We start from the raw sequence: 114,073 nt of genomic DNA on the forward strand, positions 1-114,073 counted from the left end.
AGTTCAGATAAAACACCTGGGTGGCGATCTGGTCGCCCTTCACCTGGCTGGCGCCATTGCCCACCTGGGTCGGCACGGATTGCAACTTGGCGTCCGCTTCCGGCACCACTTTCGCATAGCCGTCGCCGGAGACCACCGCATAGCCTTGCAGGCGCAAGGCCGAGGCAAGCAAGCCGAAGGCTTGCGTCTTGCTGATCGATTTTTCCGACACCAGCGTGATCGTCCCCTTGACGCGCGGGTCGATGACGAAATTGATGTTGGTGTAATGGCCCACCGCCTTGATCACCGATTCGATGTCGGCGCCGACGAAATTGAGCGCCGCTTCATCGCCGGGCGCGGCCCAAACGGGTGCCGGCATGCCGGCCACGGAACAGCACAGCAAGGCGGCGGCCGACAGGCGGCGCAGCGAGAAGGAGAATGTATGGGGGCTCACGGATGGTTTTTTCATTGTCTGAACTCTAAGGCGATGATGTTTTTTTCGCTATTGCTACGGCGCTGTCCCAGCAAATTCAACAAACTCGCCAAGGTCTCTTCATATCCTGCTGCGGCCTGGGCCTGGCCGGAAAACTGCATGCGCCCCTGTTGCAGGCTGCCACTGCCGTCGAGCAGCAGCGGTCCCTTGATGGAGCGCAAGGTCAACGTCGCCTGCTGCCCCTGCCAATCGAAATCGAGCTCGTAGCTGCCCAGCGGACGCAAGGACGACAGGCGCGAGGCCATGTCTGTCATCTGCAAGGTAGTGCGGCCGACGGCGGAAAACTGCCGCTGCGCCAAAGCCAGCTCCAAGGTGCTCCACGACAGGCGCATGCTGCCCGTCGGCGCCACGGTATTTAACGGCGCACCGAGGCCGCCGAGGCCATCGGCCGGCAGCAGCAGGGCCGCCGGGCTGACCTGCCAGTGCGACCACGAGCCGCGCAGGTTCACCGGCTGCGACAGCGCCTGCGGGTTTTGCAATTCCACGTCCGCCGATCCCCACAGCACCGAGGGCGAAATGCGCCAGCTGAAACGCCCCGGCAGCAGGGGCGTCACGGCGCCGTTCGCGCTGGCCGCCCCGCCGACAAAGGCCGAGCCGCGCCACAGGGTACCTTGCGCATCGCCCAAGGTCAAACGTCCGCCCGTCTGCTTTTCCACGATACCGGCCACCCAGCCGGCCGGGAAAAATACCAGCAGGGTGAGGCACACGCTCATGACGATGGCCAGCAGCCAGCCAAGCAGGCGCGTCATCGTGCCGCGCCCGGGCTCTGGTGCAGGCTGAAGGTGGCGTTGACGCGGCCTGCCTTATCCTGCGCCGTGATGCTCGCTTCCTGTACGGCGATGCGGCCTTCGCGGCGCAAGCCGTCGAGCCACAGCATGACGCTGGCAAACGGCACGCCGTTCAGCTGCACACGCGCATATTCGCCCGTCAGCGACAGCGATTGTGGCGCCAGGCCGCGCGCCTTCAGCGAGGCGTCCAGACTTTCACGGCCCATGGGCGCGACCTGCACGGGCGCCTGGCGTGCCAGTTCGCCCGCTTCGCGCGCCAGCGCCTGCAACTGGGCCGCATTCTGGCGCAACTCGGGCAAACTCTTTTGCAAGGCGATGCGGCCCGTCCAGGCCGGCTCGAAAAACACCGCATAGACGAGCGCCAGGCCCGCCACCACGCCGCCGATGCTCAAGAGCTTGCGCTCCTGCGGCGTGCGCTCGGCCCAGAAGGTCTGTACGGCCTGCTGCTGCCCCACCAACGCGGCGCGCGCCTTGTTCACTGCTGCACTCATGTTTTTGCTCCCGTGGCCGGCGTGATCTTCCACACGCCCGGCGCCGTTTCATTCAAGGCCAGCTTGCGCGCGGCCAGGCCATCGCGCACCTGCGCCTGGGCGCTGGCGTCGACCATGTCCGGCTTCAGCTTGACGATCAGGCTGCGCTCGCGGTATTCCAGCGAGGCTACCACGCCGCGCCCGGCCAGGCCGCCCAGCGCCTCGCCCAGCGCCGCGCTCATGCTGGTGAAATCATCCATGCTGGCTTGCCCGCTTTGCAGGCGGGCAGCGGCGATATTGCGCCGCATCTGCTCCGCTTCCAGGCCATATACGGGCGCTTCATTCGGATACGCGGCCTTAAAGGTTTGCTGCATCGAGGTGCGCACGGTGGCGGCCTCGCGCTTCAGGCGCATCCATTCGATATTCATGCCGGCCAGGTTGACGATCACGGCCAGCAGCGCCAGGCGCAGCGGCCAGCGCCAGCGGCGCCATTCGGTGGCTGATCCCGTGGCCGTGCCCAGTGCGGGCGCCAGGTCCAGCGACGTTGCGCGGGCGCCGGCGATCCAGTGCGCCCAATGGTCGCTCTCCAGCGTCATGCCATCCATGCCGGCAGCCAGCTCTTGATATTGCGCCAGCTCGGCCTGCGCCACGTAGACCGTCAAGGGCACATCGCCGGCAAACGCGCGCGTCGTCAGCAGGGCCTGCTGCGGCTGGGCCGGCAACACCAGGCCCAGGCCCTCTTGCGGCGCCTGGCGCAAGGCCATTTCCAGGCCGTCGCCGCTCGCCTGCAGAGCGGCCGTCACGCTGCCCGGCTGCAAGGGCAGGCACAGTTGCGACGGCAACAGCGCCACCTTGCGCGCACCCTGCGCCAGCAACGCTTTCACGAGTACGTCGGCCCAGGCGCGCTGCGCCACGGCCACCGTGCGCATGCCGGCCGCATCGGGCGCGCCGGCGGCCAGCAGGCAATCCTGGGCATCGCCAAGGATGTGTTCTTCCACCAGGCCCGGCAAGGCTGCGCGCAAACGGGCGCCGGCCAGCGGCGGCGTTTTCAGGCGCAGCAGGGTCACGTCGGCCGCCGCCAGCAGCAGCACCACCTGCTTGGCGCCGGCGATCAGCTGGCCCAGGCTGCCCAGCGGCGCGCTGCCTTGCTGCAGCAGGGTGCCGCCGTCGCCGGCCAGCACGAAGGAGCAGGCAGGCGCGCTGTCGGTGGACGCCTTGGCCGGGTGACGGATATACAATATTGTCAAAGTGACTCGCTTTCAGCTGTTAATTTTCCCGCAACCAGACCAGGCTGGTGGTGCGCTGCGGATCCGTTTTTCGATTGATGAGCGCCACGGCATCAAGGGCGGCACGGTCCAGCCGCACGCGAATGACGGTCAGGAAGTAGCGGCTCTTCACATCAAGTTCTACGCCGTCAATCAGTGCAGCATTAATATTATTCTGGAAATTTGCTTTATCGACAAACTTTTTGCGCGGATTGCTCAAGGTCAGGGCACTCGCCTCGGACAAGGACATCATCGTCACGGCCGCCAGCACTTCGGCCGGGGCCGTATTCACGTTCACTGGCGTGAGTTCAGGCAAAACGATAATAAAGTCGCGCAGCTGCTCGATCATCTGCGGCGTATAGCCGGGCACGGCCAGCAGATCCTCGATCTGCGTGAACGCCACCGGCTCGCTGCCGCCGCCCGACGCGGGGCTGGTCGTCTTGCCATCGCTGCCGCTGTTGGCGGCACGCGGTTTTGGTTTCGCGCGCAGCACGGCATCGGCCGTGGCCTGCGCCAGGCCGCTGTCGAGCCGCAGGTTGGCCAGCAGACGCTGGTAAGCCAGCACCTGCTGCGAATTGATGCCGCCCGTGGCGGCGACCAGGTTGGTGATATTGAAACGCGCCTGCGCGTCAAGCGCGCGGCCAGAGACGGTGGCGTCGAATTTTTCCGTGTCGACCTTTTCGCGGTCCACATAATCGTCGAGCCGCGCTTCCTCGATGGGCGTGGCCCACACGCCGTCGGCCGCCGTCAGCATGGGATTGTCCTGGCGCAGCCAGAAGCGGGCAAAATCGACCATGCCGCGCATGGCCCACTGCGTCTGCAGGCGCAGGCGCTGGTTTTCCATCGAGCGCACTTGCACCTGCTGCTGCCAGAACAGGCTGGCGACGACCGTGATGGCCAGCGCCGTCAGCAGCAAGGCCGTGATGACGGCCACGCCACGCTGGCGCGCGGGGAGCGAAAAGTGCGTCATCCCGGCCCCAATAAAAAGACTTTGGACAGGCCCGCGTCCTGGCCCGGCATCTGCAAGGTCACTTCCAGGCCCGGTACCTGCGTGGAAATGGCGGCGCCCGCCGTCAGCACGTTCCAGGCGCCATTGCTCCAGCCGCGCATGACCATGCTGCCGACCCCGCGCATCAGGGCCACGTCGGCGCTGGAGGTATCGGTATCGTCGCGCGCCGCCTGCCACAGGGTATCAAGCACGGCCAGGTCGCGCGTGCCGTTCGACTCGCGCCGCATCAGCACGCCGCCGCTCAGGCGGTAAGTGACCACTTGCAACTGCTGCGGCTCCTGTTCCGACGCGGCCAGGCGCACCAGGGTCAGGCGGTCATTTTCCGCCGACAGGTTGGTGCGGCCGTTCAGCAAGGTATTGCCCTGGCCGGCGCCGGCCAGATGGTCGCAATCGCTCTGCATCTGGGCAAACGCCAGCTGCATGCCGCGCGCCTGCTCCAGCTGGCTGGTCAGCACCTCGCGCGAACGCATGATGCTGTCCAGGCCGCGCCAGCCCAGCACGGCGACCATGGCCAGGATGCCGATCGCCACGAGCAGCTCGATCAGGGTAAAGCCCGCGGCGGAAAGAGGACGGCGCGCCATCAGTCGTTGAACGCCAGTAACACCAGGCGCACGATGCGCCGGGCCGGATATTGCACGTCATACACATTCACGCGCACTTGGCGGATGCGGGGATTCGGCGTCGCCACCACTTCCTCTTCGCAAATGAGTTTTAAATCGCCCTGCGGGCAATCGACCGTGCGCTTGCCAGTCTGGGGGAAAGTCTTTGCCAGGCGCAAGCGCACCAGGTGGTTTTCAGCCGACCAGGTGGCCATCATGGCGCTGCGCAAGCCATCGCTGTTTTGCGTCAGGCTGCCGACGGCGCGCAGCGAGGCGCCGAGGGCCGTGCCGACGATGACAAGGGCAACCAATACTTCCAGCAAAGTGAAGCCGCGCTGGCGTTGGCGTGCGAGGCGCATCATTGCTCGACCGTGAAGTGGCCGATGCCGTCGGCGCGGATGGCCACGCTGCGTTCGCCGCTGGCCAGGGTCAGCACGAAAGGCTTGTCGACCGGTTCGCGGCCGAAGATGATGCGCAGCGGCTGGGCCACGCTGTTCGATGGCTGCACGCTGAGCAGCATGGGCGTGTTGTTGAAGCTGCGCTCGCGCAGCAAATCGTCCTGCGTCACGGGTTGCCACAGCTTTTCATTGAGGACCAGGAAACGGTATTGATTTTCGTCAGCCTCGAACGCCACCTGCCGGCTGCGCACGATGGCTTCATCGCGCGCCAGTTGCAGCAGCAGGGCGATGCGCTCGGCTTCCTTCTGCAACGCTTGCTGTCCATTCGGCATGGCGTTCAGCGAGACCAGGCCCAGGGTGACGCCGATGATGACCAGCACCACCAGCAATTCGATCAGCGTGAAACCGCTGGCGCGTGGCCGGGGCGGTGCGCGACCGGTGGTCATGGCAGGCATGCAATGGAAAACTTACAGTTCCCAGGAGCCGATATCGGCATCGTCGCCGCTACCGCCAGGCTGGCCATCGGCGCCCAGCGAGATGATGTCGACTTCGCCTTTCACACCCGGCGACAGGAACTGGTAGGGATTGCCCCACGGATCCTTCGGCATCTTTTCCAGGTAGCCGCCCGCCTTCCAGCCATTCGCGGCAGGTCCCGTGGTCGGTTTTTCGATCAGCGCCTGCAAGCCCTGCTCGGTAGTCGGATAGCGCTGGTTATCCAGGCGATACAGTTTCAAGGCTTGCATCACGGTAGCGATGTCGACTTTCGCCGCCGCCACTTTCGACTCGCCCGTGCGGGCGATCAGCTTGGGCACCACCAGTGACGCGAGGATACCCATGATCACCACCACGACCATGATTTCAATCAAAGTGAAGCCGCGCGCGCGGCGCTGGCGGGTCGGATGGTTTGCTGCGTTTTGCATAAGAAAGAGAGAAGAAGGTGAGTAATGAGTGCAGAGTATAAAGCGGAAATATGACAAAGCCTGTCATATAGGGAAAAAATTGTGCAGAGACTGTCAAGCCGGCAAGGCCACTGCGCCGCAAACGGCACAGCCGGAGTCGCGCGCGACGCGCATGCTGCTCCATTCCATGTGCAAGCCGTCGAGCAACAGCAGGCGCCCGGCCAGCGATTCCCCCACGCCCATAATGAGTTTCAGCGCTTCAGCCGCCTGCATGGCACCCACCACGCCCACCAACGGCGCGAACACGCCCATGCTCGAGCAGGCCTCGTCCGTGAACTGCTGCTCCTGCGGAAACAGGCAGGAGTAACACGGCTGGGTGCCCGTGCGCGGGTCGAACACGCTCACTTGCCCATCGAAACGGATCACGGCGCCCGACACCAGCGGCACCCTGGCCGCCACGCAGGCGCGATTGACGGCGTGGCGCGTGGCGAAGTTGTCCGTGCAGTCGAGCACCACCGTGCTGGAGCAGACCAGTTCGGCCAGGCGCGCGCCGTCGAGGCGTTCCTGCAAGGCGACGATGTCTATCTCGGGATTAATGCCGCTCAAGGTCTGGCACGCCGACAGCACCTTCGGCTGGCCCACGCGGCCCGTCGTATGGGCGATCTGGCGCTGCAGGTTGGTCAGATCGACCGTATCGTCATCGACCAGGGTCAGCTTGCCGACACCGCTGGCGGCCAGATACATGGCCGCCGGGGAGCCGAGCCCGCCCGCGCCGATCACCAGCACATGTGCGTCCAGCAAGGCTTGCTGGCCTTCGATGCCGATCTCATCTAACAGGATATGGCGCGAATAGCGCAGCAATTGATGGTCGTTCATGGCGGGACTACGGTTTTTGCACGGGAATCTTCTTGTCGTCCGCCTTGATGTCGGAAGCGATTTCCGGCTTGGCGCTGATCTTCTCGCCCTTGGCCTCCACCTTGGCCAGTTGCACCGGCAAGCCCTGGAAGTGGTTCAAGGCTTGCTGCAGCTGGAAATCATCCTTGGCGCCGTATTCGAGCGGCTTGCGCTTTTTCGCCGTGGTGATCAGGCGCTGCTCTTGTTCCAGCTGCTCCTGCATGCCTTCCATGGTCGGCTTGGCCGCTTCCGGCTTGCCATCGTTGCTGCTCAAGTGCTTTTCCAGGTCCGCCTCGCGCACGCGCAGGCTGTTCCAGCCGTCGCCTTCTGCTGTTTCATCGACCAGCAAGTCGGGCACGATGCCGCGTGCCTGGATGGCACGGCCTTTCGGCGTGTAATAGCGGGCCGTGGTCAGCTTGACGGCCGTATCGGCCGTGATCTGGCGCAAGGTTTGCACGGAACCCTTGCCGAACGTTTGCGTGCCGATGATGGTGGCACGCTGGTAATCCTGCAAGGCGCCGGCGACGATTTCCGAGGCGGAAGCGGAACCGGCATTGACCAGCACCACCAGCGGCACGGTTTTCAGCGCGGCCGGCAGCTTGGCCAGCGGGTCGGCCCTGGCGCCCGGCGGCGCATAGAATTCGCGGCGGCCATAAAACACTTGTTTCGACTCGGGCAACTGGCCCTTGGTGGAGACGATCACGGCATTACCCGGAAGGAAGGCCGTCGCCACGCCGATGGCGCCCGGCACGACGCCACCGGGATCGTTGCGCAAGTCCAGCACCAGGCCCTTGAGCTTGGGGTCTTGCGCGTAGAGCGCGTTGATCTTTTTGACCATGTCATCGACGGTCGGTTCCTGGAACTGGGCGATGCGCAGCCAGGCATAGCCGGGCGCGACCATCTTGGCCTTCACGCTTTGCACGCGGATTTCCTCGCGCACGATGGGGAAGACCAGCGGCTTACTTTCGCCCTTGCGCGACATCGTCAGCACCAGCTTGGTGCCAGGCTGGCCGCGCATCTTCTTGATGACCTCTTCCAGCTGCAAGCCCTTCAGGGGGATGTTGTCGAGGCGGGTGATCAGGTCGCCCGCCAGGATGCCGGCCTTGGCGGCAGGGCTGTCCTCGATGGGCGAGACGACTTTCACGTAGCCGTCTTCCATGCTCACTTCGATGCCGATGCCGACAAACTTGCCCTGCACGCTTTCGCGCATTTCCTTGAAGGCATTCTTGTCGAGGTAGACAGAATGCGGGTCCAGCGAAGAGACCATGCCGGAAATGGCTTCCGTCAAGAGTTTCTTGTCGTCCACCTTCTCGACATAGTCAGACTTGATCAGGCCGAAGACATCGGACAGCTGGCGCAGCTCGTCGAGCGGCAGCGGGGCATTCGTGATTTTCTGCGCCACGGCCGGGAACTGCAGCGACATGCCGATGCCGGCCAGCACGCCCAGACCGATCAGGCCGATACTTTTGACTTTGATACCCATGTATTCTTCGCAATCTACAAATTCGCTGCCGCAGCAATGGTGGGAACTTAAAACTTCACCCAGGTGGCGGGGTCGAAGGCGCGGCCCTGATGACGCAATTCAAAGTATAGCCCCGATTCCTCGTTGCCGCCGCTGTTGCCCGCGCTGGCAATGGCGTCGCCGCCCTTGACGGCATCGCCTACGCGTTTCAGCAGCGACTGGTTATTGCCATAAATACTCATGTACTGGCCGCCATGGTCGACGATGATCAAATTGCCGAAACCGCGCAGCCAGTCGGAAAACACCACGCGCCCTGCGGCGATGGCGTGGACCTCGCTGCCTTCGCCCGTGCGGATGAACACGCCCTTCCAGCTGGGACCGTCACCGCGCTTGCTGCCGAAGCGGGCGGCGATCCTGCCCGACACGGGCGCGCGCAGCTGCCCTTTCAGGCTGGCAAAGGCGCCGGCCGGCGCGGCCGGGCCCAGGCTTGGGCGTTCCGGCTCCGGCTCCGGCTCCGGCTTCGGCTCGGGCTTGGTCGCCACCTTGGCCACCTGCGGTGGCTCGTCGTCATCGATAGGTTCGAGCTTGACGGGCGGCAGCGGAGTTTGCGGTTTGATCTTGCCCGATTTGTTTTGTTGTTCTTTCGCCAGGCGTTCGCGTTCAGCCTGCGCTTGCGCGGCCCTGGCGCGCGCGGCCAGCAGGCGTTCACGCTTTTCCGCGGCGATCTTGGCGTCGGCGGCCGCTTTGGCGGCGGCCCTTTGCTCGGCCAGCAATTGCTGGCGTTTCTTTTCAGCAGCAGCGGCGGCGGCCTGCTCTTCGATCAGTTTCGCCAGCTTGTCGACCAGGTTGCCCATGCGCTGTTCATCGCGCTCGACATTGCCCACTTCCTTGCGCTGGGCCACCAGGCGCTGCGACAAGCTCGTCAGCAAAGCGGCGCGGCGCGCCTTCTCTTGCACCAGCAGGGCCTTCTGGTCGCGCTCTTCCTGCGCGATTTCTTCCAGTTCATCCTTGGCGTTCTGCACGTCCGCCTGGTTTTTCTCCACCGCCAGCAAGTTGGCGCGCAAGGCGTCGAGCAGGCGCGCCTGCGCCTGCGACACATAGGCCATCAATTGCAAGTCGCGGTTGATGCGGTTCGGATTGTCGCCCGACAAGAGCAGCTTGATGCGATCTTCGTTGCCGGCAACATATTGTTCACGCAGCAACTTTGACAGCTGCGCCTTCTGTTTCGCGACGGTGGCCGTCAGCTGCTGGTGCTCTTGCCCCAGCGCATTGAGTTTCACGCCCGTCTCGCTTTGTTCCTGCGCCAGGTCGCGCAAGGCGCGGTTGGCATTGGAAATGGCTTCTTCCGACTCGGCCAGGGTATCGGCCGCGTCATCCTTGGCGCTTTCCGTGCGGCTGATGTCGCGCTTGAGCGCCGTCAGCTTTTGTTGCAATCCGGCACGTTGAGCTTCCGCGGCCGCTTTCTGCTTGCTGCGTTCGGTGGGCTTGGCACCCTGTGCGGCGCCGCTCGACAACAGCAGCGCTGCGCACAGCATGGCACCGGCGCGCCACGCCGGCAGGGGTCGTTCAGCAGAGGGGGCGATTGCTGTGCCGCGGAAGAAAGACAACAAGTTACTTGGCCTTCCCTTGGTTCGCCACGGCCGCTTGCGCTGCCGCAATCGCTGCCGGGTCGCCCAGGTAGTAATGGCGGATCGGTTTCAGGTCGGCGTCCAGTTCATACACGAGCGGCTGGCCGTTGGGAATGTTCAGGCCCACGATATCGCTGTCGCTGATGCCATCGAGCATCTTGATCAACGCGCGCAGGCTGTTGCCGTGAGCCGAAATGATGATTTTCTTGCCGGCGCGGATGGCCGGGGCGATTTCCTCATCCCAGGCCGGCATCACGCGCGCCACGGTGTCTTTCAGGCATTCGGTCAGCGGGATAGACGCTTTCGGCAAGCCGGCGTAGCGCGGATCGTTGAACGAGGCGCGGTCGTCGTCTTCGGCCAGCGGCGGCGGCGGCGTGTCGTAGCTGCGGCGCCATACCAATACTTGCTCGTCACCATACTTGGCGGCCGTCTCGCCCTTGTCCAGGCCTTGCAGGGCGCCGTAGTGGCGCTCGTTCAAGCGCCAGTCGTTCTTGATCGGCAGATACATCATGTCCATCTCGTCGAGCGCCAGCCACAGGGTGCGGATGGCGCGCTTCAAGACCGAAGTGTAGGCCACGTCGAACGTAAAACCTTCCTGCTTGAGGATCTGGCCGGCGGCCTTGGCTTCGTTGATGCCCTTTTCCGTCAGATCGACGTCGGTCCAGCCAGTGAAGCGGTTATCGAGGTTCCAGGTGGACTCGCCGTGACGCATGAAAACGATTTTGTACATAGTTCTATCTTCTCAAGGGGTTCAAATCAAAAAAGCAAAACGTAAAAAGACCTCGTCCAGCTTCTATTTTATAATGCGCGGATTGACTTAAACCATTGGACCCTACGTGAAATTCATTATCGACCACATTTTTCTGTTTGCCATCGTCATTATTTCCGGCGGCGCCCTCCTCTGGCCACTGCTGTCGATGCGCGGCAAGCGCGCGACCGTGCTGGAAGTGACGCAACTGATCAACCGTGGCAAGAGCATCATCGTGGACGTGCGCAGCACGGAAGAATTCGCCACGGGCCACTTGCCTGACGCAAAAAATATTCCGCTGCCGGAACTGGCAAAACGCCTGGGCGAGCTGGAAAAATTCAAAACGCGCCCCATTGTAGTGGTTTGCCAGAAAGGTTCGCGTTCGGCAACGGGCGTCGGCCTGCTGGGTAAAGCCGGTTTCGCTGAGGCAACGAGCCTGGAAGGCGGCCTCGACGAGTGGAAAAAGCAGGGTTTGCCATTGAAAACCTTGTCGCTGGCCAAGTAAGCCTGCGCCAGCACTAACATAAGGAGTCATCATGAGTGTCCCAGTAATTGTGTATAGCACCGCCGTGTGCCCGTATTGCGTGCGCGCCGAACGCCTGTTGGAAGCCAAGGGCGTGGCCGTGCAAAAGATCCGCGTCGACCTCGACCCGGAAGAGCGCATCAAGATGATGGAACGCACGGGCCGTCGCACGGTGCCGCAAATCTATGTGGGCGATACCCACGTGGGCGGATTCGACGATTTGTATGCGCTCGATCAAGCCGGCAAGCTGGACCCCTTGTTAAATGGGACGGCAGCCTGATATAAAGCGGGTTCGAGAAATTGCTTGGTTTTTTGTCGTATTGTTTTGATACAATTGCCCTCGCACCTGATCTGGCCGTGCCTATCCGGCACGGTTTGAATACCGCAAGTACCATATTTGAACGGTGTGCCGTTCTTGTCCTTTACAACGAAAGCGTTCCATGTCCGACGAAAATCTGCAACCAGTCTTCCAAATCCAACGCGTCTACCTGAAAGACATGTCGCTGGAACAACCAAATTCCCCAGCTATTTTCCTGGAACAAGAAGCGCCAGCGATCGAAGTAGCTCTGGACGTGGGCGCTGCGCCTCTGGCCGACGGCATCTTTGAAGCCACCGTGACCATCACCGTGACCGCCAAAGTCGGCGAAAAAGTCGCTTTCCTGGTTGAAGGCAAGCAAGCTGGTATCTTCGAAGCACGCAACATTCCTGCCGATCAACTCGATCCGCTGCTGGGAATCGGCTGCCCGAACATCATCTACCCTTACCTGCGCGCCAACATCGCCGACGTGATCACCCGTGCCGGCTTCCCGCCAGTGCACCTGGCCGAGATCAACTTCGAAGTGTTCTACCAACAACGTCTGCAAGCTATTGCTGACGCCGCTGCAGCTGCCCCGGCAGCCGACGCGACGACGCACTAAGCTTCAGGCAAGACCCCGCCAGCTTTCAAGGCTGGCCTGACACGGCGGCCTGGCCGCCGTGTTTCGTTAAGGTTCAAAAATATCATGTTGAAAAGTGCGCTCTTGAGCAAGTTCCGCTGGATAGCCGGCGCCGTGCTGCTGCTGGCAACCGCCACCAGCCACGCCGTCGATTTCAAAACGGTGGGCGCCGCTCCCGTGATCCTGTACGACGCGCCATCCGCCAAGGGCGGCAAGCTGTACGTGGCGCCACGCGGCATGCCGCTGGAAGTGGTGCTCAGCTACGGCGAATGGGTCAAGGTACGCGACGCCAGCGGCGAAATGGCCTGGACGGAAGCCAAGGGCCTGTCGGCCAAACGCAATGTCGTGGCGCGCGCCGCGAACCTGAAGGTACGCGCCAGCCCCGACGACACCGCCTCACCCATCATCCTCGTCGACAAGGGCGTGCTACTGGAAATGAGCGAGCAAGCGAGCTCCGGCTGGGTCAAGGTGCGCCATAAGGATGGCCAGAGCGGCTACGTCAAGACCAGCGAAGTGTGGGGCCTGTAAGCACCGCCGGATTCATCCGGGCACCGGCCAGCCGCGCCGTGCCCCTCCCCCTGCCAGACTGAGGTTGCATGCAAGTTTCCCCTGAAAACACTCCCGATACCGCCGCATCCACCAAGGCCGCCCCGTACCGCATTACCGTGCTGGGCGCCGGCGCCTGGGGCACGGCCGTGGCCATGGCCCTGGCCGGGCGCCACGACGTGCTGTTGTGGGGCCGCAATGGGGAAGCCATGGCCGCCATGGCTGCCAGCGGCGAAAACAGTTATCTGCCGGGTTTCACATTACCGCCACAACTGCGCATCAGCGCCGATTTCGATGCTGCCGTCGCGCATGCCAGCGGCGAACACAGCCTGCTGATCGCCGCCTGCCCCGTGGCGGGCTTGCGGCCGATGCTGCAGCAATTGAAAGACAAGGGCATCGGCAAGCTGGTATGGCTATGCAAAGGCTTTGAAGGCGGCACGGGAATGTTGCCGCACCAGATCGTGCAGGAAGTGCTGGGCGACACGGTGGCCGGCGGCGCCCTGTCCGGACCCTCGTTCGCGCAGGAAGTAGCGCGTGGCTTGCCATGCGCGCTGACCATCGCCTCGCACAGCACCGCCTTGCGCAGCGCCGTCGTATCGGCCTTGCATGGCGGCACCATCCGTGTGTATGCCAGCGAAGATCTGGTAGGCGTGGAAGTGGGCGGCGCCGTCAAGAACGTGCTGGCGATCGCCACCGGCGTGGCCGACGGCCTGGGCCTGGGCTTGAATGCGCGCGCCGCGCTGATCACGCGTGGCCTGGCGGAAATCACGCGCCTGGGCACGGCCCTGGGTGGCCAGACGGAAACGTTCATGGGCTTGACAGGCATGGGCGACTTGATTCTGACGTGCACGGGCGACCTGTCGCGCAACCGCCGGGTCGGCCTGGGACTGGCGCAAGGCAAGGCGCTGGCCACCATCGTGGCCGAACTTGGCCATGTGGCCGAAGGCGTGCCCTGCGCCAGGGCCGTGCGCGAACTGGCGCGCCGCATGGGCGTCGACATGCCGATCACCAATGCGGTGGCCGGCGTGCTGTTCGATGGGGATTTGCCACAGCTGATGGTGCAGCAGTTGCTGTCGCGCGATCCACGCGCTGAGGCCGCCTGAGGTGGCCTGAAGCGCCAGGAAAAACTAGCGCCCCGCCTTGGCCAGCAAGATCGTCAGCAGTACCAGACTGTCTTCGCGCGCGGCCAGTGCATGCGCCTGGCCCCCGTGCAGGTACAGCAGCTGCCCCGGGCCCAGTAGCTGCTCTCCGCCATGCGCTGTCACCGCCACCTGCCCTTGAAGGCATAGCAGGGTGATTTCACCGAGCACATGATGCTCGGGCATGGTCTTGCCCTTGGGCATGCACATGCGGATCAATTCCAGTTCATCCGTCTTGGCCAGCGCAATGGCGGAAAACTGCGACAGGTCATCGCCATCCCTGCGCAGCACCTCGATCACCTGTCCTGAACTTGCGTGCTCCAGTGCCATCATGTGCTCCTTCAACAATTACTCGGTGACTTCCTCCGGCTCTTTCGCGCCGCGCATCCACTCGACCAGCGGCCACGCATCCTGCAAGCCTTGCGCCAGGGTAGGCAGCAGTTTCTCGGGCTCGTTGACAGGCAGCGGCACTTCGGTCCAGACAAAAAAGCTCTTCAGCTTGATGAATTCGATATGTTCGGCATCCGCCTCGAAACCCTTGGGCGGGCGCTGCAACTTGCCCTCGTTCTGGATGCTGCCGAAACGGGCTTTTAAGCGCTTATTTTTCAGCACTTTGGAAAAACCTGGCGCGTCGTTGACCATGTGTTCGCGCAGCGCCTTCAGGCGGCCGGGGGGCGGCATGTATTCGCCGGCACCGAACAGCAAGTTGCCCTCGCCATCGATCTGCAGATAATACGTGGGGCCGCCCGCCTTGCTGGGACGGCGCATGTCGTTTGGCGCGATGGCGGCCGAGAACCGCGTCTTGTACGGGCTCTTGTCGTGCGCGAAACGCACGTCGCGGTTGATGCGGAACAAGGCCTTCTTCGGATTGCAGTACTTCACGGCCGGGTCAAACTTGCCCAGCTCACCGATCAGGCTAGTCACCAGGGCGAGGAATTCCTCGCGCAAGATGTCATAGCGGGGCTTGTTCATGACAAACCAGGGACGGTTATTGTTGTCGCTCAGTTCACGTAAAAATTGGGTCAAATCACGCACATGCATGTGTCAAATTCCGATCAGCAACTATTTGGAAAGCTCTTTCGGAAGGGGGCGCTTGCCCACCATCACGTCGAGGGCCGCTTCGCGATTCTTGCGCAGCACCGTCATTTTAGCTTTTCCGCCGGGCGGCAGTTGGGCGATCAGGTTGAGCATTTCCGTCGTGTCGCCGACGGGCTTGCCTTCCACCGTCAGCAGGATGTCGCCGGGCACGATGCCCGCCTTGTCGGCCGGGCCGTTGCGCACCACGCCGGCGATGATGGCGCCGCTTGAGCGCTGCAAGTTGAAGCTTTGCGCCAGCTCGGGCGTGATGTCCTGCGTTTCCACGCCGATCCAGCCGCGCACCACGTGGCCATCCTTGATGATGGCTTCCATCACCGTCTTGGCCGTCGAGACGGGTATGGCGAAGCCGATGCCGACGGAGCCGCCGCTTTGCGAGTAAATCGCCGTATTGATGCCGATCAGGTTGCCGCGTGTATCGACCAGGGCACCGCCCGAATTGCCAAAGTTGATGGCCGCATCCGTCTGGATGAAGTTTTCAAAGCTGTTGATGTGCAGGTTGTTGCGGCCCAGGGCGGAGATGATGCCCATGGTCACCGTCTGCCCCACGCCGAATGGGTTGCCGATGGCCAGCACCACGTCGCCCACGCGCGCCAGTTCCGACTGGCCCAGCACGATGACGGGCAGTTTGTCGAGGTCGATCTTGATCACGGCCAGGTCCGTTTCCGGGTCCAGGCCCACTACCTTGGCCGGCGCCTTGCGCCCGTCGGTGAGCACCACTTCGATTTCGTCGGCGCCTTCGACCACGTGGTTGTTGGTCAGCACATAGCCTTCATGGCTGACGATGACGCCGGAACCGAGACTGTTTTTCAAGTCATCATCATCCTCGCCGTCCGGGTCGCGGTCGCCGAAGAAACGTTTAAAGAAGGGATCGCGCGCCAGCGGATGGGCGCCGCGCTTGGGTACTTGCAAGGTGAGGATGTTGACGACGGCGGGCATGGCGCGCGCCGCCGCCTCGCGGTAGGAACCGGGCGACAGGCTGCTCGAGGCCGTTTCCACCACGGGCACCGGCTTGGCGGCTGAACCCAGCTGCTGTACCCGGCTGGCCGGGCGCAACGCGCCGTACACAAAATACAGCGCCAGCGCGATGGTCACGGTTTGCGCAAACAATAACCAGAATCGTCGCATAGAGTTCTCTGCCCAGGTCAGCCGGCCGGTGCCGGAACGACTTATTTTGCCAGATCGTTGCTATTCTGTCCGTTCTTCTGCAGGGAGTCGCGGATTTCACGCAGCAACACGATGTCTTCCGACGTGACGGCGTCCGGCGTCGGGACCGGCGAGGCCGCTTCGCGGCGGCGGGCCTTGTTCATCAGGCGGACCATCTGGAAGATGATGAAGGCAAGAATGACGAAATTGAGCAAAATGGTCAGGAAGTTGCCGTAGGCCAGCACGGCGCCCGCCTTTTTCGCTTCCACCAGGGTCATCGTCGAGACTTGACCATTCAGGGGCAGGTAGTAATTGGCAAAATCGAGGCCGCCGAAAATACGGCCGATGGGTGGCATGATCACGTCTTGTACCAGGGAATCGACAATCTTGCCGAAGGCGCCACCGATAATGACACCGACCGCCAGATCGACGACGTTACCCTTCATTGCAAATTCTTTAAATTCTTGCATCATTGCCATGAATTTCTCCTTCGGATAGATATAAAAACATGCCGATCATACTATTGATTCCTGGGGATACCAACTTGTGGTTGTCGTCAGGACCAATTCCGGCACAGCCTGGTGCATCTAGTTCGAAAGAACTAGCCACCTCCTGCAAAAGTATATAAATTATGGTACAAGCAACGTTTTTGTTTTATTCGTTGTTTGCTTCACTTATAATTTGCGGTTGCCAGAAGTGGCTTTTTCACTTCCGGATAATCAACAAGAAACTGGCACGGGCTGCGCCATTGGCCGAAGTTCCGCAGGGATGTTGCCAATTTACCGTACAAAGATGCGGGTTGCGGCAATCAGTGGGAAAGAGCTTCGGCGACGGTTTTTTCGCGGCTGCCACTCATAATAAAGATTCGCATTTTGACTGATTGGGGTTTGCATGAGTAACGAAAAGCAGGTCGATTCAGGCCGTCGCGGCTTGCTCGTCGCCACGTGCGCGGCGGGCAGTGTAGTTGGATTGGCAACCGCGGGAGCCTTGGTAAGCACCTTCCAGCCGTCGGAGCGCGCGAAAGCGGCTGGCGCGCCGGTCGAAGTAGACATCACCACCTTGCAACCCGGCGAAATGCGCACCGTCGAATGGCGCGGCAAGCCGGTCTGGATCCTGAAGCGCACGCCGGAAATGGTCGCCTCGCTCAAACAAACCGATGGCAAGGTCGCCGATGCCAATTCCCAACGCAACCCCGCCGAGTTCACGCCGTCGTACTGCATGAACGAATGGCGCTCCATCAAGCCTGAAATTCTCGTCGCCGTCGGCATCTGCACCCACCTGGGCTGCTCCCCTTCCTCGAAATTTACCCCTGGCCCGCAACCGTCGCTGCCCGATGACTGGGAAGGCGGCTTCCTGTGCCCTTGCCACGGCTCCACCTTCGACATGGCAGGCCGCGTGTTCAAGAACAAGCCGGCGCCGGACAACCTGCAAGTGCCGCGCCATATGTACCTGAGCGACACCAAATTGCTGATAGGTAAAGACGAGAAAGGCGAGGCTTGATCATGGCTGCTTTCAAAGAAACGAAGTTCCCGGCAGACGCTCCCGTCGCCGAAAAAGCGCTGGGCTGGGTCGATGACCGCTTTCCCCTGACCAAGCTGTGGAATGACCAATGGGGCAAATACTATGCCCCGAAAAACTTCAATTTCTGGTACATCTTCGGCTCGCTGGCCATGCTGGTGCTGGTCTTGCAGATCGTCACCGGCATCTTCCTGACCATGCACTACAAACCGGATGCGGCCCTGGCCTTCAATTCCGTCGAGTACATCATGCGCGAAGTGCCGTGGGGCTGGCTGGTGCGCTACATGCACTCGACAGGCGCCTCCGCCTTCTTCATCATCGTCTACCTGCACATGACGCGCGCCCTGCTGTACGGCTCGTACCGCAAGCCACGTGAGTTGATCTGGCTGTTCGGTTTCGCCATCTTCCTGTGCCTGATGGCCGAAGCGTTCTTCGGCTACCTGCTGCCATGGGGCCAGATGTCGTACTGGGGCGCACAAGTGATCGTCAACCTGTTTGGCGCCATCCCCTTCATCGGCCCTGACCTGTCGCTGTGGATCCGCGGCGACTACGTCGTCTCCGACGCAACCCTGAACCGCTTCTTCGCCTTCCACGTGATCGCCATCCCGCTGGTACTGCTGGGCTTGGTTGCAGCGCACTTGATCGCCCTGCATGAAGTCGGCTCCAGCAACCCGGACGGCATCGAAGTGAAAGAAAACCTGGGCGCCGATGGCCACCCGGTCGATTCGATTCCTTCGCATCCTTACTACACCGTGCATGACCTGTTCGGCGTGTCGATCTTCCTCGTCATTTTCAGCGCCGTCGTCTTCTTCGCGCCGGAAATGGGCGGTTACTTCCTGGAATACAACAACTTCCTGCCTGGCGATTCGCTGAAAACCCCGCTGCATATCGCGCCAACCTGGTACTTCACGCCGTTCTACTCGGTGCTGCGCGCCACCACGGCCGACTTCATGTATGTGCTGATGGGTGTCGTGGCCGCCTACGTGGTATTCATCTGGCTCAAGTCGCGCCTGTCGACGACCGTCAAGTCCATCATCGCCGGCATCGCCATCGTCGCCATCATCGGCATGCTGCCGCAGGTGCTGGACGCGAAATTCTGGGGCGTGGTGTTCTTTGGCGGTTCCGTCGTGATCCTGGCCTTCCTGCCATGGCTCGACCATTCGCCAGTGAAATCGATACGCTACCGTCCGAGCTGGCACAAATATGTGTACGCCATCTTCGGCCTGTCGTTCCTGATCCTCGGCTACCTCGGCACCCAGGCGCCAACGGATACGAAAACCATCGTGTCGCAAGTGTGCACACTGATTTACTTCAGTTTTTTCCTGCTGATGCCATGGTGGAGTGCAATGGGCAAGTTCAAGACCGTGCCGTCGCGTGTGACGTTTCACCCGCACTAAGCCGCTCTCACGCCACGCTCAAAGGACCTTACATGAAATTTTCAAAAAAACTGCTCGCCATCCTGGCCTTCGTGCCCGCCATGGCCCTCGCCAGCGAAGGCGGCTTTCCGCTGGACAAGGCGCCTGACCGCCAGACCAACATGGCAGCGCTGCAACATGGCGCCAAATTGTTCGTCAATTATTGTTTGAATTGCCACGCCGCCGTGTCGATGCGCTACAACCGCCTGCGCGACCTGGGCTTGACGGAAGACCAGATCAAGCAAAATCTGTTGTTCTCCGGTGATAAAGTAGGCGACTTGATGACGACAAGCCTGGCACCGCAGGACGCCAAGGCTTTCTTTGGCGTCGTACCGCCGGATTTGTCGGTAATTTCGCGCGCGAAATCATCTTCCGCTGGCACAGGCGGCGACTACCTGTATACTTACCTGCGTACGTTCTATAAAGACGACACTCGGCCGACCGGCTGGAACAACATGGTCTTGCCGAATGTTGCCATGCCGCATGTATTATGGGAATTGCAAGGTGTCCAGACTGCCAAGTTCGTGGAAGAGACGGATCCCCACGAGCCAGGCAAGAAGATCCACAAATTTGCCGGCTTCGAGCAGGTCAAGCCAGGCACGTTGAACAAGATCGAGTATGACAATGCGGTAGCCGACCTGGTCGGCTACATGGAGTGGATGGCCGAACCGGCACAGCAAACACGCAAGCGCCTTGGCGTGTGGGTGCTGCTGTTCCTGTCGGTCTTTGCTCTGCTGGCATGGCGCCTTAACGCGTCGTTCTGGAAGGAAGTCAAATAAGTGAGGCGCCGGCCGTAGGCCGGTTTATGCCTGTTTCTGCGTTGTCCGCATGAGTGGACAAGCGACCTGGGGTGAGCCGTTCGCGGCTTCACCCCCTTTGTTTCTAAGGAACTATAAAAAATGATGGTTCTCTATTCGGGTACAACCTGCCCATTTTCGCAACGCTGCCGCCTGGTCCTGTTTGAAAAAGGCATGGACTTCGAAGTGCGCGACGTCGACCTGTTCAACAAACCGGAAGATATTTCGACCATGAACCCGTATGGCCAGGTGCCTATCCTGGTCGAGCGCGAACTGATCCTGTATGAATCGAACATCATCAACGAGTACATCGATGAGCGCTTCCCGCATCCACAATTGATGCCGGCCGATCCGCTGATGCGTGCCCGCGCGCGCCTGATGCTGTTCAATTTCGAAAAAGAGCTGTTCGTGCACGTGCACGTGCTGGAAAGCGAACGCGCCAAGAGCAACGACAAGGCCCACGACAAGGCACGCGCGGAAATCCGCGACCGCCTGACGACCCTGGCGCCGCTGTTCCTGAAAAACAAGTACATGCTGGGCGACGAATTCTCGATGCTCGACGTGGCTGTCGCGCCGCTGCTGTGGCGCCTGGACCACTACGGCATCGAACTGTCGAAGACGGCCGCACCGCTGATGAAATACGCCGAACGCATCTTCTCGCGTCCTGCGTACATCGAAGCGCTGACGCCATCCGAGAAAGTCATGCGCCGCTAAAAGATCTTCCCGGCAGGCAGCGTCTGCCGGGATATCTGTGTCTTTTGAAATACCGGTGCGCCCGCCTCATGCTTGACGCAGGGCGCTCCCGCCTCACAGTGCCTACCATGTCTGAAATCTCAACCAAACCTTATATGCTGCGCGCCATCTACGAGTGGTGCACCGACAGCGGCTACACGCCTTATCTTGCGGTCAAAGTCGATTCGCGCACCACGGTACCGATGGAGTACGTGAAGAAGGGTGAAATCGTGCTCAACATCAGCTTCGGCGCCACCAGCGGCCTGAAGATGGACAATGACGCCATCCGCTTCCACGCCCGCTTTGGCGGCGTCTCGCGCGAAATCTACGTGCCGGTCGACAACGTGATGGCCATCTACGCCAACGAAAACGGCCAGGGCATGGCCTTCGAGCCCGTGCTGGGCAACGATGATCCCGATGCGCAACCGACGGACAGCCCCGCCTCCAGCGACGTCCCGCCCCCAGTGCTGGCCCCCGCCGCCAGCACTCCGACCCTGTCGTCCGTGCCGACCAGCTCCCCCGAACAACGCGACAACGCCACGCCAGGTGACGACGAACCACCAAAAAAAGGCAGCCGCCCGACCCTGACACGCATTAAATAGCGTATAATTCGCAACGCGCAGTTTTTGCCGACTTAGCTCATTTGGTAGAGCAGTTGATTTGTAATCATCAGGTGGCCAGTTCGAAACCGGCAGTCGGCACCAATAAATTCAAGCACTTAGCCCAATCCTCAGGATTGGGCTTTTTGCTTTCTGGACGCCATGTAACCCCTGTGTAACCCGGCTTGATCAATCAAGCCGGAAGGGCCAGCGGCCTGTCGCACCAAGCACAGGCGATCGAAGAGCCAAAACGGCTCTTATCGCATGCACAGCTGCGACGCCCTTCTCTCAAGCACCAAGAGCGCGACGGATACCTGCGAGGTCGCTGGCTATGGAAGTGGATCACCGAAAATCGGCAGCTTGGGTCGTAAACTCGTCGGAGCACCCGGTATTAAGACCGATGAGTTTAGGAGTCAGAGCTTACACAAAAGACTGTTGGCATAGTTGCAGTGTCTGGCTGCCAGCCTTTTGTCTGAGTGCCGGGAGTAAGCCCGGATGAACAATTCTCTCTGAAAGATCAGGAGAATCCTGTTGAGCGCACCTAATACCAATGACGGCAAAAGTAGTTCAACGATGGCATTGAAATCTGACCCAGCTACCGTTTGAAAATTTGCGCTAATCGGAGTCTGCGCCATATGCCATTCGTAAAATCCGATGGCGTTCTTGCATGCTGCGTTTAGGGCAGTCATGGCACATTTCCCCATCAGCGCGACGAAAATGTTGGCAGCAGGATTTTCTGCATAAGGCAAGGCGTGGTTCTTGCTCTTCCATTTTTACTTCTATCACTGCATCAGCGCAGGGCAGTTGCAGCGCCTCAAACCATTGTTGGCTCCAGTATTTTATGTCGTTATTGGGTATCGTCTTTCGATGTTGCTGGGCATGTAGCAGTGCCGACGTTACGCAATCGGCCTCCAGCATATTGGCTAGTTTTTCTGATAGCTTGATGTGCTTGCGTAATGCGATATATAGCGAATCGCGCAGTACGACGATGTTTGTTGCTGCGGTCTTAATCAAGCTCTCGTTTTTTGCTGTATGCAGCGTTTGCTGTGGAAGGGAAAATCCAGCAACATAGCCAGGGTGCAACGTTTGCTTCATTCCGCTCAGACTCGGTACACAGTGCGCTAAATGTGTGCTGAGCACGCAAAAATATACCGGCTGCCATATCAACAGGTTCCAGCAACGACACGACCAGTAATGCGGGCCTGCTTCCGGGTAGTTACTTTGCAAAAATTGATACAACTGTCGTACTGCCGATGCAGGCTCATGATCGACATCAATTGTTATGGGATGGGATTGCCCAAGGTGACCTGCGATCTTACCGTCCAGGCCAGGCAGAACCTGGCTGATCATGGCGAATAATTCTTGCAGCGACATGAAACCTCATGAAAGCATGACAACGTTGAAAAAGCCGCTGAGCAGGGTGCATAGCTTGCGTTATGCACCCTGGTGTTTGCGCTGATCTGTCTGATCAGAAGCGTTTGCGCAGCGTAGCGTTGATGTTGCGCGGCTTGCCATACTGATATTGGTCGTATTGGCCCAGCTGCGAGTAGTAAGTCTTGTCGAATACGTTTTCCACATTCACCGCGAGCGACAGCTGCTTGTCAAACTCGTAGCGCGCCATCAGATTCCATAATGCGTAAGCACCTTCTTCCAGCTTGACCTTGCTGCGATCAGGTCGATTGACGATGTTGCTGTTCTGACTTTGCCAGTTGGCGCCGCCGCCCAAGGTCAGCTGATTCCATGCGCCTGGGAGCTGGTAGCTGCTGAAAAGTTTGAATTGACGGCGTGGCAGGGTGGTACTGAGTGCCTGCCCTTTATCGTCATGGCTGGAAAATACCGTGTAGCCAGCAGTCAGGTTCCAGCCCTTGGCTAACTGGCCGGAAATTTCTGTTTCGAAACCGCGTGTCTTACCACTGCCGACACTTTGATAGACCTGTACGCGTCCCGGCAGATACTGTCCAGGTACAGCTTGCGCTATGTTTTGGCGATCAATATCAAACACGGCGGCAGAGACATTGACTGCATTGTCCAGCAAGGCTGCTTTGACGCCGATCTCCCGGTTCTGTCCAATTTCTGGTACCAGTGCCTTGGCATTGGCATCGAGCACGGTTTGCGGTGTGAAGATATCCGTATAACTGGCATAGACCGACGTGGTATCGGTGACGGCATAATTGATGCCACCATAGAAGGAGAACTCGTTGTAGTCAGCATCGCTACGCGTACCGAAGTTGTTAGTCTTGCTTTGGTAGTTGGTGAAGCGTCCGCCGAGAATGAGCGATAGCGGGTCGGTCAGCGACAGTTGCGTAACAGTGTAAAGTGCCTGCTGTTTGTTGCGGCCATCGGAGCCGGTCGAGCTGGTCGAACTCCATGCAGGCTCTGCTATGCCATAGCCTGAAGTGAGGAAATTACCCAGTGGTGGCAGTGCTGCGCTGGGGTAGTAATACGGCGTATTAAAGTTTTGCTCGTTGAGATTCAAGCCCACATTGAGCTTATGCTGGCGGCCCAACAATGGGTAATTTCCACTCAGGCGCAGGTCGCCAGCGTGTTGAATGCGTGTCGCTTCAATCTTACTGAAGGCACCACTGTTTAAACCCAAATTGGTTTGCGCATTCGGTGTGCCGTAGACGTAGGCATTATTCATCTCCAGTTGGTTGTGACCGTAAGCAAAGCTGGCTTGCAGTTGCCAATTTTCGTTGAGCGTATGTCTGAGGCTGGCAAATGCATTGAACGCAGTGGTGCCTGATGTAGACCAGGGCTGCGCAGTGGAGGCCGAGCGCGGATAATTGGTTCTGCTGCCATCACTATAGAACAGCGGTAAGCCACCCGATATCGTGCCGTGAGTACGATTTTTTTGATAATCCATACCGACTGTGAGGAGCGTATCGCTGCTCAGGTCAGTTTCGATCACGCCATAGAGAACGTCGCGCTGTTGCCGGTAACGGTCGAGGAAAGACTGGTTCTCCTGATGCGCGCCGACCAGGCGCCCACGCACACTGGCGCTGGCATTGATAGGGCCGGCAACATCGACTTCGCTGCGCCAGGCATTCCACGAACCCAGCCCCAGCAAGGCACTCCCCTGGAAATCAGCAGTCGGTTTTTTACGAATCAGATTGACCGAGGCAGAGGGATTGCCGGGGCCAGTGGTCAGGCCAGTAGCGCCGCGCACGACTTCCACACGGTCGTACAGCGCGGTGTCCATCGCATTGTCGCCGTAGTTAAAACGGGTGTCGTAGAAGGTGGGGACGCCATCGTACAAAATGTTAGTAATGCTCATGCCGCGTGAAAACAGACTGAAACGGTCTGCCTCGTATTGTTTGGCACTCAAGCCCGTCGTGGCATTGATGACATCAATCACGCGTTCGAGCCGTTGGTCTTGCAAGCGTTGGTAAGTGATCACACTGACCGATTGCGGTGTATCTCGCAGGGACAGATCAAGACCAGTTGCACTGGAAGCTATGGGCGCGGTGTAGGACTGCGAATCTTCAGTCGTCGTTGAGGATGCCCGTTTGGCCGTGACGATAATCGGGGTTAGCACGACAGGATCGGACCTCGTTTCGGCGCGAGCGGCAGCTAGTTCTGTCAGGCTGGTGCTGGCCAATAATAAACCGATGACTTTGCGTGTTTTAGCGCGCTTCATTAATCTGACTCTCTTTCTTGAATAGGAAGTGGATGGTTATGCTCGTTGCGATTGTTCATATCTGCTCACTGACTCAAGCCTCATTGCGTAGGCGGAACTGGTGTAATGGGTTGTCGAGCATGCCGGCAAATTTCAGATTTTTTTCTCTGTCATCCAGATCTATCATTTGCTGGTTGTTATTGAGTTGCAGACGATTGAGGCAGGTACGCACAAAGTTGGGCTTGAACAGATCAAATTGACGATACTTAGCAGCAAACTGAGGGTGACTGCTTTGGTAGTTCGTTACACAGCTTGCTACTGCTTGCCAGAATTGTGTTTCCGGTAAATTTGCTTGCCTGTCGAGCAGGGGTGCCAAGTAGCGGAAGAAGCAGTCAAAAATATCCAGAAAGATGTAATTGATCTTCATATCGTCTTCGATCTTCACTGAGATACGATCCACGCCGGGTGGCAGTTGGCGATCACTGTTAAGTAGGCCAATCTCCTCGGCGATGTCCTTCATGAAGACAAATTGTGGAACGGCGTTTTCCAGAACGATAATCAGGTTTTCACCGTGCGGCATGAATACAAGGTCATAGGCAAAAAAGGCATGCAGAAGCGGTGTCAGATAAGTATCGAGATAGCGCTGCAGCCAGTCGTGGGCATCAAGACCAGAGCGTTTGACCAGTGCCGCAGCCAGCGAGTGGCCCTCATTATCGACATGCAGTAGCGAGGCCATCGTCATCAATTGCTGTCCTGCGCGCAGTTGAGAAACAGGACTCTCGCGCCAAAGGGCTGACAGCATTTTTTTGTACGGCGTATCTTTTTCTACCGCCGCCTCAATATAGCGATTGTGATATCCAATGGAAGCGACCTCACGCAGTACTGTGAAGCGTTTTTCTTTGAAGACACTATCGGCAGCCACCAGTTCTGTGAGCCACTCATTAATTTGCGGCGTGGCGCTCATGTAGTAAGGGGACAGACCGCGCATGAAGCCCATATTCAAAATAGATAGAGAAGTTTTGACGTAGCGACGCTGCGGCTTCGATATATTGAAGAAGGTACGGATAGATTGCTGGGCAAGATATTGGTCTTCGCTACTACCCAGATAGACGATATGCGCGTTCGCGATATCGGCAGCGAAACAGGTCGAGATTTTTTCACGCCACTGCCAGGGATGTACTGGCATGAAGTAGTAGTCGCTGATCTGGCAGTCGGCATCAGCCAGTCTGGATTTGAAGGATGCCAGCGTGGCTTCGGACAGCTCCGAGGCCAGCAAAGTGGCATAGTCCAGTTCGCGCACGCTGGAAAATCTGGCATGTGTTTTTGCCACGGCGATCCACTCCAGTTCCAGCGGAGTAGCACTCTCTGGCGCATAGCGTAAAAAATCCTGACTGTCGAAGCCAATACGGCCATTGTTGGCGATAAAAACCGGATGGCCTTCACTCATGCCAGTCTCTACCTGCTGATAAGATGCCTGCACCAGCTCTGCCGAGCTCAGTGTCTGTTTTATCTGCTTGAAGGCTTTGCTGTTAAGTGTGGCGCTGATTTCATCGAGATAAATCGGCAGTTGTTGTGTACTGATGCCCAGCCGGTCTTTAAACTCAATGATCAATGTGAGTGCATCGAGCGCAACTTCCGTATCGTGTTGAAATTTGCGAATGGACTGCGGCACGATATCCAAATGATCGAGCTCGTAACGCTGTGCAGTAAACACGTAACTGATCTCTTGAGTGCTGATATCTACGCGGTAGGTATTGGTCTCTTTTTGCGGTAACACCTCCAGCAGTTTTTCATGTGCAAACTCACTCAGTATTTTGCGTACCAGGTGACGATTTGCCTGTGCCCAGTTAGCACTGTTGAGATGGCTGAGTGGCTGTTGCAGAGTGGGAATGCTGATATCCATTGATTAAGTCCTCTGTGTCATGTTTGAAGGGTGATTCAAATGCATGCAGGCGGTGGCAAAATCGGCGCGACTGCAAAATGCTAGGCTGGCTAGTTTGTTGCTAAGCTGGATGTCTCCTTGATAGACAAAACCTGCTTTGCGATTGAGCGCATGGATTTTTTGGTTCTGCACATCGGGCTCGACCACGATGCGTTGAATAGAAGGCTGCTGAAACAGGAACTCCAGGATCAGTTCCAGCAGGGCCTGAGTGAAGCCGTGCACAGGTTTTTCTGCCGGGCCGACAAAAAAATGCATGCCCCGGTCGCCAGCTTGTACCGGATAGTGTTGTCCTAGCTCGTCATGTGCCGGCGCGTAGCTTTCCATCAAAAAACTCAGCTCGTCTTTGACGATGCCAACGTAAGCATTGGCATGTCCGCTCGTTTGCAACTGGCGATAAAAGCTGTGGACCTGATCTGGACTTTGCCCTTGCATACCCCAAAAACGTGCGTAGCCGAGGTTGAACCAACGATGCAGCACCGGTATGTCTTGCGCTTGCAGCAGGCGTATCTGCAGAGACCCCAGGCGGGCGTGCTGCTTTTCAAAAAGAATGCTTGGTTTCATGCAGTCACCGCTTTCTTAAAGGAGACATGACATAGCAAGGGGTAACTCATCACGGACAGGACAAATCCAATAGCGGCCAGCAAGAAAGGTGCAGAAAGCCCCTGACTTGCCACCAGTGAGCCGGCAGTAAATGACGATCCAATCACGCCGAGGTTTTGAAACAGATTAATCAGGCTGTAGTCTTTGGCGTAGTCGTCTGGCCTACTTCGCTGGAATAGCAGTACATCCAGATGGACAGTGACCTGAAACATTGCCCAGCCGAACAGGCAGCGCCCCAGCACGACAGCGACAGGCTGCGGCCAGGCTTGTAACAGCAGTCCGAGCACCCCCAGAATGAGGCAGGGAACCGGGCGATTGAGGAGGAAGTGGCTGCGGCTGGCAGCATGATTGCTCCACAGTGCCAGCAGTGCCATGCCAGCTGGAATGGCAAACGCCAGACCCGATACCGTTGTGTTATCAATGCCAGAGGCAAGTTGCCAGTGCTCTGCAAAGAAAGGGCGAACCAGATAGGCGCTGAAATAGAACAGCATCATCGCTATTCCTAACAGATACAGGGGACGGCGACCGCGAGAGCTCGCACCATGGCCAATCACATGCACCTCGCCGGTTTTTTGCGCGACCTTGCCGCTGCCGAGCAAGTAGATGCAGATCAACGTCTGGATGGCATCACCGGCTGCCATGAACAAGAACACGTCTTCAACTGACCAGCGATCCAGTACAACACCCCCGATGATGGCGCCGAAAATGCCACCAAAGTGGATCACGATGGAAAGCAGGCTAGCCATGAAGACATGTCGCTCTGGCTTTTGCATGCGCATCATGAAGGGATAAATCAAGAGATAACTGCCTTTGAAAGCAATCATGCACAGCGAGACCAGCCAAAACATCGCAAGTGACTCAATGTGCATGCAGTACAAACACAGCAGGCCGGCTGCGATCTGAGTGATCACCAGCAATTTAATGACCGCCAGTTTGCGTGCGACTCTTGCCCAGACGGGCAGTGCCAGGATCACGGTGGCACTCATTGCCGCCAGATATGCGCCGACATGCTCGGGGCTTTCCATCCCAAAGCGTTGCGCGAAGAACTGGGGGTAAAACGGAATGAGCATGGTGTCGCTGATGACAGCGACGACCGTCATCGATAGTAAGAAAAAGGCTGTATTCATGCAGCTTTAGCCTCTTCTGGGATGACTTCGCTACCCAGCGGCAGTACAAATTCCTGAAAGGCAATGCGCTGCTCAATGGCGTAATGTTCGACACCGGTGATTTCGCGCAGGATAGTGGCATTGCGATAACAGGCCATGCCCAAATCAGGTGTGCTCAGACCGTGGCTGTATAAGCCTACGTTCTGGACAAATACTTCCCTGGCGGCAAAATCGACACTGTAATTACGTGCTACATCTAGTCTTTTTTTCTCATCCCATCGCAGACGCGATCGGATTGGCGACAGAAACTCAGGTAGCTGGTAGTGATAACCGGTCGCCAGTACGAGTGCTTCGCTCTGATGTTGGTAGTTCTGACCGGATTCAGTCTGGTGCAGCACCATGTCGTAACGATGCGTTACTTCGTCGTAATGGCAAAAACGCAGGTCGGCGTTGGTGAGCAAACGTGTGGGTATATCGCCGTTCAGTCGTTTGTTGTAGAGCAGATCAAAAATGTCGTTGATCAATCTGAGGTTGATGCCTTTATACAGGCCTTGCTGTTGCCGGATCAACTGGTCGCGTTTAGTGGCAGGAAGAGCGTGGAAATAATCGATATAATCAGGCGAGGTCATTTCCAGCGTCAGCTTGCTGTATTCCAGCGGATAGAAACGTGGCGAGCGCGTCAGCCAATGGAGCTGATAACCGCATCGGTCAATATCTTGCAGCAGGTCATAGTAAATTTCTGCTGCACTTTGACCACTGCCAATAATGGTGATGGAGCGCTTGCGTTGCAGGCTCGATTTGTCGCGCAGGTAACTGGCAGCATGTCGTGCACGCACACCTAAGTGGCGGCAGCATTCTGGAATAAACGGGCTGGTGCCGGTACCAAGCACCAGCTTACGCGCACGGTAAGTGCAAATCTGACCACTACCAAGGTCGTGGCTATGCACCAGGTATAGCGCTTCTGCTTCATCGTACTCCACACGTTCTACGCGGTTTCCTAAGCGAACATTAGACAGCTGTGCAAGTGCCCACTGGCAGTAGGAATTGTACTCATTGCGCATCAGGAAAAAGTTTTCCTTGATATAGAAAGAGTAGAGCCGACCCTGCGTTTTAGCGTAATTGAGAAAACTGAAAGGGCTGGTGGGGTCAGCCAGTGTGACCAGGTCCGCCATGAATGGTGTTTGCAAGGTGGCGTTAGGCAGCATCATCCCCGCGTGCCATTCAAACTGCGCCACCTGATCCAGAAATAGTGCGTTGACGTCGGTTAAGGGCTCCGTGAGGCAAGCCAGACTGAGATTGAATGGGCCTAGACCAATGGCGATGAAATCATAAGTTTTCAGCTGCATGAGACTTTTTCTCCAGGATGATTGAGGCAAAAGTTCAATGAGGTAAATCCCCAATTTTTATTGGCATAAAAAATTCATTACCTCCTTGTGCGAGGTGACTGAATTGAACGAGTCGAACGTGCTGAGCAGGTTGCAGACCGATGGCTTGAGGTCAGGCAAGTACTGCGTTATGCGATTGCGCGTTACCTGAAAGTCCTGGGGGATGGTTTTGGCGGGGAAAGCAAACCGTTGCCTGTGGATCGTCGCAGGTTGTGGCCGTCTGGGTGGGGGTCAAGGACCTTCCTGGAGTAGCTCTGTTGTAGCTTTGATTGTCACAAGAAGAATTGCTGTCTATAAGACTGGCGCTATTTCTGTCTGATTTCTCATGTGACAAGCTCTACAATAATTCAAATACAAATGATAATCAATATCATTTCGAATAAAATACAATTCTGCTGCGATTAAATTCGACAGTTGCCGGTAGTTGTCAGGAGTGAGCTCTTTGCAGATTCGGCGCCAAGCGGAACGCAATGCCATTGCATCGACCCGGCGATGTCACGCGCTGCTTATCCTATCCAACACACGTAGCTGGCTTGCCCAACCCTGGTAATGGCAAGTGCGCAGGCCTGTTCAGTGCGATAGCAGATGGGCTTATTTAAGTTCTTAGGACTTACGCAAAAGGTCGCTCACCTTGTTGCATCGCCTTGTCGTGCAGGCGCACTGTCTGCGGCTCTGTGCCTGGCCAGTCCACCTGTGTCAGGATAGTTGCCGCGTCATCTGATTTGTCATCATCAGGTGTCCAGTTCGAAACCGGCCGTCGCGCCAGAATTTAGTAGTAAATCAAAGGGTTATGCGCTTCGGCTGGTAGCCCTTTTTTCTTTTCTCCCTTCTGCGAACCACTCCCGTGACGCCTTGCTGCGCCGCGCAATGACGTCCAGCGCGTTTAGGCGCACTATGGGTGCTTACTGGCGAAGAAGAACTTTCCGATGTCTGGCTTGCCTACCTGGGGAAATATCATGTCCGCACACACTTACAAGCTCATCGAACTGGTGGGAACATCGACCGAGAGCAGCGATCAGGCGATACGCGATGCCATTGCCAAGGCGGCGCTCACGGTCAAGCATATGGACTGGTACGAAGTGCTTGAGTCACGCGGCCATATCGTCGATGGCAAGGTGGCGCACTTCCAGGTCACGCTGAAGGTCGGCTTCCGGCTCGAATAGCGTACTGCTGCGCATTCACCCCCGCCCGGCCACGGCCCGGCTCTCCAGCCACTCCCGGCCGCCGGCCTCCAGCGCGGCTTGAATCACCTTTTCCGGCAAGCTGTACACGGTCGCCCAGCTGGCGCGGCCATCTTGCGTATTCGCGGGGAAACTGTGCGTCTCGATGGGCCAGTGGTATTTGCGTTTCAGCGCCTTGACGATGGCGGCCAGGGAGACGCGGCCTTGCAGCGGTTCGGCGCCGGACTGGTCGCGGTTCGACAGCAGCACGGCCAGGACCTGGCCGCGACCCGTGCGTGCGCCGGGGAAGGTGGGGGTTTTGTTTGCCATGGCCTATTTTACCGGGCAATGATCGGACCAGATGCGATGTGCCGCACCTTTGATATTGCGCAAGCGGCGCAGCGGCTTTACTGCCAGGATGGCTATTTCGCAAAGCGTGCCGGCGCGCATCGGCTGCGCTTGCGCAAGCAATTCGGGTGGCCACCTGAGCTATCACCGCGGCACCTGAGGCCGGCCAGCGTCGCCCGCCAGGCGGCGTCGGCCTTTCTTACACCAGGCCCTATGCAGCCCGGTCCGCTTTGCGCAAGTACTTGATTCAAATTGCTTTTTTTGTGTGGCATGCAAGCTGCTTATCTGTGTCTACGAGATGAATCCAGGCAAGTCATTCTGGCTTCCTGGTCCCCCGGGATTTTTCAAGACTGACCACGATAAGAGGCTGCGATGAACGTCAATCACACACAAAGCAAGACCCTGGCCTGGCTGGGCGCGCTGGCGGCGGCAAGCCTGCTGGCCAGCGGCCAGGCGCAGGCCGGCGCCTACGGCCTGGCCGTCAACGAATTGAACAATTTCCGCATCACCACCAGTACCGGTAGCCTGTCGCTGGCTGGCGCCAACCGCAATGCCAGCGACAGCGCTTTCTTTGAGGGCGGCGTCGCCGTCAATCCGCGCGCCGTCAATACGGGTCCTGCCGCCAACGCCGACGTACTGCAAGTATGTTCGGGCGGCGGCTGCAGCGGCTTGCCGCAAAATAATTACGCTCCCAGCCCCAGTTCCACGCTGGAGTTCGCGCGCGGCGACGCGCATGCCTTCGGCAACATGCTCAATGGCGGCGCCACCGTGCAAGCCGTGGCGGAAGCACAGCGCAACACCGTTGGCGCCGCCACGGCCACGGCCGGCGACACGCTCACCGGTTCCGTCAACCTGACCCTGTCGAGCGCCGGCTTCATCACCTTCAGCTTCTTGGGACGGCGCGATTTGCGCACCAGCGTGACAACCATGGGCGACAAGTCGAGCGTGTCGATCATGGATATCTTCAATATCTCGTGCAATACCTCCAGCCCCGTCGGCTGCCTGTCAAAGGCAAACGCCGATGGCGTAATCTTCCAGTTTGCGCCCGACGGCAACCCGAACAATGGCAGCGACATCAACGGCAACCATGGCGCCGGCAGCCTGGACCCGTTCAGCCTGAACATGACGGCCGGCACGAATGACCCCGCTACCGGGCGCGCCTTCACGAATGGCTTTGCGCAGTTTTCCCTGACGTCGAATTTTGCCCTGCCCGCCGGCAGCTATACCCTGAATTTCTCCAAGTCCACGCGCACCGATATCGTCGTCATCGATCCATTGGCCGTGCCGGAACCAAGCACCCTGTTCCTGCTGGGCCTGGGACTGGGCGCCCTGGCCTTCGCGCGCCGCCGCCAGCCGCAATAGACACTGGCGAAGGCGTGTTAGCCGAGCCGCGCCAGCGCCTGGCGCGCCAACTGCAATTGCTGCAGATAATAGCGGTGCAGCATGGCTGGGTCGCTCAGGTCATGGCCGAGGATCAGGCGCAGCTCGCTGGCACGGCAGTCGGCGGCCTGGGTCTGCACCTGCGTCCCCAACTGGCGGGCCAACTGGCGCGCCACCTGTTCCTGCGCGGGCCGGTATTCGACGCGCGTGCGCGCTACCTGGAAGCTGGTTTCATTGGCCAGGCGCACCACCTGCACGGGCGCGCCGGCCAGGCTGCGCGCCAGCGCGGCGGCCATGCCCGGCACGCCGTTGCCATTCACGATTTCCAGGCGTGGAAGCGGTGCGCCAGCCGCCGCCACGGGCCGCTCAAGCGCGGCGACGGGCGCGCTGCGCGCCGCCGCCACGCGCCGCAGCTGGGCCATGCCCTCGCTCTGCGTGATCTCCACGCGCGCCATGGCCGGCGTCTCCTGCACCGGCGCAGGCGCGGCTGCGGACGCCAGTTGCGGCGGCGCCGCCGCGCGCAACAAGGCCAGGTCGCGCCGCAGGTCGTGTTCCTGCAAGCTGGCCGCCTGGCGCCGCATGAGGGCGGCGCGCTCGTGCTGTCCCAGGCGTTCGAGCACCTGCGCCAGGTGCTGCCAGGCCAGCGCATTGAGCGGATCGAGCAGACACGCCTGTTCCAGCGCAGTCAACGCTTGCACTTCGCGCCCGTCCAGAGAATAAGCATGGCCGAGATTGCTGAACAGATAGGCCTGTTGCGGCCGCGCCATGCCCGCCTCCTGCGTCAGCGCCTGCCACCGGGCTATGGCAACTGCGTATTCGCCGCGCTGCGCATGCAGCACGGCCAGGCCGTTGCGCGCGTTCACGTGGCGCGGTGCATGGCGCAGCGCCTGCTCATACGCCGCTTGCGCGGCAGGCAGGTCGCCCCGCTCAAAATGCTGGCGTCCCGCCGCATAGGCGGCATCGGCGTCAGGCCACGCGGGCACCGGTGCATGGGCCAGCTGCGTGGTACAGGCGGCCAGGCCCAGGCAGGTGCAGGCGGCGGCAAGGCGGGAGAGCGTCAAGCGCATGGTGACTCCTTTCAGCGGCTGGCCATGGCCGGCACGAGCACGCGATAGACTTCGATCACGGCCGGCCCCATGAGCACCAGCATCAGGGTGGGGAAGACACAGAAAATCAGCGGGAACAGCAGTTTCAGGGCGATCTTCGCCGCCGCTTCCTCGGCCAGCAGGCTGCGCTTGCTGCGCAGGTTTTCCGAATGCACGCGCAGCGAATCGCCCATGCTGGTGCCGAAGCGTTCCGACTGGATCAGCATGGCAACGAGGGTATCGACGTCTTCCACACCGCTGCGCAGGGCCAGGTTGCGCAGCGCCTTTTCCTTGGAAAAGCCGGCGCGCATTTCCATCAGCACCAGCTGCAATTCCTGCGCCAGCACCACGCTTTTGATGTGGATTTCGCCCGACACCTTCACCAGCGCGCGCTCCAGGCTCAGTCCCGCTTCCACGCACACGGTCAGCAAGTCGAGCGCATCGGGGATGTTTTCGAAGATGTCGCGCTGGCGCCGCTTGGCCGTGCTGGCCAGCACCAGGTTCGGCAGGTAGTAGCCGATGGTGGCGCTGACGCACAGCAGCAACAGCAGTACGCTGCGCAGCTGCGCCGCCATGGCGCTGGCTGCATACAGGCCCAGCACGATAGGAAACAGCAGGGCCAGCACGGTTTTCGCCGCAAAGTACAGGGCAGGCGCGCTCGCTTGCCGCCAGCCCGCGTTCATGAAGCGCGTGCGCAGCGGCGAGCGTTCCCAGCCCTCTTCCGGCAGCGACAGCTTGCTGAACGGCTGCGCCACGCGCGCCACGCGCTCCACCCAGCCATGCTCGGCCACCGCGTCGCTGGCGGCCGGCGCCATGGCGCCAAACAGGCGCTGGCGCAAGGTGCCTGGAAAGAAGATCAGCCACGCCAGCAGGGCCAGCGCCACCACCACGACGAAGACGATCACGAGAAACAGCAGTTGGGGACCGCTCATGCCACCTCCTGTTTTAGATGCGGATACGTATCACATTGCGCATCCAGACGACACCCAGCGCCACCATGCCGGCCGCATACCACAGCAGTTTGATACCGCTGGGATCGGTCCACAGCAGGCGGATGTATTGCGGATTGACCAGCGCCATGACGCCGATCATCACCGCCGGCATGAGTCCCAGCACCCAGGCCGACATGCGCCCCTCGGCCGACAGCACGCGCACCTGCCCCAGCAACTTCAAGCGGGCACGGATGATACGCGCGATGCTGACCAGCACTTCAGCCAGGTTCCCCCCCGATTCGCGCTGCACCAGTACGGCGATGACGAGGTAACGCAAGTCCGTCAGCGGAATGCGCGCGGCCAGGTTTTGCAGCGCCTCGTTCATCGGCACGCCGTAATTGATTTCTTCATGCGCCATCTTGAATTCGCCGCTGATCGGCTCATTGAGTTCATCGCCCACCATCTGCAGCACATTCGAGAACGAGTGCCCGGCGCGCAGCGCGCGGGCCAGGAAATCGGCCGCTTCCGGCAATTGCGCCTCGATCTTTTTCAGCCGCGCCGCGCGCGCGCGCAGCACGACCATGCACGGCCCGCCACCCGCCACGCCCAGCAGCAGCATGGCGCCCGGCAGCGGCAGCGGCCAGATGGCCAGCCACAGCAGCGCCGCCAGCAGCAGGGTGCCCGCGCCACCCAGGAATTGCGCCACCGACCAGGACAAGCCCGATTGCAGCAGCACGTGGTCGAGCTGCGCCGCCTGCGGCACGCGTCGCAGCAAACGCTCCAGGCCGGGCGCACGCGCATAGCGACGCTGCTTGAGGATGGACACCCGCTCGCCGCCCGCCTCGCCGCGCGCGGCCATCAGCCGCAAGCGCCGCTGGATGCGCCGCGCCGCACCGCCATGCGTGCCCGACCACCACAGCCAGGCACCTTCCACCATCAGGATGCAGGCGGCGAACAGCAGCACGGCAAAGCCGTAGAACACCAGGTCCATGATCCTCTCCCTTACTCATAAATTCGATCCGGGTCGAACACGCTATCGGGCACGGGCGCGCCAAACATGCGCAAGCGTTCCGTGAAACGGGGCCGCACGCCCGTGGCGCAGAAGTGGCCCTGCACCTTGCCCTCGGCATCCACGCCCGTCTGCTCGAAGCGGAAGATTTCATGCATGGCGATGATGTCGCCTTCCATGCCCGTCACTTCCTGCAGGCTGACCAGCTTGCGCGCGCCGTCCGTCAGGCGCGAGACCTGCATCACCACCGTCACGGCCGAGCAGATCTGCTGGCGCGTGGCGCGCGGCGTCAGGTTCACGCTGGCCATGCCGACCATGTTTTCCAGCCGCGCCAGCGCGTCGCGCGCCGTGTTCGAGTGGATGGTCGCCAGCGACCCTTCATGGCCCGTGTTCATCGCTTGCAGCATGTCGAGCGCCTCGGCGCCGCGCACCTCGCCCAGGATGATGCGGTCGGGCCGCATGCGCAGCGCATTGCGCACCAGCGCGCGCTGGCTCACCTCGCCCTTGCCCTCGATATTCGGCGGACGCGTTTCCAGGCGCACCACGTGCGGCTGGCGCAGCGCCAGTTCGGCCGCATCCTCGATGGTGACGATGCGCTCGCTGCCGGGAATGAAGCCGGACAGCACGTTGAGCAGGGTCGTCTTGCCGCTGCCCGTGCCACCGGAAATCAGGATATTGACCTTGGCCTGCCCCAGCGCCTGCAGCACCTGCACCATGGGCGGCGTCAGGCTCTTGTAGTCGAGCAGGTTGGCGATCGTCAAAGGCTGCACGGCAAAGCGCCGGATCGACAGGATAGGCCCGTCGACGGCCAGCGGCGGAATGATGGCATTCACGCGCGAACCGTCCGGCAGGCGCGCATCGACCATCGGGCTCGATTCGTCGACGCGCCGCCCCACGCGCGAGACAATCTTTTCGATGATTTTCATCAGGTGTGCATTGTCGTGGAAGGTCACCTCCGTCAGTTGCAGGCGCCCGCCCCGCTCCACATACACCTTGTCGCAGGTATTGACGAGGATATCGGACACGCTGGCATCGGCCAGCAAGGGCTCCAGCGGACCAAAGCCCAGCATCTCGTGCTGGATGTCGAGCACCAGGCTATGCCGCTCATGCTGGTTCAGCACGATGCGCTCTTCCTCGATCACGCGCTGCACCAGCAGCGCCAGCTCATGCTTGAACTGCTCCGCCGTCAGGCGTTTCAGGCGCTCCAGGTCGATACGGTCGAGTATCGTCTGGTGCATGGTTTTTTTCAGCTCCTGGTAGGCGTGCAGCGCCAGCGCGCCTTGTCCATTGCTGGCGGGGCGCAGCGTTTCATTCGCCGCCAGGCGTTCGCGTAAAGTCATCTTGGCTCCCATGATGGCCCCCGGCGGGAGCCTTGACATCTCTCCCTGTCCTAGGCCTCGCTGCGGCTGAACAGCCGGTCAAACAGGCCTCGACTTTCCGTCACGCGGCGCGCCGTCACCAGTTCCACCAGCTCGGCCAGGCTGCGCGCCACGGCGCTGGTGCGCGACAGCTGCAGCAGCGCGATGCCCTGGTTGACGGAATCGGTGGCGGCGATGTAATCGTTGGGCACCGTGTGCACCACTTCTGCGCCCAGCGCCTGCTCCAGGTCCGCCAGGCGCAGCCGTCCGCCCTTTTCATAACGGTTGACGATCAGGCGCAGGCGCTCGCCCGGATAGCCGAGCGAACGGAAAATGTCGAGCAGGCGGCGCCCGTCGCGGATGTCGGGCAAGGCCAGCTGCAGCACCGGATAGATGGCATCGGCGTTGTCGAGCGCGCGCAGCGACAGCGCATCGATCTGGCGCCCCACGTCGAGCACGATGTAGTCGTAGTGCTGGCGCGCCACGGCCAGGATGCGGTCCATGTGCTCGGGCTGCATGTCGACCTTGTGTGCGGGGTCGTCGGCCGCCGCCAGCACGCCGAAGTTCGGCGTCACGTGCACCAGGCACGAGGCGAGAAAGGCACCATCCATGCGCGCGATCTGCGCGCAGATGTCGGACAGGGTCATGGCCGGCTTCTGGTCCGAGACATACAGGGTGGCGTCGCCGAACTGGCCGTGCAAGTCGATCAGCAGCACCTTGCAGCCGGCCAGGCTTGCCAGTGCATAGGAAAAATTCGTCGACAAGAAGGTGGCGCCGCTGCCGCCCTTGCACGAGATGAAAGCGAGGACCTTGCCGTCGCGCATCTGCGTCACGCCGGCCTGGATATCGACCCTATCCATCGCTTCATGGAAGGCCTTGTGCACCAGCGGCAGTTGCAGCACTTCGCGCATGCCGGCACGCATGGCGCGGATCAGCACATCCTGCTGCTGGCCGCGCGTGAGCAGCATCAGCACGGCCAGCGGATACTGGCGCGCCAGCCGCTCCAGCAAGTCCGCCTCCTCAGCGTCAAGGCCGCTGGCGTCGACGATCACCAGTTCGGGTGCTTCGGGCAGCATGCGCTCGACGGCTTCACGCAAGCCGCTGCGCCGCTCCAGCAGGCGCAGCACCGGCATGCGCGCCGCGCCCTGTGCCGCGATTTCATCGTGCAAGCTGGCGTCGCGGGTAATCATCAAGGCTTTCATCACCGCTCCTTCATTCAAAACAATACATTCGGCTGCGCCGGGCGATGGGCGCTCATGGACAAAAACCAGGATTGTCCGGATAGCCCAGCGACTCTGCCACCGCCATGGTGGACCCGCTGGGCAAACGCACGGCCCCTGCGCCAGCGGGAAACATCACCCCCAGCAGCGGCAGCACGGGCCGGTACGGCACGCGCTCGCAGCGCGCGCCATCGGCGGGCACGCACAGGCGCGCGCGCACGAAGCGGATGCAACTGGCGCCATGCGGATCGTCCAGGCAATTGATGCGGTTGCGTTGCGGACAGCCTGGCATCACCGTCACCGGCACTGCCGCCAGCGCGGCGCCGCCAGCGGCCTGCGACAGATAGTCGATGCGCACATATGCATCGCTGATGCCGCCACCGAGCGGCAGGCCCCCCGGAGTGGCGCGCAGCACGGCTTGCGTGCGCACGGCCTGCAAGGCGCCGGCATGGCTGAAATCGGTGACGGCGGCGGCGCGCGCCGCGCGCCGCGTGATCTCATGCACCATGTTCCACACGTACACGGCGCGCGCCACTTCCAGCATGGCAAACAGGAAGAGGAAGAACAGCAGCGCCAGCATGGCGAACTCGACAGCGAAGACGCCGCCCTGGCGCTGCCGCCGCTGCCGGATATACAGGTTAGTTGACATAGCGCAATGTCGCATTCGCACGCAGCGGGATCGGCGCCAGCTGCGGCAGCCACTTGCGCGTCAGCTCGGGCAGGATATCGACGGGCATGTCCACGGACACCTTGATGCGTACCTGCAGCGGCGCCGTCGGGTAGTTGCCGCAGCTGTAAAAGTCATCGTTATAGATGCAATCCACGTTGACTTTCCCGCTGCTCATGCCTGGCCAGGATTCCAACATCGCCTGCCGCACCATCTGCCGGGCAAACACGACACCCTGTTCCGCCGCATCGGCATTGGCCATCTGCGGCAGCGGCATGGTCGCCAGGTAGCGCGCCGCATCGTGCGTACTTTTTTGCAGAGCCGTGTACACCAGCAGCGCGCGGCCGAACAGCAGCACGAAGGGCAGCAGTCCCATGAAGAACAGCAGGATCAGCGCCAGCTCGATGGCGGCGACACCGCCCTGGCGACGTGGCGCGCGGCGAAGCGGCTTCATTGCAGCAACTCCGCTGGGCCGATCAGCGTACCCTCGGCCACCAGACCCGCAAATTCGGCGCTCAGCACGCCATTGCTGGCCGGCGCCGTCATCATGAAGCGGCCGATGCCGCGCACCTGGGCCAGCACGTCAATACCGGCCGGCACGGGGCAAGCCAGCAGCGGAATATGCAGCAAACGCCGCTGCGCCACACCCGTGTTGCCGGTCGGCGCCGTCTGGTAAGCCAGCGTCTGGTATGGTGGCGTGGCAGGATAGCCGGACCTGGCAGCCGGCGCGGCCGGAGCAGCGGGATACAGCCTGGGCCAGTCGCTGGTGGCAAACGGCAGATAGCCGCCGGGTGGCTTCACGCTGCTGTACCTGGCCGCCCTGCTAAACGACCACAGCGGCCCGTAACTGCCGAGCGTGGGCGGCGTCGCGTTCGATTCCGGGTCGGCCACGGACAGCAGCGGATTGCCGGTGCTCAGGGCGCTGGGCGCATCGGGCGTATTCGTCATCCACCAGTTAGTCGCCGTATTCGGATACGCGCGGATGTTCGTGTCCGGCGGCGCCGTGACGGGATGGCAGCCGCTGCCCGTATGCAGGTTGAAACGCGCATTGAAGGCGGGCCACAGCGCGGCAGGAAAGGGCCGGTGCACATGCACCGACGCACTGCCGATGCGCGGATACAGCACCGTGCCGCTGCAGACAAACGGCAGCACGCTCGACTCACTGACCTGCAGCGACGATCCCAGCATGCCAGGCCGGCCCAGCGGATTGAGCACGAAATGTTCGGCCGCCGGGCCATGCGGATTCAGCTTCAACAAGTTATACGCCACGCCGCGGCGAAAGCCATATTCCAGCAACTCCACGGCCGGCAGCAATGCCGCATTCGTGCGCGGGCTGGCGGCACTGCCCGACAGCGCGCAAATGGCCAGCGGGGTCAGAGACAGGCTGGACCGCCCTGCCACCGCGCGCGCGCCCGTGTCCAGCGTGCGCAGCGCCGGCGACCAGGCACCCAGGAACGCCGTCGCCACCCGACCCAGCGACGGGTCATTGGCCTGCGTATCGACGCGCACGAACAGTGCCGTGGCAGGATCGGGCACGGCGCCCGCCGCATGCCACTCGCTGGCGGGCGCGTCGGGTGCGCTGGCGAAGCGGATGCTGGCATCCGACAGGACGGCGCCCTCCATGCGGCGCCGCCATGCGCTCCTGTCGGCCGCACTGCTCTTGGCTTTTTCCACGGCAGTGAGCAGACCCTCGGGCGTGCCGACCAGTTCCGCAGCCGCCGCCAGCGCAGCGTTGTCAGCCAGATTCTGCAGTTCCGTCTTGCGGCCGATGACTTGCCCCACGTCCAATGCCAGGCCGATAAAGCCCAGCACCACGACGAGCAGGATGGAAAAGGCGATCAGCATCGCCCCGCGCTGGCCCTGGCGTCTATTTGCCACTACCGCCTCCGAGCATGAATTGCACCGGCTGCGGCGCCTGGGCATGCGATTCCGCAAACGAGGCGCGGTAGCGCTGCATGACGGCCTGCGCGCTGGGACCATCGAGGCCGTCGGCCGGCGTGTGATTGCCCGCACTGGCCGGAGCGCGCACCTGCTGCGCCATGGCCAGGCGCACGGCGTCGCCGAAGCGCAAGTCCAGTTGCGGTGTGCTGCTGGACGCGCAGGCGGCCAGCAGCAAGGCCAGGGCCAGCGCTGCCAGGCGCCGCAGCGACATCAAAAGCGAGTTCGGCATGGCACGTCTCCCCGTCTCATTTCAGCTCGAAACCGTTGGCCGCGCGCAGCGGCGGCAAGGGCGGCGGCGCCGGCGTTCCTTCCATCTTGCCGCCCAACATCAAGTCCGTGCGCGAAGGCGGCGCCAGCTTGGCCGTCGGCAGCACGACGTCGGCAGGCAAAGGTTTCACCAGGTGCGCGGTAATGACGAACAGCAACTCCGTGCGGTCGTGCTGGAAATCCGTGCTGCGAAACAGCGCGCCCAGGATGGGCACTTCACTGAGCCAGGGCACGCCCGTGATGTTGCTCACCTGGTTGTTCTTGATCAAGCCGCCGATGGCATAGCTCTGGCCGTCATACAGCTGCACCGTGGTCGAGGCGCGCCGCGTGGTGATAACGGGCAAAATAGAGCGTCCGCTGGCGCCGGCGGCGGAAATACCCACGCCCTCGCGCGACAGTTCCGACACTTCGGGCGCCACCTTCAGATTGATGCGCCCGCCCGACAGCACGGTGGGGGTAAAACGCAGGCCGACGCCATACTCGCGCTCTTCCAGGGTGATCTTGTTGTTATCCTGGCCGACGGGAATGAAGAGCTTGCCACCGGCCAAAAAACTGCCCTCTTGACCGCTGATCGCCATCACTGTCGGCTCGGCCAGGATGCGCACCAGGCCATCCTGTTTCTGCGCCTCGATGGTCAGCTGCTGGCCATTCGACTTGCGCACGTCGAGCACGCCGTTGGACGTGCCACTGAGGAAATTCGACAGCAAGGTGGTGGCCCAGCTGCCGGACGCGAAGCGCAGAGTGGCGCCCACTTCCAGCCGTTCCAGCAGGGACTTCGACACTTCGGCGATCTGCACGGCCAGCATCACTTGCTGCGGCGCGCCGACGTCGAGCATGTTGATGATGCGGCTGTTTGCACCGCCAGCGGGCGCCGCAGCGGCCACCGGCGTGGCGGCGCCATCGGCGGGCCTGGGCAGCACCAGCGGCACGGTGGCGCGGCGCACGTAGGCGTGCGCCAGCTCGACGGCGCGCAGCACGGCGCCCGCATCCTGTACCGTGCCCGACAGCACCATCGTGTCGGCCACGGCCGTCACGCGGATGGTTTTTTCTTCCGGCATGAGTGCCGCCAGGGTCGTTTGCAAGCCGACCGGGTCCATGCTGACGCTGACGTTGACCACGCTGCACACGCCGCTGCGTCCCTGGATGAGCATATTCGTGCTGCCCACATCGACACCGACCACATATAAAGTGTCGGGCGCCACCAGCATGGCTTGCACCACGGCCGGATTACCGACGCTGCGCTGCTGTACCGCTTCAGGCAGGCGCAGCATGCTCGACTTGCCCACCTGTAGCTGCAAGTTGCCGGGTGTAGCCGCTTCCCCGCCGCAGCGCGGGCCAGGATCGGCCGCCGCAGCGGCAAGCGGCGAGAGCAGGCAGCACAGTATCAGCAGGGCGCGGTTCATGAGCGTGTCCATGGTTGAGCAAGGCAACAAGCCTAAAAGCATTCGCGCGATTGGCGCGTCCCGTCGATGACACCGCTGCACTGGCGCGGCGACTCCAGCGGCGCCTTCGCCACGCGCACAGGACGCGGCGCCACGGCCAGCACGGGCGCGGCAGCAGGAACGGGGTCCGCTTCGTGCGGTCCGCCCAGCAGGGTCAGCTTGGTCGCGCCCGCCGTCACGCCCGGCTGCGGGTCGACCTGGTTGCGCAGCACCAGCGACAGGCTGCCCACGCTGCGCGCCAGGTCCAGGTTTTCCGCCTGTTCCGGCGTCACTTCCAGCGTCACCGCATTGACCACGCGTGGCTTGGTCTCGTCGCGTCCCACTTCCTGCGCCACGGCCAGCACCAGGATGCGTTCGAGCACGATCTTGGAAATGTTGCGGCTGTGCGGAAACGCGCGGTCGCCGGCATCCTGCTGGGTACTCACGATGATGTCGACATAGTTGCCCGGCAAGGCGAAGCCGGCCACGCCGATCACGTCATTGACGCGCACGGTAATGGCGCGCCGTCCTTCCGTGATCAGGGCCGACAGGCCGCCCAGGGTGCCGACGGGGGCCAGCTTGGCTTCGCTCAGCGGCTCGCCGCGCAGCACGCTGGTTTTCAGCACCCGTCCCGCCAGTGTCGCCGGGTCTTGCAGCGCGCCCTGCGGCAAGCTTTCCGCCGGCCACTCGGCCAGGCGCAGCATCTCGGGCGCCAGGCGCTGACCCAGGTTGACATCGCTGGCGGCGACGACGATCTTGCCCTTGACGGCCGGCGTCTGGCGCAGCAGCCAGTGCGAGGCCAGCAGCACGGCCAGCAGGCCCAGCACCACGGCAAGACCCATCATCAGGAGGGCGCGCCGGTTTTTCATGCGATGCGCTCGCACAGGCTGGCAGCCGGCATGTCGCAACTGGCAAACAGGCTGCTCCAGGCCTGTTCCAGGGCGCCCACCGTCAAGCGCGCTTCGCTGCCGGCAAAGCCGGCGAAGTCGCCTATGCGCGCCAGCAATTCCTGCGGATAGCTGGCCAGCAAGGGCCGTCCCTGCGCGCCATGCAGGTGCAACACATGGTTCAGGGTCAGCTCATCGATGGCCATGCCGGCCAGCCGGCATTGCTGGCGGAACAGGGCGCGATAGGCGCTCTCGGCCAGCGGTCCCACCTGCACCTTGTAACCGATGCGGCGCAGCAAGGCGGCGTCAAACAGCTCGCCCGGCGGCACATTCGTGGCCAGGACGAGAGCGTTGTCGCACGGCACGCTGATCTGCACGCCACCGGGCAGACCCAGCTGATCGCTGCCGCGCGCCAGCGGCTGCATCAGCCGCGTCAGCAGTTCTTGCGCGCCCAGGCGCTGGCGGCCCAGGTCGTCGATGATCAGCATGCCGTTATTCGCCCGCACATGGGGCGGCGCCTGGTAGCAGCCGCCGCTGGCGTCATGGCGCAGCTCCAGCATGCCGGCGTCGAGTTCGGCGCCCACGTGGATCACGGGACGCTGGCACAGTACCCAGCGGATGTCCGTGCTGCGCCGCTCCAGCGCCTGGCGCGCATGGCTGACATGCTGCGGCGCCGGCGGCAGGTGCTGGGCCGGATCGTACAACTGGATGATGTCGTGGCCGACGACGATGGCGTAGGGCACGGCCACCAGCCCGTGCAGCAATTGACCCAATTGCAGCGCCAGGGTCGACTTGCCGCTGCCGGGCGGACCGTACAGCAGCAGCGAGCGCCCCGAATGCAGGGCCGCGCCCACCACGTCGAGCATGCCCGGCCCCGCATGCGCGCCGCCCAGCACGGCGGCCAGGTCGTCGCTGCCGACGCGCTGCTCCTGCGCCAGCCACGACTGACGCGCCACCATGGCGCGGTACGCATCCAGCGTGACGGGGGCGGCGCCGACATACGCGCAGCGCCCGAGGAAGGTGCTGGCGCGCTGCTTGCCAGCGCCCGTCAGCTGGTACTGCACGTCGATATCGGATTCGCCGCGCCAGGCCACTTCGGCCATCTGCTCGGCCACCATGAAATCGAGCACTTCCCGCAAAACATTGAGCGACAGGCGCAAGCGCGTCGTCAGTGCGGACAGGTGCGTCTTGCCGCCCACAAACATCAGCTTGGCGATCAGTTCGACCACCAGCGGTCGCTCCAGGCCCGTTTCGCGCAAGCTCTTCGGCTGCGGCGGCAAGGGCGGCATCAGGTTCGCAGCGGCGGGGCGCGGCGCGCTCTCGGTGCTGAGGGAATAGTCGACCTCGGTCATGCTGTGTCTCCAAGCCGGTTAAGACTGCATTCAACAGAATTCATTCTAGCCAGCGCGGACTGGCGCCCATTGATCAAGAGCAATGAATAACAATCAGAAATAATGCCGCCCTTGCACCACCAGGCAACCGAGGGCGATGGCCAGTCCATATGGCATGTTGCCCACGCTGGCACCGCTGCCCAGTGCGTTTGGCACCAGGGCAATACCGGCCATGCGCGCGATGATCGGCCACAGCAGCTGGCGCAGATTGCCCAGGCAGGCGCGCCACTTTCCCTGGTACGTAATCATCAGCACGGCCATCAGCCCGCCCAGGACAAACGTCGCGAAACAGATCTGCAGCACGGGCCAGGGCCCGGCAAAGGCGCCCACCATGGCGATCAGCTTGACGTCGCCGGCAGCCATGCCGCGCAGCACGTACAAGGGCAGGAATAGAAAAAAGCCCGTCGCCATGCCGCCCAGCCATAGCGGCAGCACGCTTTGCGGCCACAGCCACAGCTGCAGCGCCAGGGCGGCGAGGATGCCGGACAACACCACAGCATTGGGTATCTTGCGGCGCATCAAATCACTGACGGCGGCCCCCGTCACAAAGCACAGCAACAGCAGGTCGCACAAGGCAGTTGCAGGCATGGCATACCTCCTGAAGAAAAACCCGCCACCGGCCGGCCGATGGCGGGCACCCGCTTAGGGCGTCAACACCAGGTTCGACGAAATGTCGGTGAGGACGGCCAGCAAGTTGGTCTTGATCAGCAAGAATCCGGCAGTGATGGCGGTAGCCATCAAGGCCGCAATCAGGCCGTATTCGATTGCCGTAATGCCATCCTCATCCTTGACAAACTGCTGTACTGCCGACAGGAAGGTATGCATGACAAGCTCCCAAAAGTGAATCACAAGTCCCTGGCGCAATCGGGTGTGAAACATTGCCCATTCCTGCTAATATGTTTCCTGCCGTAAATTTCTGCGCCATTGCCTAGACTATAAAGCGTCCACTTTTTGGCAAATTGACGCGCCACAAGTTTCCATATGGAAATTATCAAACCCTGTTGATATGACGGTTGACGCAAACAAATGTTGCGATCAGGATTGAAATCCTTCGTCAGGGCAAGTTTTTTGCAATGTAGTGCATGAATCTCATGTATTTACATGAAATATTGCATACCTTAATTGCCTATTAGGCAAAAAGACATTATCCTGCTTAGCTCTTCTTTGGAAAGGCCTCTCGCCCGGCGGTACAGAGCGTCATGCCACCAAATAAATCTTGGCTTCTTGTAGACGGACGCGAACATGCTCTTGCTTGATGCAATGCTGGTATGACGACACTTGTGTGACTACTTTCCAGAGATTGACAATGGATTCCCTACTGAAACACATGGTGGACATGACCGGGCACCGCGACCACACGATGCTCGACATCTCCGTGATCTCGGCGGTCCAGGAACTCGCTGCCGCGTCGCAGACCCGTGTGCTGGCCCTGACCACCGTGCGCGGCCAGGTGTTCGTGCGGTCGCGGGCCATCATCGTGGCGGGCAGCGTGGCCCGCATGGAAGACAATCCCGACCCGTCGCTGCCGGGCGAACCGCTGTCGCATTATCCGGCGCTGGCCGCCTGCATCGCGCGCCATGAAGCGAGCGCCGATACCCTGTGCGCCGACGGCCGCCATCTGCTGTGGCTGCCCATCTGGATCGGCGACCAGGTCACCACCTGCCTGGAAATCACCAACCCCACGCCGTACACGGGCGCCACCATCCAGGTGATCGGCGGCATCGTCAGCGTGTACCGCAATTTCCAGAACCTGCTCGACTACAGCGAACGCGATTCGCTCACCGGCTTGTTGAATCGCAAGACCTTCGACGACCAGCTGGCAAAAATCCTGCATAGCCGCGGCGAACCGGAAGCAGAGAAGCCGCGTCCCGTCGATGAAGAACGGCGTCACCATACGGACACGGAACGGCAATGGCTGGCCGTGATCGACGTCGATCATTTCAAATTGGTCAACGATAAATTTGGCCACCTGTATGGCGATGAAGTGCTGATCCTGATCGCCAACCAGCTGCAATCGTCATTCCGCGCGCAAGACCGTATCTTCCGCTTCGGCGGCGAGGAATTCGTCGTGCTGCTGCGCTCGATCACCCTGGAAAATGCGCAGAAAATCATCGACCGCTTCCGCACCAATGTCGCAGCACACGACTTCCCGCAAGTGGGCAGAGTGACCGTCAGCGTCGGCTTCGTCAGCATCAACGCCTACGAGGCGCCCGTCATCATCCTGGGCCGTGCAGACCAGGCCTTGTATTACGCCAAGAGCCATGGCCGCAACCTGGCTTGCCATTACGACGAGTTGGTAGCGAAAGGTTTATTAACGACCATCGCCTCCAATGACACTGCGGAATTTTTCTAGGCATCCGCCAGGGAAAGAAAGCGCATGGGATCAACCTGCCACTTGGCAGCGGACTCATGGCCGACGATCTTGTCGGCGCCGCCAAAACCAAAGCCGCGCGACAGGTCAACCGTCTCGGGCTTGATGTAAGTCTTGCTCTTCGTACTGAAAAACACATTCACCTTCGGCGCCAGCAGATTGCTTTCGTGCGCCTCGACGACAACGGCCAAGCGGCCCGATTCCAGCATCACCATGGTGCCGACCGGATAGATGCCCACGCAGCGCATGAAGTCCTGCGCGAATACGGGGTTGAAATGAAATTTGCTCCACTCATAAATCTTGCGCAGCGCTTCGGCGGCGGCGATGCCCTTGTGATAGCTGCGGTCGGACGTCAGCGCATCGTACACATCGACGATGGCGGCCATCTGCGCCAGCTCGCTGATGGCGTCACCGGCCAGTTGGTCCGGGTAGCCGCTGCCGTCGCGCCGTTCGTGGTGGTGCAAGGCGATGTCGAGGGGAATCGCGCCCACCTCGGGCGACTGGCGCAGGATGTCATAGCCGTCGCGCGGATGGCGCTTGATCATGGCAAATTCTTCCGGCGTCAAAGGGCCGGGCTTGTTCAGCACGCTGTCGGGCACCAGGGCCTTGCCCGTGTCGTGCAGCAAGCCACCGAGGCCGGCCTGGTGCGTGATGGCCCCATCGACGCCGCGCGAGCGGCAAAATGCCACCAGCAGCGCGCACACGCTGACGGAATGCAAGAAGGTGTAATCATCCTTGCTCTTGATGCGCAACAAGCCGACGAGGGCGCCGGGATTGCGCAGGATCGATTCGGTAATATCTTGCACGGTGTGCTGCACGCGGTCGATTTCGACAGCCTTGCCCAGGCGCACATCGGCCATCACCGTGCGCACCAGGCTCACCGCCTGCCGGCGCACCTGCGTGGCGCGGGCCAGTTCCATGCCCAGCGACACGCGCGTGACCACCTGCGGCGGGGTGGCGATCTGCACCAGCTCGCGCTCGGTGGCGGCGCGCGCCTGCGCCACGGTGGGCGCATCCTGCACATCGAGGCCCTTGCCGCTGTCGATCACCACGTCGTGGATGCCGGCCTGCACGATCTTGCGGATTTCATCATCGCTGCGCAACAGGAAACGGTTGCGCACGAATGGATGGGTCATCCAGTCGCAGCTGAGGTCGTGGATGTACATGCCCACTTTTAATTGAGACGAATCAACTTTCTTGAGCATGCTGTCATCCCACAAGTACACGGCTGGAGCACCGAAGGCGCTAGAATGAGTATAACAAAATTGTTATTCTGCCGGTCGCGTTCGGCGCCGCGGCGCAACAGCCTGTTTTTTCCGATCACCGCACCGCGTCTGGGACCCATGGAACTGCGCCAACTACGCTACTTTGTTGCCATCGTCGACCACGGCTCGCTGTCGCGCGCGGCCCTGATCCTGCACGTGGCGCAGCCGGCCCTGACGCAGCAGTTGCGCCAACTGGAAGAGGAACTGGGCGTGCAGCTGCTGCACCGCTCGGCCCAGGGCGTGCTCAGCACGGATGCGGGCAAGGTGTTTTACGAACATGCGCAGGCGATCCTGAAACAGGTGGCCGACGCCCGCTCGGCGGTCACGCAAAGCGCCACGCGGCCGTCCGGCAATGTCACCCTGGGCTTGCCACACAGTATCTCCGGCGCACTGGCCCTGCCCTTGCTGCTGGCCGCGCGCGAACGCTATCCCGAAATCACCCTGCAACTGACGGAAGAAATCACGGGCAATCTGAACGAACAATTGAAATCGGGCCGCATCAACCTGGCCGTGCTGTTCGACGATGGCCAGCTGACACCCTTTGCCTGCATCCCCCTGGTGGAAGAAGAGATGCGTTTTATCTGCCGCAGCGATTCGCCGTTCGCGCCCGCCGGCCACGCCATGTCGTTCCAGCAAGCCTTGAGCGCCACCCTGATCCTGCCGGGCCTGCAGCATGGCGTGCGCCCGCGCATCGACAGCCGCGCGCGCGAACTGGGCCTGGAGACGGTGAACGTGATCGAGATCAACTCGATCGCCATCCTGAAATCGGCCATCCTGGCCGGCATGGGCGCCACCATCCTGCCGGCCGCGCCCCTGCTGGCCGAACTCGACAGCGGCGCCATGCGCAGCTACGCCATCCACAGCCCCGTCCTGTCGCGCACGGTGGCCCTGTGCGCGTCAAAAAACATTCCCCTGACGAATGCAGGCAATGCCGTGAAAAACCTCGTACTGCAAGTGGCCGCCGAACTGTGCGGCAGCGGGCGCTGGGCGGGGGCGAACGTGCTCTCGCCCATGACATAAGTATTTCTTATACCCCCATCTCCAAAGCGTATTTGCCCCTTCCTCCTGCGCGTTCTACACTGACCATATTAACTATTTTAAATTTAAACTAGTTATGTGCCGCCCACACGCGGCCATCCCGTCTGCACAGCGCGCGCCTTACCGGGCGCGCACCTTGTACAGCCGTTATCTGAAACACCCTTTTGGAGACAGCCATGTCCGTGACCACGGAAAACGGCTCCGCAGCGTTCGCTAGAAACGCCGGTGCCGCGCCATCTACACCGCTTGAACCTTCCCGCTTGACCAGCGTCAGCCTCGACGACAAATACACGGCCACTTCCGGCGCCATCTTCCTGTCCGGCATCCAGGCCCTCGTGCGCCTGCCCATGATGCAGCGCCTGCGCGACCAGGCAGCTGGCCTCAACACGGCCGGCTTCATTTCCGGCTACCGCGGCTCGCCGCTGGGCGGCCTCGATGAAAACCTGTGGAAAGCCAAGCAGCAACTGGAAGCACACCACGTGCAGTTCGTGCCCGGCGTCAACGAAGACTTGGCGGCCACGGCCGTCTGGGGTTCGCAGCAGGTCGACCTGATCGGCCCGGCCAAGTACGACGGCGTGTTCGCCATGTGGTACGGCAAGGGCCCGGGCGTGGACCGCTGCGGCGATGTCTTCAAGCACATGAACCATGCTGGCACAGCCAAGCTGGGCGGCGTGCTGCTGGTGGCTGGCGACGACCATGGCGCGTATTCGTCGACCCTGCCGCACCAGTCCGACCATTTGTTCTCGGCCTCGATGATCCCCGTCTTGTATCCATGCAATGTGCAGGAATACCTGGACCTGGGCATCCATGGCTGGGCCATGTCGCGCTTTTCCGGCTGCACGGTGGCCTTCAAGGCGCTGGCCGACACGGTCGAATCGTCGGCTTCCATCGATGCCGACCCGTTCCGCGTGGAAGTGAAGATTCCGCAGGATTTCATCATGCCCGAAGGCGGCCTGAACGCGCGCCTGTCGAGCATCCCGCTGGGCCAGCAAGCGCGCAACCAGGAAGCGCTGATGCAAGATTACAAGATCTATGCGGCCCTGGCCTACGCACGCGAAAACAAACTCAACCACACCACCATCGATAGCCCGAACGCCAAGCTGGGCATCATTGCTTCGGGCAAATCCTACCTGGACGTGCTCGAAGCCCTGGAAGAGCTGGGCATCGACGAGAAGATGGCGGCCGACGTCGGCATGCGCCTGTTCAAGGTGGCCATGCCATGGCCGCTGGAACCGGACAGCGTGCGCGAATTCGCGCAAGGCCTCGATGAAATTTTAGTCGTCGAAGAGAAGCGCCAGATCGTCGAATACCAGCTCAAGGAACAGCTCTACAACTGGCGCGACGACGTGCGCCCGCGCGTGATCGGCAAGTTCGATGAAAAAGGCGAATGGGTGGCGCCGCGCGGCGAATGGCTGCTGACGTCCAAGGCGGACTTTTCCGTCTCGCAGGTGGCGCGTGTCATCGCCAGCCGCATCGCGCGCCTGATTTCCGACCCCGTCACCTGCGACCTGATCAAGGCAAGATTGAGTTTCCTCGATGCCAAGGATGCGGTATTGAAGAAGGCCGTGAATACGCCATTCCGCCCCGCCTTCTACTGCTCGGGCTGCCCGCACAATACCTCGACCAAGGTGCCGGACGGCAGCCTGGCGCTGGCCGGCATCGGCTGCCACGTGATGGCGACCTCGATCTACCCGGAAATGAACAAGCTGACCACGCACATGGGCGGCGAAGGCGCGCCGTGGATAGGCCAAGCCGCGTTCTCGGAATTGCCGCACGTGTTCCAGAACCTGGGCGACGGCACGTATTTCCACTCGGGCTACCTGGCCATCCGCGCCGCGCAAGCGGCCAAGGTGAACATCACCTACAAAATTTTGTACAACGATGCCGTCGCCATGACGGGCGGCCAGCCCGTGGACGGCTTGATCACCGTGCCCATGATGGCGCAACAGGTGGCGGCCGAAGGCATCGCCCGCATCGCGCTGGTCACGGAAGATTTATCGCGCTACAGCGACCGCTCCAACCTGCCCGCCCACGTGACCTTGCACGACCGCAAGGACATGGATGCCGTGCAGCGCGAATTGCGCGAGGTACAAGGCGTGTCCGTGCTGATCTACGACCAGACGTGTGCGGCCGAGAAACGCCGGCGCCGCAAAAAAGGCGAGTACCCGGACGTGGCCAAACGCATGGTCATCAACGACGCCGTCTGCGAAGGCTGCGGCGACTGCGGCGTGCAATCGAACTGCGTGTCGATCTTGCCAAAAGAAACGGAATTTGGCCGTAAGCGCAGCATCGACCAATCCTCGTGCAACAAGGATTACTCGTGCGCCAAGGGCTTTTGCCCCAGCTTCGTCACCGTAGAAGGCGGCAGCCTGAAGAAGACGAAAACAGGCGCCGGCAAGCCGGGCGAGACGGACAACTTCGGCCCGCTGCCGGAGCCTACCCTGCCCGCTTGCGACGCGCCCTACAACATCTTGATTAACGGCATCGGCGGCACGGGCGTCATCACCGTGGGCGCCCTGATGGGCATGGCGGCGCACCTGGAAGGCAAGGGCGCCTCCGTGCTGGACATGACGGGTATGTCGCAAAAGAATGGTTCCGTCACCTCGCACGTGAAAATCGCCGCCTCCCCGGCGCATATCCGCGCCCAGCGCATCGCCACTGGCGAAGCGGACCTGATTTTAGGCTGTGACATGCTGACGGCTGGCGCGCAGGATGCCGTGTCAAAAATGCGTCCGGGCCGCAGCCTGGCCGTCGTCAACCTGCACGAGCAGCCGCCGGGCACGTTTGCGCAAAATGCCGACTGGCAATATCCAACGGCGGAAGTACGCCAGCTGATCGAGGAATCCGTGGGCGGCGCGGACGCGGCCGACTTCATCGACGCCACGAAACTGGCCACGGCGCTGATGGGCGATTCCATCGCCGCCAACCTGTTCATGCTCGGCTACGCCTGGCAAAAGGGCCGCATCCCCTTGACGGAAGCGGCCTTGCTGCGCGCTATCGAACTCAATGGCGTAGGCATCGCGTCGAACAAGAAAAGCTTTTTGTGGGGCCGCCGTGCCGCCGTCGATGTACGCAAGGTGACACAGATCGCCACGCCGTCGCAAGCGATCCTCGTACAAATGCCGCAAAGCCTCGATAGCGTCATCAAGAAACGCGTGGAGTTCCTCACCGCGTATCAACATGCCGCATATGCGGAGGGTTACTTGACCTTGGTCAAACAGGTACGCGACCGCGAAAACACCCTGGGACTGGGCCAGAAGCTGTCGACGGCTGTCGCCAAGAGCTATTTCAAGTTGCTGGCCTACAAGGATGAATACGAAGTGGCGCGCCTGTACACGGATGGCCGTTTCGTGGAGCAATTGCAGCAGCAGTTTGAAGGCAGCTTCTCCGTGAAATTCAACCTGGCGCCGCCGCTGTTCGCGAAAAAAGATGCCAAGGGCCACCTCGTGAAAGCGGAGTTCGGTTCCTGGATGTGGCGCGCCTTCAAGCTGTTGGCGAAAGCAAAAGGCTTGCGCGGTGGCACCTTCGACGTCTTCGGCTACACGGCTGAACGCAAGATGGAACGCGCGCTGATCGTCGAATACCGCGAACTGCTGGCCGGCCTGCTGGCCAACCTGACGGCGGAAAACCTGGCGACCTGCGTGGAACTGGCATCGCTGCCCGACAAAATCCGCGGCTTCGGCCACGTCAAGGAAGCGGCCGTCGCCACGTATCGCCAGGACAAGGCGCGATTGCTGGCGGTGTTGGCCGAGGGAACGAAGCACGCGGCATAAGCGCGTCAGCTGGCCTGGACATCAAAACGCAGCGCCTCGGCGCTGCGTTTTTTTTCATGCGTCGGGACAGCGCCCCACGGTGGCCCCCGGCAACAGCACCGGTTGCCAGATTTCCTGCAGCTTTTCCGGCGGCATGCCGGCCAGCAAGGATTGCAGCATCTCGACCATCTTGGCGCCGGCGCGGCGCAGGTCGGGCTGGGCTATGGTAGTGACGTTGATGCCGATCAAGGTGTCTTCCACACTGCCCCAGACGATGACGGATATTTCCTTGCCGATCTCGATGCCAGCATCCATCAGGGCGCGCACCACGCCCACGCCGGACAAATGGTTGTCGACAATGACGGCGGTGGGACGCGGCGAGCAAGCCAGTAATTGCTGCATGGCCTGGTAACCGCTGCGGCGGTCGAAAGTATTATCGAGAAAATAACGGGGATCGAGCTGCAAGCCACCCTGCGCCATGCAGCGGATAAAACTTTCCTTGCGCTCATAGGCAAAATGCAAATCCAGCGGCGCGCTCAGCAGGGCGATGCGCTGGTGGCCATGCGCCAGCAGGAAGGACAGGGCCAGGTCGATGCCCGTATCGTTGTCGTAGTCAAAATACGCATAGGGCGCGTCGATGCGCGTGCGGCCATTCGCGACAAAAGGAAAACCCACCTTCGTCAGGTAGGCGATACGCTCGTCGACCACCTTGGTGCGGCCCACCACCAGGCCGTCGACCTGGCGCCCGCGCACCATGGTTTCATACGAGGGCTGTTCGTTTTGCGGCGACACGGGGGCGATGATCAGGCTCATCTTTGACGCTTCCACGGCATCGGACATGCCATTCACCACGGAAAGAAAGACGCTGTCGCCCAAGTCGCTGGGCAGCAGGGGATAGATCATGCCCAGCACATTGGTGCGGCCGACGGCCAGGCTGCGCGCCAGCGGGTTGGGCCGGTAGCCGACTTTCTTGGCGGCGGCCAGGACGATTTCACGGGTGCGGGAATTGACTTCCGGATAGCCGTTCAACGCCCTGCTGACTGTCGTTTTCGACATGCCGAGGGCAATTGCGAGGCTCTTGAGATTCATGTTAACTACCTGTCTGTGTGGCAAAAGAAACCAACTCTGACCGTCAATTATAGCCCAGAGCGCCAAGCAGGCCGCACATTACCGTGCACAGACATGGTAGAAAAACAACAATACATTGACTATTTAAAGAGCAACATTTTAAATGTAAATAATTTCCTCTCGGCGCTGCGTACCATCGGCAATAGCATGCAAATCAAGGCTGTAAGCAACAGCGGGTACTCACTTTGAAAAAGACTTTAGCAGCGTCGGCATGCCGCTAGCGCAAGGCCCCGTCTGCACGATAGCATTATCAATAAAACATAATTAGCTGGCACTGTGAGAGAATTTGTCCTACTCTTGATTCAGGTAAAGATTACCTGCAGACATGTCGCGCCCCAAGCCTGCTTTCTTGCTATTCCGCACACGCCTGGGCATACTTTCAAAGGTGAACAATGTGGTCACGCTAACGTCCGTCAACAACTTGCAAGCCTCGCTGGCCACGGCGCAACGCAGGGTTGAACAAGGCCAGAACCAGGTCCGGCGCGACAGCGAACAGCTGGCGCAAAGCCGCCAGTCACTGGCGCGGGAACAGGAATCGTTGAGCCAGACGCAGCGCAGCAGCCAGCAAGCGAAGGCCGAAGCCCCGGCCGCCGTCAAGGCGCCGCTACTGGACCAGGCGATCAAGGTGGCCGTACCGCAGCAGCTCAGCCAGGCGGCGCCAAAAAGCACACCCCAGCTGAATAGCTATGGCCAGGCCTTGGGCCGCCTGATCGATGTAAGGGCTTGATCCATTTTTACCGGGCCATCTCCTCTTCCAGCATGGCCAGCCACCATTTTTTACCCTTCTGCGGCTGCGCCAGGTCGACCGCCTCGCCCATCTGCGGTGTGGCCAGGTTCACGCCCTGCTTCGCCGCCAGTCCGGTGATGCGGTCGAACGGTTCATGCCAGGCATGTAAGCCGAGGTCAAAAGTGCCGTTATGCACGGGCAGCAGCCACTTGCCGCGCAAGTCCAGGTGGGCTTGCAGGGTCTGTTCTGGCTGCATGTGCACGTCCGGCCACAGCTTGTCATACGCACCCGTCTCGATCATGGTCACGTCGAAGGGCCCATATTTGTCGCCGATCTGCTTGAAACCGTCGAAATAGCCGGAATCACCACTGAAAAACACGCGCACGTCCGGTGCGTCGATGACCCACGAGGCCCACAGGGTCTGATTGCCATCAAACAAGCCGCGTCCCGAGAAATGCTGTGATGGTGTCGCCACCAGTTTCACGCCGGCAATTGTAGTGCCTTGCCACCAGTCGAATTGCTGCACCTTGTCCTTGGGCACGCCCCATGTGACCAAAGTATCGCCCACGCCCAGCGGCGTGAGGAAGTGCTCGGTCTTGGCGGCCAGTTGCAACACGGCAGCATGGTCGAGGTGGTCGTAATGATCGTGCGACAGGATGACGGCCTTGATCGGCGGCAAGTCGGCGATGCTGATGGGCGGCTGGTGAAAGCGTTTTGGTCCTGCCCACTGCACCGGCGAGGCGCGCTCGGAAAAAACGGGATCGGTGAGGAAGAATGCATTGTTCAGTTTCAGCAGCAGGGTCGAATGGCCGAGACGGAACAGGCTGTTATCGGGCGCGGCCAGCAGTTGCGCCCGGGTCAAGGCTTGCACGGGAACGGCGGCGGCCGGCATCGTGCTGTCAGGCTTGTCAAACAAGAAGGTCCACAGCAGCTTGAGCGTGGCTGCCTTGCCCAGCTTGTGCATAGTCACGGGATTACGGAACTTGCCTTCGAGGCGTTGTGGCGATTCAGTCGGCGCGGCAGGCGCGGCGCGCAAGGTGCAAGAACTCATGATGATCAGGACTCCCAGAAAGATGAGACGACGTGCGGCTACGTGCAAGTGCATATGTGGCCCAGTAAAAAATGTACAAGGATTTAATTACACTACACAGTGTAGTTCCTATTTCAAGCAAAGTAAACCAGGAGGTGTAAAATATTGTTTTCAAAGGAGATTTCCCGCCATGGCCGCACCGCAACGCCTCACCGACCGCAAGCGCGTCGCCATCGTCGATGCCGCCATCGCCGAGTTCCGCGAGCACGGTTTTGATGCGACCAGCATGGACAGGATCGCCGCCACGGCCGCCGTTTCCAAGCGTACCGTGTACAACCATTTCCCCAGCAAGGACGAACTGTTCGCGGAAATCCTGCAGCGCATGTGGGAAAGCAGCGTGGCCCAGCCCGCCGTACCCTACGTTGCCGACCGGCCGTTGCGCCCGCAGGTGCTGGCCCTGGTCGAGCAAAAAATGGTCTTGCTGTGCGACGCGGCATTCATCGACCTGGCGCGCGTGATCTTTGGCGAAACCATCCACTCGCCCGAACGCGCGCAAGCCATGGTGGCGCGCCTGAATGAAAAGGAAACGGGCTTGAATATCTGGATCCGCGCAGCGCAGCAAGATGGGCGCATCAAGGCGGGCGAGACGCTGGAAGTGGCGCACCTGCTGATGTCGCCACTGAAGACCTTTGCCTTCTGGCCGCAGGTCACCCTCGGTGAGCCGCTGCTGGGTCCGACACGCCGACGCGAAGTGACGGAGCTGGCCGTCGATATCTTCCTGTGCTACTACGGCGTGACAAAACACACGGCATAAACGGGCAGCAAGTGGGCAGACAGCGTCTGCCAATGCTCGCCCTCATCGCCGGAATACCAGGCGCCGCCCGTGGTCGAGGCCATCAGCAGACTGCGCCCGTCGTCGGCCAGCGCCAGCCCGTGGCGGCAGACCAGGTCGTAGCAATGCTGCTGCGGCAATCCCTCGCGCAAGACCTCGAACGTTTTCCCGCCATCGCGCGTGCGCGTCATGGCCAGCGCGCCGTCCTGCGGAATGCGCAACACGTCCGACTGCGCCGGCACGAACCAGGCCGTGTCGCCATCGCGCGGATGCACGGCCACGGCAAAGCCGAAATGCGACAGCGGCGCCGTGCTCACTTCCTGCCAGTGCCAGCCGGCATTGCGCGAACGCCAGATGCCGTTATGGTGCTGGCACCACAGCGCGTCCGGCGCGCCGGCGCTGCGCACGATGCGGTGCGGGTCTTGCACGGCCTCGTTTTCATCGAGCTCGGGCGGCATGTAATCGGCGCGCATGCCCGTCGCGCTCAAGCCCCAGCTGGCGCCGCCATCGACCGTTTGCCAGACGCCGCCGCAAGACATGCCGACCAGCACCTTGCTGCTGTCGCGCGGGTCGACGCAAATGCTGTGGATGCCGGGCACGTCGTAGCCGCCGCCAAACCACTGCGCCCGCTGCGGCACGTTCCACAAGGATTCCACCAGCTGCCAGCTGTCGCCGCGGTCGCCAGAGACCAGATTTGCCGCAAGGTCCAGTCCACGCTATCGCTGCTGTCCTCGGGCTTGGCCGGATAGGCGGGCACGGCGATCTCTTGCCATGTCGAACTATCCCGCTCAAGGCGGTGCAGCTTGGCGCCAAAGTGGCCCAGATTCAGGGCTGCGTACAGGGTGCCGTCGCGGCCATCGTGCAGCAGCATGGAGACCGGGTCGCCGGCGAATTGCACCAGCGCCAGCTGCCAGGCGCCGGCCGCATCGACATCGAACTGGAACAGCCCCTTGCGGGTGCCGAGATACGCGCGCTGCGCCATGCCTGCTCCCATGATTAACCTCCGGAAAGTGCCTGCAAGATATACACCTGACTGTCGGGCCGCAAGACGTCGTCGAGTTCGCGCCGCTCGCGGCAGCGCGCGCCATCGATGAAGATCAGCACATTGGGACGCAGCGCACCCTGCTCGTCGAGCACATAGCCACGCAGGCGCGGCTGCTGGACAAACGCGCTTTCCAAGGCGGCGCGCAGACGTGGCGCGGCCACCTCCACGGTGGGAACGTCGAGGAAACGTGATAATTGTTGAGTAAAATGCAAGTGCGCCATGTTGCCTTCGACGTCATCGGCCTGGACTCATTCTAGTCCGCTTTGCCAGCGATACAATGGCGCATGGCCTAAAATAGGGTCGAGCACACAAGGAGGCCAGGCATGACGATTACCCCGGAAGAACTAGCGGTGCTGATGCAGGAAGTGGAAGTGGCCGATCCCATCGATTTTGCCGACCTGCCCTTCAACGAGCAGGAATTGCGCGGGCTGATCGCCAACCACCTGTGCGAGATGGCCGACGCCATGGAAAGTTTCAGCCCGGAAGACCGCAACCTGGCCTTGCTGGCCGTGGCGGCCAAGCTGGTGCTGGAAAACCTGGTGCTGCACGTACAGTTGCTGCGCCGTCACGGCTTGCCCGTGAGCGACAGCGTGGACGCGCTGCTGCAGCGGCTCAAGGGCGGCAAGCTGTCCTGAGTCAGACACGCACGGCGCGCGCCTGCACGGTAAGATCGCTTTCGGCCACGGCCACGCAGGGCAGGATGTAGCCGTCGAGCCGTTCATCGGGGCTGATGCCGGGCCAGTCCACCGTGTAGCGTATCTTTCCTTCTGGCATGTGGCACAGGCAGGTACGGCAGGTGCCGTTGCGGCAGGAGCTGAGCAGGCGGATGCCTGCCAGCTCGGCGGCGGCCAGCACGGTAGTGCCGGCCTCGGCCGTGAATTGCCAGTCTTGAGGGACGATAGTGATGGTAAAGGGCGCGCTCATGCGCCCAGTTTAACAGTCCGCCAAGGTGGTCCAGCTGGCGCCCGCCGCATGACTGCGCAGCACGGCCTCGGCAAAGGCCAGGCCCGCCACGCCATCGGCCACCGTGGGCAGCCAGCGCGCCGCTTCCGGTATCGGTGCCCCCGCCTGCAGGGCGCGGATACGCAAGGCGGCATCCAGATACAGCTGGGCAAAAGCTTCCAGATAGCCTTCCGGATGGCCGGCCGGCACGCGCGTGGCGTGGCGCGCGGCCGCACTGTCGACCCGGCCCGGGCGCAGCAGTTGGCGGTTGCCACCCTGCGGCGTATACCACAGTGCATTCGGCTGTTCCTGGTCAAAGTCCAGTTGCGCCTTGCTGCCGAACAGGCGCAGACGCACCGTGTTTTCGCAACCGGTCGCCACCTGGCTGGCCCACAGGGTTCCCTTGGCGCCATTCGAATAGCGCAGCATCACCTGCACATGGTCGTCCAGGGTGCGATTCGGAACAAAAGTCGACAGTTCCGCCAGCACGGCGTGCGGCGTGAGTCCGCTAACGAATTGCGCCAGGTGATATGCGTGCAAGCCCACGTCAAGCAGGGTGCCGCCGGGGCCGGCCTTGTGCGGGTCGTTATGCCAGTTGCCCTCGTTCATGCCGCCAGCCGCGATGGCATCGGCCAGCCAGTCCTGCGAATACTCGACTTGCACGAGGCGCAGCTCGCCGATCTCGCCCGCCTCGACCATGGCTTTCGCATGGCGCAGCAAGGGGTAGCCGCTGTAGGTATGCGTGAGCGCAAACAGCAGATTTTTCTGCTGCGCCAGCGCCGCCAGCGCCTGGCCTTGCGCCAGAGAGATGCCCAGCGGCTTGTCGCAAATCACGTGGATGCCCGCTTCCAGGAACGCCGTCGCGACGGGTGCATGCAAGTGATTCGGCGTGACGATGGCCACCGCCTCGATGCCGTCCGCCCTGGCAGCCTCCGCCTGCGCCATGGCGCGGTAATCGCTGTAGCAGCGCCCTGGCGCCAGGTGCAGCGCGGCGCCGCTGTCGCGCGCACGCAGCGGATCGGACGACAGGGCGCCCGCCACCAGTTCATACTGGTCATCGATGCGCGCCGCAATACGGTGCACGGCGCCGATGAATGCGCCCTGCCCGCCCCCTACCATGCCCAGCCGTAAGCGTCGCTGCATGTCGTTTCCTTATTTCAAGCCAAGCAAGTGATGGATTTGATCCTGATCAACCACACTGGCGGCGAAATCGTCGAACGCCCGTTCGGCCACGTGGATGATGTGCTCGCGAATGAAGCGGGCCCCTTCGGCCGCGCCATCTTGCGGGTGTTTCAGACAGCATTCCCACTCCAGCACGGCCCAGCCCGGAAAATCGTATTGCGCCATCTTCGAAAAGATCGCCTTGAAATCGATCTGCCCATCGCCCAGCGAGCGGAAGCGCCCGGCCCGGTCTTGCCAGTCGCCATAGCCGCCATACACGCCCTGGCGCCCGTTGGGCCGAAATTCCGCATCTTTTACATGGAAGGCCTTGATGCGCGCGTGATAAATGTCGATGAAGGCCAGGTAATCGAGCTGCTGCAGCACGAAGTGGCTGGGGTCATACAGGATGGAGGCGCGCGGGTGATCGTTGACGGCGGCCAGGAAGCGCTCGAACGTCACGCCGTCATGCAAGTCCTCGCCCGGATGCAATTCATAGCAGAGGTCCACGCCGGCCGCATCGAAGGCGTCGAGGATGGGCAGCCAGCGTTTGGCCAATTCCGCGAATGCCGTTTCCACCAGGCCGGCGGGGCGTTGCGGCCACGGGTACAGGTAGGGCCAGGCCAGCGCGCCTGAAAACGTCACGTGCGCCTGCAAACCCAGGCGCTGCGAGGCGCTTGCCGCCCACAGCAGTTGCTGCGTGGCCCAGGCCGTGCGGGCAGCGGGATCGCCACGCACGTGCTCGGGCGCAAAGCCATCGAACAGGGTGTCGTAGGCGGGATGCACGGCGATCAGCTGGCCTTGCAAATGCGTCGACAATTCGCTCACTTGCAAGCCGTGGCGCGCCAGCAAGGCCACCACGTCGTCGCAATACTGCTGGCTGTTGGCCGCCTGCTCCAGGTCGAACAAGCGCGGCGCCGTGGGCAGTTGCAAGCCCTTGTAGCCCAGGCCGGCCGCCCATTGCGCCAGGTGCTCAAGCGAGTCGAACGGCGGTTCATCGCCGAGAAACTGGGCCAGGAAAATGGCCGGGCCCTGAAGGGTTTTCATATCAATGTCCTGTTGGCTGAAAGCCGGGGTCAGACCCGCCGGGTCTGACCCCATAATTTAAAAAGGCGAGTTCGGAAAGTAGAACTGCTTGGCGTTCTCGCGCGTAATCAGCACCGAGGGGATGATCGTATTGGCTGGCAATTTATCCCCTTTCAGGCGCGCTTCCGTCGTCAGCTTGATGGCGTCGTACATGAACTTGGGCGAGTAAGACACGTCGGCCACGATCAGCGGGTCGGAGCCATCCATGATTTTCTTGACGGCACCCTTCGCGCCCGCGCCGCCGAATACTTGCTTGATGTCCGTGCGCTTGGCTTGTGCGATGGCTTTTTGCACGCCGATGGCCATGTCGTCATCGGCGGCCCATACGGCGTCGATGTGCTTGAAGCGGGTCAGATAATCCTGCATCACCTTGAAGGCATCGTCGCGGTTCCAGTTGCCGTACTTGGCATCGAGAACCTTGATCTCGGGATGGCCCTTCATCACGGCGGAAAACGCGTCGTAGCGCTCGTTGTCCAGCGTGGTCGGCATGCCGCGCAGCACGACGATATTGCCCTTGCCGTTCAGGCTTTTCGCCAGATACTCGGCCGGCAGCTTGCCAAACGCCGTATTGTCGCCGGCGATGTAGGCATCCTGCGACTGCGTGTTCGTCAAGCCCCGGTCCACCACGGTGACATACACGCCCTTGTTTTTCACTTGCGCCACGGGCTGCGTCAGCGAGGCCGACTCGATGGGGAAGATCACCAGGGTGTTGATCTTGTTCACCGTCAACATGTCCTGCAACTGGTTCGCCTGCTCGGGCGCCGTGGCGGCCGTCTTGACGATGATTTTCAGTCCCGGATGGGCTTTTTCCAGCTCCGCCTTGGCCTGGTTCGCCCACCACACGATGCCCGACGTAAAACTGTGCGTCGCCGTGGGAATGGCCACGCCGACGACGAGCTTGTCAGCGGCCTGCGCCTGCGCACTCGGCAGCGCCCACGCCTGCATCACCAGCACTGCCATCCCTGCTACCCCTGCTACCCGTTTAAAGCTCTTCATGCTGCTCTCCTCCAAGGTTGTGGGCGCCCGTTGGCAGCCCTTTCAGAACGCCGCTGTGTTTTTATTTGCGGCCTCGCTGCAGGAAGGCGACGGCGATGATCACCACGCCTTGCACTGCGGCATTCAGGTAGACACTGATGATGCTGGTCAAATTCAGGATATTGCTGATCACGGAGAGCAGGATGGCGCCGATCACTGTACCGACGATGCGGCCCTCGCCGCCCTTCAGGGCCGTGCCGCCCACCACGACGGCGGCGATCGCTTCCAGTTCCCACAGCAAGCCCGTCGTCGGCGTGGCCGAGCCCAGGCGCGGCACGTAGAGCACCGTGGCGATGCCCACGCACACGCCCAGCAACATGTAAGTGGCGATTTTGACCTTGTCGACATTGATGGCCGCATAGCGCGCCACTTGCTCATTGGAACCAATCGCCTGCACATGGCGGCCAAAGGTCGTGCGGTTGAGGATGATGGCGCCGGCCGCCGCGACAAACAGGAAGATCCAGATCGGAATCGGCGCGCCCAGCACGCTGGTGTAATACACGGGGCTGTACAGCTCGGACAGGGTGGCGTCCAGGGTCAGGGCGCCGCCATCGGCCAGGTAGGTCAATACGGCGCGGAAGATGCCAAGCGTTCCCAGTGTGACGATGAACGGTTCGATATTGCCCTTGCTGATCAACAGCCCATGCATCAGGCCAAAGCCGGCGCCCAACACCAGCGCCATGGCGATGCCCAGCACCAGCATGGTGATGGGCGCCAGGTTGCCGCCTGCGCCTTGCGCCAGCGCATTCATGAAATAAATCATGCAACCGGCGATCAGGGCCGCCATCGAGCCGACGGACAGATCGATGCCACCGGAAATGATGACAAAAGTCATGCCCACGGCGATGATGCCGATGAAGGCCGTGCGCGTGAGCACATTCATCAGGTTGTCCACGGTGGCGAAGTCGCCGTTGAGCAAGGTGCCCGCGATGCACAGAGATAACAAGCCCAGCACGGGGCCAAAGCCCTTGATGCGCGCGCCGAAGCTGGCAACGGCGGCGGCGATAGGCGATACGGTGGTGTCAGTGCGTGCCGGTTGCATGGGCAATCAACTCCTCTTCGGTCAGGTGGTCAGCAGACAGGGTGGCTTGCAAGGTGCCGGCGCGCATCACCGCCACGCGGTGGCACAGGCCGATCAATTCAATCAGTTCCGATGAAATGACGATCACGGCGCGCCCTTCGGCGGCCAGGCGGTGGATCAAAAAATAAATGTCGCGCTTGGCGCCCACATCCACGCCACGGCTCGGCTCATCGAGCACGACGACACGCGGGTCCGAATGCAGGTATTTGGCCAGCGCCAGCTTTTGCTGGTTGCCGCCGGACAGCATGCGCGCCCGGCTGTCGAGGTCGCCCGTGCGGATATTGAAGTCAAGCACGGCCTTGGCCAGCGCCGCTTTTTCCCTGGCGACATCGAGCCAGGGCCGCGCATAGCGCTGCATCGTCATCATGGTGAGGTTTTCGCGCAGCCCCAGGTTCACGTGCAAGCCCTTGCCCTTGCGGTCTTCGCTCAGGTAGGTCATGCCGTGCTGCATGGCTTGCTTGGGTGTGCGGATGTCCACGGGCTGGCCATTGATCTCGATCAATCCGGCGCTGCGCTGGCGCAAGCCCAGCAAGGCCTCGAACGATTCCGTGCGCCCCGCGCCCACCAGGCCCGCAAAACCCAGCACTTCACCGGCGCGCACCTCGAACGACAGGTTTGTCGACCAGCCGGGCACGTACAGGCCGTCCACTTTCAGTAGCACCGGCGCGTCTGGCACCAGCGGCACTTTCGCCGGGAACATGTCCGACAATTCGCGCCCCACCATCAAATTGGCCATCTGCTGGCGCGTCAGGCTGGCCGTCGGCTCGCGCGTGACGAAACGCCCGTCGCGCATGACGATGACTTCGTCCGTGTTGCGCTCCACTTCGTCGAGCTTGTGGGAAATATACAAAATCGTGACACCATCCGCTTTCAACTGGGCCATGACGGCGAACAAGCGCTGGGTTTCCGAAGACGTCAGGGTGGCGGTCGGTTCATCCATGATCAGGAAGCGTGCGCGGCGCGACAGGGCCTTGGCGATTTCCACCAGTTGTTTCTCGGCCACGATCAGGTCACGGATTTTCGTCTCGGGAGACACGTCCAGGCCCACCTGCTTCAGGTAGCGCGACGCTTCTTCGCGCATGGCCGCCTCATCTAACAGCCAGCCGCGCGTTTTTTCGTGGCCGAGGAACATGTTTTGTGCCACCGTCAGGTGCTCGGCCAGGTTGAATTCCTGGTGGATCAGCACGATACCGGCAGACTCCGCCGCACGCGAACTGCTGAAATGCCGTGGCTGGCCATCGATCAGCAACTGCCCTGCACTCACGCTCTCGTAGCCGGCGAGGATTTTCATCAGGGTCGACTTGCCGGCGCCATTTTCGCCCAGCAAGCCATACACGCGACCGGGCGACAAGGTGAAACTGACGCCATGCAAGACGCGCACGGGGCCAAAATCCTTGCACACCCCTTCAAAACCGATGGCAACGCTCACTATGCACTCCCTCGCAAAATTAATCGGTGTTGCAGCAGCACGCCCGGCACCTGTGCTGCCGGGTCCGCCAAACGCAGCAGCAACAAGCGCGCCGCCGTCTCGCCCAGTTCGCGCATCGGCTGCGCGATGGTGGTGAGACCGGGCGCGATCTGCGCGGCGATGGCGATATCGTCGAAGCCGATGACAGCCACGTCTTGCGGCACGCGCTTGTGCAACTGGCGCAACGCGCTCAGCACGCCAATGGCCAGGGTGTCGGAAACGGCAAAGATGGCCGTCGGTGCATCGGGCTGCGCCATCATCCGCAACGTGGCGGCCGTGCCCGCTTCATAGTCGAGGCTTTGCACCGTGTGCACCCATTGCGGCTGCACGGGCAGGCCGGCGGCGGCCAGGGTGTCCAGGTAGCCTTGCTGGCGTTGCCGCGCGTACAGATAGCGCTCGTCGGAGTTGATCAGGCCGATGCGCGTATGGCCGCGCGACAGCAGATGCGCGACGGCGTCAGAGGCGGCGCGGTGATTGTCGATGCCGACATAGGGCACCGCCACGGCGGGATCGAATTCGCAGCACGCCACCCACGGCAGGCTGACGGATTCATGCGACAGGGCATGCTGCACCGTATCCGGGTCCAGGCAGATGGCGCCATCGGCGCGGTGCATGCGCAGCAAGTCGAAGTAGGAACGCTCGCGCCCCGCATCGGCGCCCGTGTCGCACAGCAGCACGAAATAGCCATGCTCGCGCGCCACCGTGTCGATGCCGCGCACGATCTGCGCATAAAACGGGTTACCCACGTCGGGCACCATGGTCAGCAGCATGCGGCTCTCGGCCGTGCGCAGGCTGCGCGCCAAATGGTTCATGCGGTAGCCGAGCGCCGCCACGGAGGCCAGCACCTTGTCGCGCGTGGGCGCCCGCACTCCTGCCTGCTCATTCATCACGCGCGAGACGGTGGCCACCGACACCCCCGCATGCGCGGCAACGGCGCTGATGGAAACGGTTTCTGTCGGCAAGGAAGAAGGAAAGGCTGGCGGCATGGGGCTTAGAGATAAAATGTAATCGATTACATTTATAAGCCAGTCAGGCGTGCCATGCAAACATTATCGATGCTGCAATGCGCAAAAAACAGGCAGGGTAGTGGCCAAAAACGGCCCTGCACGGGCCGTCCTCAAGGCCTATTTCCAGGACGGGACGCGCGTTTGCTGCACGGCAAAACCGGCGCGCACGGCGGCAAGGGCCGCCACCCACAGGATCAGCAAGACGCTGACACCGGCAATCGGCAGCAGCGCCAGTGTGGCGGCAGGGTCGGATTGCGACAGTGTCATGGTGGCAAGTGCGTGGAACGCGAATCGATAGACGATTATCATGCCATAACAATGACTGCTTCCATCATCAGTTAGCTGCGCCTGGCGCCTGGCGCCGCCGGAAGCGCATGTGCCAATTCACCTCCCACTGGATGCCCCCGTCGGCAGACATTGATTGTTCCCAACACGGCGTATCGGTAGCGATATCGCGCCAGGTGTAGCGTACGCGGATCGGCCGTCCCTCCAGCATATCGTCGCCTTCGAAGATACCGACGCCTGCGGCAAAGCTGCCCACCACGGGAGGCTGCAACTGGCCACGGGCATCGAGCCCGCCCGTGTGATTGTCCAGCCAATAGATACTCCAGCATTGCGTTTGCGGATTGAACAAGCGCAGGGACAAGCCGACAAAATCGGGGCGCCAGCTAGCCGCGATAAAGTCATCGTAGTTGCCTATGCCCCCGGGCAAGGCCTGATTGCATTGGGTGGCACTGAAGGTTTCCCATTCCTGGCTATCCTGCAAGCGCCGCGTGAGGCGACAATTGTCCACGTCCCAATGGCCCAGCAGAAAATCAAAGTCATTGATGCCGCTCAAACGCTGTTGCTCCTGAAATTGATGCATTTTTCCTCCTCCATGGCAGTAGTGGCTATGATAGGCAGCGCGGCCCACTGGCACCATGCAAGGCCGAAAGAAATTCCGTGCAAACGGGAACAGGTTTGAAGTTTTTATGGAGTCTTTGCCTTGAATGTTGATCTTGATGCCCACGACCGGAAGATTCTCGCCCTGCTGCAGGAAAACTCCCGCTTCAGCTACTCGGAAATCGGCCGCCGCATCCACCTGACGTCGCCTGCCGTGGCCGAGCGCGTCAAGCGCCTGGAAGAAGCGGGCGTCATCGGCAACTTCTCGGTACAGATCAACCTGCGCGCCCTTGGCTACAGCTTCGAAGCCTTCGTCAATATCACGGTGGAATCGCATGACGCGCTCGACGCCTGGGCGGCAGCACGGCCCGAGGTGCTGGCCCTGCATGCCACCACGGGCAACCATTGCGCGCTGCTGCGCCTTGCGCTGACCAGCCCCGAACATTTGCAAGCCTGCCTGAAGTCGCTGGGGAAAATCGGCAAGACCAGTACGTCGATGGTGCTGTCCTCGCAGTGGGAGCAGCGCCCCCGCCTGCCGGCGGACCAGCTAGGCTAAACGGGGCCTACTTCATCATCGCGCAAAACGTTTCCGGATTACCGTCAAGAATGACGCCGCTGGGCCAGCGGTGGCTGCGCTGCTGCGCGCGCAACAGCGAGGCGGCCAGGGCCGAGTCGCCATCGACGGCATACACGAAGACGGGCATGTTCAGGCTGGCCGCGTCGCCCAGCAAATGTGGATTGGCGTCCAGGCTGCGCGCGTCCACGTGCACGCCGGCGGGCATGCCGATCTGCTGCTGCACGCGCTGCAGCCACGGCTTGTCGAGCTTGGGCGGACGGGCATTTTTCGCGATATAGCGGCTGACCCGGTTGGTGCCGGCCGCCTGCGCATTGCGCGCGTCAAACACGATTAAGCCCAGATAACCCTGCGGATCGGCACGGCGCGCGCAAGCGAGGTTGTTCGGCACGCCCGACGTGAGGAACCAGTTGCCATGCTTGATGTTCGCGCGCAACTGCGCCACCAGGGTCGCGATGGGCGCGCACGAGGCCACGACATCCTTGATTTCCGCGTTCAGGGTCTTGTCCGGGAACGCCGTGGCCAGGTCCGCGACATCGCTGACAAAGGGCGGCGTTTCCGCCGTCGGCACGCCACGGTTCTTCATGCTGGCGGCGCGCCAGTCGTCGGCCGTCAATTGCTTCGCGGTGCGGGGCGCTCCCGTGTCGACGACTCTGCCCGTCAGCAGATCGTGGTGCACCACCCAGCTGCCGTCGCCCAGCAGCTGCAAATCCGTCTCGACCCCGTCCCAGGTGCCGAAATACGTGTTGCGCAGCGCGCTCAGCGAATTTTCCGGCGCATTGCCGGCGCCACGGTGGGCATGCACCTTCATGCCCAGGCAGTCGGCCTGTACAGCCGTGCTGAACATGGTGAGCAGCAAGGCCAGTGCTGCCGCCTTATTTTTGTCCCGGATGATAACCATAATGAATTCCCTGCAAAACGTGGATGCGGATCGCTTCGTTGACGGGGTAGCTGTAGCCCTGCCCCACCGCCACGACGTGCGTGATATTGGCCAGCAAGCCCTTGCCGGCGATTTGCCAGCGCGTGCTGTCGTCGGCCGCCTGGCGGTTCCAGTCCAGCATCTGGCGGAACAGCTCGCTCTTCGTGACATTATTGTCCGACAGGCTGAAGATGCCCCAGGTTCCCAGGAAGGCGCCGGCCAGCACGCCCGTGGCGATCCAGGCGGAACGGCGGCTCAGCTGGCCATCGGCGCCCGCCTGCTCGCCGCGGCGCGCCGCCAGCACCAGCAAGCCGACCGTGGCGATCAGGTACAACAGTTTCGAGAAGTGACCGATGGCGCCCAGCAAGGAGAAAAACAGGGCGACGGGCGGCACGATGGCGGCGCGCGCCGCTTCCTTGCCCTCTTCAAAGTACTTGCCACCCACTTCGAAGTCATTGCGGCTGGCGCGGTATTCCACCAGTTTCTCCGCCGTCTGGCGCGCGGCGAACTGGTCGAACAACCGGCTGAACTCGGCCGGACTGGCATAGGCATCCTGCACCACGGCGCCTTTGGGCAAACGCAAACCCTTGCTCGCTTCGCTGCCATCGCCGCCGTCCGGCCCGTCGCGCAGCACGGCCTGGATGCCGGGGCGCGCCACGAAAGCGGCGAAGGACAAGCCAGGCGGAATGCGCTCGCCCTTGACGCTCAAGCCCTTGCCGGCCGCTTCCGACGCATAGCGGCGCTTGACGGCGGCGCGAAAGCTCAACTGATCGGCAGGATGCCAGTTGGCCGACACGGGCACCTTCTTGCGCACATTGTTGACCACGGCCGCCTTGCGCCGCGCCGGCACGGAATGCGGCTGCCAGCCGTGGCGCGACAGGCTTTGCCGATAATCGTTCCAGGCCGCTTCCTGCTGCTGGCGCAAGCCCGCATCGTCATCGGGAATCATACCCGAATACAATTTCCACTTGTCGTGCACTTCGCCGATCGCCTGCTGGTACTTGTCATAGTACCCGGCCGCGCCGCCCGCGATCTTGCGGACGTTGAAATTGATCAGTTGCTCCTTGGCCGGCTCCATGCGCTCGTCGAGATGGCCGACCGAGACGGCCAGGAAGGGAAACAGGGCCAGAAAGGCCTTGCCTTCGGGCTTGGCAAACAAGGTGGGATCATCGACCAGTCCCTGCAATTGCAGGCTGCCGCCCACCAGCGAACGCTGCATCAGGGTGGTGTTGAAGGCCAGGCGGCGAAATTGCGCATCGCGCGTTTCAACCAGCACCGTGACCGTGGTCTTCAAAATACCGAACACGACTGCGGCCGTGGCGACACAGCAGAAGATGATTTTTTTCCAGCTTGGGCCGCTGCCATTGTTCTTCAGCCGGCGGCGCCACATCAGTTGCAGCACCACCAGCGCGGCGGCGATGCCCGACAGGCTGCGGCCATAGAATTCCACGCCTTCCACGTCGTGCGGCTTGACGTCGCCCCCCACCACGTCGAGCAGGCGGGCATTGAAGCCCAGTTCGAAGCACAAATAAATAATCGTCAGGACGATCAGGATCAAAGTCTGCCGGATTTGCAGACTGCGTAAACTCGCGGCCATCTTATTTCCTCAAATCGATGACGACGGGCTTGATCTCTTCGGCCTGGAAGATCATCGGCGCCGCTGGCGCCGCGCTGCGCTGCACGGGCAGACTGGTGGCGGGTGGCGCCGCCCTGGCCTGGCTTTCCTGGCGGCGCGGCCTGGCGCTGGCGCGGCTGCCCGCTTTCGGCGCGCTGGCGGGCGCCGGGGCGGCAGCCGGCGGCGCCGGGATCACGCGCCCGCTATCGCTGCCGGGCATGGTGGCGATGACAGGGCCTGTGGCGCGCAATGCGTCGTCGGCAAACGGCTGGGCGCGCGTATCGACGCCGGGCGGCACGGCCACGCTGGCGTTGAGCAGGCGATTGTCCGTGTAGATCATGCGCGACAGGCGGTTGACGTTGGGAAAGTCGATATTCAGCGATTTCGCATCCGCCGCCAGTTCCACGCGGGGGCGGTCCTTGCAATTGCCGACCGTCCACTGCAGCACGTCCGTGCCCTGGAAAGCCAGCACTTCATAGCGGTAGGCGCAGCCGCGCTCCTGTGTTTCGACGATCACCACGGTACGCTCGCCCACGTTTTCCACGCGCGCCACGCGGGCCGTGATGGCCTTGGCCAGCGGCACGACGCGAAACGCCTGCGACAGCTTGATCGAATACTTGCCTTGCGGGTCCTTGCGCAAAGTGCCTTCCGTGCCGTCGCGCAAGCGGAAGGTGGAAATCGGCGTGCCGAACAGCTCGGCCGTATCCAGGCCCACCATGACGCCGCCACGGCCATTCGGCGTCATGGCGCAGCCCGTCAACAGGACGCCAACTGCCACGCCGGCGATCAATTTGCGCCAGTGCGCGGATGCAAAATTCTTATACGTTGTCATGCTGGATAGCTCTCTCTTATTTCGGGGTCAGGGATTGATGACGGCCAGCGGGTTGCCCGGCCCCGGTGGCGGCAAGACTTTCTGGCGGTCACGCGACAGCACAGTGAAGGCGCCCAGGGTGTCCGGCCCGGCGACGATTTCCAGCTGTTCGCGCTGCAGCCAGGTGCGCAGTTCCGCTTCCGTCGCATCGGCGCGGAACAGCACGCGCGTGCGCACGCCCGTCTCGACGCCGCTGCCACTGCCGTTGCGGAATTGCGCATTGCCGACGACAGCATTCTCTTTCGGCAGGAACAGCCAGGCCGATTGCACCACCATCACGCTGGCAGCCACGGCCGTGACGATCTTCAGCCAGCGGCTGGAATTTGCCGCCCGCATTGGCACCTTCGCCGCTGACGCGGTGGCATCGGCCGGGGCGATCTGCAACTGCTGCAGTCCCTGGCGCAGCAATTGCCGGTACGCCACGCGGCCATCCTTGCCCAGCTCGCTCGACAGCGGCGTGCCCGTCAGCGCATAGTCGTCGCCAGGCAAGGCCACGCGGGCGATGAGGCCCGGTGCGCTGGCGGCCCGATTCGCGCGGCCATGCGTTTCCAGCCAGCGCACCGCCTGCAGGCGCTCCTGGCTGAACACGCCCAGGCAGGCGCCCAGGTCCGTCACGGCCAGCGTCACGGGCAGGTCGCACAGCACCAGCCCCGCACGCGGGTCGGCGGGCGCATCGCGCTCCTCGACCACCAGGCCGCAGGCATCCGCATACGATGTGTCGGGCGTGACGAGCCAGCCGCGCCAGCGCTGCCGCGTGCTATCCCAGGCATCGAGCAGCACGGCGCCAAAGCCGGGGCGGCGCGCCAGCACATGGATTTGTCCGCCCGCGATGGGCCGCGCGGCCAGCGGCGCGGCGTCGCTGCGGCGTCCAAAGCCTGCCAGCACGTGCTCCGGCACGGCAATGCCGCGCCAGTCGGGGGTATCGCCGCTCACATCCGCATCCAACAGCTCGGCGGAAGATGGGGGAGACGGCAGGCGCGCGGCAACGATGGCCAGCGAGGGCGTCAATGCAGTCATGCCGGTGGCCTTTCATCAGTGTTGTGAGAAGTGGATACGGGGTCCAGGTGCAGGGATAACGCGGCCACGCACAAAATATCCAAAACTATTTGCGCCGCCTGCATATCGCGCGCGGTCAAGGCATCGCCCACGCGCAGCTTGAGCAGGGTCAAGACCCAGCTGCCCAGCAGAGTAGAACGGTGGGCCGGTTCGACGATCTGGCGTCCCGCGCTGAGGCTATCGCCCTTCTGCTTGTGCACCAGGCCCAGCTTGCCTCCGTGGTAATGCGCCGAAGCAATCTGCTCGGCCAGTTCCTTGACAGGCATGCCGCCACAGCCGCAATGGTGTAGCAGCAAAATCAAATCACGGGGCAAGGTGGAGATAAAACTGTCTGCCGCCTCGCGCACTTGCTGCGCCGTGAGCTGATAGTCGCGCAGCGGTTCGGCATAGGCGTCGGGCGCGCGCAGTTCGCAGCCCTCTTGCGCATCGGCATCTTCGTCATCGCGCTGCTTGCGCAGCTGGTCGATGATGAAACGCTTGAAGTACAGGAATAAAGCGCCCACATGGTGGGGCGCGGCGTCGCTGTCGCTGTGGAGGACTTTTTCAATGAAAAACTGGTGGCGCAAATCAGCCAGGGAATCGCCCAGCGACGCCGCTTCGCGCGGACGGCATGGCGTCAGCGCGGCAATGACGCGCTGGTAAAACTCGCCCAGTTCGCCTTGCGTCAGCTGCTGGCGGCGGGTCCAGAAAGCATGAATCCGTTCAAATTGTTCCGATTGCACAGCCTGTCCGATCGTGTGTTGGGCGGCACGCGCCACTGGCCGACAGCAACGCGCACCGTGCGCTGGCCAGACAAGAGAAACTTGTCAGTAAGGTAAAATGCATTTAAGCAATTTTCTCATATCACAGTAAAAATCGCTAACTTTTGTTACTTTCACGACAATTTCCGAGACCCCGATGCATCGCCTGATTCCCCTGTTTTTGAGCCTGTTCTTTTTGCTGGTCAGCAACGTGGTGCACGCCGCCGTACAGACTGCTGCTGGCAAGCGCGTCGCCCTGGTGATCGGCAACGCGGCCTATCCGCAGCCGCTATTGAATCCCGTCAACGATGCGCGCGCCATGGCCGAGCGCCTACGCCGCCTGGGCTTTGAAGTGCTATTGCGCACGGACATCAATGCAGCCCAGTTGCAAAAGGCGTCGGCCGAGTTTTCCACGCAGGCACGCGGCGCCGATATCGCCCTCGTGTTTTACGCTGGCCACGGCGCGCAGGCGGGCGAAGCCAATTATGTGCTGCCGCTGGGCGCCAACATGAATGCGCTGAGCGCGGCCGCCATTGCCGCGCAGGGCGTATCGGTGGCCAGCCTGGCCGGTGATTTGCAGCGCACGGGCGCGCGCGGCGCCGTGCTGATCCTCGACGCTTGCCGCCAGGAATATACGCGCGGCGGCGCAATGGTGCCCGTGCCCGGCGGCAGCAATGCGGCCAGCCACGGTTTTGCCGACACGCAAGCGCCACGCGGCGTGGTGATCGCCTATTCGGCGGGACCGGGCGCCCTGGCGCGCGATTTCTGGTCGCCCGATTCGCGCAACAGCCCCTACACGAGCGCCCTGCTCGACGCGCTCGATGCCCCCGGCTTGCCCATGGGCGACGTCTTCTCGCAAGTGGCGGCCAGGGTCGCCGCCATGACGCACGACGTGCAAAAGCCCCGCGTCTCGTTCGGCGAAACGTCGGCGCGCCTGGTGCTGAACATGGGCAGCGGCAAGGGAGTCAGCCCGCCAACGCCGGGCGTGCTAGCCTCGGGCGACAAGGGCATGCGTGCCCCCCTCCCGGCACCAGCGCCAGCCCCCGCCACCACCGCCTCTGGCGCGAAAGTATGGCCAGGCAACGTTTTACAAGACATCAACTATGAAATCCGCATGCAGATCGCGGCGCGGCCATTTCCCCGCCAGCAACTGGAAAAGCGCGCGCGCGGCGGCGACCTGGTGGCGCTGACGGCACTCGGCTACGGCATCGGCAGCGGCGATGCGGGCATCAAACAGCAGAAGGGGGGCATGCAGTGGCTGGAAAAGGCCGCCGCAAAGGATTTTCCTATCGCCCAGACCTATCTGGCCGAATTGCTGATGGTCAAAGGCGACCCGGCATCCTTGAAACGGGCAGGCGTGCTGCTGGACGCCGCTTCGCAAGCGGGCTACAGCCCCGCCCACGCGTATAAATTCGACCTGGCCCGGCGCACGGGTGCGCCGCCGCAGGAAGCGGCCCGCCACTTGCAGGACGCCTTCATGGGCTTGATGAAGGATTACCAGGGCGCCGCCAAGGACTTGCTGCAGCCGCCAAAAAAATAATTCCAAATAATTTTAGATTTCCCTGAACTGCCCCCGTTATCCGTGGGTACATGCAATACAGCATGACAGTGACCAGGGAAATCCCATGCAAGCATCCAGCCCAGCAGCAATCAGCACCGGCCAACGCGGCCGCATCCTCGCCTATCAAACAAGCGGACAAGGTTCCGTCAGCGTGGCCGGCATTCAACATGCCTTCGACGTCAGTACCCACTGGCGCTCGGACGTGGCGCCCGCCATCAACGCCGTCGTCGATGTGCGCTTCGATGATGCGGGCAGCCTCGCCACCGTCAGCGCCGTGGCGACGCAACAACTGGCGCAGGAAGAGATGGCCGGTGCGGCGAAACTGGCGCGCGACAAGGGTCAGCAACTGTGGGGCCAGGCCGTCACGGCCCTGGGCATCAAGGTGCTGGCCAGCCTCGGCGTCTTGATCGCCGGCGCCTTTGTCTTCAACACCCTCGGCATCCGCCTGTTCGCCTCCGTCTCGCGCAGCTATTGGCAGTTGCTGGGACTGTCCGCCGACAGCCTGGAAAGCTTTGCCCGCGATGGCGGCGGCGGTTTTACGTCCGCACAATGTTTCTTCTTGCTGGCAATTGCCGCCTGCTGCGCCACCATGGCCAGCAAGAACCCGAAAGCGGCGCTGGGCAAGTGCGCGCCGCTGTTGTTCGTCGTCATCCACAGCAGCTTGCTGTTCATCAAAATCAAGGGCGCCGTCAGCGAGGCGGGCAACGCCATGGGCGGCATCATGGGCAGCCGCGCGGCACGCATGGCCGAGCAGATGGCCAGCGAAATGCTGGGACAAGTGTGGCAAGGCTTGTCCTTCGGCATCGGTTTTTACCTGGTGCTGGCCTCTTCCATCGTCCTGGCCGCTTACGGCGTCGGCGAATACAAACGCAAGACCGTCGGCTAAGCCCGGCAACCTCCCGCACACTCATACTGAAGGAAATACCATGAACCGCACTCTGCCCACCCTGCTCGCCATCGCCGTGATCCTGTCCGCCTGCGGCAAGACGGAGAACAACAACGCCACGCCGACCGTCGCCGCACCGGCCACCAGCGTGGCCGATATGGCCGCCAAGGCGCAAGTGAAGGCGGCCGCCGCCAGCCTGCCGCAAGCGGACGCTGCCACACCAAGCGCCAGCTATGTCGACATCACGAGCGGCAACCAGTTGATGTACAGCTACATCGCCCTGTCCGGCGTGCCGCCCGATTACGCGGCCGTGGCGCAGCGCATCTCGCGTGAATATGCGGGCAGCAACGACGCCTTCCGCAAGCAGGAAGTGCTCGACGCGCTGAAACCGCAGATCGACGCCAAGGTCGGCGAAGCGAAAACCAAACGCTACCTGCGCTACCAGATCAATGGCCAGGGCGCGCTGTCGCCATACGCGATGGACAAGGCCGCCTTCCCTGCCAAGTTCGCAGAAACAGGTACGTATTACTACATGTACGACAACGGCGACTACAAGCTGGCGTTTTCGAATGGCGGCGCTTACTCGCTGCTGAAGGTGGACCAGGACGCGGCGCGCAAGATCGAGGCGGCCCGCAGCGGCTACAAGGACTTCACCATCATCGTATATGCCTACGCCCAGGAAGCGGACATGGCCAGCAACCAGGTCAAGGCGCAGATCGTCAAGGTGGCGATCAAGCTGAACGGGGAAGAAATTCCTGTGCAGCAAGCGCTGTAAGCGCCCGGGCCTTTGCGTTACACTGTTCGCCACATTGCATCAGGATCGAGACATGGGCGAACAGACACTGGCGGAGCAACACCTGGCCAAGGGCCAGCAACTGCAGCAGCAAGGCAAGTTGATCGAAGCGATCAATGCCTACCAGGCCGCGTATAAACTGGACCCGGCCCTGGCGCAAGCCCAGCATTTCCAGGGCCTGGCGATGCTAGAACTGGGCCAGGGCGCCATCGGCCTGGGCCTATTAAAACTGTCGCTCAAGCAGCAGCCGGAGAACGCCCTGTTCCACTACAACTTGGGCAATGTGCTGCGCGGCACGGATAATGAGGCGGCGCTGGCCAGCTACGCCACGGCGGCGCGGCTGGCGCCGCACGAGCACGATTTCGCGATTCTACATGCGGAACTGCTGCTGGGAAAACAGCGTCTGGCCGAGACCATCGCCGAGCTGGAACGGGCCCACGCCCTGCGTCCGCAGCGTTGGCAAACCCTGCAGGGCCTGGCCGAGCTGTATTACCGCACGGGACAGCAGGATCTGGCGCTGGCACGCTATGCGCAAGCCCTGGCGCTGCATCCGGCACTGGCGCAAACGTGCCGCATCGGCTTTGCCGCGCCACAAGCGGAACTGGCAGAAACGTTGACACCGATCAACGTCGCGCCAGCGCTGCAGGAGTTCCTGCGCGAAACGGATTTGCACATCCTCGACGATTTCCTGCCCGACCCCACCGCCTGGCGCGCGCAGGCGCTAGCCCTGCCGTTCGAGCAGCAGCGCTATGCGGGACAGAACTACCCGGGCAGCCAGACGGCAGGCCAGCCCTGCCAGGCCATCATGGAGCGCATCGCCACGGCGCTGGGCCGCCCCATCCGTTTTATCTCGCCCGACAACGGCTCGTATCGCCTCAGCTATGCGGACGCCATGGCGCGCACGGATATCCATGTGGATAACGAGACGGGGAATAATTTCAATTTCTATGCGGGCGTGCTGTATCTGAACCCGCCCGAGCAATGCCAGGGCGGCACCACCTTCTGGCGCCACCAGCCCAGCGGCTGGCACCGGCGCCTGCCCGAGGCGGACGTCAAGGCAGGCGGCTACGCCAGCTTCAAGGATTTCCAGAAGCGCTGGCTGCCGAACAGCAAAGTGCAGAAATTCAACGATTTGCAGGAACAGCGCGACAGTTGGCAAGCGCTGCTGGAAGTACCGATGCGCCACAACCGCCTGATCGTGTACAAGGGCCATTACTTTCATTCGATCAGCAATGTGTTTGGCGACACGCCGGAGAATGGACGATTGGTGCAGCTGTTCTTTTTTGAAGTGCCGGACTAATACATATCCGCAGCCGTCGCCCGTACAGCTTTCAATAGCATATCCGCCCCCGGCGACAGCAAATGATCCTGCTGGCGGATGATGCCGAACGCATCCATCTTGCACGGCAGTTCTATGGGCAAGATGCTCAGCACGTTCAACGATTCATAGTAGTGCGCCACTTCCGTCGGCATCACATGCAGGGAATCCGTCTGCTGCAGCAAGGACGTAATCAGCAGCAAGGCCGTGGTGTCGACCACGTCGACGGGCGGTTCCAGGCTGGCGCGGCGGAACATCATGTCGAAGCGGTGGCGCAGGATGCTGCCTTGCGGCGGCAAGATCCATGGCTGGCCCGCCAGGTCTTTCAATTGCAGATTCTTGCGCGACAGCAGCGGGTGGCCGTTGCGCGCCACGGCGCTGGCCGGCTCTTCCGTCAATTCTTCGTAGATAAGGCCCGCGCTGCTTTCCTTTTCCAGGATGCGCCCGATCATGAAGTCGAGGGTGCCATGCTGCAGCATGTCCATCAGGGTGTTGCTGTGCTCCAAATGTACGCCGATGCGCATCAAGGGCGCCTGCTGCTTGATGCGGGCAATGGCGCGCGGCAGCAAGGCCATCGCGGGCGTCATGATGACGCCCACTTCCACCTGGCCCGTCAAGCCCGACTTCAGGGCGACGATGTCGTCATGCGCCAGCGACAAGCTCGTCAAGGCCATGCGCGCATGGCGTATCATGGTCTCGCCGTAAATCGTCGGCTCCATGCCGCGCGGCAACCGGTCGAATAGGCGCACATCGAGCATCTCTTCCAGGTCCTTGATTTGCTTGGACGCGGCCGGCTGCGTCATATGCAATTCTTCCGCCGCGCGGTGGATGTTGCGCTGCTCGTCAAGGGCGATCAACAGCAGCAATTGCCGCGTCTTCAGGCGGGCTCGCAAGAACCAGTTGGGGTTGAGAGTATCCATGAATAAATCATATCATGATCGATATCGGTTCTAACACGATATCGACATTATAGATATCAGTATGTCTCCTTGTTCGTTTGTGCGCAGCTAGCGCTCAGGATGCCTTGCAGGCGGCGCTGGGATTGGCGGCCGGACCAGCCGTTTGATGGATGAACTCGATACTGCCATCCGGCTTGTACTTCAGCTCTTCCACGGCCACGGAGCGCCGGTACTCGCCACCGCCGGGCAATTTGTCGTTGTGATAGAAGATGTAGGACTTGCCATTGAATTCGATGATGGCCTGGTGGATGGTTTTCACCACGGCATTCTTGTCCATGATGGTGCCACGGAAATGCCACGGCCCCGTCGGCGTCGGTCCCGTCGAATACGCCGTTTCTTCGGGGAAGTTGCGCGAGTACGACAAGTAATACGTGCCGGCATGCTTGTGCATATAGGCCGCTTCCGTGAACGCATCCATGCCAAAGGTCAGAATCGGGCCGTCCAGCTCCGTCATGTTGGCTTTCAGCCTGGCGTATTTCAAGACCGTGTTGCCCCAATAGATATACGCTTGGCCATCCGTATCGATGAAGACGGCCGGGTCGATGTCGTCCCAGAGTATCGCCGTCTGCCGCGTCATGTCGTTGGTGATCAGGGCGCTGCCGCGCGCATCGACGAAGGGCCCGGTCGGGCTGTCGGACACGGCCACGCCAATGGCCTTGCCGGGGATGGTTTTATGCTCGACGGTCGAATAGAAATAGTATTGATTGCCGCGCTTGACGATGTCGCCGGCCCAGGCATCCTTGGCTGCCCAGGCGAAGGTGGAAAAGCGCACGGGCGAGCCGTGATCGGTCCAGTTCGCCATGTCGCAGGAAGAATACACGCGCCACTCGTGCATGCGGTAATCCGTATCCGTGGCACTCGCTTCATCGTGGCCCACATACAGGTAGACTCGGCCATTGTCGACCAGCGCGGCCGGGTCGCCCGTGTAAATGTTTTTCACGATGGGGTTGGCGCCCTGCGCGGCGAATGGAGCGCAGGCGAGCGCCAGCGCCATGCCGATGGCTGCGGCAAGTGTGTGTTTCTGGAACATGCAGTTAACTCCCCTTGGTATTTTTCTGGCCCATGGCCATCAGTCTTTGCACGACGCAAAAGACAAACAGCAAGCCGCCGATGACGATCTTGGTCCACCACGAGCTGAGCGTGCCGTCGAAGGCGATCAGGGTCTGGATGGTGCCGAGCACCAGCACGCCCGACAGCGCACCGGCCACATAGCCGTAGCCGCCGCTGAGCAAGGTGCCGCCGATGACGACGGCAGCAATCGCGTCCAGTTCCGTGCCTTGCGCATGCAAGCCATAGCCGGACAGCATGTAAAACGCAAACAGCACGCCGCCCAGGGACGCGCAAAAGCCGCTGAAGGCATAAATCAGCACCTTGGTGCGGCCCACGGGCAAACCCATCATCAGGGCCGACTGTTCATTGCCGCCGATCGCATACACGGCGCGGCCGAACGGCGTGGCGTGCGCCAGCCAGATGGCCAAAAGTAAGGTCGCCACGGCAATCAGCACGCCGGGCGAAACAAAGCCCCCCAGAAAGCCCAGTTGCGTCTGCGACATGGCCACGAACAGCGGGTCGTCGATCGTGATCGAATTGATGCTGATCAGATAGCACAAGCCGCGCGCCAGAAACATGCCAGCCAGGGTCACGATGAAGGGCTGCAGCTTGAAATAATGGATGAGCGCGCCCATGCCGGCGCCAAACACGGCGCCCAGCGCCAGCACGGTGGCGATCACCAGCGTCGGGGGCCAGTGCGCCACGTGGAGCAGCCAGGCGGCGATCATGGTCGACAGGGCCAGCACGGAACCGACCGACAAATCGATGCCGCCGGAAACGATGACGAAGGTCATGCCGACGGCGATCACCAGCAAAAAGGCGTTATCGATCAACAGGTTAAAGATCACTTGCGTGGACAGCAGGCCCGGGTAGGCGGCGCCACCGAGGCCCAGCATCACCACCAGCAGCAAGACGGTGACGAGCGAGGTGAAATACGGGGTGTGCAGCAAGCCCTTCATGCTTTTCTCCGATGCAGCAATTGCTTGAATTGCGACGATTGCGACAGGCAGACGAGGAACACGACGACCGACTTGACGACCATGTTCACCTCGGGCGGCACGCCCAGCGAATAGATGGTGTAGGTCAGGGTCTGGATGATGAGGGCGCCGATCATGCTGCCCACGAGGCTGAACTTGCCGCCGGCCAGGGACGTCCCGCCCAGGGTGACGGCCAGGATGGCGTCCAGTTCCAGCATCAGGCCCGCGTTGTTGGCGTCGGCGCTCTTGATGTTTGAGCTGATCATCAGCCCCGACAGGCCCGCGCAGGCGGCGCAAAAGACGTAGACGAAAAAGATCAGGGTCGCCGTCTTGATGCCGGCCAGGCGCGCGGCGACAGGGTTGATGCCGACGGCCTGGATGAACAGGCCCAGCGCCGTCTTGCGCATCAGCACGGCCGTGATGAGGAAAACGGCCGCCACGAGGAACAGGGAAAACGGCAAGCCGAACAGATAACCGCTGCCGATGAAAAAGTACGGTTGATAGTAGACGGTAACGATCTGCCCATCCGTCAGCAATTGCGCCAGGCCCCGCCCCGCCACCATCAGAATCAGGGTGGCGACGATGGGCTGCAAGCCGAGGCCGGCCACCAGCACGCCGTTCCAGGCGCCGCACAGCAAGGCCGCGCCCAGGGCCGCCGCCAGGGCCCAGCCCATGGGGATATTGCTCACGTAAGTGGGCACGCCGTTGTCCATCACCATGGTGCCGCCGATCAGCATGGCGGCCACGGTACCGGACAGGGCCACGACGGCGCCCACGGAAATATCGATGCCGCGCGTGGCTATCACCAGGGTCATGCCCAGCGCCGCCAGCATCAGCGGCGCGGCGCGGTTGACGATGTCGATCACGCTACCGTACAGATGGCCATCGCGCACTTCCAGGCGGAAAAATCCGGGGATGGCAAAGAAATCGACCAGCAACAGCAGCAACAGCGCGGCCAGGGGCCGGCTCAGGGGGTGATGTAAAACGCTATGCACAATGGAAGAATCCGTGGTGGAGGCCGCACGCGCCGCCTCGATGGGCGCCGCGGGCGACGGTGTGGTCACGCTCATGCTGTTTCTCCGGCAATCACTTGCAGCACGGAACTGTCATCCAGCTCGCCGCGCGCATAGTCGCCGCAAGCCTTGCGGTCGCGCATGACGACGATGCGGTCGCTGCAACGCAGCACTTCCGGCAATTCGGACGAAATGAACAGAATCGCCATGCCCTTGCGGCACAGTTTGCTGACATAACTCATGATTTCCTGCTTGGCGCGCACATCGATGCCGCGCGTGGGCTCGTCGAGGATCAGCATGGCCGGCGATGTCACCAGCCAGCGCGCCAGCAAGGCTTTCTGTTGATTGCCGCCCGACAAGCTGCCGATGGGCGTTTCGATGCTGGCCGTCTTGATGCCCAGCGCCTTCACATATTCGTCGGCCAGCGCCTGCTGGCGTTTGAATGGGATGGCGCGCAGCAAGCCCGTGCGGGCCTGCAAGGCCAGGATGATGTTTTCACGCACGGACAGCGACAGGATCGCGCCCTCGTGCTTGCGGTCTTCCGAGCAAAAACCGATGTCACGGGCAATGGCGTCGCGCGGCACGTTGAAGTGACGCGGCTTGCCCTGCATGGAGATGGAGCCGGAATCGGCCTTGTCGGCGCCGAACAACAGGCGCGCCAGTTCCGTGCGGCCCGAACCGAGCAAGCCGGCCAGGCCCAGCAATTCACCCTGGCGGATATGGAAATCCATGGGCAGCAAGGCGCCCTTGCGGCCCAGTCCTTGCGCTTCGAGCACCACGGGGCCAAAGCTGGCCGCGTCCGCGTCTTGCGCCAGATCAGGCGCTTGCTCCTGCGTGTCGGCCGCCACGCCGATCATCTTGTTCACCAGCGCCAGGCGCGACAGTTCGCTGCACGCATACTCCCCCTCGCGCTCGCCATTGCGCATGACGGTGATGCGGTCGGAAATGGCGTAGGTCTGGTCGAGAAAGTGGGTGACGAACAAAATCGCCATGCCCTGCTCGCGCAGGCGGCGCAGCACGGAAAACAGCAGATTGACTTCCGCCTCGTCCAGGCTGGACGTCGGTTCGTCGAGGATCAGCACACGGGCCGAAATGTTCAGCGCGCGCGAAATGGCCACCATTTGCTGGATGGCCAGCGGAAAGCTGGACAGTTGCGCCGTGACATCGATATCGATCTGCAATTGCTGCAGCAAGGCACGCGCCTGCTGCTGCATCGCACGCCAGTCTATCGCCCCGAAGCGGCGCGGATAGCGGCCGATAAAGATGTTTTCCGCCACCGACAGGTTCGGGCACAGATTGACTTCCTGGTACACCGTGCTGATACCGAGCAACTGCGCATCCGAAGTGGAAGCGGCGGCGATGGGCTTGCCCTCAAACAGGATCTGGCCGCTGTCGGGTGTATACACGCCCGTCAGCACCTTGATCAGGGTCGATTTCCCGGCGCCATTTTGTCCCATCAGGGTATGCACTTCGCCCGGATACAGGCGCAGGGCAACATCACTGAGGGCTTTGACGCCGGGAAAGGCTTTACTGATGCCGCGCAACTCCAGCAAGGGAGCTGGCGCGGCGTTGTGATGCGCTTGCGTCTTCATCATGCGGCAAGCTTAGTACTTACGGTTAGGAAATTCCTTGGCGGCCACCTCGGCAGGGAACACGCCTTCCACCGTCGTGATGCGCGCCGGCACGGGCTTGCCGGCCACCACGTCGCGGGCGATGGACATCAATTGCGGGCCCAGCAGCGGGCTGCATTCAACGGTGACATTCAGCTTGCCGGCAATCATGGCCTCGAACGCGCCTTTCACGCCATCGATGGAGATAATGATGATGTCCTTGCCCGGCTTCATGCCCGCTTCTTCGATGGCCTGGATGGCGCCGATGGCCATATCGTCATTGTGCGCGTACAGCACGTTGATCTTCTTGCCTTCGGCCTTGAGGAACGCTTCCATCACTTCCTTGCCCTTGGCGCGCGTGAAGTCGCCTGTTTGCGAACGGATGATCTTCAGCTTGGGATTCTTGCCGATGACTTCCTGGAAGCCTTCCTTGCGGTCGATGGCCGGGGCGGAACCCACCGTGCCTTGCAGTTCGACGATATTCAGGGTGGCATCCGGGGTTTTCTTCGCATGCTCGAGCAGCCACTGGCCCGCGCGGCGGCCCTCTTCCACGAAGTCGGAGCCGATGAAGGTCACGTACAGCGACTTGTCGGCCACATTGACGGCGCGGTCCGTCAAGATGACGGGAATCTTGGCCGCCTTGGCTTCGCGCAAGACGGTATCCCAGCCGGACTCAACGACAGGCGAGAAGGCGATCACGTCGACCTTTTGCGCGATGAAGGAGCGCAGGGCCTTGACCTGGTTTTCCTGCTTTTGCTGGGCATCGGCAAATTTCAGGGTGATGCCATCTTTCTTGGCAGCATCCTTGATGGAAACGGTATTGGCGGTGCGCCACTCGCTCTCGGCGCCCACCTGCGAAAAGCCCATGACGAGGGGCTTGGCGGCGAAGGCGGACGAGCTAGCGAAGGTGGTGGCAGAAGCGGCCAGCAGCATGGCGCTGGCGAGGAGTGTGCGGCGTGTCAATGTCATTCTTGTCTCCAGTTTTTTGGAATACCATCACAGCCGGATGCCGGATGGGCGGTTTTTATGAAGCCATGGTAGGAGAAAGCAACATAGCCATCCAATCAATTCTTTTTCGCTTGCGATACCGATTTGCGTATCGGTAGATCGAGCAGAGTCCCCTCTTGCCTCAGCGCAGCAGGCGCAGCCCGTACAGGCCGCCGGCCACGGACTCCTTGCCGGCGACAAATTTCACGCGCAATTTGCCGTTGGCAGCGGCGACCAGCGACACAGGCACGGCGATGTCGACCGTGTGCAGCTCTTGCGGCGCATCGTCCATCACAGCGAGCGTCGCCAGCTTGACGTCGTTGACCAGCACGTCAAACACGCGGTCCGCGTCCACAGTCGACAGGGTCAGTCGCAAGAACCGGGCTTCGCCTTGCGGATCGCTCAGTTCATAGCTGAACCAGCCTGTCGCATGACGCCAGTGCCTGCCCTTGTTGATGCCGTTTTCTCCCCCTTCGGCCTGGAAGAAGTGGTCGGATTCAGGCTGCTGCTGCCCCGGCGCCACCTGGTCGATGGTCTGCGCATCGAGGGCCAGGCGCTGCGTTTCTGCCTGGCGCGTGGTTTGCTGCAGCTGCGCCAGGCTGGCGGGCGTGGACAAGGGCCAGTACAGCATATAGCGCGAGTCATGCAGGCGGAAGAACGGGATCAGTTTCAAGGTGGCAGCATCCTTGCCCTGGATCAGCCCGGGCGCCGTAAAGGTCAGCGGCTGGCCCTTCACGGGCTTGATCTGGTGCAGGAAGTCTTTTTTGTCGCTGACGAACAGCGGCGACGATTCCAGCGGACATACTTGCCCCTGGGCGATATGGCCCATGCGCGTATCATCGGCCAGATAGTTCAGCGCTTCATGCGCGAACGGCTGCGTCTTCGCTGCCAGCACGATGGGGCCGTGCAGCACGGCGTAATAATTCGACTGGTCAGGCATCTGCTCCAGGCGCGTCGTCATGGGCAAGGTCACGTCGACGCTGTCGCCGGACTTCCACGCGCGCGTACACGGGCGTAGCCGATCAGCATGGCGACTTGTCCAATAAATCACGAAAATTCAGTATAGCTGGACTTTGAATATTGGAAAGGGATTGTGGATTGTCGGTGTGCTTGAGATACCCGCCGCACGCGGGCCGCACGCGGGAGTGCAACAAACCCTCGTTTGTTGGACCCGACCAGACCACGTGAGCAAAGTGCGTCGACTTTGAAAAATGGTTGATTTTATGCCGTGGTCGCCTTGTGCTGGATCAACTCCACCTTGTAGCCGTCCGGATCTTCGATAAAGGCGATGATCTCGTTCCTGTCACCTTGCAATGGCCCGGCAGCACGTGTCACTTTCGCACCGGCGGCCGCTGCGTCCTGCGTGGCAGCGAATATATCCGCTACGCCGATCGCAATATGCCCATATGCGGTTCCTATTGTATATTCACGCTGGTCCCAGTTGTGCGTGAGCTCCAGCACCGTGGTGTCGTTCTCCTCGCCATAGCCGACGAAGGCCAGCGTGAATCGTCCCTCGCTGAAGTCCATGCGCCGCAACAGCCGCATGCCGCAAATGCGCTGGTAGAAATCGAGCGAGGCGTCCAAGTCCCGCACCCTTAGCATTGTGTGCAACATGCGGCCGGCGACGATCGCCCCGGCCTGGGATGCCGGCGCTGAATTGACTGTGATATTCGGCGACGCCTTCCAGGGGGCGAGCGACATGTGTTCCTCCAATCTTTGGCGGTATGGGTAAGTGTAAAAGAAGCCCCGCGCACAGGCTGAGCTTCACCTGCAGTTGGCTAGCGGTAGTACGGCGAATGCATGTCCCGGCTCGCGATTTCGGTCACGTTCGCATCAAATATGCGGGTGTAGAAAGCGGCGTTCAGAGCGGTCGCCTCCGTCGGGAAGTAGTCCACCGCGAACTTACGTGCATTCTCGACCGTGTCGAACGCGTACAGCCCTCCTGGGGTTCCGCTATGCACACCGGACAGCCAGGTCTTCGACAATAGGCCTGGCTGGCGCTTCAGGACCGGATTGAGTTTGCGCCAAGGCACAGCCTGGTCGAAGGGTATGGCATGCAGCTGCACTTCCGTATAGACGTAGGCGCCGGGCTTGACGTCGATCTTGCCATCATAGTGAACCGAGTTCATTTCCCGGCTCGCCGCTTCGGTTGCTGCGGCGTCGAATACGCGTGTCGTTTGTGCCACGCCAAAACTGCGTGCTTCTTCCGGGAAGTAGCCCGTCACGAACTTCTGCGCGTTTTCGATCGTATCAAAGGCATACAGTCCCCCTGCGGAATGGTTGCCGACGCCCGCAAGCCAGGTCTTGTTGATGAAGCCCGGCTGCTTCTTAATGCTGTCGTTGATTCGCTTCCACGGCACGTTTTCGAACGGGACGGAAAGTTGTAGTTCAGTATAGACATACGCTTTGTGGGTCATTCTTTTCTCCTGTTGAATGGGGGTAGTTTGGGCAGCGGCATTGAACGCGCCGAAAACCGTCGCGAGGACGGTGACGGCGGCTAGCTTGAACGTGCTGTTCACGGACACCATGCAAATTTTCATAGGCATACTGGCTCTCTGTTAAGTTAAAATAACGATCGCTACATAACGATTGTTGATGCGGATTTTAAATAACGATCGTTATATTGTCAATTGCTAAATAGCGATCGATACATTCATTGAGGGATGCGATGCGACATAAAGGTGTAAACAAGGACGAAACGCGGCTCAGAGTGACCGAGGCGATCAGTCGCGGTTTCCGCAAGCATGGCTTTGCCGGTGTCGGTGTGGATGCGCTGGCAAAGGGGGCGGGCGTCACGTCGGGAGCCTTCTACTCGCACTTCGGCTCGAAGATCGGCGCCTTCGAGGTCGCGCTCGGTGTCGGGCTTGACGAGGTGATCAGCGGTCTTCCGTACTATCAGCGTGAATTCGGTGCCGGTTGGCTGAAGGCGTTTGTCGAATACTACATGGGCAAGGCCCACCGGGAAGACCTCGAATGCGGTTGCGCGATGGCCTCCCTGACGCCAGAGCTTGTCCGTGCAGACTCGGCCATGCAGACTGTGTTCGAAGAAAAGATGAATGTGATAGTCGACATCGTCGCTCGCGGCCTGCAGGCCGAGGACCACGCCGCTGCACGCGCGAGGGCATGGGCGATGCTCGGTGTCCTAATCGGCGGCCTGAACCTTGCCCGTGCCATGCGCAGCCGCGCGGCCATCGACGAGCTTGCCAGTGCCATCGCGATCGCGGCCCTCGCAGCGGCGGGACCTTCGTGCATCGTGAACGACTTGGCGCTGTAGGCACCGCGCGCGGATAACCGTACCGTAGCGGCCGTAATCAAGACCGCTAAGCACGTTGACGTTGGCGAGCTGGTCCGTGAACAGTTCCGTCTGGTAAGAACAAGAGCGGAACGACTTCTGAAGACCACCATAGTGGAGGACGATTTGTTTCACAAGCTTCGCAACCTGGGAATGGCATCGTCACAGATGCTCTATTTCGCAGGAATACGGTCTGAAGACCAACTGCGTGCCATGGGCACCGTCGCAGCGTATCTTGCCGTAACGAAGGCAGGCTGCTCGCCAAGCCTGAACCTGCTTTGGGCTATTGAAGGTGCGTTGACGGATCGCGACTGGACGGACGTGTCAAGAAACGAGCGCACATCATTACTTTTTCAACTTGATGACTATGAACAGGGAGAAAAATAAGGCAAGCAATCGAATTGGTTGTATTCCGCACCAACCCCGGAGTTCTCCCTGAGAGACTGCAAGCAGCGGCAATGGCAGTTACTTGGTCAGTTGCAGATAATGCTGGTTCACGGCGATGGAATGCAGGTCGGGGCGGATAAATGCAGGTTCATTTGCAGCTAATGCTGGTTTGATGGGGCCTTCAGTCGCAGTTATTCCTGGCCGAGAATCGGCTGGAATGCTGGTCGGCCCCGTTTCAAATGCAGGTCGTTACACGTAGACGTCGGCCAGCACCTCGTTCATGCCGCCGTGCTCGGCGCGCAGCATGGCTTGCATCTGCGCATCGGACAAGGATGCCGAGAGTTTCACGGCCCAGTCCGACAATTCGATCAGCATGCTCTTCGCCTCGGCATTGCCGGCGTACTGGTAGGCGTCGCGCAAGCCGGCAAACACCTTGTGCAGGTTGTACCACGGCACCCATTTACCGTTGACGGAGAAGGTGTCGGCTTGCAGTTCGCCCTTGGCGATGGCTTGCCAGGCGGCGCTGCCGTCAGGAATGCCGCCCAGGTAGCCGTTACCGTTGGCTTCCTGGCATTTCTTCAGCTCCGCCACCACATAGTTGAGGCGTTCGCGCACCTGCGCGTCGCCCGTGGACGCCACCATCAGGGCCAGTGCGGACAGATAATGGCCACCCAGGTGGCCGTCCAGCCCTGTCGATTCCCAATTGCCATAGCTGGACTGTCTCTGCGGCAAACCCGCTTCGCGGCGGAATGGCGCCAGTAATTTGTCAGGCTCGAAAGCCAGCAGGTAATGCAAGTCCGTCGTTTGCGCATCGAGAAAGGGCCCCGCTTTCAAGCGCACGGACGAGAGAGGGAACAGCTCGGCCGCCTGCGCCGCAGGCGTGAGCAGTCCGCCGGCGGCCAGCGCCAGCATCCATACGGTTTTTTTCATGGCGGACCCTAGCGTTGAACAGCCGGCAATTGATGACTTTGATAACGGTTCAAATCGCGCGCATCGACCTGCGGCCAGCCATCTTTGTCCCACGTCATGGGCAGGATCTTGAGCTTCTGCAAATAATTGTCCGCCGTTTCATACGCATGCAGCACCAGGTAATCCTTGCCGTCAAAGGTGTAGGCGCTGTTATGGCCCAGGCCTTGCCAATCCTTGTCGCCTTTCAAGACCACCGTGCCGCCGCCCTGCGCCATGTCGCGCCCGTCCTTGTCCAAGTACGGCCCCGTCACGCTGTTGGAGCGTCCCACGGCCAGGTGGTAGGTGCTTTTTTCCTTCTGGCAGCACAAGCCCCAGGAGACGAAGAGGAAGTAATCCTTGCCGTGCTGGACGATGAACGGCGCCTCGATTTCCTCGGGCGCGGGCTTGAATTCGCCCGCCCTTGGCGGCAGCGGTGCCCGGCGCGCCAGCGAATGCCACTCTTGCGGTTCCGCAATACGCGTCCAATCAGACGTCAGTTTGACCAGCTTGATGCCATTCCAGAACGAGCCGAAGGCCATCCACGGCGTGCCGGCGGCATCGGTGATGATGTTCGAATCGATGGCGTTCCACTCGTCGCGTTCGGGTACCGATTGCAGCAGCATGCCCTGGTCGACCCAGCGGTAGTCGGGTGAACGGGGGTTCAAGGTTTTGTTGACGGTCACGCCGATGCCGGACGTATTCTTGCCGAAGCCGGAGACCGAGTAGTACAGGTAATATTTGCCGTCATGAAATTGCACGTCGGGCGCCCAGATATGGTCGTCAAAGCTGGGGGCCGCTGTTTTCGCCCATGTGGGCTGGCCGGCGAAGACGCGTCCTTCCGGCTGCCAGTCGAGCATGTTTTTCGAGCTGTAGAAGGTGATGCCCGGGCCCGTGCTGTACAGATAATACGTGTCGCCTTCCTTCGCCATCACGGGGTCGTGCACACTGACCTGGGTCGCGTGCGCGGCAGCCATGATCGCCAGGGTGCCCAGGATGGCGGCCATGCCGCGTGTCAACAAGTGCATCGTCTTCTCCAATATGAACGGGCCGGCCCATCGTGCGGGCCGGCCGGATGAATGACAGGTGGCGCAAGCTTATTCTACGGCCACCACCACCACGGCCTTGGCCGGCACCGACACGGTCAGCTTGCCGCCTTGCGCCTTGGCATTGAACGCCACCGGCTGCACGGCTTGCGGTTGCGCAAAGCTGTTGACGGCGTCCATCTTGGCGGCGGTCAGCACGCGGCCCGTGACACTGGCCACTTGCTTGCCGGCCAGCGCCACGCTCACGTCAACGGCCTTGTGCGGGTTGGTATTGACCAGCGACAAGTACACCTTGCCATCCTTGGCGCGCGCGGCCGAGGCGCTCACTTCCGGAATGCTGAACTTACCCAGGCTGTACTTGCCATTGCCCTCGATGGCGACCGGCAGAGAGGTGGCGTCCTGGAAGGGCACATACATTTCAAACGCGTGATACGTAGGCGTGAGGAAATACTTATCCTTGTCCGTGATGATCATCGCCTGCAGCACATTGACCATTTGCGCGATATTCGTCATACGCACGCGGTCGGCGTGGGCATGGAAAATATTGAAGTTCAGGGCCGCCACCAGGGCGTCACGCAAACTGTTTTGCTGGAACAAAAAGCCCGTGTTGGTGCCCGGCTCCACGTCGTACCAGGTACCCCATTCATCGACGTACAAGCCGGTCTTTTTCGAGGGATCGTTCTTGTCGATGGCGGCGATATTGTTCTTGATCAAGCTATCGAGGCGCAGGGTGCGGCTGAGGGTGGAAATCCATTCATTTTCCGCGAAACCCGTGGCGGCGCCCTTCTTTTCCCAGATACCGGTCGGCACCGTGTAGTAGTGGAAACTGATGGCGTCCATCATGTTCGGCTTGATTTCGCGGCTCAGGGTGCTGGACCAGCTGGTGTCGTCGTCATTGCCGCCGCTGGCGATGAATTTCGGACGCGCGCTTTCCGGCGTCTTCATGAAGGTGTGATAGTGCTTGTACAGGTCGGCGTAGTACTGCGGGCGCATATTGCCGCCGCAACCCCAGGCTTCGTTGCCGATGCCAAAGTAATCGACTTTATACGGCTGCGCGCGGCCATTCTTGCGGCGCAGCTCGGCCAGGGTCGACTTGCTGTCCGAGGTCATGTATTCGAGCCACTCCGACATTTCCTGCGGCGTGCCGGAACCGAGGTTGCCGTTGATATAGGTTTGCGCGCCCAGCAACTCGGCCAGGTCGAAGAATTCATGCGTACCGACGGCATTCGACTCTTCCACGCCGCCCCAGTTGGTGTTGACCTTGGTCGGGCGCTTCTCGCGTGCGCCGATGCCATCCTTCCAGTGATATTCGTCGGCAAAGCAGCCGCCCGGCCAGCGGACCAGCGGCACGTGCAACTGTTTCAGCGCACCCAGCACGTCGTTGCGCCAGCCCTTGGTGTTCGGGATCGGCGATGCCGGCCCCACCCACATGCCTTCGTAGATGCCCGTGCCCAGGTGTTCGGCGAACTGGCCATACACATTCTTGTTGATCACGGGACCGGGCCTGGCCACGTCGATGGTCACATTGACGGGCGCGGCAAAGGCGCTGCCAACGGCCATGGTCAGGCTGAGGGCCACGATGCTGGTATGGATGAATTTCATGCTGTCTCCTGTTTTTTAGTGAAAAGCAAGGGCCGGGATCGCTCCCGGCAATCTGGAATGGCGATGCCTCTCCTGCCGCGGGGTTGGGGCGGCAAGAGCGGTAGTTCAAAAGGGGAAGGTGGCTGCGGGCGAACCCGCGCCCGACAAAACGCCCAGGGCTAGGCTAGGCAACAACGCCCTGGACGTTTTGTCAGACCCAGCCGGCGTCGACGATGAATTCCTGAGACGAGCACATCGCTCCGTCATCGGAGGCGAGGAACAGCACCATGGCGGCGATGTCCTGTGGCATCAGCTTGCTTGGCAAGCACTGGCTTTTCTTGATTTCCATTTCCGCCGCTTCATCAACCCACAGCTCGATCTGGCGCTGCGTCATGACCCAGCCGGGCGTGACCGTGTTGACGCGGATATTGTGGGCGCCATAATCGCGCGCCAGGCCCCGCGTGAGGCCCACGACGGCCGCCTTGGTAGTGGCATACACGGGGTAGCCACCCGACTTCATGTGCCAGGAAATCGAGCTGACATTGATGATGGAACCGCCGCCCTTGCGCTTCATGCCCTCGAAGACGGCCTGGCAGGTGAAGAACATGGGGCGTTGATTGATCGCAATGCGTTCGTTCCAGTATTCCAGGGTGACGTCCTGCGCCTGATGGCGCTGGTCATTGGCCGCATTGTTGACGAGGATATCGAAGTCGCCCAGTTGACCGGCCAGCTCGGCCATGACGGCTTGCAAGGATGCAATATCCGTGATGTCGCAATGGCGGAACAGTGGCGCCGTCCAGCCCGCTTCAGCCAGCTGGCGGCACAGGGCATCGCTCGCTTCTACGGCGATATCGACAAACGCCACCAGCGCGCCCTGGGCGGCAAATTCCGCCACCAGGGATGCACCGATGCCGCTGCCGCCGCCCGTGATGAACACACGCTTGCCCTGCAAGCTGCCATATTTCGCCAATTGCTTCATCTTGTCTCCACCTGTCTGTTTTTATTTTGGATGCTTAAAGTTTGCCCAGCACGCCATCGTGACGGCGCCAGATGGCCAGCGGATTATCATCGCGCAGCGACTCCGGCAGCAAGTCCTGCGGCAGGTTCTGGTAAGACACGGGACGCAGGAAGCGGTTGATGGCCGCCGTGCCCACCGAGGTGCTGCGGCCATCCGACGTGGCCGGGAACGGACCGCCGTGCACCATGGCCGTCGACACTTCCACACCGGTCGGGAAACCGTTGGCCAGGATGCGGCCCACGCGGCGTTCCAGCACGGGCAGCAAACGGCGCGCGTCTTCCAGGTCGCCCGCATCCATCTGCAGGGTGGCCGTCAGCTGACCTTCCAGGCTTTCCGTAATCGCCAGCAATTGCGCGATGTCGCGGCACGCCACCAGCAGCGAGGCGGGGCCGAACACTTCATCGCGCAAATCGTGCCTGGCCAGGAAAGCGTCGCCCGAGGTGACGAACAGGGCGGCGGCGCCCTTGCCTTCGTCACCCGTGTTTTGTACCAGCGACGTCACATCGGCGTGCTGCGCCAGCGCGGCGACGCCCTTGGCATAGCTGCTGGCGATGCCAGCCGTCAACATGGTGGCGGCCGGCGCCGGTGCCAGCGCTTCGGCGGCGGCGGCAGCGAAGGCCGTGAAGTCAGCCCCTTCCAGGCCCAGCACGAGGCCAGGATTGGTGCAGAACTGGCCCACGCCCATCGTCAGCGAGGCGGCAAAACCGCTGGCGATCGCCGCGCCACGGGCGGCCAGCGCTTGCGGCAGCACGAAGACGGGGTTGATGCTGCTCATTTCCGCATACACGGGTATCGGTTGCGCACGTTCCGCCGCCACCTTCATCAGGGCGAGGCCGCCCGAACGCGATCCCGTAAAACCCACGGCCTGGATGGCCGGATGGGCCACCAAAGCCTGGCCGATGCCATTGCCCGTCCCCGTCAGCAAGGCGAATACGCCGGCCGGCAGCTTGCACAGGGCAATCGCTTTCACAATCGCGCGCGCCACCAGCTCCGACGTGCCCGGATGGGCCGAATGCGCCTTCAGGACGACAGGGCAGCCGGCAGCCAGGGCCGAGGCCGTATCGCCGCCAGCCACCGAGAAGGCCAGCGGGAAGTTACTGGCCGCAAACACGGCGACGGGGCCCAGGCCGATCATGCGCAAACGCAAGTCAGGACGCGGCGGCACGCGCTCAGGCAGGGCGCTGTCGATGCGCGCATCCGTCCACGACCCTTCGCGCAGCAAGCCGGCGAACAGTGTTAACTGACCCACCGTACGGCCGCGTTCACCCTCCAGGCGCACGCGCGGCAAGCCGCTTTCCGTCATGGCGCGCACGATCAGCGCGTCGCCCAGTTCCAGGATTTGCGCGGCGATGGTGTCTAAAAAATCGGCACGTTGCGCATCCGTGGTGGCGCGGAAGGGGTCGAACGCGGCTTGCGCCAAGCGGCAAGCCGCGTCGATTTGCGCGGCGTCCACCATGTGGAAGGCAGGCGCGATGTGCGCGCGCGCGGCCGGGTCCCAGGCTTCGAAGGAGCCGCCATTGCCCTTGACGGCGACGCCGCCGATCAATGCATCACCGGTGATATTGAAGCTCATAATGTACTCACTTTCGCAAATTCGGTTGGGAAGACGTCGAGACGGTTGCGCAAGGCAGGGCCAAAGGCCGGTGCTTCGATTTCAAAGGTTTCGCCCGGCGCCACGCTCACGCCATCGGCAAAGCTCAAGGTCGCCGTGCCAAAGAAATGCACGTGCACGTCGCCAGGGCGCTTGAACAAGGGATACTTGAAGTGGTGGTGTTCCAGGTTGGCAATCGTGTGCGACATATTGTCTTCGCCGCTGACGAACGCTTTTTCCCAGCGCACCTTGCCAGCCGCGTCCAGCACGCGCGAGGTGCCAGCGACGTGCGCGGGCAATTCGCCCACCAACAGGGCCGGACCCACGCTGCACACGCGCAGCTTCGAGTGGGCCAGGTACAGATAATTCTGGCGTTCCGTCACGTGGTCAGAGAATTCATTGCCGATGGCGTAGCCGACCCGGTAGGGCTGGCCGTCGTCGCCGATCACGTAGAGGCCGGCGATTTCCGGCTCTTCGCCGCCATCGAGGGCAAAGTCCGGCATGCGCAGCGGCTGGCCGCCAGCGCGCACGATGGAACCATCGCCCTTGTAAAACCATTCGGGCTGGGCGCCGGCCGTGCCGCCATCCGGCTTGCCGCCTTCCACGCCCAGGCGGAACATTTTCATGGAATCGCTGAGGGATTCCGCATCGCCGCCTATCTTCTTGTGCATGGCATCGCGCGCGCCGGCGCTGCCCAGATGGGTCAGGCCCGTGCCCGTCACGTAGCAGTGCGCTTCGTCGGCGTGGTCGAGCGGCGGCAGCACACGTCCGCCGGCGGCCACGTCGGCATAGGAATGCGTGGTATTGCCGACAGTGGCATTGACCAGCTCTGCCAGGGTGACCTTCTTGCGGATGGCGTCTTGCGCCAGCGCATACGTCGTGTTGTAGCCTTCGATGACGCGGATCTGGTCGTCTTGCAACAGGCCGACGAGGCGGCCGCCGTGTTCATTTGTAAATTGCAGCAACAGCATGGGATTCTCCGCTTAGTGTGAGTGGCGCGGCACGGCGGAACCGCGATTGCCGACCAGGAAGTCGAAATCGCAGCCTTCGTCGGCTTGCAACACGTGTTCGATGTACAGTTGCTGGTAGCCGCTCTTCGGCCCGGGCGCGCTGCCCAGTTCGCGGACCGCCAGGCGCTCGGCGATTTCCGCGTCGCTGAGGTCGATATTCAGGCTGCCGGCGTGGCAGTCGAGGGCGATCATGTCGCCATCCTTGACGATGCCCAGCGGGCCGCCCGCCATGGCTTCCGGCGCCACGTGCAAGACGACGGTGCCGTAGGCCGTACCGCTCATGCGCGCATCCGAGATGCGCACCATGTCGGTGATGCCTTGCGCCAGCAGTTTCGGCGGCAAGCCCATATTGCCCACTTCAGCCATGCCCGGATAACCTTTCGGGCCGCAATTTTTCATGACCAGCACGGAGTTCGCGTCGACGTCCAGGTCAGGATCGAGGATGCGCGATTTATAGTGCTCGAAATCCTCAAACACGACGGCCTTGCCGCGGTGCTGCATCAAATGCGGCGAGGCGGCCGACGGTTTCAGCACGGCGCCGCGTGGCGCCAGGTTGCCGCGCAACACGCAAATGCCGCCATCGGCCAGCAAGGGATTGTCCAGCGTACGCACCACTTCATCGTTGTAGATCGGCGCTTCGACGCAGTTGTCCCAGAGCGACTTGCCATTGACGGTCAGCGCATTCTTGTGCGGCAGCAAGTCGCCCTCGCCCAGGCGGCGTATCACGGCCGGCAAGCCGCCCGCATAGTAAAACTCTTCCATCAGGAAACGGCCCGAGGGCAGCAGGTCGACGATGGTCGGCGTGCCACGGCCCACCGTAGTCCAGTCTTCCAGCTCCAGGGGCACGCCGATGCGCCCGGCAATGGCTTTCAAATGGATCACGGCATTGGTGGAACCGCCGATGGCGGCATTGACCTTGATGGCGTTTTCAAACGCTGCGCGCGTCAGCACTTTCGACAGGCGCAGGTCTTCGTGCACCATTTCGACGATGCGGATGCCCGACATATGCGCAAGCACGTAGCGGCGCGAATCGACGGCGGGAATGGCGGCGTTGTGCGGCAGGGACGTGCCCAGCGCTTCCGCCATGCTGGCCATGGTCGAGGCCGTGCCCATGGTGTTGCAGGTACCGGCCGAGCGCGACATGCCCGATTCGGCCGACATGAACTGGTGCAAGGTGATCGAACCGGCCTTCATCTGCTCGTGCAACTGCCATACGGCCGTGCCGGAACCGATGTCCTTGCCATTGAGTTTGCCGTTCAGCATGGGGCCGCCGCTGACGACGATCGTCGGGATGTCGACGCTGGCCGCCCCCATCAGCAGCGCTGGCGTCGTCTTGTCGCAGCCAACCAGCAGCACGACGGCGTCCATCGGGTTGCCGCGAATCGATTCCTCCACGTCCATCGAGGCCAGGTTGCGCGTCAGCATGGCCGTCGGGCGCAGATTCGATTCGCCATTCGAAAAGACGGGGAATTCGACGGGGAAACCGCCCGCTTCCAGGATGCCGCGCTTGACGTGTTCGGCCAACTGGCGGAAATGCGCGTTGCAGGGAGTCAGTTCGGACCAGGTATTGCAGATGCCGATGATGGGCTTGCCGTGAAACTCATGGTCAGGTATGCCCTGGTTTTTCATCCAGCTGCGGTACATGAAGCCATTCTTGTCCTGCGAACCGAACCACTCGGCAGAGCGCAGGGCTACCTTCTTTTTTGTCTCAGACATGCCATTCTCCTGGTTGTGCTATGCCGGATCTAAGGTCGTCGGCCCGGGCAGCGATGTTGGAATACTAAAGAATCCTGCCATGCCTTTCCAATCAATTTTTAATGCGTTCCGATATCTAAAACGGTATCGGCATGCAACAATGAAAACGCCCTGCGGGCGCGTGGCGGCAGGGCGTGGGCTGTTTTTGCTGCGGTGCTTACCCGACGGAAAAGCGGTAGACGGTTTGCGTCTGATACACCTCGCCCGGACGCAAGATGGTGCTGGGGAAGTGGGACTGGTTCGGCGAATCCGGGAAATGCTGGGTTTCCAGGCACAGCGCGCCACGGTAGGCGATGGGGCCGTGCTTGCCGTGCTGGCTGCCGTCGAGGAAATTGCCCGAATAAAACTGGATACCGGGCTCCTGCGTGTACACCTGCATCACCCTGCCCGATTGCGTATCACGCACGCTGGCGGCCAGGTTCAGTCCGTGACCTGCCGTTAGATTGAGCACAAAGTTGTGATCGTAGCCACGGCCGATGCGGATCTGCTCATGCGGCAGGGCGATGCTGTCGCCGATGACGGTGTTCTGGCGCAAGTCGAACGGCGTGCCGGACACGTCCGCCAGTTCGCCCGTGGGGATAGAACCGGCGTCGACGGGCAGGTAGCGGTCCGCGTTGATGGTCAGCTCGTGGCCGAGGATAGTGCCCTGCCCCGCCAGATTAAAATAGCTGTGGTTAGTCAGGTTGACGGGCGTGGCCTGGTCCGTCACGGCGTGATAGCGCAGGCTCAGTGCGTTGTCATTGTCCAGTTCGTACACCAGGGTGACGTCCAGCTTGCCCGGATAACCGTCTTCGCCGTGGGGGCTGCTGCGCGTGAACGTGAGGCCCACGGCATCGTCCCGGGTGAACGGCTGGGCCTGCCACATGACCTGGTGAAAACCCTGGTTTCCGCCATGCAAGTGATTCGGCGCGTTGTTGACGGCCAGCTGGTAATTCTTGCCGTCGAGGTGGAAGCGCCCGGCCGCGATGCGGTTGCCGAAGCGCCCGATGACGGCCCCCAGGAAAGCGCCGTTGGCCAGATACGGTTCGATGCCCTCGAAACCGAGCACCACGTCGGCAAACACGCCATTGCGGTCCGGCACATGGATTTCGCTGATGATGGCGCCAAAGTCGAGCACCTTCACCTGCATGCCCTGGCGGTTCGTCAAGGTAAAGACGCTGACGTGCTGGCCATCGGGCAGGACGCCGAATGGCGCTTGCGTCACTGATACGGAATCAACTGGGGTCATGGCGTCGGGTCCAGGTTTTACAGGGTCGATGAGCGGCCAAACACGGGCATGCCTTGCGCATCCCAGCGCAGCGGTTTGACAAACGTGTGGCGGTCCGGGTTCCACAACGGGTCGCCGACGATTTCCGTGTAGGTGCGGGCATGGTATACCAGCAACACGCCGTCGCCGTCGTCAGCCGTCGTGAAGCTGTTGTGACCGGGGCCGTAAATGCCGTGCTCGTAGCAGGTGGCAAACACCGGCTCGGGCGACTTCGTCCACGAGGATGGGTCGAGCAAGTCGGCCGTATCATCGGCCCACAACAAGCCCATGGCGTAGTTTTCATCGGTGGCGCTGGCCGAATAGCTGATGAATATCTTGCCCTTGCGTTTCAGCACGGACGGTCCCTCGTTGACCCAGAAGCCGCGGATTTCCCAATCGAACTCGGGTTTGCTGAGCATCACGGGCGGGCCGGCCAGCTGCCACGGCGTGGACATCGGCGCGATGTACAGGTTGGAATTGCCTTCGACGGCGACATCCTTCTGCGCCCACAGGTAGTACAGCACGCCATCGTGCGTAAAGGTGGTGGCGTCCAGGCAGAAGGTGTCGATACCCGTATCGATCTGCCCCATGAATTCCCACTCGCCGTCGAGCGGGTTGGCATGGGTATTGCGGATCGCATACATGCGGTGCTGGAACAAATTACCTTTAATCTCGCGGCTCGGTGCGGCGGAGAAATACACATACCAGGCGCCCTGGTTGAAATGCAATTCCGGCGCCCACACCAGCTCGCTGTACGGCCCCGTTTCCGGCTTGTGCCACACGTCCGCCGCCGGCGCCTGTGCCAGGCCGGCGATGCTGTCGGCGCGGCGCAGTTCGATGCGGTCATACTGCGGCACGGAAGCCGTAAAGTAATAATAGCCGTCGCTGTGGCGGTAGATATGCGGGTCGGCGCGTTGTTCGATCAGCGGTTTCAGTACGTCAGCCATAAGCACTCCAAATCATTTCATTAAGTTAAATTAGTTTGCCTTACAACACCTGAGAAAACCATCGCGAGCGGAAGGGAGAGGTGGCTAAGAAGCGCCACCGTACTCGCCTACGGTGAGCACCGCAGGCCGCCTATACCGACGCGCAGCAGGTTTGCTCAGGTGTCCTCATGCAGCCACGTAGCCGCGCTTATGCATTTCAGTTTTCACGCCCGTGTAATAGCTGTCGCTGATGCGGTACTTGAACATCAGCAAGCCCATCAGCAAGTGGAAAAAGCCCGGGATGATTGACAGCATCAGGGCGATACCGTTGAGGGCGAATTGCGTTTGCTCATGGTTGGGCTGGTAATCGAAATACGCCAGCAGCACGCCCACCAAGCCACCGGCCACTGCCATGCCCGCCTTCTGGCAGACGGAAATGCCGCCAAAAGCGAAGCCGGAAACGCGCTTGCCCGTCTTCACTTGACCGTAATCGATGGTCTCCGCGATAGCCGACCAGAACACGGGTGCATGCAAGTCCACCACGAAGGACAGCAGGAAATACAGGGCGAAGGCCAGCACGGTGTCGCTCGGTTTCACAAAGAAATAGATCGCCAGGCTGATCAGTGCCACGCCGATCTGCGTGTAGCGGAACAGTTTCACCTTGCAATAAAACTTGGTGATCCAGGTCGAGGCGATCATGGCCAAAATGGCGGCCACCACGCCCGTGGTGAGGAAGGCTGCCACGGTTTCCGTGCTGCCGCCCAGGTAGTATTTCGCGTAATAAATGGCGACGGAGCCGCGCACCACGTAGCCGATGGTGCCCGTGACGCACACGCCGCACAGCACCAGCCACTGGTCGTTCTGCAGCAGCACTTTCAACTGTGCCAGCAACGATTGTTTTTCCACTACGTGCACGACGCGCTCGGTGGTGGCGAAATAGCAGAACAGGAACAGGGCCACGCCCATGACAGCCATCACGGCCATGGCCGCCTGGTAGCCGACGGCCGGGTTGCCGCCGCCCCAGCGCTGCGACAAGATCGGCACGACAATGGTGACCATGAAGGCACCGATCTTGGCGAAGAACAGGCGGTAGCCGTTGGCCGACAGGCGGTCCTGCGGGTCGCTGGTCAAGCCGCTGATCAGGGAAATATAGGGGATGCCCACGCCGGCCGTCATGACCGTCATCAGGATATAGGTCGAATATGCCCAGATCAGCTTGGCGTCATACTGCCACTCGGGCGTGCTGAAGACAAAGAAGACGCTGACGCCATACGGCACGGCCAGCCACAGCAGATACGGCCGATAGCGGCCCGAGGCAAAGCTGTAGCGGTCGGTAATCTGTCCCATGACCAGGTCGGCGATGGCGCCGATGACTTTCACGGCCACGAACAGCAGGGCCAGGTCGGTGGTTTTCAAGCCATAGATATCGGTATAGAAAAAGGTAATGATCAGCATCATCGACGAAATGACGACATTGAGCGCCATGTCGCCGGCGCCGAAGCCGACCTTTTCAACGGTAGATAATTTTTGCGTCTCCATGCTTTTCGTCCATTCTTTTTATGATGAATCGTGCCTACCTATCAATGACAACAGACAAGGGCGTTGCTGGCCGAAACCATGACAACGCCCTGCACCGAAGTTTATTTGCTGCGCATTACATTTTCCAGCGCAAGGACAAGCCTACCGTCCGGTCATAGCGGCGCGTATCGCGCGGATACACGCCCGGCGTGTTCCAGTAATCCTTGAACTTGGTATCGAGCAAGTTATTCCCATCGAGCGTCACGGTGAACTGGTCGTTGATCTTGTATGACAGCGAACCGTCCAGCTGGGCCGTCGGCGCCACCTTCAAGTCCAGGCCGGGGCCGCCCTGGTTGTAGCTGTCGATGAATTTCGAGCGCCAGTTGTAGGCCAGGCGGCCCGACCAGGCGTCTTTTTCATACAGCAATACCAGGTTGTAAGAGTAGCGCGACACGCCCGTGATGGCATGGCTGCCCGTCTCGTCGTCGGTCGTGCCGCTCATATAGGTGCCGTTCGCCTGCAAGCCCAGGCCGCTCAACAGGCCCGGCAAGCCGTCATAGAACTGCTGGTAGCCAACTTCCAGCCCCTGCAGTTTACCGGCGGCCGTGTTGTATGGGCGGTCCACATCGTAGGTCTTGCCGGCGATGGTTTCGCTGGCAATGCGCTGCTGGATATAGCCGTCGAACTTGTGGTGGAACACGGTGGCCGTCACGGAACCGGCCGGTGCGAAATACCATTCCAGTGCGGCATCGACATTGTCGCCCGTCACCGGTTTCAGGCTCGGATTGCCGCCCGCGCCCGTCGCCTTCACCGTTTCCGTCGAATTGACCAGGGCCACGCCGGGGTTCAGCTGCGAAAAGCCGGGCCGGCTGATGGTGCGGCCTGCTGCGAAGCGGCCGACCAGGTCGGCGCGCAGCTTGATTTTCAGGGCCACGCTCGGCAGCACATCGGTGCTGGACGTGTCGCTGATGACGGGCGTGTAGACGCCGTCTTGCGAACTGTTGCCTTGCAAGCTTTGCTCGGTGCGCACGACGCGCAGGCCCACGGTGCCGTCGACGGGGTAAGCGCCCAGCTTGAAGGCGATCTTCGCCTTGGTATAAATGGAATACGTCTTTTCCGTATCCTTGAAGAAGGAGCCCGGGTCCATGGCGCGTGCCGCGCTGCTGCCCGTGACGGCTTGGCGCAGGGTGTCCGTGTTATTGAGCAGGAAGCTGGCGCATGGCGTGTACCATTGCTTCAAGCCGTAGTCGGGCCCGCCGCTGGACATCGGTTCCGACAGGCAATTGAGGCCCGGAATCGAGGTCACGCTCTGGCGGCTGAAAGGAAACGCTGCGCCGGACACGTCCGGTGCTTCCGCATTGCCCTCGAAACTCTTGATCGATTCCGCCTCACGCTTCACGCCGCGCAGGCCGACGCTGATTTCCTTGAAGAAGCCCCCCTCGCTCGGCGTGTACGCCAGGTAGGCGCGCACATCGTTCGAACTGCCTTGATCCCGGCCGTAGCGGTCAAAAAAGCCCTTCAGATAGTAATTCGACGGGTCTTGCAAGTCGCTGCCCGTGTAGTCGACGTGCAAGGTACCGTTCTGGTTGGTGTTGATGCGGGCATTCGGCACGACGGTGATGGCGTCGAGAATCGGATTGCGCCAGGTATAGCTGCTCTTGGTGCTGGCCACTTCCGACGTAAAACGCCATTCCGGGTTGATATCCCACAAACCGCCCACGGCAAATTGATGCGTATTCGTCTGGTTCTTGTTCGCCTGCGTCGACATGATGGTGTTGACGTTGGTGGAAGTGAGCGTTTGCAACTGATCGGTGCCGGGTATTTTCGTGGCAGACACGGGCGTGCCCCACCATGGCAAGCCGACGAAATAATCGGATTCCGCATCGAGCAGGAAGCGCGTGGCCATGCCTTCGGCATACAGCTCGACATCGGCGTTCGGGCGCCATTGCAGCACGGCATTGGCGGTCGTGCGGCGGCGGTCGCCCTTGATCGGCAGCAAGCCCACCTGGTCCGGCCCCGTCAAACCGGGCAACAGGAAGCTTTTATCCACGGGCGCCGTATTGAACGCGCGTTCTTCATGGTAGCGCTGCTGCTGTTGCGACAAGCCCAGCAACGCGCCCACTTCGCCGATGCCCGTCTTCCAGCGGTTAGCCACCATGCCGCTGATATTCGGGTCGGTGGCTTTCGATTTGTCGCTGTAGACGGCGCGCGTGTTGACGCTGGCCGTGAATTCCTTGAAGTCGAACGGGCGGTTGGTGCGCACGTCGATGATGCCGGCCACGCCCCCTTCGACCTGGTCCGCGCCCTGCGACTTGTACACGTCCACGCGCTGCAGCATGGTGGCGGGAATGTCGGCCAGGTTGACGTAGCGGCCCGTGGTGGTAAACAGTTCGCGGCCATTGAGCAGGGTCGTGACGTCGCGCAAGCCGCGTATCATGACGGCGCTGGCCTCGCCTGAATCGCGGCGAATCTGGATGCCGGAAATGCGCGCCAGGGTCTCGGCCACGTTGTTATCGGGGAATTTGCCGATGTCGTCGGCCACGATGGAATCGATGACCTGGTCCGAGCGCATCTTGATCTGCTGCGAATTTTGCGCCGAGCGGCGCACGCCGCTGACGGTCACGACAGACACTTCCGCCGCCGGCTCGGCACTGGCATCGGCCACCACCGCATCCTGCGCCCAGACCGAAGCCGTACTCAGCAGCCCAATACCGGCCAATGCCGCAACGGCTGCCTTCAGGGTGAATGGACGAGGGGAAGTGGCCGCGAGCGGGCCGGTGGCGTTGTGCATCATGAGTCTCCAGGTATTGTTTTGATATTGTTGTGCAGCTTGCATGTCGTGCGCATGCTCGGCGTTTATCTTAGGGGCTGGACGATAATCTCTCCAATCAATTTTTCCGCAGTTTCGATATCAATTTTGATATCGGCGGTGGGAGCACTTGGGAGCTTGTAAAGCGACAACGGCAGGGGCGTCAGGGGCGTTTTCGAGCGGGCGGCGCACAAAGAAGTGGCATCCCTGGCAAGCAGCGATACAGACCTGGTCAGGTTTGTTGAAATAAGAGTGGGGATACAGCATGCAGCAGCATGGCAATGCTGGCTGGATAAAACGCGAGTCTTGATTTGTCTGGTGCGGCTGGCGGGGATCGAACCCACGACCCTTGGCTTCGGAGGCTCGTTAGACGACTACGAAAACTGGCATATTTTACTGTAACTCCTTGAATTTACATCATATTCCTACCGGTAGAATTAGGCAAGGCAAGGAAAGGTTGGGAAGAAAATCGCGGATAATTTTCCCCAAGATTTTTCCCAAGCTCTTCGCTGCTATCAGGTTGCAAACCAAAGAGGACGTACAGCGGCTATCAGTACCTGAAAGTGGCGCTAGTGGCTTAACCCGGTTTTCCGTTCCACTGCACCTCAAACCCCACGGAGCGCGGAATCAGCAGACAGTCAACATCGGAAGGTTTCGTCAAAACGCACAACGCCTTTCCAAGGTACGCTATAGATGTTCTTTTAGCAATTCGATTGCAGATGTCGCTGCCTGCTGAGCCAGCAAAACCGCTTTTCTATCCTCTGGCGGTCCGTCAAGCAACGGACGACACGCTGATGAAAATGGGGCACCCGAGGCAACAGCAGCAAAAGTTGTTTGAAAAACGGAGCTGTAACCACTACTTCGCTTCAAATAAATTCTTTCTTCCGCTCCCAAAGCAACGACGGATTCAATTATTGCAACGCTGGAAGTCACATACAATGTTGCCAGTACTTCACTTTCGTTTAGTTGCGCATGGTGATAGGTATACCCTGCCAATAAGCTAAACGCCAATACAACCTGGTGTAGCCGATAGTCGTCACCACAGTAGTTATCGGTATCGAAATGGTCTGCAATGATCGGAAAAAAATCATATAAGACTTTGAGAACGTGTCCTATGATCTCATCCAGCTCAGGGTCGGCATCATCATTCAGCTCACTTCTCAAGAAGGAAGAGGCTGCTTCAAACGACCGCTCCAAAAATGGGATCGCCGAACTATTGCTTTTCTTTAACTGCCGCAACTGCGGCACCAATTCGCGCAGAAAATCGCAAAGAATCAGTACCTCACTATTTGATAGCTGATCGAAAAATTGAAAATCGTGATTGTTGATATAAAACTCACTTTCATGACAACGTATATCACGTATATCTGTCAGTGCGAACTGGTCAAGTTTGTAGAGCAAGCCTCTGGCAACCAGGGCTTTCTCCGTCACTATTAGAAAGTCTTTCCCAGTCTGCAAAAACGTATTATCAACGATCACCAGAATTGAGTAAGGGTCGAGACTCCCCCCACATGCCTCCAAAATGACTTTTACCTTGTGTACCTTAATGGATGGCGCAATATAAACACTGCTTGGCAAGCGATGTCGCTTGGCTATTTCCTGAACCAGTTGCAATGATCGAGGGTCATACGCGCCAGGAAAGGCTTTCTCAGCTACTTTTGTTGGCGCACTGTGCGGCGTGGACGCCGCCGAAGTTGACTGGCTGACACCAGATTGAGTGTCCGTAGCCTCTGTCCTTTGCTCTTTGCCAATTTCCTCATGGTTGCTGCTCAGTGCAGCCTTCTTGATTTTTTCAAATAACGCCAAAAGCGCTTGCGGTTTCACCTGTGAACCAGAAAGATTGAACGGACAGTCTGGCGCAAAAAATAAATCACCACTCTTGACATACATGCTGTCCACCAAAGTAGTCACCGCTTCCCATGAAAGGAAACTCTTGGCAGATTTGCTTGCCCAATCGTTTTTCCAGTAAATTCCTTGACATCCAAAAGCCAGTCCATTCTTGGCTGAACCGAAAACTGTCGCATCCACCAACGCAAGCACAGTTTCCCCAGCAGGCACTGGATAATTTTCGACTGCATTTCGTAGCTTCACAGCAGGAATATCACCTTGCACGTAAAAATCAGAAGCACCAAAACGCCGCAACTCACCCAAGATACATTCTATCATGTTCATTTTTTACGCTGTAATCTGCTTGGTATTAAATTATTTCGATGGATCATTGCTATCTTGCAAAACCACTGCTTGACCGTCCTCTGTCACAGAGGTGCCGTCGAAGACAAAGATTGCCTGCCCACCCATTTTCGGGACATACATTATGATTTTATCGAGCTCCTGTTGAACTTTGAGGTCTGGCGAACACGTTCCAAATGAAGGTGAATGTGTGACACCACTCTCTGTCGCCGTCAGGAAGAAAAACAGCGTTTCACAACTGTTGCCACGCCCGCCAGCGCTTGACATCAAAACGATATCGCGTCCATCTGGTAGTTTAAACTGTTGCAACGGTGATTGCCATTGAGCATCTTCTCCATGAAACAAGCGGGCCCCATTTAAGGTAACCACATTTTTTCCATCGGCCACTTGCATGATCCCCAACGGGCCAGCCAGTGTTTTGAACGTTGGCGGAGAACTAGTGACAGTGGTTACAGCGCTTCTTTGCTCGACCGTTGAGTTAGCAGCCTGACCGTTATTCGTACACTGTCGGGCCTGTCCTGTAAATGCTGCAAAATCTCGCTCCGACTTGAAAGGTGGTAAGTCAAGTTCGATTTCAGCACCAGACATGAAGGTGCGCATAAAAATATTAGGTCTTACATCATCGTCAAAGTAAGCAATTTTTTCATTGATGAGACGGATGCCATTGTCATAGTATTGAAGGCCATGGCATGCGACGATATCATTCTTTTTCTTCTCCATTGACTCGATGCCCGCCTCCAACTTGGCGATATTCAAATCGATCAACAGTGAGCGGCATTTCACACTATGATCCCCAAAACACTCTTGCCTGAACTCAATTGCTTTCTGTTCGAAATTACCAACTTTACTGCAGGCAGCCAAGACCATCAACAAGGCAGCCATCTTCAAGTAACACATAGACGCTTTCAATTCCTGCTTTTTCCAAAAACTAGTACGGCAATCACAACAGCAACAATAATTACTGCGCCAATAATTTGACCAAGGGCTGGAAAAATCGTCACCGGCCAGACTAAGCCACGGCCCAGATTATAAAATAATCCTCGATACTTGAATTGACCAAACATCCAACCATACAGACCGAACAATACGGCGATGGAACAATAAGCTGAAATGATTTTTTGCTTGAGTGTCACTGCGTTCTCCTATTTCCTAAAAAATATTTGTTAATCTTAATCATTTAATTTTTCATTTTGGAAACATTATACCAGTCGAACAACAAGAAAATATCACCAATACTCACATCGAGCACCGAGTTGATGGGGGCCGTATCAGGTCATTTCTGAGCCCGAAAGGCCAGGGCGTCACGGCGGCGCCGGCGTTCCAGGCTAGCATGCCCGTCACGCTCAAAGTGACCACCATCACGCCCATGGCGCATATGAACAGTTTAAAGGGCCAGCTACACATCGAAGCCATGTGCAGGGTGCTGATCCAGCTGCGGATGGTGTCGCCGCTGGCCGTACCTGTGGGAAGAAGTGCTGGCCTTTGCCAAGGGATTCTTTGACCCCAAAGGCAAGCAAGCCACGATTCAGGCGCCATTGAAAAAGGCGCATGAACGGTTCAAGGTGCAAGCCAAGGAGGTGCAAGAGCTGTTCCGAGGGGATGTGGCCTCTTATGTCAGCGCCTACGACTTCCTGTCGCAAATGCGTTCATACGACGATGCCGACCTGGAACGTCTGCATGCGTTTTGCCGCATGTTGCTGCCGCGCTTGCAGGGCAAGGCGGGCGGTGATGAAGCGCTGGATGAATCCGTTCGTTTGGCGGGCTACAAGGTGGTCAACGAGCAAAAACACAAGCTCGACATGGAGGCCGGCAAGGCAGAGCCGATGAAGCCAATGGGCACGGGCGGCGGGCAAGCCTGGGATGACCCGGAAGACCGCCTATCGGCCATCATCAAGAAAATGAACGAGGTGTTTTCCGGCAACCTGTCCGACGCCGATTTCAAGGGCTACGCCACCACGCTGATTGGCAAGATGGTGAACGACCCTACCTTACAGGAGCAGGCGCAGGCCAACGACACAGTGGACGCCTTTGCCAACGGCGCTTATGAAACCAAGCTCAACAACGCCGTGGTAGATGCCTTGGAAAACCACGGTTCCATGGCCGACCAAGCACTACGGCATGAGAAGGTTTTCAAGGGGCTTGCGAACCTGCTTGTGGAGGAGGTTTACCGCAGTTTACGGGAGCAAAGCGGTGTAATGTAGTCTATCTATATTGATTTTTTTCCTCTTAGAAAATTGTTTTTTGACTATGTCACAGGATGTCAAGTCGCCAGCACGAGTGGAGTAACTTGACTCACTCACTAGGATTGATAGTTCATGGCCTGACCAGAGTGAAGTCAGTGCCCATTTCCTAAGATCAGCCGCGCCGCCATGTCCTTGATACTGTTGAACACTGCCAGCAGTTCATTATCCGATACGCGCCGATTGCGGGGCTCTGCAGCGCCTGGAAGCTGCATCCGCATCAGGGAATGGGCTTGCCACCAAGCCCCATAAGTTGGCCAACGATTTTCTCTACTGAAGTATTTCGTTACCGACCGACGTAGCAGGTTCAGTTCATGCCGGGCAGTTTGGGTGCTGACAGGATAGATTGGTAGGCTCGGTACTTCCTTCCCCGCCTTTTTGCGCGTGTAACGCTGATGCTTTGTAAGCGGCTTTACACCATCGGAAGCGGACATGGTAGCCGCACGATTGGGATCACGTCCGGAACCCAATTTGCCGCCAAGGCGGTTCTTCTTCCATTCGTCGATGAGGGTCTCATCCAATTGATCGACAGTACGCTCGCCAAACCATTTGCGCAACCTTTCCAGACGCGATGCCTCTGCATCCTTGCCTGTAAGCTTTGGAAGGTCATTATGTTGATACGAGTCGAACACGTCCGACAGTTTGATGGGAAGCGGGGCCTTGGGGGCATGTGGGAAACCGGAAGATGCCGACACAGCATGGAGCAGTTCCGGCGAGGCCAGGTTGGAGGCTTTGCTCTCCAAGAGTTCCACGCGCCGGCGACGAGCCCAAAGCGCGCCTTCCTCCATGGTTGAGAAGGTTGCAGAATCTTGGAACGGAGGGACAACCACCTTGAAGCGGAGCGAGCCGCTCCGCTCTTCAACGTAGATATGCTTTTCCAGGCGACCGTTTTGCTTTTTTGACATGGCGTAACTCCAGAGTTGTAGGAGTTACGTATAGGAAAAAATTGGCTGTCTCCGCGTACGCAAAATCAGGAAGGTTTCTACGGGATTTTTCCCAAAACTTTTCCCAAAAACGATTCGAAGCTAAGTTCCATTACGCTAATCTGCTTGAAAGGCGCATGAATGCTGGTGCGGCTGGCGGGGATCGAACCCACGACCCTTGGCTTCGGAGGCCAATACTCTATCCACTGAGCTACAGCCGCGTAGGGGGAATTTCTGAAGTGATGCGAAGGATACCGTTTTTCTTTACCTACGTCTACGGAAACTGTCGTATCACCGGCAATTGCATGTCACTGCTCAATTTTTGTGCCTATAATTGTGGGTTTCATAAAGGTTTACATACAAGCATGTAAAAATGCTACCTTACACGGCCATCAGTTTCAAATCTGGACTAAGGACATCATGAGCGACGCACATAACGAACAACAATCAGCGATCAAAACGCCTAAACAATTGCTTGCCGCCGTAGCGGGCTTCTTTCTCCTCACCGTCATCGGCATCATCTTGCTGGTGCAGTTCGTCACGGCGCAAAAACTGACGGGTGCAGGTACGGACAGCCAGTCGCCGGAAGCCATCGATGCCCGCCTGAGTCCGGTGGCCAATGAAGGCTTTACCTTCAAGGATGCCAGCGGTCCGAAAGTGCTGCAAGGCGGCGAAGCGGTCTACACGGCCACCTGCGTGGCATGCCACGGTGCCGGCGTGGCCGGTGCACCCAAATTTGGCGATGCGGGCAGCTGGTCGGCCCGCCTGGCCCAGGGCTATGATACGGTCCTGAAACACGCCGTCGAAGGCTTGCGCGCGATGCCGGCCAAGGGCGGCAATCCTGACCTCGACGATGTGGAAGTGGCGCGCGCCGTGGTCTACATGGCCAACGCTTCGGGCGGCAAGTTCAAGGAACCGGAAGTGCCGGCACCGGCCGCAGCCGCTGACGGCGCTAGCGCACCAGCGGAAGACGCCAAGAAATAAGTGCGATGCCGCGTCAAGCGGCGCGTTGAAGCGGCCCCAGGGTGGCTTCGGAGGTAAAAAAGCCGCCCGGTTCAACTGAACCGGGCGGCTTTTTTGATGTCGATGCGCGTCGCGCTACAGCTTGAATCCGCCGATGATCTGCTCGAGCTTGCCGGTCTGCTGTTGCAGCGAATGGGCTGCCGCCGCCGCCTGTTCCACCAGCGCGGCATTTTGCTGGGTGTTGTCGTCGAGCTGGACGATGGCCTGGTTGACCTGGCCTATGCCCGTTTCCTGCTCCTGGCTGGCCAACAGGATCTCGCCGATGATGTTGGCAACCTTGTCGGTGCCGGCGACGATGTCCTGCATGGTGGCGCCGGCCTGGTCGACCAGCTTGGTGCCGGCGTCAACGTTGTGCACCGATTCAACGATCAGCGCGCCGATTTCCTTGGCCGCCGTGGCCGAGCGGTGCGCCAGGTTGCGCACTTCGGATGCCACCACGGCAAAGCCGCGGCCCTGTTCGCCCGCCCGGGCCGCCTCGACGGCCGCGTTCAAGGCCAGGATGTTGGTCTGGAAGGCGATGCCGTCGATGACGCTGATGATGTCGGCGATTTTCTTCGACGAACGTTCGATCGCACCCATCGTCTCGACCACCTGCGTCACCACCGCGCCACCCCGCGCCGCCACCTTCGAGGCGTCCAGCGCCAGCCGGTTGGCCTCCTGGCCGCTGCTGACGTTCTGTCTGACGGTGCCGGTCAACTCCTCCATCGACGCGGCTGTCTGCTCGAGCGCGCTGGCCTGGCTTTCGGTGCGGGCCGACAGATCCTGGTTGCCACTGGCAATTTCACGCGAGGCCAGCGCAATGGAGCCGGTGCTGAGGCCGATTTCGCGCATCATCAGTTGCAGCCGTTCGATGAAGGCGTTGAAGCTGGCGGCCACATCGTTGAACTCGCTGCCGCCACCGCCCGGCAGGCGCCGCGTCAGATCGGCGTCGCCGGCCGACAGCGCGTCGATATTGCTCTTGAGTACCCCCAGGCGTCCCATGAACAGACGGATGCTGCCGATGAACATGGCCAGCAGAAGCAAGGCGATGGGGATCTGCACCATGCCCAGCCTGCCCAGGATGCGGTCGCTTTGCTGTGTCAGCTGGCTGGTCGGCAAACCGGTCGCCAGCACCCACGGACTACCCGGTATTGCCTTCAGGAACAGCGTGTGGGGCGTGCCGTCGCTGCGATACTCCGATTCGGCCACGCCCTGCGCGTCCAGCTTGGGCAGCAGGCGACCGATGGCCGCCACCATCGGCGAACTGGCCGCCAGATCCTCGACCTTCTTGAGGACGATCTCTTCCTTGATATAAGTACTGTTGCTGATGATCTTGCCGTCGCGCTCGACGATCAGGATCTGACCGTGGATCGCGGTCTCCATGTCAGCCACCAGGCGGTTGAAAAAGCCCAGCGTGACGTCGATGGTGGAAACGCCATACAGCTCGTTGTTCTTGTAGATCGGCATGGCGCAGTTGGTGCGCGGCTGCGCACTGGCGTCGTCCTTGTAGGCCTTGGCCCAGTCACAATGCCCCTTGGCGGACTTGAGCCCCCCAAGATACCAGCTCTGCTCGAAATACTTCAGCGATTCCGGCGAGTTCCAGTGGGTGTTGACGACCAGTTTGTTGGAAGCGTCGCGGGCGAAAAAGGTGCTGAACTTGTCGCGCTCGGGATCGCGCTTTTTCGGTAGCGGCCAGATGCCGCCGCCAAACACATTGGGGTCGGAGTACTGGTCAACCAGCCCCGGCAACAGGACGTCGATTGCAGCGCTGTCCATCAGGGCCACCGTCTGGGTGATGCTGCGCTGCTGTGCTTCCACCTGTCGCAGCTGCTCGGTAATCCGGGTGGAAATTTTGCTGACGTCAAAACCGACCACCATGCCCTCGGTGCGTTTCAAGTCCGGCGTAACGAAAAAATGAATGACGGCCAGTGTCATGACCAGCAACACGACAAAAACAAGACTGAACAGTGCGATGAAGCGGGCTTGGCTGGTACGGAATATGTCTCTCACAATGTTTCCTTTTTGATGACATACGGGGCGCTACGCGGGTTTATTATTGCTTTCATCCAGGTATAGGCGCTTCAATCTTCGTTGTCAACGAGCAAGGGAAATCGCCGCCGACGCGCGCAACACTTCTCTCATTGTGCTCAGTTTGCTTCCGCAGTAGCACGCCCATGTCGGGCGCAAAAAAGCCGCCCGGCTTGCGCGGGGCGGCTGGCAACTCAGGCCTTGAACAGCAGTCTTACCACATGATGACGCGGTCTTTCGGTGGCAGATACATCTTGTCGCCCGGCTTCACGTCGAAGGCTTGGTAGAAGCCCGGCTGGTTGCGCATGGTGCCATTGGCGCGGAACTGGCCTGGCGAGTGCGGGTCCGTTTTCAGCAAGACCAGTTGCTGCGCTTCGCGCATCTTCATGCGCCACACCTGGGCAAAGCCGGCATAAAAGCGCTGCTCGCCAGTGAAACCGTCGATGACGGGGGCTTTCTTGCCATTGAGCGACAATTTATACGCTTTATAGGCAATCGCCACGCCGGAATTGTCGGCGATGTTCTCGCCCAGGGTCAGTTCGCCATTGACGAAGTGGCCCTTGACAGGGCTGAAGCTGTTGTACTGCGCCACCAGTTGCTTGGTTTTCTTGGCGAAGTTTTTATGGTCGGCCGTGGTCCACCAGTCGCGCAGATTGCCGTCGCCGTCGTACTGGGCGCCCTGGTCGTCGAAACCGTGGCTGATTTCATGGCCGATCACGCCGCCGATGGCGCCATAGTTGACGGCGTCGTCCGCCTTGGCATCGAAGAACGGCGCTTGCAGGATGGCGGCCGGGAAGACGATTTCGTTCAGCTCAGGGTTGTAATAAGCGTTCACGGTCTGCGGCGTCATGCCCCACTCGTCGCGGTCGATGGGCTGGCCCAGCTTGTTCAATTCGCGGTTGTAGTTGAGCAGGTGCGAGCGCTGGATGTTGCCGATCAAATCATCGGGCGCCACCGTCAGTCCCGAGTAATCGCGCCATTTGTTCGGATAGCCGATCTTGGTGGTGAACTTGGCCAGCTTGATCTGCGCCTGTTTCTTGGTGACAGGGCTCATCCAGTCAAGCTTGTCGATGCTCTGCTTGTAGGCCGTCATCAAGTTTTTCACCAGCGCTTCCATGCGCACCTTGCGTTCGGCCGGGAAATATTGCTCGACGTACAGTTGGCCTACGGCTTCGCCCAGCGCGCCTTCGACGGCGCCCACGCCACGTTTCCAGCGCGGGCGCATTTCCGTCACGCCCGTCAGGGTGGTGCCATAGAAGGCGAAGTTTTCATCGACATACGCTTTCGACAGGTAGCCGGCATTGGCGTGCAGCAAGTGCCACTGGAAGTACGCTTTCCATGTGTCCAGCGGCGTCTTGTTGGCGATCTCGGCGAAGCCTTTCAGGTAGCTGGGCTGGCTGACGATCACGTAACTGACCTTGCCGGCGATGCCAGTGTCCTTCAGGTAGCGGGCCCAGTCGTAGCCTGGCGCCACGGCGGCCAGTTTCGCCAGTTCCACCTTGTTATAGGTCTTGACGGGATCGCGGTTCTGCACATTGCTCCACTGCGCCTTGGCCAGCTCAGTTTCCAGCGCCAGGATGGCTTTTGCATTCGCGGCAGCGTTCGCATCGCCGGCCAAACTGAGCATTTTTTCCACGTGAGCCAGGTATTTGGCGCGCGTATCGGCCTTGCCTTCTTCCAGGTAGTAATCGCGGTCAGGCAAGCCCAGGCCGCTTTGTACGATGTCGGCCACGTATTTGGTGGAATCCTTGGCGTCCTGGTGGATGCCGAAGTCGTAAGGCGAAGTCACGCCCAGCTTGCTGAAGTGGGCAATCACGGCCGGCAACTCGGCCTTGTCCTGCAGCGCGGCGATCTTCGCCATCTCTGCGTTCAAGGGCGTCAGGCCCCGGCTTTCCAGCTTGGCTTCATCCATGAAACTGTTGTAGAAGTCACCGATTTTCTGCGCATTCGAGCCGGCCGCGCGGGCCTTGTCGGCGCTAGCGCCTTCGACGATGCCGCGCAGCTGTGTTTGCGTATCGTCAGCCAGCTTGGCAAAGCTGCCCCAGCTCGACTTGTCGGCGGGAATGACGGTTTCCGCCAGCCATTTGCCGTTCAGGTGCTGGAACAAATCGTCCTGTGCGCGCACGGCAGGATCGACGTATTCGATGGCGATACCGGACGTCAGCGCCGCAGGCGCGGGAGCCGCAGTGGCGACGGCGGCTTTCTTGGCAGTATCGGCGGCGCCAGCCATGCCGGATACGCCGGCCAACAAACTCAGGGTCAATGCACTTAACAAATAACGATTCACGGTTGTCCTCTATATTGTATTGTGTGAAATATAAGGGTCAGAAGGCCCAAGGCTTCTGGCCCGGTTTTTGACTGTAGCATACCGGCCGAAATGACAGAAAGAACTTTATCCGGAATGCAAAAAAGACCACGCGAAGTGGCCTTTCCTGTTGCTGCAAGATTACGTTTTCATCACGCCAGGGCTTACCAGATGATCACGCGGTTTTCCGGGGCAACATACATCTTGTCGCCCGGTTTCACGCCAAACGCTTCGTAAAAGCCAGGCTGGTTGACCATGGTGCCATTCGCGCGGTACTGGCCCGGCGAATGCGGATCGGTCTTGATCTGCACGATCTGCTGCGCTTCGCGCATCTTGCTGCGCCATACCTGGCCAAAGCCCATGTAGAAGCGCTGGTCGCCTGTCAAGCCGTCGAGTACGGGTGCCGGCTTGCCGCCCAGCGAAATCTTGTACGCCTTGTACGCAATCGCCACGCCCGAGTTGTCGGCGATGTTCTCGCCCAGGGTCAGCGCGCCATTGACATGGTAGCCAGGCAGCGGGCTGTAGCCGTCGTACTGCTTGGTCAGCGCATCGGCCTTGGCGGCGAAGTTCTTGCGGTCGGCCGGGGTCCACCAGTCGCGCAAGTTGCCGTCGCCATCGGACTGGCTGCCCTTGTCGTCGAAGCCGTGGCTGATTTCATGGCCGATGACGGCGCCGATGGCGCCATAGTTGACG

The 114,073-nt window shown here is 60.9% G+C and carries 112 protein-coding genes, 2 tRNA genes and 1 pseudogene (2 of these 115 only partly in view); 28 read left to right on the forward strand and 87 right to left on the reverse strand.

What is annotated here, in order from left to right:
• From gspD to gpmA, 13 genes are all read right to left on the reverse strand, one after another.
• On the reverse strand, positions 1–448 hold the 5' end (the start) of the coding sequence (gene gspD / locus K0F85_RS24880; RefSeq protein WP_219118546.1) for a type II secretion system secretin GspD. Its footprint begins 1,796 nt before the window's first position; 448 of the gene's 2,244 nt are visible here — the first part of the coding sequence; its start codon is at positions 446–448; its stop codon lies off the left edge, out of view.
• Positions 445–1,221: a type II secretion system protein N gene (locus K0F85_RS24885; RefSeq protein ID WP_219118547.1), complete on the reverse strand. Its 777-nt coding sequence runs from the start codon at positions 1,219–1,221 to the stop codon at positions 445–447. The genes gspD and K0F85_RS24885 overlap by 4 nt, the downstream gene beginning before the upstream one ends.
• Positions 1,218–1,751 carry a type II secretion system protein GspM gene (gspM, locus tag K0F85_RS24890; protein ID WP_219118548.1) on the reverse strand — a complete coding sequence of 178 codons (534 nt, stop codon included), beginning with the start codon at positions 1,749–1,751 and terminating at the stop codon, positions 1,218–1,220. The genes K0F85_RS24885 and gspM overlap by 4 nt, the downstream gene beginning before the upstream one ends.
• Positions 1,748–2,977, reverse strand: a complete 1,230-nt coding sequence (gspL, locus tag K0F85_RS24895; RefSeq protein ID WP_257638157.1) for a type II secretion system protein GspL — start codon at positions 2,975–2,977, stop codon at positions 1,748–1,750. Before gspL ends, gspM begins: the two co-directional genes overlap by 4 nt.
• A gap of 19 nt (positions 2,978–2,996) precedes the next feature.
• The gene (gspK, locus tag K0F85_RS24900; protein ID WP_219118549.1) at positions 2,997–3,965 is read right to left on the reverse strand and encodes a type II secretion system minor pseudopilin GspK; all 969 of its coding nucleotides are present in this window, start codon (positions 3,963–3,965) and stop codon (positions 2,997–2,999) included.
• Complete coding sequence (locus K0F85_RS24905; RefSeq protein WP_219118550.1) at positions 3,962–4,585, reverse strand: type II secretion system protein J; 624 nt, start codon at positions 4,583–4,585, stop codon at positions 3,962–3,964. Before K0F85_RS24905 ends, gspK begins: the two co-directional genes overlap by 4 nt.
• On the reverse strand, positions 4,585–4,965 hold the full coding sequence (gspI, locus tag K0F85_RS24910) for a type II secretion system minor pseudopilin GspI (RefSeq protein ID WP_257638158.1): 381 nt from the start codon (positions 4,963–4,965) through the stop codon (positions 4,585–4,587). Before gspI ends, K0F85_RS24905 begins: the two co-directional genes overlap by 1 nt.
• Complete coding sequence (gspH, locus tag K0F85_RS24915) at positions 4,962–5,456, reverse strand: type II secretion system minor pseudopilin GspH (protein ID WP_219118551.1); 495 nt, start codon at positions 5,454–5,456, stop codon at positions 4,962–4,964. Before gspH ends, gspI begins: the two co-directional genes overlap by 4 nt.
• Positions 5,457–5,468: 12 nt before the next feature.
• Complete coding sequence (gspG, locus tag K0F85_RS24920; protein WP_092713532.1) at positions 5,469–5,921, reverse strand: type II secretion system major pseudopilin GspG; 453 nt, start codon at positions 5,919–5,921, stop codon at positions 5,469–5,471.
• A 93-nt stretch (positions 5,922–6,014) separates the two neighbouring features.
• The gene (locus K0F85_RS24925; protein ID WP_219118552.1) at positions 6,015–6,776 is read right to left on the reverse strand and encodes a molybdopterin-synthase adenylyltransferase MoeB; all 762 of its coding nucleotides are present in this window, start codon (positions 6,774–6,776) and stop codon (positions 6,015–6,017) included.
• 7 nt (positions 6,777–6,783) lie between these two features.
• Positions 6,784–8,277 (reverse strand): S41 family peptidase, encoded by a 1,494-nt coding sequence (locus K0F85_RS24930; protein ID WP_219118553.1) that lies wholly within the window; start codon positions 8,275–8,277, stop codon positions 6,784–6,786.
• Positions 8,278–8,324: 47 nt separating this feature from the next.
• Positions 8,325–9,791, reverse strand: coding sequence for a murein hydrolase activator EnvC (locus tag K0F85_RS24935; protein WP_219118554.1), 1,467 nt, complete (start codon positions 9,789–9,791; stop codon positions 8,325–8,327).
• Between the two features lie 76 nt (positions 9,792–9,867).
• Entirely contained in the window at positions 9,868–10,614 is a 747-nt protein-coding gene (gpmA, locus tag K0F85_RS24940) for a 2,3-diphosphoglycerate-dependent phosphoglycerate mutase (RefSeq protein ID WP_219118555.1), read from the reverse strand.
• A 106-nt stretch (positions 10,615–10,720) separates the two neighbouring features.
• On the opposite strand from gpmA, the gene K0F85_RS24945 reads away from it, so the two are divergent.
• The 5 genes from K0F85_RS24945 to K0F85_RS24965 all read left to right on the forward strand — a co-directional run bounded on the left by K0F85_RS24945 (position 10,721) and on the right by K0F85_RS24965 (position 13,739).
• Positions 10,721–11,137 (forward strand): rhodanese-like domain-containing protein, encoded by a 417-nt coding sequence (locus K0F85_RS24945; protein ID WP_219118556.1) that lies wholly within the window; start codon positions 10,721–10,723, stop codon positions 11,135–11,137.
• 31 nt (positions 11,138–11,168) lie between these two features.
• A complete protein-coding gene (gene grxC, locus K0F85_RS24950; protein WP_219118557.1) occupies positions 11,169–11,435 on the forward strand; it encodes a glutaredoxin 3 in 267 nt (88 codons plus the stop codon).
• 160 nt (positions 11,436–11,595) lie between these two features.
• Complete coding sequence (secB, locus tag K0F85_RS24955; protein WP_077398684.1) at positions 11,596–12,072, forward strand: protein-export chaperone SecB; 477 nt, start codon at positions 11,596–11,598, stop codon at positions 12,070–12,072.
• A gap of 84 nt (positions 12,073–12,156) precedes the next feature.
• The gene (locus K0F85_RS24960; RefSeq protein ID WP_219118558.1) at positions 12,157–12,618 is read left to right on the forward strand and encodes an SH3 domain-containing protein; all 462 of its coding nucleotides are present in this window, start codon (positions 12,157–12,159) and stop codon (positions 12,616–12,618) included.
• A 68-nt stretch (positions 12,619–12,686) separates the two neighbouring features.
• Positions 12,687–13,739 carry an NAD(P)H-dependent glycerol-3-phosphate dehydrogenase gene (locus K0F85_RS24965; RefSeq protein ID WP_219118559.1) on the forward strand — a complete coding sequence of 351 codons (1,053 nt, stop codon included), beginning with the start codon at positions 12,687–12,689 and terminating at the stop codon, positions 13,737–13,739.
• Positions 13,740–13,763: 24 nt separating this feature from the next.
• Here K0F85_RS24965 and K0F85_RS24970 read toward each other — a convergent pair whose 3' ends face one another.
• From K0F85_RS24970 to mscL, 4 genes are read right to left on the reverse strand one after another with little or no spacing between them, the layout of a single operon-like run.
• Complete coding sequence (locus K0F85_RS24970) at positions 13,764–14,108, reverse strand: cupin domain-containing protein (RefSeq protein WP_257638159.1); 345 nt, start codon at positions 14,106–14,108, stop codon at positions 13,764–13,766.
• A gap of 15 nt (positions 14,109–14,123) precedes the next feature.
• Positions 14,124–14,816: a DUF2461 domain-containing protein gene (locus K0F85_RS24975; protein WP_219118560.1), complete on the reverse strand. Its 693-nt coding sequence runs from the start codon at positions 14,814–14,816 to the stop codon at positions 14,124–14,126.
• Between the two features lie 21 nt (positions 14,817–14,837).
• Positions 14,838–15,998 (reverse strand): Do family serine endopeptidase, encoded by a 1,161-nt coding sequence (locus K0F85_RS24980; RefSeq protein WP_219118561.1) that lies wholly within the window; start codon positions 15,996–15,998, stop codon positions 14,838–14,840.
• 41 nt (positions 15,999–16,039) lie between these two features.
• A complete protein-coding gene (gene mscL / locus K0F85_RS24985) occupies positions 16,040–16,495 on the reverse strand; it encodes a large conductance mechanosensitive channel protein MscL (RefSeq protein WP_306985965.1) in 456 nt (151 codons plus the stop codon).
• 412 nt (positions 16,496–16,907) lie between these two features.
• Here mscL and petA point away from each other — a divergent pair, with 412 nt between their 5' ends.
• From petA to K0F85_RS25015, 6 genes are all read left to right on the forward strand, one after another.
• Positions 16,908–17,516, forward strand: coding sequence for a ubiquinol-cytochrome c reductase iron-sulfur subunit (gene petA / locus K0F85_RS24990; RefSeq protein WP_219118562.1), 609 nt, complete (start codon positions 16,908–16,910; stop codon positions 17,514–17,516).
• A 2-nt stretch (positions 17,517–17,518) separates the two neighbouring features.
• A complete protein-coding gene (locus K0F85_RS24995) occupies positions 17,519–18,931 on the forward strand; it encodes a cytochrome bc complex cytochrome b subunit (RefSeq protein ID WP_219118563.1) in 1,413 nt (470 codons plus the stop codon).
• Between the two features lie 32 nt (positions 18,932–18,963).
• Positions 18,964–19,728, forward strand: a complete 765-nt coding sequence (locus tag K0F85_RS25000) for a cytochrome c1 (protein WP_219118564.1) — start codon at positions 18,964–18,966, stop codon at positions 19,726–19,728.
• Between the two features lie 120 nt (positions 19,729–19,848).
• Complete coding sequence (locus K0F85_RS25005) at positions 19,849–20,460, forward strand: glutathione S-transferase N-terminal domain-containing protein (protein ID WP_010394154.1); 612 nt, start codon at positions 19,849–19,851, stop codon at positions 20,458–20,460.
• 107 nt (positions 20,461–20,567) lie between these two features.
• Entirely contained in the window at positions 20,568–21,080 is a 513-nt protein-coding gene (locus K0F85_RS25010) for a ClpXP protease specificity-enhancing factor (protein WP_219118565.1), read from the forward strand.
• Between the two features lie 26 nt (positions 21,081–21,106).
• Positions 21,107–21,182, forward strand: a tRNA-Thr gene (locus K0F85_RS25015).
• 510 nt (positions 21,183–21,692) lie between these two features.
• Here the strand turns inward: K0F85_RS25015 and K0F85_RS25020 are convergent.
• The 6 genes from K0F85_RS25020 to K0F85_RS25045 all read right to left on the reverse strand — a co-directional run bounded on the left by K0F85_RS25020 (position 21,693) and on the right by K0F85_RS25045 (position 29,687).
• The gene (locus K0F85_RS25020; RefSeq protein WP_219118566.1) at positions 21,693–22,451 is read right to left on the reverse strand and encodes a siderophore ferric iron reductase; all 759 of its coding nucleotides are present in this window, start codon (positions 22,449–22,451) and stop codon (positions 21,693–21,695) included.
• 94 nt (positions 22,452–22,545) lie between these two features.
• Complete coding sequence (locus K0F85_RS25025; RefSeq protein ID WP_219118567.1) at positions 22,546–24,714, reverse strand: TonB-dependent siderophore receptor; 2,169 nt, start codon at positions 24,712–24,714, stop codon at positions 22,546–22,548.
• A 73-nt stretch (positions 24,715–24,787) separates the two neighbouring features.
• Positions 24,788–26,596, reverse strand: coding sequence for an IucA/IucC family siderophore biosynthesis protein (locus tag K0F85_RS25030; protein ID WP_219118568.1), 1,809 nt, complete (start codon positions 26,594–26,596; stop codon positions 24,788–24,790).
• A 3-nt stretch (positions 26,597–26,599) separates the two neighbouring features.
• Positions 26,600–27,196 (reverse strand): GNAT family N-acetyltransferase, encoded by a 597-nt coding sequence (locus K0F85_RS25035; protein ID WP_219118569.1) that lies wholly within the window; start codon positions 27,194–27,196, stop codon positions 26,600–26,602.
• Positions 27,193–28,362 (reverse strand): MFS transporter, encoded by a 1,170-nt coding sequence (locus K0F85_RS25040; protein ID WP_219118570.1) that lies wholly within the window; start codon positions 28,360–28,362, stop codon positions 27,193–27,195. The genes K0F85_RS25035 and K0F85_RS25040 overlap by 4 nt, the downstream gene beginning before the upstream one ends.
• Complete coding sequence (locus K0F85_RS25045) at positions 28,359–29,687, reverse strand: lysine N(6)-hydroxylase/L-ornithine N(5)-oxygenase family protein (protein ID WP_219118571.1); 1,329 nt, start codon at positions 29,685–29,687, stop codon at positions 28,359–28,361. Before K0F85_RS25045 ends, K0F85_RS25040 begins: the two co-directional genes overlap by 4 nt.
• Positions 29,688–30,682: 995 nt before the next feature.
• On the opposite strand from K0F85_RS25045, the gene K0F85_RS25050 reads away from it, so the two are divergent.
• Positions 30,683–30,889 (forward strand): dodecin, encoded by a 207-nt coding sequence (locus K0F85_RS25050; protein ID WP_219118572.1) that lies wholly within the window; start codon positions 30,683–30,685, stop codon positions 30,887–30,889.
• A gap of 15 nt (positions 30,890–30,904) precedes the next feature.
• Here K0F85_RS25050 and K0F85_RS25055 read toward each other — a convergent pair whose 3' ends face one another.
• Positions 30,905–31,216: a hypothetical protein gene (locus tag K0F85_RS25055; protein ID WP_219118573.1), complete on the reverse strand. Its 312-nt coding sequence runs from the start codon at positions 31,214–31,216 to the stop codon at positions 30,905–30,907.
• 390 nt (positions 31,217–31,606) lie between these two features.
• On the opposite strand from K0F85_RS25055, the gene K0F85_RS25060 reads away from it, so the two are divergent.
• On the forward strand, positions 31,607–32,596 hold the full coding sequence (locus K0F85_RS25060; RefSeq protein WP_219118574.1) for an EDSAP-1 family PEP-CTERM protein: 990 nt from the start codon (positions 31,607–31,609) through the stop codon (positions 32,594–32,596).
• Between the two features lie 17 nt (positions 32,597–32,613).
• Here the strand turns inward: K0F85_RS25060 and K0F85_RS25065 are convergent, their stop codons facing one another.
• The 14 genes from K0F85_RS25065 to K0F85_RS25130 form a co-directional block, all read right to left on the reverse strand.
• A complete protein-coding gene (locus K0F85_RS25065; RefSeq protein ID WP_219118575.1) occupies positions 32,614–33,681 on the reverse strand; it encodes a LytR C-terminal domain-containing protein in 1,068 nt (355 codons plus the stop codon).
• A gap of 11 nt (positions 33,682–33,692) precedes the next feature.
• Positions 33,693–34,631, reverse strand: a complete 939-nt coding sequence (locus K0F85_RS25070) for a type II secretion system F family protein (RefSeq protein WP_219118576.1) — start codon at positions 34,629–34,631, stop codon at positions 33,693–33,695.
• A 13-nt stretch (positions 34,632–34,644) separates the two neighbouring features.
• Positions 34,645–35,622: a type II secretion system F family protein gene (locus K0F85_RS25075; protein ID WP_219118577.1), complete on the reverse strand. Its 978-nt coding sequence runs from the start codon at positions 35,620–35,622 to the stop codon at positions 34,645–34,647.
• A gap of 11 nt (positions 35,623–35,633) precedes the next feature.
• Positions 35,634–36,980: a CpaF family protein gene (locus K0F85_RS25080; protein WP_219118578.1), complete on the reverse strand. Its 1,347-nt coding sequence runs from the start codon at positions 36,978–36,980 to the stop codon at positions 35,634–35,636.
• A 50-nt stretch (positions 36,981–37,030) separates the two neighbouring features.
• A complete protein-coding gene (locus K0F85_RS25085) occupies positions 37,031–38,200 on the reverse strand; it encodes an AAA family ATPase (RefSeq protein ID WP_219118579.1) in 1,170 nt (389 codons plus the stop codon).
• Positions 38,201–38,252: 52 nt separating this feature from the next.
• Positions 38,253–38,867: a TadE/TadG family type IV pilus assembly protein gene (locus tag K0F85_RS25090; RefSeq protein ID WP_219118580.1), complete on the reverse strand. Its 615-nt coding sequence runs from the start codon at positions 38,865–38,867 to the stop codon at positions 38,253–38,255.
• Positions 38,857–39,339, reverse strand: a complete 483-nt coding sequence (locus K0F85_RS25095) for a TadE/TadG family type IV pilus assembly protein (protein WP_219118581.1) — start codon at positions 39,337–39,339, stop codon at positions 38,857–38,859. Before K0F85_RS25095 ends, K0F85_RS25090 begins: the two co-directional genes overlap by 11 nt.
• Entirely contained in the window at positions 39,336–40,763 is a 1,428-nt protein-coding gene (locus tag K0F85_RS25100) for a pilus assembly protein TadG-related protein (RefSeq protein ID WP_219118582.1), read from the reverse strand. The genes K0F85_RS25095 and K0F85_RS25100 overlap by 4 nt, the downstream gene beginning before the upstream one ends.
• Positions 40,753–41,055 carry a hypothetical protein gene (locus K0F85_RS25105; protein ID WP_219118583.1) on the reverse strand — a complete coding sequence of 101 codons (303 nt, stop codon included), beginning with the start codon at positions 41,053–41,055 and terminating at the stop codon, positions 40,753–40,755. The genes K0F85_RS25100 and K0F85_RS25105 overlap by 11 nt, the downstream gene beginning before the upstream one ends.
• A gap of 16 nt (positions 41,056–41,071) precedes the next feature.
• The gene (locus K0F85_RS25110) at positions 41,072–42,496 is read right to left on the reverse strand and encodes a type II and III secretion system protein family protein (protein ID WP_219118584.1); all 1,425 of its coding nucleotides are present in this window, start codon (positions 42,494–42,496) and stop codon (positions 41,072–41,074) included.
• Between the two features lie 32 nt (positions 42,497–42,528).
• Positions 42,529–43,383, reverse strand: coding sequence for a Flp pilus assembly protein CpaB (gene cpaB / locus K0F85_RS25115; protein WP_219118585.1), 855 nt, complete (start codon positions 43,381–43,383; stop codon positions 42,529–42,531).
• Positions 43,380–44,753 (reverse strand): ATP-binding protein, encoded by a 1,374-nt coding sequence (locus K0F85_RS25120; RefSeq protein ID WP_219118586.1) that lies wholly within the window; start codon positions 44,751–44,753, stop codon positions 43,380–43,382. Before K0F85_RS25120 ends, cpaB begins: the two co-directional genes overlap by 4 nt.
• A 93-nt stretch (positions 44,754–44,846) precedes the next feature.
• Positions 44,847–45,380, reverse strand: a complete 534-nt coding sequence (locus K0F85_RS25125) for a prepilin peptidase (protein WP_219118587.1) — start codon at positions 45,378–45,380, stop codon at positions 44,847–44,849.
• 54 nt (positions 45,381–45,434) lie between these two features.
• Complete coding sequence (locus K0F85_RS25130; RefSeq protein ID WP_034752975.1) at positions 45,435–45,617, reverse strand: Flp family type IVb pilin; 183 nt, start codon at positions 45,615–45,617, stop codon at positions 45,435–45,437.
• A gap of 481 nt (positions 45,618–46,098) precedes the next feature.
• On the opposite strand from K0F85_RS25130, the gene K0F85_RS25135 reads away from it, so the two are divergent.
• A complete protein-coding gene (locus tag K0F85_RS25135) occupies positions 46,099–47,145 on the forward strand; it encodes a GGDEF domain-containing protein (protein ID WP_219118588.1) in 1,047 nt (348 codons plus the stop codon).
• Here K0F85_RS25135 and K0F85_RS25140 read toward each other — a convergent pair.
• Positions 47,142–48,368 carry an HD-GYP domain-containing protein gene (locus tag K0F85_RS25140; protein ID WP_219118589.1) on the reverse strand — a complete coding sequence of 409 codons (1,227 nt, stop codon included), beginning with the start codon at positions 48,366–48,368 and terminating at the stop codon, positions 47,142–47,144. The genes K0F85_RS25135 and K0F85_RS25140 overlap by 4 nt on opposite strands.
• A gap of 138 nt (positions 48,369–48,506) precedes the next feature.
• Between K0F85_RS25140 and K0F85_RS25145 the strand changes: the two genes are divergently transcribed.
• Positions 48,507–49,448: a LysR substrate-binding domain-containing protein gene (locus tag K0F85_RS25145; RefSeq protein ID WP_219118590.1), complete on the forward strand. Its 942-nt coding sequence runs from the start codon at positions 48,507–48,509 to the stop codon at positions 49,446–49,448.
• Between the two features lie 194 nt (positions 49,449–49,642).
• Positions 49,643–53,239, forward strand: coding sequence for an indolepyruvate ferredoxin oxidoreductase family protein (locus tag K0F85_RS25150; protein WP_219118591.1), 3,597 nt, complete (start codon positions 49,643–49,645; stop codon positions 53,237–53,239).
• A gap of 54 nt (positions 53,240–53,293) precedes the next feature.
• Here the strand turns inward: K0F85_RS25150 and K0F85_RS25155 are convergent, their stop codons facing one another.
• Positions 53,294–54,307: a substrate-binding domain-containing protein gene (locus K0F85_RS25155; RefSeq protein ID WP_219118592.1), complete on the reverse strand. Its 1,014-nt coding sequence runs from the start codon at positions 54,305–54,307 to the stop codon at positions 53,294–53,296.
• Between the two features lie 433 nt (positions 54,308–54,740).
• On the opposite strand from K0F85_RS25155, the gene K0F85_RS25160 reads away from it, so the two are divergent.
• The gene (locus tag K0F85_RS25160; RefSeq protein ID WP_219118593.1) at positions 54,741–55,073 is read left to right on the forward strand and encodes a hypothetical protein; all 333 of its coding nucleotides are present in this window, start codon (positions 54,741–54,743) and stop codon (positions 55,071–55,073) included.
• A gap of 7 nt (positions 55,074–55,080) precedes the next feature.
• Here the strand turns inward: K0F85_RS25160 and K0F85_RS25165 are convergent, their stop codons facing one another.
• On the reverse strand, positions 55,081–56,124 hold the full coding sequence (locus K0F85_RS25165) for an MBL fold metallo-hydrolase (protein ID WP_219118594.1): 1,044 nt from the start codon (positions 56,122–56,124) through the stop codon (positions 55,081–55,083).
• Positions 56,125–56,293: 169 nt separating this feature from the next.
• Between K0F85_RS25165 and K0F85_RS25170 the strand changes: the two genes are divergently transcribed.
• Complete coding sequence (locus K0F85_RS25170; protein WP_219118595.1) at positions 56,294–56,917, forward strand: TetR/AcrR family transcriptional regulator; 624 nt, start codon at positions 56,294–56,296, stop codon at positions 56,915–56,917.
• Here K0F85_RS25170 and K0F85_RS25175 read toward each other — a convergent pair.
• Both K0F85_RS25175 and K0F85_RS25180 read right to left on the reverse strand, forming a co-directional pair.
• A pseudogene (locus tag K0F85_RS25175) lies at positions 56,890–57,917 on the reverse strand (WD40/YVTN/BNR-like repeat-containing protein). The gene K0F85_RS25170 and the pseudogene K0F85_RS25175 overlap by 28 nt on opposite strands.
• A 14-nt stretch (positions 57,918–57,931) precedes the next feature.
• Positions 57,932–58,201 (reverse strand): MoaD/ThiS family protein, encoded by a 270-nt coding sequence (locus K0F85_RS25180; protein WP_219118596.1) that lies wholly within the window; start codon positions 58,199–58,201, stop codon positions 57,932–57,934.
• A gap of 102 nt (positions 58,202–58,303) precedes the next feature.
• Between K0F85_RS25180 and K0F85_RS25185 the strand changes: the two genes are divergently transcribed.
• A complete protein-coding gene (locus tag K0F85_RS25185) occupies positions 58,304–58,615 on the forward strand; it encodes a hypothetical protein (protein ID WP_219118597.1) in 312 nt (103 codons plus the stop codon).
• Position 58,616: 1 nt separating this feature from the next.
• Here K0F85_RS25185 and K0F85_RS25190 read toward each other — a convergent pair whose 3' ends face one another.
• The 9 genes from K0F85_RS25190 to K0F85_RS25230 all read right to left on the reverse strand — a co-directional run bounded on the left by K0F85_RS25190 (position 58,617) and on the right by K0F85_RS25230 (position 66,622).
• The gene (locus tag K0F85_RS25190; protein ID WP_219118598.1) at positions 58,617–58,904 is read right to left on the reverse strand and encodes a 2Fe-2S iron-sulfur cluster-binding protein; all 288 of its coding nucleotides are present in this window, start codon (positions 58,902–58,904) and stop codon (positions 58,617–58,619) included.
• 9 nt (positions 58,905–58,913) lie between these two features.
• The gene (locus tag K0F85_RS25195; protein ID WP_257638160.1) at positions 58,914–60,065 is read right to left on the reverse strand and encodes a Gfo/Idh/MocA family protein; all 1,152 of its coding nucleotides are present in this window, start codon (positions 60,063–60,065) and stop codon (positions 58,914–58,916) included.
• Between the two features lie 9 nt (positions 60,066–60,074).
• Complete coding sequence (locus tag K0F85_RS25200) at positions 60,075–61,127, reverse strand: sugar phosphate isomerase/epimerase (protein ID WP_219118599.1); 1,053 nt, start codon at positions 61,125–61,127, stop codon at positions 60,075–60,077.
• 57 nt (positions 61,128–61,184) lie between these two features.
• Positions 61,185–62,111, reverse strand: a complete 927-nt coding sequence (locus K0F85_RS25205) for a substrate-binding domain-containing protein (RefSeq protein ID WP_374198822.1) — start codon at positions 62,109–62,111, stop codon at positions 61,185–61,187.
• Between the two features lie 112 nt (positions 62,112–62,223).
• Positions 62,224–63,243 carry an ABC transporter permease gene (locus K0F85_RS25210; RefSeq protein ID WP_219118601.1) on the reverse strand — a complete coding sequence of 340 codons (1,020 nt, stop codon included), beginning with the start codon at positions 63,241–63,243 and terminating at the stop codon, positions 62,224–62,226.
• The gene (locus K0F85_RS25215; protein ID WP_219118602.1) at positions 63,224–64,711 is read right to left on the reverse strand and encodes a sugar ABC transporter ATP-binding protein; all 1,488 of its coding nucleotides are present in this window, start codon (positions 64,709–64,711) and stop codon (positions 63,224–63,226) included. The genes K0F85_RS25210 and K0F85_RS25215 overlap by 20 nt, the downstream gene beginning before the upstream one ends.
• Positions 64,711–65,736, reverse strand: coding sequence for a LacI family DNA-binding transcriptional regulator (locus K0F85_RS25220; RefSeq protein WP_219118603.1), 1,026 nt, complete (start codon positions 65,734–65,736; stop codon positions 64,711–64,713). The genes K0F85_RS25215 and K0F85_RS25220 overlap by 1 nt, the downstream gene beginning before the upstream one ends.
• A 138-nt stretch (positions 65,737–65,874) precedes the next feature.
• Positions 65,875–66,024 (reverse strand): hypothetical protein, encoded by a 150-nt coding sequence (locus K0F85_RS25225; RefSeq protein WP_219118604.1) that lies wholly within the window; start codon positions 66,022–66,024, stop codon positions 65,875–65,877.
• Positions 66,025–66,091: 67 nt separating this feature from the next.
• A complete protein-coding gene (locus K0F85_RS25230) occupies positions 66,092–66,622 on the reverse strand; it encodes a hypothetical protein (RefSeq protein WP_219118605.1) in 531 nt (176 codons plus the stop codon).
• Between the two features lie 120 nt (positions 66,623–66,742).
• On the opposite strand from K0F85_RS25230, the gene K0F85_RS25235 reads away from it, so the two are divergent.
• On the forward strand, positions 66,743–67,195 hold the full coding sequence (locus tag K0F85_RS25235) for an Lrp/AsnC family transcriptional regulator (protein ID WP_219118606.1): 453 nt from the start codon (positions 66,743–66,745) through the stop codon (positions 67,193–67,195).
• 7 nt (positions 67,196–67,202) lie between these two features.
• Here the strand turns inward: K0F85_RS25235 and K0F85_RS25240 are convergent, their stop codons facing one another.
• From K0F85_RS25240 to K0F85_RS25260, 5 genes are read right to left on the reverse strand one after another with little or no spacing between them, the layout of a single operon-like run.
• Positions 67,203–68,114, reverse strand: coding sequence for a glycerophosphodiester phosphodiesterase family protein (locus K0F85_RS25240; RefSeq protein ID WP_219118607.1), 912 nt, complete (start codon positions 68,112–68,114; stop codon positions 67,203–67,205).
• The gene (locus K0F85_RS25245; protein ID WP_219118608.1) at positions 68,089–69,729 is read right to left on the reverse strand and encodes a hypothetical protein; all 1,641 of its coding nucleotides are present in this window, start codon (positions 69,727–69,729) and stop codon (positions 68,089–68,091) included. Before K0F85_RS25245 ends, K0F85_RS25240 begins: the two co-directional genes overlap by 26 nt.
• Before the next feature lies 1 nt (position 69,730).
• Positions 69,731–70,579 (reverse strand): hypothetical protein, encoded by an 849-nt coding sequence (locus tag K0F85_RS25250; protein ID WP_219118609.1) that lies wholly within the window; start codon positions 70,577–70,579, stop codon positions 69,731–69,733.
• 27 nt (positions 70,580–70,606) lie between these two features.
• Positions 70,607–71,635 (reverse strand): hypothetical protein, encoded by a 1,029-nt coding sequence (locus K0F85_RS25255; RefSeq protein WP_219118610.1) that lies wholly within the window; start codon positions 71,633–71,635, stop codon positions 70,607–70,609.
• Complete coding sequence (locus tag K0F85_RS25260; protein ID WP_219118611.1) at positions 71,632–72,396, reverse strand: hypothetical protein; 765 nt, start codon at positions 72,394–72,396, stop codon at positions 71,632–71,634. Before K0F85_RS25260 ends, K0F85_RS25255 begins: the two co-directional genes overlap by 4 nt.
• Positions 72,397–72,571: 175 nt before the next feature.
• Between K0F85_RS25260 and K0F85_RS25265 the strand changes: the two genes are divergently transcribed.
• From K0F85_RS25265 to K0F85_RS25280, 4 genes are all read left to right on the forward strand, one after another.
• Positions 72,572–73,954 (forward strand): caspase family protein, encoded by a 1,383-nt coding sequence (locus tag K0F85_RS25265; RefSeq protein WP_219118612.1) that lies wholly within the window; start codon positions 72,572–72,574, stop codon positions 73,952–73,954.
• Between the two features lie 85 nt (positions 73,955–74,039).
• Positions 74,040–74,861: a hypothetical protein gene (locus K0F85_RS25270; protein WP_219118613.1), complete on the forward strand. Its 822-nt coding sequence runs from the start codon at positions 74,040–74,042 to the stop codon at positions 74,859–74,861.
• A gap of 40 nt (positions 74,862–74,901) precedes the next feature.
• Positions 74,902–75,636, forward strand: a complete 735-nt coding sequence (locus tag K0F85_RS25275) for a hypothetical protein (RefSeq protein ID WP_219118614.1) — start codon at positions 74,902–74,904, stop codon at positions 75,634–75,636.
• Between the two features lie 52 nt (positions 75,637–75,688).
• On the forward strand, positions 75,689–76,954 hold the full coding sequence (locus tag K0F85_RS25280; RefSeq protein ID WP_219118615.1) for a DUF6445 family protein: 1,266 nt from the start codon (positions 75,689–75,691) through the stop codon (positions 76,952–76,954).
• Here the strand turns inward: K0F85_RS25280 and K0F85_RS25285 are convergent.
• The 9 genes from K0F85_RS25285 to K0F85_RS25325 all read right to left on the reverse strand — a co-directional run bounded on the left by K0F85_RS25285 (position 76,951) and on the right by K0F85_RS25325 (position 86,096).
• Positions 76,951–77,892, reverse strand: coding sequence for a LysR family transcriptional regulator (locus K0F85_RS25285; RefSeq protein ID WP_035823672.1), 942 nt, complete (start codon positions 77,890–77,892; stop codon positions 76,951–76,953). The two genes, K0F85_RS25280 and K0F85_RS25285, sit on opposite strands and share 4 nt — an antisense overlap.
• A 94-nt stretch (positions 77,893–77,986) precedes the next feature.
• The gene (locus tag K0F85_RS25290; RefSeq protein ID WP_219118616.1) at positions 77,987–78,961 is read right to left on the reverse strand and encodes a glycoside hydrolase family 43 protein; all 975 of its coding nucleotides are present in this window, start codon (positions 78,959–78,961) and stop codon (positions 77,987–77,989) included.
• Between the two features lie 4 nt (positions 78,962–78,965).
• Positions 78,966–79,940 (reverse strand): galactofuranose ABC transporter, permease protein YjfF, encoded by a 975-nt coding sequence (gene yjfF, locus K0F85_RS25295; RefSeq protein WP_219118617.1) that lies wholly within the window; start codon positions 79,938–79,940, stop codon positions 78,966–78,968.
• Positions 79,937–81,028 carry an ABC transporter permease gene (locus K0F85_RS25300; RefSeq protein ID WP_219118618.1) on the reverse strand — a complete coding sequence of 364 codons (1,092 nt, stop codon included), beginning with the start codon at positions 81,026–81,028 and terminating at the stop codon, positions 79,937–79,939. Before K0F85_RS25300 ends, yjfF begins: the two co-directional genes overlap by 4 nt.
• Positions 81,025–82,566 (reverse strand): sugar ABC transporter ATP-binding protein, encoded by a 1,542-nt coding sequence (locus K0F85_RS25305; RefSeq protein WP_257638161.1) that lies wholly within the window; start codon positions 82,564–82,566, stop codon positions 81,025–81,027. The genes K0F85_RS25300 and K0F85_RS25305 overlap by 4 nt, the downstream gene beginning before the upstream one ends.
• Positions 82,567–82,575: 9 nt before the next feature.
• Entirely contained in the window at positions 82,576–83,550 is a 975-nt protein-coding gene (locus tag K0F85_RS25310; protein WP_219118619.1) for an ABC transporter substrate-binding protein, read from the reverse strand.
• Between the two features lie 160 nt (positions 83,551–83,710).
• Positions 83,711–84,541, reverse strand: a complete 831-nt coding sequence (locus K0F85_RS25315) for a DUF6805 domain-containing protein (RefSeq protein WP_374198818.1) — start codon at positions 84,539–84,541, stop codon at positions 83,711–83,713.
• Positions 84,542–84,789: 248 nt separating this feature from the next.
• Positions 84,790–85,182: a lactoylglutathione lyase gene (gene gloA, locus K0F85_RS25320; protein WP_219118695.1), complete on the reverse strand. Its 393-nt coding sequence runs from the start codon at positions 85,180–85,182 to the stop codon at positions 84,790–84,792.
• Positions 85,183–85,346: 164 nt separating this feature from the next.
• Complete coding sequence (locus tag K0F85_RS25325; RefSeq protein WP_219118620.1) at positions 85,347–86,096, reverse strand: YdhR family protein; 750 nt, start codon at positions 86,094–86,096, stop codon at positions 85,347–85,349.
• A gap of 182 nt (positions 86,097–86,278) precedes the next feature.
• Between K0F85_RS25325 and K0F85_RS25330 the strand changes: the two genes are divergently transcribed.
• Positions 86,279–86,842, forward strand: coding sequence for a TetR/AcrR family transcriptional regulator (locus tag K0F85_RS25330; protein ID WP_219118621.1), 564 nt, complete (start codon positions 86,279–86,281; stop codon positions 86,840–86,842).
• A 144-nt stretch (positions 86,843–86,986) separates the two neighbouring features.
• A complete protein-coding gene (locus tag K0F85_RS25335) occupies positions 86,987–87,247 on the forward strand; it encodes a TfoX/Sxy family protein (protein ID WP_219118622.1) in 261 nt (86 codons plus the stop codon).
• Positions 87,248–87,496: 249 nt separating this feature from the next.
• On the opposite strand, the gene K0F85_RS25340 is transcribed toward K0F85_RS25335, so the two are convergent.
• The 16 genes from K0F85_RS25340 to K0F85_RS29250 form a co-directional block, all read right to left on the reverse strand.
• A complete protein-coding gene (locus tag K0F85_RS25340; RefSeq protein ID WP_219118623.1) occupies positions 87,497–88,177 on the reverse strand; it encodes a beta-L-arabinofuranosidase domain-containing protein in 681 nt (226 codons plus the stop codon).
• 8 nt (positions 88,178–88,185) lie between these two features.
• Positions 88,186–89,220, reverse strand: coding sequence for an arabinan endo-1,5-alpha-L-arabinosidase (locus K0F85_RS25345; RefSeq protein WP_257638163.1), 1,035 nt, complete (start codon positions 89,218–89,220; stop codon positions 88,186–88,188).
• 69 nt (positions 89,221–89,289) lie between these two features.
• A complete protein-coding gene (locus tag K0F85_RS25350) occupies positions 89,290–90,840 on the reverse strand; it encodes an alpha-N-arabinofuranosidase (RefSeq protein WP_219118624.1) in 1,551 nt (516 codons plus the stop codon).
• A 190-nt stretch (positions 90,841–91,030) separates the two neighbouring features.
• Entirely contained in the window at positions 91,031–91,798 is a 768-nt protein-coding gene (locus K0F85_RS25355) for an SDR family NAD(P)-dependent oxidoreductase (RefSeq protein ID WP_219118625.1), read from the reverse strand.
• A 34-nt stretch (positions 91,799–91,832) separates the two neighbouring features.
• Positions 91,833–93,410, reverse strand: a complete 1,578-nt coding sequence (locus K0F85_RS25360; protein ID WP_219118626.1) for an aldehyde dehydrogenase (NADP(+)) — start codon at positions 93,408–93,410, stop codon at positions 91,833–91,835.
• Positions 93,407–94,399, reverse strand: a complete 993-nt coding sequence (gene araD1 / locus K0F85_RS25365; protein WP_219118627.1) for an AraD1 family protein — start codon at positions 94,397–94,399, stop codon at positions 93,407–93,409. The genes K0F85_RS25360 and araD1 overlap by 4 nt, the downstream gene beginning before the upstream one ends.
• A 12-nt stretch (positions 94,400–94,411) precedes the next feature.
• The gene (locus tag K0F85_RS25370) at positions 94,412–96,154 is read right to left on the reverse strand and encodes an IlvD/Edd family dehydratase (RefSeq protein WP_219118628.1); all 1,743 of its coding nucleotides are present in this window, start codon (positions 96,152–96,154) and stop codon (positions 94,412–94,414) included.
• A gap of 196 nt (positions 96,155–96,350) precedes the next feature.
• On the reverse strand, positions 96,351–97,421 hold the full coding sequence (locus K0F85_RS25375) for an aldose epimerase family protein (protein ID WP_219118629.1): 1,071 nt from the start codon (positions 97,419–97,421) through the stop codon (positions 96,351–96,353).
• A gap of 17 nt (positions 97,422–97,438) precedes the next feature.
• Positions 97,439–98,386: a family 43 glycosylhydrolase gene (locus K0F85_RS25380; protein WP_219118630.1), complete on the reverse strand. Its 948-nt coding sequence runs from the start codon at positions 98,384–98,386 to the stop codon at positions 97,439–97,441.
• Between the two features lie 165 nt (positions 98,387–98,551).
• Positions 98,552–99,904, reverse strand: a complete 1,353-nt coding sequence (locus K0F85_RS25385; protein ID WP_219118631.1) for an MFS transporter — start codon at positions 99,902–99,904, stop codon at positions 98,552–98,554.
• 115 nt (positions 99,905–100,019) lie between these two features.
• The gene (locus K0F85_RS25390; protein ID WP_219118632.1) at positions 100,020–102,677 is read right to left on the reverse strand and encodes a TonB-dependent receptor; all 2,658 of its coding nucleotides are present in this window, start codon (positions 102,675–102,677) and stop codon (positions 100,020–100,022) included.
• 62 nt (positions 102,678–102,739) lie between these two features.
• A complete protein-coding gene (locus K0F85_RS25395) occupies positions 102,740–103,036 on the reverse strand; it encodes a hypothetical protein (RefSeq protein WP_219118633.1) in 297 nt (98 codons plus the stop codon).
• 343 nt (positions 103,037–103,379) lie between these two features.
• Positions 103,380–104,864, reverse strand: a complete 1,485-nt coding sequence (locus K0F85_RS25400) for a hypothetical protein (protein WP_219118634.1) — start codon at positions 104,862–104,864, stop codon at positions 103,380–103,382.
• Positions 104,865–104,894: 30 nt separating this feature from the next.
• Positions 104,895–105,791 carry a hypothetical protein gene (locus K0F85_RS25405; protein ID WP_219118635.1) on the reverse strand — a complete coding sequence of 299 codons (897 nt, stop codon included), beginning with the start codon at positions 105,789–105,791 and terminating at the stop codon, positions 104,895–104,897.
• Positions 105,788–106,015, reverse strand: coding sequence for a hypothetical protein (locus K0F85_RS25410; protein ID WP_219118636.1), 228 nt, complete (start codon positions 106,013–106,015; stop codon positions 105,788–105,790). Before K0F85_RS25410 ends, K0F85_RS25405 begins: the two co-directional genes overlap by 4 nt.
• 103 nt (positions 106,016–106,118) lie before the next feature.
• The gene (locus tag K0F85_RS29250) at positions 106,119–106,418 is read right to left on the reverse strand and encodes a PepSY domain-containing protein (RefSeq protein ID WP_219118637.1); all 300 of its coding nucleotides are present in this window, start codon (positions 106,416–106,418) and stop codon (positions 106,119–106,121) included.
• Between K0F85_RS29250 and K0F85_RS25420 the strand changes: the two genes are divergently transcribed.
• On the forward strand, positions 106,355–107,083 hold the full coding sequence (locus K0F85_RS25420; RefSeq protein WP_219118707.1) for a hypothetical protein: 729 nt from the start codon (positions 106,355–106,357) through the stop codon (positions 107,081–107,083). The two genes, K0F85_RS29250 and K0F85_RS25420, sit on opposite strands and share 64 nt — an antisense overlap.
• A gap of 134 nt (positions 107,084–107,217) precedes the next feature.
• Here K0F85_RS25420 and K0F85_RS25425 read toward each other — a convergent pair whose 3' ends face one another.
• A complete protein-coding gene (locus tag K0F85_RS25425) occupies positions 107,218–108,027 on the reverse strand; it encodes a hypothetical protein (protein WP_219118638.1) in 810 nt (269 codons plus the stop codon).
• Between the two features lie 163 nt (positions 108,028–108,190).
• Positions 108,191–108,266: transfer RNA gene (locus K0F85_RS25430), tRNA-Arg, on the reverse strand.
• A gap of 199 nt (positions 108,267–108,465) precedes the next feature.
• Between K0F85_RS25430 and K0F85_RS25435 the strand changes: the two genes are divergently transcribed.
• Positions 108,466–109,029 (forward strand): cytochrome c5 family protein, encoded by a 564-nt coding sequence (locus K0F85_RS25435; protein ID WP_219118639.1) that lies wholly within the window; start codon positions 108,466–108,468, stop codon positions 109,027–109,029.
• Between the two features lie 114 nt (positions 109,030–109,143).
• Here the strand turns inward: K0F85_RS25435 and K0F85_RS25440 are convergent, their stop codons facing one another.
• The 3 genes from K0F85_RS25440 to K0F85_RS25450 all read right to left on the reverse strand — a co-directional run.
• Positions 109,144–111,057, reverse strand: coding sequence for a methyl-accepting chemotaxis protein (locus K0F85_RS25440; RefSeq protein ID WP_306985992.1), 1,914 nt, complete (start codon positions 111,055–111,057; stop codon positions 109,144–109,146).
• Between the two features lie 232 nt (positions 111,058–111,289).
• Positions 111,290–113,362, reverse strand: coding sequence for a M13 family metallopeptidase (locus K0F85_RS25445; protein WP_257638164.1), 2,073 nt, complete (start codon positions 113,360–113,362; stop codon positions 111,290–111,292).
• Positions 113,363–113,544: 182 nt separating this feature from the next.
• A protein-coding gene (locus tag K0F85_RS25450) for a M13 family metallopeptidase (protein WP_219118640.1) crosses the window boundary here: on the reverse strand, positions 113,545–114,073 show its 3' portion. The gene runs 1,565 nt beyond the window's last position; the window shows 529 of its 2,094 coding nt (coding positions 1,566–2,094); its start codon lies off the right edge, out of view; it ends in the stop codon at positions 113,545–113,547.

This window comes from Janthinobacterium sp. UMAB-56 (genome assembly GCF_900095265.1).
In the GTDB taxonomy this organism is placed as follows: domain Bacteria; phylum Pseudomonadota; class Gammaproteobacteria; order Burkholderiales; family Burkholderiaceae_D; genus Janthinobacterium.

Coding starts and splice junctions, on each gene's coding strand:
- K0F85_RS24885 (WP_219118547.1), bottom strand. CDS start 1,221: ATGACGCGCCTGCTTGGCTGGCTGCTGGCCATCGTCATGAGCGTGTGC.
- gspM (WP_219118548.1), bottom strand. CDS start 1,751: ATGAGTGCAGCAGTGAACAAGGCGCGCGCCGCGTTGGTGGGGCAGCAG.
- gspK (WP_219118549.1), bottom strand. CDS start 3,965: ATGACGCACTTTTCGCTCCCCGCGCGCCAGCGTGGCGTGGCCGTCATC.
- K0F85_RS24905 (WP_219118550.1), bottom strand. CDS start 4,585: ATGGCGCGCCGTCCTCTTTCCGCCGCGGGCTTTACCCTGATCGAGCTG.
- gspI (WP_257638158.1), bottom strand. CDS start 4,965: ATGATGCGCCTCGCACGCCAACGCCAGCGCGGCTTCACTTTGCTGGAA.
- gspH (WP_219118551.1), bottom strand. CDS start 5,456: ATGCCTGCCATGACCACCGGTCGCGCACCGCCCCGGCCACGCGCCAGC.
- gspG (WP_092713532.1), bottom strand. CDS start 5,921: ATGCAAAACGCAGCAAACCATCCGACCCGCCAGCGCCGCGCGCGCGGC.
- K0F85_RS24925 (WP_219118552.1), bottom strand. CDS start 6,776: ATGAACGACCATCAATTGCTGCGCTATTCGCGCCATATCCTGTTAGAT.
- K0F85_RS24930 (WP_219118553.1), bottom strand. CDS start 8,277: ATGGGTATCAAAGTCAAAAGTATCGGCCTGATCGGTCTGGGCGTGCTG.
- K0F85_RS24935 (WP_219118554.1), bottom strand. CDS start 9,791: ATGCTGTGCGCAGCGCTGCTGTTGTCGAGCGGCGCCGCACAGGGTGCC.
- gpmA (WP_219118555.1), bottom strand. CDS start 10,614: ATGTACAAAATCGTTTTCATGCGTCACGGCGAGTCCACCTGGAACCTC.
- grxC (WP_219118557.1), top strand. CDS start 11,169: ATGAGTGTCCCAGTAATTGTGTATAGCACCGCCGTGTGCCCGTATTGC.
- secB (WP_077398684.1), top strand. CDS start 11,596: ATGTCCGACGAAAATCTGCAACCAGTCTTCCAAATCCAACGCGTCTAC.
- K0F85_RS24960 (WP_219118558.1), top strand. CDS start 12,157: ATGTTGAAAAGTGCGCTCTTGAGCAAGTTCCGCTGGATAGCCGGCGCC.
- K0F85_RS24965 (WP_219118559.1), top strand. CDS start 12,687: ATGCAAGTTTCCCCTGAAAACACTCCCGATACCGCCGCATCCACCAAG.
- K0F85_RS24970 (WP_257638159.1), bottom strand. CDS start 14,108: ATGATGGCACTGGAGCACGCAAGTTCAGGACAGGTGATCGAGGTGCTG.
- K0F85_RS24975 (WP_219118560.1), bottom strand. CDS start 14,816: ATGCATGTGCGTGATTTGACCCAATTTTTACGTGAACTGAGCGACAAC.
- K0F85_RS24980 (WP_219118561.1), bottom strand. CDS start 15,998: ATGCGACGATTCTGGTTATTGTTTGCGCAAACCGTGACCATCGCGCTG.
- mscL (WP_306985965.1), bottom strand. CDS start 16,495: ATGGCAATGATGCAAGAATTTAAAGAATTTGCAATGAAGGGTAACGTC.
- petA (WP_219118562.1), top strand. CDS start 16,908: ATGAGTAACGAAAAGCAGGTCGATTCAGGCCGTCGCGGCTTGCTCGTC.
- K0F85_RS24995 (WP_219118563.1), top strand. CDS start 17,519: ATGGCTGCTTTCAAAGAAACGAAGTTCCCGGCAGACGCTCCCGTCGCC.
- K0F85_RS25000 (WP_219118564.1), top strand. CDS start 18,964: ATGAAATTTTCAAAAAAACTGCTCGCCATCCTGGCCTTCGTGCCCGCC.
- K0F85_RS25005 (WP_010394154.1), top strand. CDS start 19,849: ATGATGGTTCTCTATTCGGGTACAACCTGCCCATTTTCGCAACGCTGC.
- K0F85_RS25010 (WP_219118565.1), top strand. CDS start 20,568: ATGTCTGAAATCTCAACCAAACCTTATATGCTGCGCGCCATCTACGAG.
- K0F85_RS25020 (WP_219118566.1), bottom strand. CDS start 22,451: ATGTCGCTGCAAGAATTATTCGCCATGATCAGCCAGGTTCTGCCTGGC.
- K0F85_RS25025 (WP_219118567.1), bottom strand. CDS start 24,714: ATGAAGCGCGCTAAAACACGCAAAGTCATCGGTTTATTATTGGCCAGC.
- K0F85_RS25030 (WP_219118568.1), bottom strand. CDS start 26,596: ATGGATATCAGCATTCCCACTCTGCAACAGCCACTCAGCCATCTCAAC.
- K0F85_RS25035 (WP_219118569.1), bottom strand. CDS start 27,196: ATGAAACCAAGCATTCTTTTTGAAAAGCAGCACGCCCGCCTGGGGTCT.
- K0F85_RS25040 (WP_219118570.1), bottom strand. CDS start 28,362: ATGAATACAGCCTTTTTCTTACTATCGATGACGGTCGTCGCTGTCATC.
- K0F85_RS25045 (WP_219118571.1), bottom strand. CDS start 29,687: ATGCAGCTGAAAACTTATGATTTCATCGCCATTGGTCTAGGCCCATTC.
- K0F85_RS25050 (WP_219118572.1), top strand. CDS start 30,683: ATGTCCGCACACACTTACAAGCTCATCGAACTGGTGGGAACATCGACC.
- K0F85_RS25055 (WP_219118573.1), bottom strand. CDS start 31,216: ATGGCAAACAAAACCCCCACCTTCCCCGGCGCACGCACGGGTCGCGGC.
- K0F85_RS25060 (WP_219118574.1), top strand. CDS start 31,607: ATGAACGTCAATCACACACAAAGCAAGACCCTGGCCTGGCTGGGCGCG.
- K0F85_RS25065 (WP_219118575.1), bottom strand. CDS start 33,681: ATGCGCTTGACGCTCTCCCGCCTTGCCGCCGCCTGCACCTGCCTGGGC.
- K0F85_RS25070 (WP_219118576.1), bottom strand. CDS start 34,631: ATGAGCGGTCCCCAACTGCTGTTTCTCGTGATCGTCTTCGTCGTGGTG.
- K0F85_RS25075 (WP_219118577.1), bottom strand. CDS start 35,622: ATGGACCTGGTGTTCTACGGCTTTGCCGTGCTGCTGTTCGCCGCCTGC.
- K0F85_RS25080 (WP_219118578.1), bottom strand. CDS start 36,980: ATGACTTTACGCGAACGCCTGGCGGCGAATGAAACGCTGCGCCCCGCC.
- K0F85_RS25085 (WP_219118579.1), bottom strand. CDS start 38,200: ATGAAAGCCTTGATGATTACCCGCGACGCCAGCTTGCACGATGAAATC.
- K0F85_RS25090 (WP_219118580.1), bottom strand. CDS start 38,867: ATGTCAACTAACCTGTATATCCGGCAGCGGCGGCAGCGCCAGGGCGGC.
- K0F85_RS25095 (WP_219118581.1), bottom strand. CDS start 39,339: ATGAAGCCGCTTCGCCGCGCGCCACGTCGCCAGGGCGGTGTCGCCGCC.
- K0F85_RS25105 (WP_219118583.1), bottom strand. CDS start 41,055: ATGCCGAACTCGCTTTTGATGTCGCTGCGGCGCCTGGCAGCGCTGGCC.
- K0F85_RS25110 (WP_219118584.1), bottom strand. CDS start 42,496: ATGAACCGCGCCCTGCTGATACTGTGCTGCCTGCTCTCGCCGCTTGCC.
- cpaB (WP_219118585.1), bottom strand. CDS start 43,383: ATGAAAAACCGGCGCGCCCTCCTGATGATGGGTCTTGCCGTGGTGCTG.
- K0F85_RS25120 (WP_219118586.1), bottom strand. CDS start 44,753: ATGACCGAGGTCGACTATTCCCTCAGCACCGAGAGCGCGCCGCGCCCC.
- K0F85_RS25125 (WP_219118587.1), bottom strand. CDS start 45,380: ATGCCTGCAACTGCCTTGTGCGACCTGCTGTTGCTGTGCTTTGTGACG.
- K0F85_RS25130 (WP_034752975.1), bottom strand. CDS start 45,617: ATGCATACCTTCCTGTCGGCAGTACAGCAGTTTGTCAAGGATGAGGAT.
- K0F85_RS25135 (WP_219118588.1), top strand. CDS start 46,099: ATGGATTCCCTACTGAAACACATGGTGGACATGACCGGGCACCGCGAC.
- K0F85_RS25140 (WP_219118589.1), bottom strand. CDS start 48,368: ATGCTCAAGAAAGTTGATTCGTCTCAATTAAAAGTGGGCATGTACATC.
- K0F85_RS25145 (WP_219118590.1), top strand. CDS start 48,507: ATGGAACTGCGCCAACTACGCTACTTTGTTGCCATCGTCGACCACGGC.
- K0F85_RS25150 (WP_219118591.1), top strand. CDS start 49,643: ATGTCCGTGACCACGGAAAACGGCTCCGCAGCGTTCGCTAGAAACGCC.
- K0F85_RS25155 (WP_219118592.1), bottom strand. CDS start 54,307: ATGAATCTCAAGAGCCTCGCAATTGCCCTCGGCATGTCGAAAACGACA.
- K0F85_RS25165 (WP_219118594.1), bottom strand. CDS start 56,124: ATGAGTTCTTGCACCTTGCGCGCCGCGCCTGCCGCGCCGACTGAATCG.
- K0F85_RS25170 (WP_219118595.1), top strand. CDS start 56,294: ATGGCCGCACCGCAACGCCTCACCGACCGCAAGCGCGTCGCCATCGTC.
- K0F85_RS25180 (WP_219118596.1), bottom strand. CDS start 58,201: ATGGCGCACTTGCATTTTACTCAACAATTATCACGTTTCCTCGACGTT.
- K0F85_RS25185 (WP_219118597.1), top strand. CDS start 58,304: ATGACGATTACCCCGGAAGAACTAGCGGTGCTGATGCAGGAAGTGGAA.
- K0F85_RS25190 (WP_219118598.1), bottom strand. CDS start 58,904: ATGAGCGCGCCCTTTACCATCACTATCGTCCCTCAAGACTGGCAATTC.
- K0F85_RS25195 (WP_257638160.1), bottom strand. CDS start 60,065: ATGCAGCGACGCTTACGGCTGGGCATGGTAGGGGGCGGGCAGGGCGCA.
- K0F85_RS25200 (WP_219118599.1), bottom strand. CDS start 61,127: ATGAAAACCCTTCAGGGCCCGGCCATTTTCCTGGCCCAGTTTCTCGGC.
- K0F85_RS25205 (WP_374198822.1), bottom strand. CDS start 62,111: ATGCAGGCGTGGGCGCTGCCGAGTGCGCAGGCGCAGGCCGCTGACAAG.
- K0F85_RS25210 (WP_219118601.1), bottom strand. CDS start 63,243: ATGCAACCGGCACGCACTGACACCACCGTATCGCCTATCGCCGCCGCC.
- K0F85_RS25220 (WP_219118603.1), bottom strand. CDS start 65,736: ATGCCGCCAGCCTTTCCTTCTTCCTTGCCGACAGAAACCGTTTCCATC.
- K0F85_RS25225 (WP_219118604.1), bottom strand. CDS start 66,024: ATGACACTGTCGCAATCCGACCCTGCCGCCACACTGGCGCTGCTGCCG.
- K0F85_RS25230 (WP_219118605.1), bottom strand. CDS start 66,622: ATGCATCAATTTCAGGAGCAACAGCGTTTGAGCGGCATCAATGACTTT.
- K0F85_RS25240 (WP_219118607.1), bottom strand. CDS start 68,114: ATGGTTATCATCCGGGACAAAAATAAGGCGGCAGCACTGGCCTTGCTG.
- K0F85_RS25245 (WP_219118608.1), bottom strand. CDS start 69,729: ATGGCCGCGAGTTTACGCAGTCTGCAAATCCGGCAGACTTTGATCCTG.
- K0F85_RS25250 (WP_219118609.1), bottom strand. CDS start 70,579: ATGACAACGTATAAGAATTTTGCATCCGCGCACTGGCGCAAATTGATC.
- K0F85_RS25255 (WP_219118610.1), bottom strand. CDS start 71,635: ATGACTGCATTGACGCCCTCGCTGGCCATCGTTGCCGCGCGCCTGCCG.
- K0F85_RS25265 (WP_219118612.1), top strand. CDS start 72,572: ATGCATCGCCTGATTCCCCTGTTTTTGAGCCTGTTCTTTTTGCTGGTC.
- K0F85_RS25270 (WP_219118613.1), top strand. CDS start 74,040: ATGCAAGCATCCAGCCCAGCAGCAATCAGCACCGGCCAACGCGGCCGC.
- K0F85_RS25275 (WP_219118614.1), top strand. CDS start 74,902: ATGAACCGCACTCTGCCCACCCTGCTCGCCATCGCCGTGATCCTGTCC.
- K0F85_RS25280 (WP_219118615.1), top strand. CDS start 75,689: ATGGGCGAACAGACACTGGCGGAGCAACACCTGGCCAAGGGCCAGCAA.
- K0F85_RS25285 (WP_035823672.1), bottom strand. CDS start 77,892: ATGGATACTCTCAACCCCAACTGGTTCTTGCGAGCCCGCCTGAAGACG.
- K0F85_RS25290 (WP_219118616.1), bottom strand. CDS start 78,961: ATGTTCCAGAAACACACACTTGCCGCAGCCATCGGCATGGCGCTGGCG.
- yjfF (WP_219118617.1), bottom strand. CDS start 79,940: ATGAAGGGCTTGCTGCACACCCCGTATTTCACCTCGCTCGTCACCGTC.
- K0F85_RS25300 (WP_219118618.1), bottom strand. CDS start 81,028: ATGAGCGTGACCACACCGTCGCCCGCGGCGCCCATCGAGGCGGCGCGT.
- K0F85_RS25305 (WP_257638161.1), bottom strand. CDS start 82,566: ATGATGAAGACGCAAGCGCATCACAACGCCGCGCCAGCTCCCTTGCTG.
- K0F85_RS25310 (WP_219118619.1), bottom strand. CDS start 83,550: ATGACATTGACACGCCGCACACTCCTCGCCAGCGCCATGCTGCTGGCC.
- gloA (WP_219118695.1), bottom strand. CDS start 85,182: ATGTTGCACACAATGCTAAGGGTGCGGGACTTGGACGCCTCGCTCGAT.
- K0F85_RS25325 (WP_219118620.1), bottom strand. CDS start 86,096: ATGGTGTCCGTGAACAGCACGTTCAAGCTAGCCGCCGTCACCGTCCTC.
- K0F85_RS25340 (WP_219118623.1), bottom strand. CDS start 88,177: ATGAAAAAAACCGTATGGATGCTGGCGCTGGCCGCCGGCGGACTGCTC.
- K0F85_RS25345 (WP_257638163.1), bottom strand. CDS start 89,220: ATGCACTTGTTGACACGCGGCATGGCCGCCATCCTGGGCACCCTGGCG.
- K0F85_RS25350 (WP_219118624.1), bottom strand. CDS start 90,840: ATGAAATTCATCCATACCAGCATCGTGGCCCTCAGCCTGACCATGGCC.
- K0F85_RS25355 (WP_219118625.1), bottom strand. CDS start 91,798: ATGAAGCAATTGGCGAAATATGGCAGCTTGCAGGGCAAGCGTGTGTTC.
- K0F85_RS25360 (WP_219118626.1), bottom strand. CDS start 93,410: ATGAGCTTCAATATCACCGGTGATGCATTGATCGGCGGCGTCGCCGTC.
- araD1 (WP_219118627.1), bottom strand. CDS start 94,399: ATGCTGTTGCTGCAATTTACAAATGAACACGGCGGCCGCCTCGTCGGC.
- K0F85_RS25370 (WP_219118628.1), bottom strand. CDS start 96,154: ATGTCTGAGACAAAAAAGAAGGTAGCCCTGCGCTCTGCCGAGTGGTTC.
- K0F85_RS25375 (WP_219118629.1), bottom strand. CDS start 97,421: ATGACCCCAGTTGATTCCGTATCAGTGACGCAAGCGCCATTCGGCGTC.
- K0F85_RS25380 (WP_219118630.1), bottom strand. CDS start 98,386: ATGGCTGACGTACTGAAACCGCTGATCGAACAACGCGCCGACCCGCAT.
- K0F85_RS25385 (WP_219118631.1), bottom strand. CDS start 99,904: ATGGAGACGCAAAAATTATCTACCGTTGAAAAGGTCGGCTTCGGCGCC.
- K0F85_RS25390 (WP_219118632.1), bottom strand. CDS start 102,677: ATGATGCACAACGCCACCGGCCCGCTCGCGGCCACTTCCCCTCGTCCA.
- K0F85_RS25400 (WP_219118634.1), bottom strand. CDS start 104,864: ATGAACATGATAGAATGTATCTTGGGTGAGTTGCGGCGTTTTGGTGCT.
- K0F85_RS29250 (WP_219118637.1), bottom strand. CDS start 106,418: ATGGCGCCTGAATCGTGGCTTGCTTGCCTTTGGGGTCAAAGAATCCCT.
- K0F85_RS25425 (WP_219118638.1), bottom strand. CDS start 108,027: ATGTCAAAAAAGCAAAACGGTCGCCTGGAAAAGCATATCTACGTTGAA.
- K0F85_RS25435 (WP_219118639.1), top strand. CDS start 108,466: ATGAGCGACGCACATAACGAACAACAATCAGCGATCAAAACGCCTAAA.